Origin of the sequence: Sphingomonas sp. Leaf33 (assembly GCF_001421785.1) — a bacterium.
Classification (GTDB): Bacteria; Pseudomonadota; Alphaproteobacteria; order Sphingomonadales; family Sphingomonadaceae; genus Sphingomonas.
In genome coordinates this window covers 633,373-720,100 of sequence record NZ_LMLB01000001.1, presented here as the reverse complement: position 1 = coordinate 720,100, position 86,728 = coordinate 633,373, and the positions used below count along the sequence as shown (strand labels likewise).

At 65.4% G+C, this 86,728-nt stretch carries 87 protein-coding genes, 2 tRNA genes and 1 pseudogene; 38 read left to right on the top strand and 52 right to left on the bottom strand.

The genetic code is table 11. The features are described 5' to 3' along the window. Positions 1-105: 105 nt before the first annotated feature. From modA to ASE86_RS03590, 3 genes are all read right to left on the bottom strand, one after another. Complete coding sequence (gene modA, locus ASE86_RS03600) at positions 106-870, bottom strand: molybdate ABC transporter substrate-binding protein (RefSeq protein WP_056426554.1); 765 nt, start codon at positions 868-870, stop codon at positions 106-108. A gap of 87 nt (positions 871-957) precedes the next feature. Next, positions 958-1,671 (bottom strand): hypothetical protein, encoded by a 714-nt coding sequence (locus ASE86_RS03595; RefSeq protein ID WP_156347016.1) that lies wholly within the window; start codon positions 1,669-1,671, stop codon positions 958-960. A gap of 9 nt (positions 1,672-1,680) precedes the next feature. Continuing rightward, on the bottom strand, positions 1,681-1,902 hold the full coding sequence (locus tag ASE86_RS03590; protein WP_156347015.1) for a hypothetical protein: 222 nt from the start codon (positions 1,900-1,902) through the stop codon (positions 1,681-1,683). 157 nt (positions 1,903-2,059) lie between these two features. Between ASE86_RS03590 and ASE86_RS03585 the strand changes: the two genes are divergently transcribed. Then, a complete protein-coding gene (locus ASE86_RS03585) occupies positions 2,060-2,554 on the top strand; it encodes a hypothetical protein (protein WP_056422428.1) in 495 nt (164 codons plus the stop codon). On the opposite strand, the gene ASE86_RS15620 is transcribed toward ASE86_RS03585, so the two are convergent. Beyond that, a complete protein-coding gene (locus tag ASE86_RS15620) occupies positions 2,551-2,859 on the bottom strand; it encodes a TonB family protein (RefSeq protein WP_162233302.1) in 309 nt (102 codons plus the stop codon). The two genes, ASE86_RS03585 and ASE86_RS15620, sit on opposite strands and share 4 nt — an antisense overlap. A gap of 475 nt (positions 2,860-3,334) precedes the next feature. Here ASE86_RS15620 and ASE86_RS03575 point away from each other — a divergent pair, with 475 nt between their 5' ends. The 4 genes from ASE86_RS03575 (at position 3,335) to ASE86_RS03560 (ending at position 8,605) form a co-directional block, all read left to right on the top strand. Then, complete coding sequence (locus ASE86_RS03575; RefSeq protein ID WP_056422424.1) at positions 3,335-4,165, top strand: aldo/keto reductase; 831 nt, start codon at positions 3,335-3,337, stop codon at positions 4,163-4,165. A 295-nt stretch (positions 4,166-4,460) separates the two neighbouring features. Then, the gene (locus tag ASE86_RS03570; RefSeq protein WP_156347013.1) at positions 4,461-5,621 is read left to right on the top strand and encodes a hypothetical protein; all 1,161 of its coding nucleotides are present in this window, start codon (positions 4,461-4,463) and stop codon (positions 5,619-5,621) included. A 483-nt stretch (positions 5,622-6,104) separates the two neighbouring features. Continuing rightward, positions 6,105-7,469, top strand: a complete 1,365-nt coding sequence (locus ASE86_RS03565) for an IS1182 family transposase (RefSeq protein ID WP_235523979.1) — start codon at positions 6,105-6,107, stop codon at positions 7,467-7,469. 242 nt (positions 7,470-7,711) lie between these two features. Then, positions 7,712-8,605 (top strand): dihydrodipicolinate synthase family protein, encoded by an 894-nt coding sequence (locus ASE86_RS03560; protein ID WP_056422417.1) that lies wholly within the window; start codon positions 7,712-7,714, stop codon positions 8,603-8,605. A gap of 25 nt (positions 8,606-8,630) precedes the next feature. Here ASE86_RS03560 and ASE86_RS03555 read toward each other — a convergent pair whose 3' ends face one another. After that, positions 8,631-9,962: an alpha/beta hydrolase gene (locus ASE86_RS03555; RefSeq protein WP_056422415.1), complete on the bottom strand. Its 1,332-nt coding sequence runs from the start codon at positions 9,960-9,962 to the stop codon at positions 8,631-8,633. Beyond that, positions 9,959-10,084 (bottom strand): hypothetical protein, encoded by a 126-nt coding sequence (locus ASE86_RS16615; RefSeq protein ID WP_268795305.1) that lies wholly within the window; start codon positions 10,082-10,084, stop codon positions 9,959-9,961. Before ASE86_RS16615 ends, ASE86_RS03555 begins: the two co-directional genes overlap by 4 nt. A gap of 193 nt (positions 10,085-10,277) precedes the next feature. Between ASE86_RS16615 and ASE86_RS03550 the strand changes: the two genes are divergently transcribed. Further along, positions 10,278-11,768 carry a serine hydrolase gene (locus tag ASE86_RS03550; protein ID WP_056422412.1) on the top strand — a complete coding sequence of 497 codons (1,491 nt, stop codon included), beginning with the start codon at positions 10,278-10,280 and terminating at the stop codon, positions 11,766-11,768. A gap of 168 nt (positions 11,769-11,936) precedes the next feature. Next, positions 11,937-12,380: a GNAT family N-acetyltransferase gene (locus ASE86_RS03545; RefSeq protein ID WP_200911478.1), complete on the top strand. Its 444-nt coding sequence runs from the start codon at positions 11,937-11,939 to the stop codon at positions 12,378-12,380. Positions 12,381-12,511: 131 nt separating this feature from the next. Here the strand turns inward: ASE86_RS03545 and ASE86_RS03540 are convergent, their stop codons facing one another. Together ASE86_RS03540 and ASE86_RS03535 are read right to left on the bottom strand one after the other, a co-directional pair. Continuing rightward, positions 12,512-14,242: a serine hydrolase gene (locus ASE86_RS03540; protein WP_162233301.1), complete on the bottom strand. Its 1,731-nt coding sequence runs from the start codon at positions 14,240-14,242 to the stop codon at positions 12,512-12,514. Positions 14,243-14,883: 641 nt separating this feature from the next. After that, positions 14,884-15,876 (bottom strand): alpha/beta hydrolase family esterase, encoded by a 993-nt coding sequence (locus ASE86_RS03535; RefSeq protein ID WP_235523978.1) that lies wholly within the window; start codon positions 15,874-15,876, stop codon positions 14,884-14,886. 305 nt (positions 15,877-16,181) lie between these two features. On the opposite strand from ASE86_RS03535, the gene ASE86_RS03530 reads away from it, so the two are divergent. Next, positions 16,182-18,254 carry a catalase gene (locus ASE86_RS03530; RefSeq protein ID WP_056422400.1) on the top strand — a complete coding sequence of 691 codons (2,073 nt, stop codon included), beginning with the start codon at positions 16,182-16,184 and terminating at the stop codon, positions 18,252-18,254. Positions 18,255-18,998: 744 nt separating this feature from the next. Here ASE86_RS03530 and ASE86_RS15875 read toward each other — a convergent pair. Further along, positions 18,999-19,139 (bottom strand): hypothetical protein, encoded by a 141-nt coding sequence (locus ASE86_RS15875; protein WP_156347012.1) that lies wholly within the window; start codon positions 19,137-19,139, stop codon positions 18,999-19,001. 204 nt (positions 19,140-19,343) lie between these two features. Here ASE86_RS15875 and ASE86_RS03525 point away from each other — a divergent pair, with 204 nt between their 5' ends. Beyond that, positions 19,344-20,414, top strand: coding sequence for a glycosyltransferase (locus ASE86_RS03525; RefSeq protein ID WP_162233300.1), 1,071 nt, complete (start codon positions 19,344-19,346; stop codon positions 20,412-20,414). Here the strand turns inward: ASE86_RS03525 and ASE86_RS03520 are convergent. The 6 genes from ASE86_RS03520 to ASE86_RS03495 form a co-directional block, all read right to left on the bottom strand. Next, positions 20,348-21,259, bottom strand: coding sequence for a glycosyltransferase family 2 protein (locus ASE86_RS03520; protein WP_056422395.1), 912 nt, complete (start codon positions 21,257-21,259; stop codon positions 20,348-20,350). The two genes, ASE86_RS03525 and ASE86_RS03520, sit on opposite strands and share 67 nt — an antisense overlap. Beyond that, entirely contained in the window at positions 21,256-22,389 is a 1,134-nt protein-coding gene (locus tag ASE86_RS03515) for a hypothetical protein (protein ID WP_056422394.1), read from the bottom strand. Before ASE86_RS03515 ends, ASE86_RS03520 begins: the two co-directional genes overlap by 4 nt. Then, a complete protein-coding gene (locus tag ASE86_RS03510; RefSeq protein ID WP_268795304.1) occupies positions 22,386-24,428 on the bottom strand; it encodes an HAD-IIB family hydrolase in 2,043 nt (680 codons plus the stop codon). Before ASE86_RS03510 ends, ASE86_RS03515 begins: the two co-directional genes overlap by 4 nt. A gap of 217 nt (positions 24,429-24,645) precedes the next feature. Next, positions 24,646-25,431: an SDR family NAD(P)-dependent oxidoreductase gene (locus ASE86_RS03505; protein WP_056422391.1), complete on the bottom strand. Its 786-nt coding sequence runs from the start codon at positions 25,429-25,431 to the stop codon at positions 24,646-24,648. Continuing rightward, positions 25,428-26,624, bottom strand: a complete 1,197-nt coding sequence (locus ASE86_RS03500; RefSeq protein ID WP_056422388.1) for a zinc-dependent alcohol dehydrogenase — start codon at positions 26,622-26,624, stop codon at positions 25,428-25,430. The genes ASE86_RS03505 and ASE86_RS03500 overlap by 4 nt, the downstream gene beginning before the upstream one ends. Further along, positions 26,624-27,163 carry an SRPBCC family protein gene (locus ASE86_RS03495; RefSeq protein WP_056422385.1) on the bottom strand — a complete coding sequence of 180 codons (540 nt, stop codon included), beginning with the start codon at positions 27,161-27,163 and terminating at the stop codon, positions 26,624-26,626. The genes ASE86_RS03500 and ASE86_RS03495 overlap by 1 nt, the downstream gene beginning before the upstream one ends. Positions 27,164-27,992: 829 nt before the next feature. On the opposite strand from ASE86_RS03495, the gene ASE86_RS03490 reads away from it, so the two are divergent. Beyond that, complete coding sequence (locus ASE86_RS03490; protein ID WP_056422383.1) at positions 27,993-29,063, top strand: NAD(P)H-dependent flavin oxidoreductase; 1,071 nt, start codon at positions 27,993-27,995, stop codon at positions 29,061-29,063. A gap of 72 nt (positions 29,064-29,135) precedes the next feature. On the opposite strand, the gene ASE86_RS15615 is transcribed toward ASE86_RS03490, so the two are convergent. The 3 genes from ASE86_RS15615 to ASE86_RS03475 form a co-directional block, all read right to left on the bottom strand. Next, a complete protein-coding gene (locus tag ASE86_RS15615) occupies positions 29,136-29,453 on the bottom strand; it encodes a putative quinol monooxygenase (RefSeq protein WP_082441649.1) in 318 nt (105 codons plus the stop codon). A gap of 29 nt (positions 29,454-29,482) precedes the next feature. Next, a complete protein-coding gene (locus ASE86_RS03480) occupies positions 29,483-30,241 on the bottom strand; it encodes an SDR family oxidoreductase (RefSeq protein WP_235523976.1) in 759 nt (252 codons plus the stop codon). A 78-nt stretch (positions 30,242-30,319) separates the two neighbouring features. After that, positions 30,320-31,300, bottom strand: a complete 981-nt coding sequence (locus ASE86_RS03475) for an aldo/keto reductase (RefSeq protein ID WP_056426547.1) — start codon at positions 31,298-31,300, stop codon at positions 30,320-30,322. 166 nt (positions 31,301-31,466) lie between these two features. On the opposite strand from ASE86_RS03475, the gene ASE86_RS03470 reads away from it, so the two are divergent. Beyond that, positions 31,467-32,360, top strand: coding sequence for a LysR family transcriptional regulator (locus tag ASE86_RS03470; RefSeq protein WP_056422376.1), 894 nt, complete (start codon positions 31,467-31,469; stop codon positions 32,358-32,360). A gap of 483 nt (positions 32,361-32,843) precedes the next feature. On the opposite strand, the gene ASE86_RS03465 is transcribed toward ASE86_RS03470, so the two are convergent. Then, the gene (locus ASE86_RS03465; protein WP_056422373.1) at positions 32,844-33,200 is read right to left on the bottom strand and encodes a winged helix-turn-helix transcriptional regulator; all 357 of its coding nucleotides are present in this window, start codon (positions 33,198-33,200) and stop codon (positions 32,844-32,846) included. Positions 33,201-33,333: 133 nt separating this feature from the next. Here ASE86_RS03465 and ASE86_RS03460 point away from each other — a divergent pair, with 133 nt between their 5' ends. Both ASE86_RS03460 and ASE86_RS03455 read left to right on the top strand, forming a co-directional pair. Next, on the top strand, positions 33,334-33,747 hold the full coding sequence (locus ASE86_RS03460) for a DoxX family protein (protein ID WP_056426545.1): 414 nt from the start codon (positions 33,334-33,336) through the stop codon (positions 33,745-33,747). Between the two features lie 2 nt (positions 33,748-33,749). After that, positions 33,750-34,490 carry an SDR family NAD(P)-dependent oxidoreductase gene (locus ASE86_RS03455; RefSeq protein WP_056422370.1) on the top strand — a complete coding sequence of 247 codons (741 nt, stop codon included), beginning with the start codon at positions 33,750-33,752 and terminating at the stop codon, positions 34,488-34,490. A gap of 54 nt (positions 34,491-34,544) precedes the next feature. Here the strand turns inward: ASE86_RS03455 and ASE86_RS03450 are convergent, their stop codons facing one another. Both ASE86_RS03450 and ASE86_RS03445 read right to left on the bottom strand, forming a co-directional pair. Then, a complete protein-coding gene (locus ASE86_RS03450) occupies positions 34,545-35,456 on the bottom strand; it encodes an NADP-dependent oxidoreductase (protein ID WP_056422369.1) in 912 nt (303 codons plus the stop codon). Between the two features lie 118 nt (positions 35,457-35,574). Beyond that, positions 35,575-36,321, bottom strand: coding sequence for a glucose 1-dehydrogenase (locus ASE86_RS03445; protein WP_056422366.1), 747 nt, complete (start codon positions 36,319-36,321; stop codon positions 35,575-35,577). A 111-nt stretch (positions 36,322-36,432) separates the two neighbouring features. On the opposite strand from ASE86_RS03445, the gene ASE86_RS03440 reads away from it, so the two are divergent. Continuing rightward, entirely contained in the window at positions 36,433-36,819 is a 387-nt protein-coding gene (locus ASE86_RS03440; protein ID WP_056422364.1) for an ArsR/SmtB family transcription factor, read from the top strand. Positions 36,820-37,483: 664 nt separating this feature from the next. On the opposite strand, the gene ASE86_RS03435 is transcribed toward ASE86_RS03440, so the two are convergent. Beyond that, a complete protein-coding gene (locus tag ASE86_RS03435; protein ID WP_056422359.1) occupies positions 37,484-39,916 on the bottom strand; it encodes a DUF4238 domain-containing protein in 2,433 nt (810 codons plus the stop codon). 157 nt (positions 39,917-40,073) lie between these two features. Here ASE86_RS03435 and ASE86_RS03430 point away from each other — a divergent pair, with 157 nt between their 5' ends. Together ASE86_RS03430 and ASE86_RS03425 are read left to right on the top strand one after the other, a co-directional pair. Continuing rightward, positions 40,074-41,408, top strand: coding sequence for a DUF5677 domain-containing protein (locus tag ASE86_RS03430; protein WP_056422357.1), 1,335 nt, complete (start codon positions 40,074-40,076; stop codon positions 41,406-41,408). A gap of 13 nt (positions 41,409-41,421) precedes the next feature. Then, positions 41,422-42,435, top strand: a complete 1,014-nt coding sequence (locus ASE86_RS03425) for an HNH endonuclease (protein ID WP_056422355.1) — start codon at positions 41,422-41,424, stop codon at positions 42,433-42,435. Between the two features lie 14 nt (positions 42,436-42,449). Here the strand turns inward: ASE86_RS03425 and ASE86_RS03420 are convergent, their stop codons facing one another. Continuing rightward, positions 42,450-43,214 (bottom strand): HNH endonuclease, encoded by a 765-nt coding sequence (locus tag ASE86_RS03420; protein ID WP_056422352.1) that lies wholly within the window; start codon positions 43,212-43,214, stop codon positions 42,450-42,452. 235 nt (positions 43,215-43,449) lie between these two features. Here ASE86_RS03420 and ASE86_RS03415 point away from each other — a divergent pair, with 235 nt between their 5' ends. The 4 genes from ASE86_RS03415 to ASE86_RS03400 all read left to right on the top strand — a co-directional run bounded on the left by ASE86_RS03415 (position 43,450) and on the right by ASE86_RS03400 (position 52,305). Next, positions 43,450-48,057 (top strand): hypothetical protein, encoded by a 4,608-nt coding sequence (locus tag ASE86_RS03415; protein WP_056422349.1) that lies wholly within the window; start codon positions 43,450-43,452, stop codon positions 48,055-48,057. A 159-nt stretch (positions 48,058-48,216) separates the two neighbouring features. After that, the gene (locus tag ASE86_RS03410; protein WP_056422344.1) at positions 48,217-49,917 is read left to right on the top strand and encodes an RNA-directed DNA polymerase; all 1,701 of its coding nucleotides are present in this window, start codon (positions 48,217-48,219) and stop codon (positions 49,915-49,917) included. Positions 49,918-49,933: 16 nt separating this feature from the next. Then, positions 49,934-51,496, top strand: coding sequence for a DNA polymerase (locus tag ASE86_RS03405; protein ID WP_235523975.1), 1,563 nt, complete (start codon positions 49,934-49,936; stop codon positions 51,494-51,496). A 209-nt stretch (positions 51,497-51,705) separates the two neighbouring features. Next, a complete protein-coding gene (locus tag ASE86_RS03400; RefSeq protein ID WP_056422341.1) occupies positions 51,706-52,305 on the top strand; it encodes a hypothetical protein in 600 nt (199 codons plus the stop codon). 113 nt (positions 52,306-52,418) lie between these two features. Here ASE86_RS03400 and ASE86_RS03395 read toward each other — a convergent pair whose 3' ends face one another. The 5 genes from ASE86_RS03395 to ASE86_RS03375 all read right to left on the bottom strand — a co-directional run bounded on the left by ASE86_RS03395 (position 52,419) and on the right by ASE86_RS03375 (position 56,641). After that, positions 52,419-52,874, bottom strand: a complete 456-nt coding sequence (locus tag ASE86_RS03395; RefSeq protein ID WP_056422338.1) for a hypothetical protein — start codon at positions 52,872-52,874, stop codon at positions 52,419-52,421. Between the two features lie 80 nt (positions 52,875-52,954). After that, the gene (locus ASE86_RS03390) at positions 52,955-53,350 is read right to left on the bottom strand and encodes a lysozyme inhibitor LprI family protein (RefSeq protein ID WP_056422335.1); all 396 of its coding nucleotides are present in this window, start codon (positions 53,348-53,350) and stop codon (positions 52,955-52,957) included. Positions 53,351-53,392: 42 nt separating this feature from the next. Further along, positions 53,393-53,860 (bottom strand): hypothetical protein, encoded by a 468-nt coding sequence (locus ASE86_RS03385; protein WP_056422332.1) that lies wholly within the window; start codon positions 53,858-53,860, stop codon positions 53,393-53,395. 12 nt (positions 53,861-53,872) lie between these two features. Beyond that, entirely contained in the window at positions 53,873-54,586 is a 714-nt protein-coding gene (locus ASE86_RS03380) for a hypothetical protein (protein ID WP_056422329.1), read from the bottom strand. A gap of 21 nt (positions 54,587-54,607) precedes the next feature. Continuing rightward, a complete protein-coding gene (locus ASE86_RS03375; RefSeq protein ID WP_056422326.1) occupies positions 54,608-56,641 on the bottom strand; it encodes a S8 family serine peptidase in 2,034 nt (677 codons plus the stop codon). Positions 56,642-57,333: 692 nt separating this feature from the next. On the opposite strand from ASE86_RS03375, the gene ASE86_RS03370 reads away from it, so the two are divergent. The 3 genes and pseudogenes from ASE86_RS03370 (at position 57,334) to ASE86_RS15870 (ending at position 58,690) form a co-directional block, all read left to right on the top strand. Then, a complete protein-coding gene (locus tag ASE86_RS03370) occupies positions 57,334-57,714 on the top strand; it encodes a helix-turn-helix domain-containing protein (RefSeq protein ID WP_056422323.1) in 381 nt (126 codons plus the stop codon). Positions 57,715-57,738: 24 nt separating this feature from the next. Then, positions 57,739-58,545 (top strand): annotated as a pseudogene (locus ASE86_RS15610) (DNA N-6-adenine-methyltransferase); the annotation flags it as partial. A gap of 1 nt (position 58,546) precedes the next feature. Next, a complete protein-coding gene (locus tag ASE86_RS15870; protein ID WP_156347011.1) occupies positions 58,547-58,690 on the top strand; it encodes a hypothetical protein in 144 nt (47 codons plus the stop codon). A 151-nt stretch (positions 58,691-58,841) separates the two neighbouring features. On the opposite strand, the gene ASE86_RS03365 is transcribed toward ASE86_RS15870, so the two are convergent. The 8 genes from ASE86_RS03365 to ASE86_RS03325 all read right to left on the bottom strand — a co-directional run bounded on the left by ASE86_RS03365 (position 58,842) and on the right by ASE86_RS03325 (position 67,132). After that, positions 58,842-59,474: a hypothetical protein gene (locus ASE86_RS03365; protein ID WP_056422321.1), complete on the bottom strand. Its 633-nt coding sequence runs from the start codon at positions 59,472-59,474 to the stop codon at positions 58,842-58,844. After that, positions 59,474-60,004 carry a hypothetical protein gene (locus tag ASE86_RS03360; RefSeq protein WP_156347010.1) on the bottom strand — a complete coding sequence of 177 codons (531 nt, stop codon included), beginning with the start codon at positions 60,002-60,004 and terminating at the stop codon, positions 59,474-59,476. The genes ASE86_RS03365 and ASE86_RS03360 overlap by 1 nt, the downstream gene beginning before the upstream one ends. 144 nt (positions 60,005-60,148) lie before the next feature. Further along, complete coding sequence (locus tag ASE86_RS03350) at positions 60,149-61,399, bottom strand: hypothetical protein (protein ID WP_056422312.1); 1,251 nt, start codon at positions 61,397-61,399, stop codon at positions 60,149-60,151. Next, on the bottom strand, positions 61,362-62,735 hold the full coding sequence (locus ASE86_RS03345) for a MobA/MobL family protein (RefSeq protein WP_156347009.1): 1,374 nt from the start codon (positions 62,733-62,735) through the stop codon (positions 61,362-61,364). The genes ASE86_RS03350 and ASE86_RS03345 overlap by 38 nt, the downstream gene beginning before the upstream one ends. Positions 62,736-62,968: 233 nt before the next feature. After that, the gene (locus ASE86_RS03340; protein WP_056422306.1) at positions 62,969-63,871 is read right to left on the bottom strand and encodes an HNH endonuclease; all 903 of its coding nucleotides are present in this window, start codon (positions 63,869-63,871) and stop codon (positions 62,969-62,971) included. A gap of 56 nt (positions 63,872-63,927) precedes the next feature. Then, entirely contained in the window at positions 63,928-65,823 is a 1,896-nt protein-coding gene (locus ASE86_RS03335) for a DUF6538 domain-containing protein (RefSeq protein WP_156347008.1), read from the bottom strand. Between the two features lie 101 nt (positions 65,824-65,924). Next, positions 65,925-65,999 (bottom strand) — tRNA-Gln (locus tag ASE86_RS03330). Positions 66,000-66,049: 50 nt separating this feature from the next. After that, positions 66,050-67,132 (bottom strand): branched-chain amino acid aminotransferase, encoded by a 1,083-nt coding sequence (locus tag ASE86_RS03325; protein WP_056422299.1) that lies wholly within the window; start codon positions 67,130-67,132, stop codon positions 66,050-66,052. A gap of 77 nt (positions 67,133-67,209) precedes the next feature. On the opposite strand from ASE86_RS03325, the gene ASE86_RS03320 reads away from it, so the two are divergent. Then, positions 67,210-67,707, top strand: coding sequence for a MarR family winged helix-turn-helix transcriptional regulator (locus ASE86_RS03320; RefSeq protein WP_056426541.1), 498 nt, complete (start codon positions 67,210-67,212; stop codon positions 67,705-67,707). Between the two features lie 6 nt (positions 67,708-67,713). Here ASE86_RS03320 and proC read toward each other — a convergent pair whose 3' ends face one another. The 6 genes from proC to ASE86_RS03290 form a co-directional block, all read right to left on the bottom strand. Further along, positions 67,714-68,520 carry a pyrroline-5-carboxylate reductase gene (proC, locus tag ASE86_RS03315; RefSeq protein ID WP_268795303.1) on the bottom strand — a complete coding sequence of 269 codons (807 nt, stop codon included), beginning with the start codon at positions 68,518-68,520 and terminating at the stop codon, positions 67,714-67,716. Next, positions 68,517-69,023: a YbjN domain-containing protein gene (locus ASE86_RS03310; RefSeq protein ID WP_056422296.1), complete on the bottom strand. Its 507-nt coding sequence runs from the start codon at positions 69,021-69,023 to the stop codon at positions 68,517-68,519. Before ASE86_RS03310 ends, proC begins: the two co-directional genes overlap by 4 nt. An 88-nt stretch (positions 69,024-69,111) precedes the next feature. Then, a complete protein-coding gene (locus ASE86_RS03305) occupies positions 69,112-69,417 on the bottom strand; it encodes an accessory factor UbiK family protein (protein WP_056422294.1) in 306 nt (101 codons plus the stop codon). Positions 69,418-69,432: 15 nt separating this feature from the next. After that, entirely contained in the window at positions 69,433-69,954 is a 522-nt protein-coding gene (locus tag ASE86_RS03300; RefSeq protein WP_056422290.1) for a TspO/MBR family protein, read from the bottom strand. Between the two features lie 68 nt (positions 69,955-70,022). Continuing rightward, positions 70,023-70,790 carry a TlyA family RNA methyltransferase gene (locus tag ASE86_RS03295; protein ID WP_056422287.1) on the bottom strand — a complete coding sequence of 256 codons (768 nt, stop codon included), beginning with the start codon at positions 70,788-70,790 and terminating at the stop codon, positions 70,023-70,025. Positions 70,791-70,818: 28 nt separating this feature from the next. Beyond that, positions 70,819-71,667: an outer membrane protein assembly factor BamD gene (locus ASE86_RS03290; protein WP_082441641.1), complete on the bottom strand. Its 849-nt coding sequence runs from the start codon at positions 71,665-71,667 to the stop codon at positions 70,819-70,821. A 119-nt stretch (positions 71,668-71,786) separates the two neighbouring features. Between ASE86_RS03290 and ASE86_RS03285 the strand changes: the two genes are divergently transcribed. Both ASE86_RS03285 and ASE86_RS03280 read left to right on the top strand, forming a co-directional pair. Further along, a complete protein-coding gene (locus ASE86_RS03285; protein ID WP_056422284.1) occupies positions 71,787-72,626 on the top strand; it encodes a class I mannose-6-phosphate isomerase in 840 nt (279 codons plus the stop codon). A gap of 79 nt (positions 72,627-72,705) precedes the next feature. Further along, the gene (locus ASE86_RS03280) at positions 72,706-73,272 is read left to right on the top strand and encodes a glycine zipper 2TM domain-containing protein (RefSeq protein WP_056422282.1); all 567 of its coding nucleotides are present in this window, start codon (positions 72,706-72,708) and stop codon (positions 73,270-73,272) included. Between the two features lie 53 nt (positions 73,273-73,325). Here the strand turns inward: ASE86_RS03280 and ASE86_RS03275 are convergent, their stop codons facing one another. After that, on the bottom strand, positions 73,326-73,547 hold the full coding sequence (locus ASE86_RS03275; protein WP_056426537.1) for a hypothetical protein: 222 nt from the start codon (positions 73,545-73,547) through the stop codon (positions 73,326-73,328). 108 nt (positions 73,548-73,655) lie between these two features. On the opposite strand from ASE86_RS03275, the gene ASE86_RS03270 reads away from it, so the two are divergent. The 7 genes from ASE86_RS03270 (at position 73,656) to ASE86_RS03240 (ending at position 78,228) form a co-directional block, all read left to right on the top strand. After that, complete coding sequence (locus ASE86_RS03270) at positions 73,656-74,375, top strand: hypothetical protein (RefSeq protein WP_056422279.1); 720 nt, start codon at positions 73,656-73,658, stop codon at positions 74,373-74,375. Positions 74,376-74,436: 61 nt separating this feature from the next. Then, the gene (gene crcB, locus ASE86_RS03265; RefSeq protein ID WP_056426534.1) at positions 74,437-74,811 is read left to right on the top strand and encodes a fluoride efflux transporter CrcB; all 375 of its coding nucleotides are present in this window, start codon (positions 74,437-74,439) and stop codon (positions 74,809-74,811) included. Next, positions 74,808-76,043 carry an RluA family pseudouridine synthase gene (locus ASE86_RS03260; RefSeq protein WP_082441638.1) on the top strand — a complete coding sequence of 412 codons (1,236 nt, stop codon included), beginning with the start codon at positions 74,808-74,810 and terminating at the stop codon, positions 76,041-76,043. The genes crcB and ASE86_RS03260 overlap by 4 nt, the downstream gene beginning before the upstream one ends. A 46-nt stretch (positions 76,044-76,089) precedes the next feature. Then, positions 76,090-76,647, top strand: a complete 558-nt coding sequence (locus tag ASE86_RS03255; RefSeq protein ID WP_235523974.1) for an FMN-binding negative transcriptional regulator — start codon at positions 76,090-76,092, stop codon at positions 76,645-76,647. Then, positions 76,644-77,330 (top strand): HAD-IA family hydrolase, encoded by a 687-nt coding sequence (locus ASE86_RS03250; RefSeq protein WP_056422274.1) that lies wholly within the window; start codon positions 76,644-76,646, stop codon positions 77,328-77,330. Before ASE86_RS03255 ends, ASE86_RS03250 begins: the two co-directional genes overlap by 4 nt. Then, positions 77,327-77,536 carry a hypothetical protein gene (locus ASE86_RS03245; RefSeq protein ID WP_056422269.1) on the top strand — a complete coding sequence of 70 codons (210 nt, stop codon included), beginning with the start codon at positions 77,327-77,329 and terminating at the stop codon, positions 77,534-77,536. The genes ASE86_RS03250 and ASE86_RS03245 overlap by 4 nt, the downstream gene beginning before the upstream one ends. Then, positions 77,533-78,228, top strand: coding sequence for an ATP12 family chaperone protein (locus ASE86_RS03240; protein WP_056422267.1), 696 nt, complete (start codon positions 77,533-77,535; stop codon positions 78,226-78,228). Before ASE86_RS03245 ends, ASE86_RS03240 begins: the two co-directional genes overlap by 4 nt. A 24-nt stretch (positions 78,229-78,252) precedes the next feature. On the opposite strand, the gene ASE86_RS03235 is transcribed toward ASE86_RS03240, so the two are convergent. Genes ASE86_RS03235 through pnuC form a run of 3 tightly spaced genes read right to left on the bottom strand, consistent with a single transcriptional unit; the run spans position 78,253 to position 79,834 of the window. Beyond that, positions 78,253-78,723 carry a Fur family transcriptional regulator gene (locus tag ASE86_RS03235; protein ID WP_056422264.1) on the bottom strand — a complete coding sequence of 157 codons (471 nt, stop codon included), beginning with the start codon at positions 78,721-78,723 and terminating at the stop codon, positions 78,253-78,255. A gap of 20 nt (positions 78,724-78,743) precedes the next feature. Next, positions 78,744-79,262 (bottom strand): AAA family ATPase, encoded by a 519-nt coding sequence (locus ASE86_RS03230; protein WP_056422262.1) that lies wholly within the window; start codon positions 79,260-79,262, stop codon positions 78,744-78,746. Continuing rightward, the gene (pnuC, locus tag ASE86_RS03225) at positions 79,259-79,834 is read right to left on the bottom strand and encodes a nicotinamide riboside transporter PnuC (RefSeq protein WP_056426531.1); all 576 of its coding nucleotides are present in this window, start codon (positions 79,832-79,834) and stop codon (positions 79,259-79,261) included. Before pnuC ends, ASE86_RS03230 begins: the two co-directional genes overlap by 4 nt. Positions 79,835-79,970: 136 nt before the next feature. On the opposite strand from pnuC, the gene ASE86_RS03220 reads away from it, so the two are divergent. Further along, positions 79,971-80,047, top strand: a tRNA-Pro gene (locus tag ASE86_RS03220). A gap of 101 nt (positions 80,048-80,148) precedes the next feature. Here ASE86_RS03220 and ASE86_RS03215 read toward each other — a convergent pair. Both ASE86_RS03215 and gmk read right to left on the bottom strand, forming a co-directional pair. Continuing rightward, entirely contained in the window at positions 80,149-81,087 is a 939-nt protein-coding gene (locus tag ASE86_RS03215) for a DUF808 domain-containing protein (RefSeq protein ID WP_056422259.1), read from the bottom strand. A 24-nt stretch (positions 81,088-81,111) separates the two neighbouring features. After that, a complete protein-coding gene (gene gmk / locus ASE86_RS03210) occupies positions 81,112-81,768 on the bottom strand; it encodes a guanylate kinase (protein ID WP_056422256.1) in 657 nt (218 codons plus the stop codon). A 130-nt stretch (positions 81,769-81,898) separates the two neighbouring features. Between gmk and ASE86_RS03205 the strand changes: the two genes are divergently transcribed. Beyond that, positions 81,899-82,474 carry a DUF2585 domain-containing protein gene (locus ASE86_RS03205; protein ID WP_056422252.1) on the top strand — a complete coding sequence of 192 codons (576 nt, stop codon included), beginning with the start codon at positions 81,899-81,901 and terminating at the stop codon, positions 82,472-82,474. Here ASE86_RS03205 and ASE86_RS03200 read toward each other — a convergent pair. The 4 genes from ASE86_RS03200 to ASE86_RS03185 all read right to left on the bottom strand — a co-directional run bounded on the left by ASE86_RS03200 (position 82,471) and on the right by ASE86_RS03185 (position 85,108). Then, a complete protein-coding gene (locus ASE86_RS03200) occupies positions 82,471-82,671 on the bottom strand; it encodes a hypothetical protein (protein WP_056422250.1) in 201 nt (66 codons plus the stop codon). The two genes, ASE86_RS03205 and ASE86_RS03200, sit on opposite strands and share 4 nt — an antisense overlap. Then, positions 82,668-82,883 carry a hypothetical protein gene (locus ASE86_RS03195; RefSeq protein ID WP_056422248.1) on the bottom strand — a complete coding sequence of 72 codons (216 nt, stop codon included), beginning with the start codon at positions 82,881-82,883 and terminating at the stop codon, positions 82,668-82,670. Before ASE86_RS03195 ends, ASE86_RS03200 begins: the two co-directional genes overlap by 4 nt. Before the next feature lie 54 nt (positions 82,884-82,937). After that, entirely contained in the window at positions 82,938-84,329 is a 1,392-nt protein-coding gene (fumC, locus tag ASE86_RS03190; RefSeq protein ID WP_056422245.1) for a class II fumarate hydratase, read from the bottom strand. Positions 84,330-84,628: 299 nt separating this feature from the next. Then, entirely contained in the window at positions 84,629-85,108 is a 480-nt protein-coding gene (locus ASE86_RS03185; RefSeq protein WP_056426529.1) for an SspB family protein, read from the bottom strand. Positions 85,109-85,206: 98 nt separating this feature from the next. Here ASE86_RS03185 and hisB point away from each other — a divergent pair, with 98 nt between their 5' ends. From hisB to hisH, 3 genes are read left to right on the top strand one after another with little or no spacing between them, the layout of a single operon-like run. Further along, on the top strand, positions 85,207-85,794 hold the full coding sequence (gene hisB, locus ASE86_RS03180; protein WP_056422242.1) for an imidazoleglycerol-phosphate dehydratase HisB: 588 nt from the start codon (positions 85,207-85,209) through the stop codon (positions 85,792-85,794). Beyond that, complete coding sequence (locus ASE86_RS03175) at positions 85,794-86,102, top strand: YciI family protein (RefSeq protein ID WP_056422239.1); 309 nt, start codon at positions 85,794-85,796, stop codon at positions 86,100-86,102. The genes hisB and ASE86_RS03175 overlap by 1 nt, the downstream gene beginning before the upstream one ends. Further along, positions 86,099-86,701, top strand: coding sequence for an imidazole glycerol phosphate synthase subunit HisH (gene hisH / locus ASE86_RS03170; protein WP_056422236.1), 603 nt, complete (start codon positions 86,099-86,101; stop codon positions 86,699-86,701). Before ASE86_RS03175 ends, hisH begins: the two co-directional genes overlap by 4 nt. Positions 86,702-86,728 lie beyond the last annotated feature (27 nt).

Here is an 86,728-nt window from a genome sequence, read left to right as displayed (position 1 = left end):
GGGGGGGGGGGGGTTTTTTATCCGCAAGGGGTGTACGCGCGGCGCCCCCCCTCCACCAGCCTGCGGCTGGTCCCCCTCCCCGTGCCGCGGAGGATCTGAGCCGCCTCACCGCACCGAAAACCCATATCCCGCAAACACCGCCCGACCGGCGCGCGACAGCAGGAACGCCCGGAACGCCAACGCATCCGGATGCCGCGCCCCCTTCAGCACCGCCAGCGGATAGCGGATCGGCGGATGGCTCGCCGCCGGAAACACCGCAACCACGCGCACGCCCTTCGCCGCGCGCGCGTCGGTCGCATAGACCACGCCCAGCGGCGCCGCCCCCCGTTCGACCAGCGCCAGCGCCGCGCGGACATTCTCGGCCCGCGCCACGCGGTCCTTCACCGCCGGCCAGTCGCCCAGCCGCTCCAGCGCCGCCTGGCCGTATTTTCCCGCCGGCACCGACGCCGGATCGGCCATCGCCAGCCGCCCCTGCCCCAGTACACGAGCGAGATTACCCCCGCGCCCGAGCCGCACGGCTCGTGGGATCCGCGCGACCAGCACCAGCCGGTTACCCAGGAAATCGGCCCGCGTGCCGACACGCAACAGGCCCTTCGCCGCCAGCGCATCCATCCAGTCCTCATCCGCCGACACGAACAGGTCGGCCGGCGCCCCCGCCATCGCCTGCCGTGCGAGGGCCGAGGACGCCGCGAACGAAATCACCGGCCGCGGATGCCCCATCCGCGCCCAGCGATCGGCCGCGGCGCTCATCGATTCCTGAAGGCTGGCGGCGGCCAGCACCATCGGCCCTTGCGGGGGCGGCGGGGCAGCACCGATCGAAACGATCGCGACGAACAGCGACAGGGCGAGGCGCAGGACGGGGCGTGTCATGTGCTTCGCTATATCGCGGCGCCCGATCGACGCCAGCCTCTCATCGGTCGCCATCCAGCATCGTAAATCGGCGACCGCAGGGTCCCGTTAGTCGTTGACGACCCTGGTCGTCACAATCTCCAGGCTGCGCGACGGCGTGGCGGCGGGCGGCGCGGGGACCAGGGCTGGCGGCGGCACGACCTTGGCCTTCGCGGCCGCGATCTGCGCGTCGGTCACCAGATTGTTCTGCTTCAGTTGCAGCAGGATTCCCCTGACCTCCGCCAGTTCGGCCTGGGCCTTGTCAGCCGGTGTCAGCGTGGCAGGCGCGGTCGCCGGCGACGTGCCGGTATCCGACTTGATCGAAACCACCTTGCCTGCCTCGATCGCCTCGCTCACCAATTGCAGGATGTGGCCGGGCGAACAGATCGCCTGATTGTTGATGAGATGCGTCACGCTTTGCGAATAGGTGAGCTTGGCGTCATCGGTCTTCGACGCCTTGCTTGCGTTGTCCGCCAGCGCGGTCAGGATCAGCAGGCGGACGGAATTCACGTTTTCCGCCCCGAAGAGATAGCGTTGTTCGTAGATGCGGAAGCCCGCCGACGCGGCGCTCGTCCCCAGGGACAACGCGGTCAGCGCGTCGTTGCTCGTGTCGTCTCCCGAACCGATCAGCGCGACGGCACCGGTCAGCAACGCGGTGATCGGTGCGAACGTGTCGCGCCACACGTTGACCCGCCGCTGGTTGTCCGCCTTGGCCAGGATATATCGATTGCAGCGCGCCTGGATCAGCGCGAACCCCGCGTCCATGAAGGCACGCTGTTTCACCGGATCGTTCTACTTCAGCGTCGGCGGCGTGCCTGTCGTGAATGGTCGTGCTTCCAGCGCCGCAAGCTTGAACTGGTACAACAGACCGTCGCTGTAGGGACTGGTTCCGTCGGCCGCATCGACCTCGCGAGTTATGCCGGTGTCGGAGATGAATTGCGGCCGGGCGTCATTGCTGCACGCTCCTACCGCCAGAAGAACGGCACAACTGCCGATCAGACGCCTCCCGCGCATCGTCATTCTCCCCCAAGAACTGCGTCGATGTTCCGCTTCTCGCATGCGAAATTTAACCCTCGGACGACAGGGATTGCGACCGAAACGGTGCGATCGGCCGGACCTTGCGTCTCAACGCTATGGCGCGTTCACGCCGATTTCGCGCTAGACCGGGTGGATGACCGTCCCCCTGCCGCATGGCCATGGCGCCAGCCGCCCGCTCACCCCCGGCGAAACCGCGCTGGCCGCCTCCGTCTTCGGCGACGCGATCGATTACGCCGCGGCGTCGATCTCCTTGCGAAAGTGGGCGTTCTTCCAGCCCCGCGACACCGTCATCGCGCCCAGCGGCTGCATCCATTTCCACCCCGGGGGCACGCTCTACCGCGACGACTTCGCCGCCGCGTCCGCCGACCTGCAGGGGCTGTTCATCCACGAGATGACGCACGTCTGGCAGCACCAGCGCGGCATCTACCTGCCGCTCGCGCGCCACCCCTTCTGCCGCTATTCCTACAGCATCAAGCCCGGCTGGCCGCTCAAGCGCTACGGCCTGGAGCAACAGGCCGAAATCGTCCGCCACGCCTTCCTGCTCCGCCGCAACCGCATCGTTCCGGGCGCGCCGGACCTCGCGCGGTACGAGACGATCCTGCCGTTCGTGGGGCAGCGCACGGCCTAGAATTCCAGCAGTCTGTTCACTGCAAACCATTGCTGCGACGGGATTGCGGCGCCGGCCGCATCCTTGGCCGGTTTCATGCGAAGCTTCCGCGTCGCAATCTGGCATGTCGTCTTGTCGAGGGGTGCGGAACTGGACGACACGAAAACCTTGCAGGAATTGATAGCCCCCACGCGGTCGATCGCGATCAGCGCCACGACCCGACCCATCTGTCCTGCCGCGCGCGCATCCGCCAGATAGGCTTCCGCCCCGAACACCTCTGCCGGATGACGGCTGAATCTGGCGGGTGTGACGATGTCACTACGCAAAGCCGTCTCGGTGGGATCATACAGCCGCCGCCCTGAGCATCTCTCGGCAGCCCCATCGCCCGCTACATGCACATTACTCTTGCATGACGGCAAAAGGCAAACGGCTGCGTAAGGCATACCTTGCGGCCAAACGAACATGCCCAACAACCAAAGCAAATTTTTGCAATAGGTAACTGCAGATAGACGGAATATCAGATCTGGCTGGGGCGGCAGGATTCTACCCCAGACAAGGCACAGTTAAGTGCTTGATTTTACTGACATGCAGAAACCGTCTGCACAGCCCGTTGCTACAGTGAATTGGCACAGTCCGCAAACGGTGTTTTCACACCTGTTGCGGTGCTCTGATTCGCCCGGGGACGCACAATCGGCGGCGTGCAGGCTGGGAGTCAGCTGACGCATTCGAAAACGCCCGATTAAGCGTTCCGGCCAGCCCCGCGAGGTGATCCGATCGACGACGTCAGGCGTTCCTTGCCGCATGAAGACAATTCGCTTTCCCGACGGCACAACCGTCCCTGCGCTCGGCCAAGGCACTTGGATGATGGCGGAGGATGATGGCCGGCGGTCGCAGGAGATCGCTTCGTTGCGCGAGGGGCTATCACTCGGCCTCACGCTGATCGACACCGCCGAGATGTATGCCGACGGCGAGTCCGAACGCCTCGTCGGCGAAGCCATCGCGGGTGCGCGCGACGATGTGTTCCTTGTCAGCAAGGCCTATCCGCAGAACGCTTCACGCGACCGGCTGCCCCGCGCGTGCGAGGCGAGCCTCGAACGGCTCGGCACCGATCGGCTCGACCTCTACCTGCTGCACTGGCGCGGCAATGTGCCGCTGGCCGACACGGTCGAGGCGATGGAGCGGCTCGTCGCGGCAGGCAAGATCCTGCGCTGGGGCGTCAGCAATCTCGACATTGCCGATATGGAGGAACTGATCGCCAGCGGTGGCGATAGCTGCCAGACCGACCAGATCCTCTATAATCTGACGCGGCGCGGTCCCGAATATGACCTGATCCCTTGGCTGGCGCGACGCCGCATGCCGATCATGGCCTATAGCCCCGTCGAACAGGGCCGACTGGTTTCCCACCCCGGTCTCGCTGAACTCGCTGCGAAACGTAACGCTACGCCTACACAGCTTGCGCTCGCTTGGCTCCTTTCGAGGGAGGGCGTCATCCCCATTCCCAAGGCCGGATCAGTGGACCATGTCCGCGAGAACCGCGCGGCGTTGGACGTCGACCTTTCCGACGCCGACCTCAAGCAGCTCGATTCCCTGTTCGCACCACCTCGCACATCCGAGCCGCTGGCTATGCTGTAAGGAGGCGAGGCGGAGACGACCCACAATCCGCCATTTAGGCACGGTTTGAGATCTTCCACATTCTGCCGCTCATTCATCTTCTCGCTTAGGTTTGGATGGCGGATAGCCAACTTAGCTCACGAACGGGCGGGGACGAGCGGAAAGCGAAACGCGGGCCGGGCGACTCACAGGCGGACGCCCCTTTAGGGGTGCGACACCACCGACACGATCCCATTGCGGAGCCATCATGGATCAAGCCATGAATGCGTTGCCAGCCCACGTCGACCCGATGGGACGCGGCAGAAGGGAGTCTACGATGGGTGACAAGAACCCCCGCTACGAAGGGAGCATGGTGTTCCTCCCCGACGTGTCGCTGCTGCGTCCCGGTGATATCATCCTGACCTCTACCATGGAGTCGCAGGACGAACGCTCGCTCGAAATATCACGACGCGTGCGCGAGGCTGCCGGAAGCCGCTTCAGCCACGTGCTGATCTGCACAAGCCCGCCGACGTTCGCCGAAGCCGGCAGCGAAGGCGTGAGCTCACTCTCGCTGGCCAACTGCTTCGTTCACGCAATCGAGAACGTCAGGGCGTTCCGCCATCCGGACGAGACCGTCGCAAGAAGGGCGGCGTCTCACGCCCAGATGGGCGTAGGACGCGAATATTCATTACGTCAGGCGAGGCAGAGTGTCCTTCCGGCTGGAACGGGCAAGGCGACGGCAGGCGACGATGGCACGTTCTGCTCGGCCTACGTCGCACAGGCGTTCGTCATGGCCGGTGCTGAGGAGTTCGCGGCTGTGTCTATCGAGCGGACGACACCCGCCACCATCGAAAAGATCGAAGGCCTGGTCGACATCACAAGCGTCATCTTCCAACGCGCGCTTGCCCCTCGCAACGTAGAAGCCATGACCGCCTTGGACGGGGACTACGCTCCCACGCCGTCCTCCCCGCAAACTGAGACGTTCCAGCGCTACGCGAAGGCTGCGCTCCCCCGGGCAGAACGCCTCGTCAACATGTTCCCGGAAGCCGGCCTTGAGCGGCAGACCACCTACTTCGGCATGCTACTCCTCATCCTGAACGCCGACGCCTCCACGCTGAAGATCGCCGAGGGTAGACGCCTCGACTTTCTGCGCGCTATCACTGAACTCGATGACGCCCTCGCGACGCAGCAGGCCGACGGCGCGATCGAGGGATTTTTCGCCGACATAGTCGCGAGCGACAATCGACAGATGGAACGTGACCTGCGAGAATCCTTCTCCGCCACTCCCGACATCGACGTCCGCGCCCTCCGCAGCCAATATGACGCAAGGGAGCGCAGCCTCGTCGAAAGGCAACGTGCGCTGGTGTCTATGAGCGTGGGACGGAAGTGGCGGTCAATTGACGCCCATTGCAGCATGCAGGAGGATAGCATCGCCTTCGCCTCACGCATGCAGAAGGCGCTACAGGAAATTTTGACCCGGCTCGGCGATCCCGGCTGACGCCTCGATCGTGCGCGCGGCCTGGTCCCAATCAGGTCCGATATTATCCGAGCCATAGCCCCCGCGGTCTTCGTCCGCACCTAAGCCTGAAGCAAAGGTGCAACACCGCCAAAATGGGCCGGCAGGCATTTCGACCATGGCGCACAGGCTGCCTTCCTGCAGCGATCCGGAATGCTTATTTCCGTTGGTGCCGCTCGTTGGCCGAGCCACTACCTCCAGCGCTGCTGACCCACCTACGGTCGATCAAGGCAGTCCGCCTGTTTCCCAACTTCGGTCATTCATTCAGGACCAAGGGAAGGGCGATGCCGAAAATTCTCCTTCTTGTCTGCCAGCACAGGCCTGTCCCGAAAGCGATGGCAGACTGTGCGGAAACTCGGTGATTGATTCCATAGGCTCGCGGACAGGCGTATGCTGTGCCGATGGCGTACATCGAGGGTCATGCGCGCGACCAGTCGCTGCTGTTGCCGGCATCGGTCGAGGACTATGTGGCGGCGGACAGCCCGGTTCGGTATCGACGCATTCGTCGATGACCTCGATCTGGGCGAGGCCGGCTTCCATCGTACACGGCCGAAGGCGACGGGACGACCGGGATATGACCCGGCCGACATGCTCAAACTGTACCTGTACGGCTATCTCAACCGGGTGCGGTCGAGCCGGCGTCTGGAAGCCGAGGCGACGCGCAACCTTGAATTGATCTGGCTGCTGCGCGGGCTGCGGCCGGACTACAAGACCATCGCCGACTTCCGTCGTGACAACCGGGGTGCGTTCAAGGCGGTGTTCCGCGCCTTCGTCGTCCTGTGCCGCAAGCTCGACCTGTTCGGTCGCGAGCTGCTGGCGGCCGACGGCACCCGGCTGAAGGCGGCGAACAATCCGGGACGCAACTTCTCTCGCGCCAAGCTGGCCAGGTACATTGCCGCGGCCGACGAGCGGCTCGAGGGGTATCTGGCCGAGCTGGACGCCATCGACCGCGGCGAGGATGGCCATGGGCCCGGGCGCAGCGAGGCGCTAGCCGCGAAGATCGCTCACGTGCGCGAACGGCGGCAGGCGCAGGCGGCGATGCTGGAGCAACTGAACGCCAGCGGCGAGAGCCAGATCTCGCTGACCGACCCCGATGCGCGTGCGATGGTGACGGGTCAGAAGACCACGGTCGGCTACAACGCGCAGGTGGCGGTCGATGCGAAGCACAAGCTGATCGTCGAGCAACACGTCACCAATGCCGCGACCGACATGGGTCTGCTCGCCTCCACCGCCGGCGCGGCCAAGGTGGCGCTTGATCTCGAGCGCATCGATGCCGTGGCAGACATGGGCTATTACAAGGGTGAGGACATCGAGGCCTGCGAGGCGAACGGCATCACGCCCTATGTCGCCAGGCCCGAGCGGGGCAGCGCGGTCGCCAACGGCCGCTTTCCCAAGGAGCGCTTCGCTTACGACCCGGAAGCCGACGCCTACCGCTGCCCCGGCGGCCGGCTTCTCGACACCCGCTACCGCTCGGTCACGAATGGCCATGTGTCGATCCAGTATTCCAGCCCCGCGGCCTGTGCCGCCTGCACCATCAGGGCGCGCTGTACCGGAAGCCGCTGGCGCCGCATCAACCGCTGGGAGAACGAGGCGGTGCTCGAGCGCATGGCGAAGCGGCTCGCCGCCCGACCCGGTATCCTCAACATCCGCCGGGAAACGGTCGAGCATCCGTTCGGCTCGATCAAACAATGGATGAACCAGGGCGCTTTTCTCATGCGCGTGCTGGAGAAGGTCCGCGGCGAGTTCAGCCTGACGGCGCTCGCCTACAATCTGAGGCGAGCCATCACCCTCGTTGGGATCCCGGGACTGATCCGGGCAGTGACAGCCTGATCCGCGCCGCCAAGGGCGTCGATACAACTAGGCATGCTCCCCATCGCGCCAATATGCCGCCCGCACAGCCAAAAACCCGGATCAAGCGTCTCCCCAACCCACCTCGTCGAAAAGAACGTCAGGTCCGCAACGTGCCGCAGAGTTTCCGCACGGTCTGGATGGTGAAACGGGAATAACAAAGATGGTGCTGGTCATTGTATGCACGAACCTGAACCGCATCGTTCGTTACTGAAGGCTCGTCCATGTCCCCCCTGTTTACCGGCCTTTCGGCCTTTCCGCTCACACCCGCCGATGCCAATGGCGTCGTCGATACCAACACGCTGGGGATATTGGTCGATCGTCTCGCGACCGCCGGTGTCGATACGATCGGCCTGCTCGGCAGCACGGGTGGTTACGCATATCTCGATCGCGCCGAGCGCGTCCGTGCGGTCGCAGCCGGCATCGAGGCCGCAGCCGGACGTGTGCCTGTCATCGTTGGCGTTGGAGCGCTGCGGACAAGCTGGGCAGTTGAACTGGCCCGCAATGCCGAGCGCAACGGGGCAAGCGGGTTATTGCTCGCACCCATATCCTACTTGCCGGCGAAACATCACGAGGCGGCGGCCCACTACCGCGCCGTTGCCGGAGCGACGGCACTGCCGCTTTGCGTTTACAACAATCCCGGCACGACCGGCTTCACCTTCTCCGATGCGCTGATCGCCGAGCTGGCGGCGGTGCCGGGCATAGCCGCCATCAAGATGCCGCTGCCGGCGGACGCGGACTATGTCGCCGAACTGGCCAGACTGCGGGCGATGACGCCGGAGACGTTTGCGATCGGCTACAGCGGTGATTGGGGCGCGACCGCGTCGCTACTGGCCAGGGGCGCAGCCTGGTACAGCGTCGTTGCCGGCCTGCTGCCCGAACCGGCCCTCCGCCTGACGCGAGCAGCTCAGGCGGGACGCGGGGACGAAGCCGAAGCGATGGACGCGGCATTCGCTCCGCTGTGGGCGCTGTTCAAGGCCTATGGTAGCCTGCGTCTCATGTACGCGATAGCAGACCGATTCTCGCTGTCCGTCGGTGACCCACCGCTGCCGCTCATGAGGGCACCCTACCCCGCCGTTGCCGCGGTCCATGCGGCGCTTGATCGCCTCGGCGTCTGAACCCTCGTCGCCGGTACGGTCGTGCTCACTTCATGGGCGACGCTGCAATTCCCGCGTCGGGACCGAAGACGGTTCCCGGCAGCTTCGCGATGCAGTCCCCGCTCAGGGGCGCGCCGGGGTCATGAAGGAACGCCAAGGTCATCTGGCCGCCGCACCGGTTGAACATCGCCCCATGCGACTGGCCGGGTATCTGCACGAACCGCGCGTTCGGCATGGTGCGGAGCAGACGACGCCCCCACGCGGGAGGCGTGACGGGATCGAACTCTCCGGCGAGAATGAGGACCGGCACGTCGCTTTTGACCGGCTCGTTCGCCTTAGCGTCAGCGGATGACACGCGCCATGCGGCGCACATCTCGGGCGTGGCGGCACGATTGTCCACGCCACCAAGGCCCAGCGCCGGGGACGTTTGCGAGGCCATCCGCGAAACCATCTCGAACGGCATCTCCTCGCCGCACCAGATCGACAGGCGCAACCCCCAGTTGAAACTCGATGGAGTCTGTTGGGTCAGCGGCAGCAATCCGGCCAACCGTCCATCTGCCGCCTCGCTGATGATCCGCGGCAAGGTGGGGATGGTGGCGGGCTGCTGAAGACCCGTGCCTACGGCTTCGACGATATCGCGACCGCGCAGCATACGATCCGGTGCTGCGACCCCGGTTCGATCGGCGTCGGCGACGAGCTTGGCGAAGCGAGCGTGAAGGTCCGGGTATCGGGTGTCACAATCCGGGTCGTTCGCGCACCCGGCCAGCAAGGCATCGATCGCCCGTCGCAGCGAAGACGCGGCGGTTTCGTCGTAGTCGACGTCGATCGGCAGGACCGAATCCAGCACGACGCTCCGCAGCCCTTCGGGGTGGCGTTGCAGGACCGTTTGCGCGAGGCGCGTGCCATAGGAGAAGCCGATCAGGTTCCATTTCCGAATACCCAGCAGCCGGCGGAGATCATCGAGGTCGTCGGCGGTTTCGGCCGAGGTATAGCCATCGAGGTCGACCCCGGATGCGACCAGTGCCGCCCGGCACCGTGCGACTGCCTCGGTCTGCGTGGCAGTATCCGCATTCTGGGCGCGGAGGACGTTGATATCGGGACACGCGAGCGACGGGCGAGCGAACTTGTTGCCCCGCCCTTCGAGAAGAATCAGGTCGCGTTCCATCAGGAACGGGTTGCCTTTGCCCGTCGTGCGTCCGTCGATGCTGCTCAAGCCCGGCCCGCCGGGGAGATAGACGACGGGATCGGCCGCGGGGGTGGCGGCCGTGCTGCGAAAGATCATCACCGGCAGGCTAATCGTGCGACTGCGCGCCTTTCGACGGTTTTCGGGCACATACAGGAAGCCACATTCGATCCGCTCGCCGGGCACCACCTTCACGGCGCACTCGACTTCTCGAAGCGCGGCACGGGACGCTTCGTCTCGGACGCATGTGCTGCCGTCGCGATCGTCATGACAGCAACGATGACGGGTAGCTTGGCGAGGTAGTTTTGTATCACCATTGTTCCTGAATGTGGCCGTTACTACTGTATCATATTACCAACACACTTTGGCAAACGTCAGACGCAGTTGCAATCAGCGTGATTAGTCAATGACGGGTTTGCCATCATAGCGGTCCTCACTCATCGAGCCGTGTTGCCATAGTAATACACATATGCGAGGATGACGGCGGGCTTTCTCCTTCGGGGTCATCGCATGAACAAGCTGGTACTGGCGGCTTTCCTCCTGTTCGCAACGCCTGCTCATGCCCAGGCCCCGGAAGACGGGTTGGCGACATTCCTCAAGGCGAAGATGCAGAAGGAGCACATACCGGCGCTGCAGGTCGCCGTCGTGCAACACGGGAAGATCGTGGCATCGGCAGCCTATGGCATCGCCGACGTGGAGCATGATGTGCCCGCTACCACGTCCAGCGTCTTCTCAATCAATTCCTGCACCAAGGCGTTCACGGGCGTCGCGATCATGCAGCTGTCCGAGGCAGGCAAGCTGCGGATCGACGATCCGGTTTCCCAGTATCTCGATGACCTGCCACCAACCTGGCAGGCGATCACGATCCGGCAGGTCCTGTCTCATGTCTCGGGGCTGCCGAACATCATCGATGACAAGGAACATCTGATCGGTGACGGCACGGAGGCGTCGGCATGGGCGGCGGTGAAGACGTTACCGTTGGAGTTCAAGGCCGGCGCACGATACAGCTACAATCAGACCGGCTACGTCATGCTGGGCAGGATCATCGACAAACTGAGCGGAATGCCGTTTGCGGAGTTCATCGCGAAACAGCAGTTCGAACCCGCCGGAATGTCGCATACCCGGTTTGGCGATTCTTCCGACGTCGTCCCGCTAACGGCCCGCAGCTATTCCTATCTCGCCAACACCGATGGCGTCTGGCGGAAAGGCGACCGGCTATTGGCGACCTACGCGACCTTTCCAGGCTATTTCAGGACAGGGGCAGGCATCCTCTCCACGGCCGACGATGTGGCGAAATGGCTGATCGCGCTTCAATCCGGCAAGCTTCTCAAGAACAACGCCAGCGTCACTGCCTTGTGGACGCCGATTATGCTGAACGACGGCACCACGGCGGGGACGAACGAGCTGCTGAACGGATCGGGGCTGGGCTGGCCAGTGACGATGCGGACGGACCATCCGGCGGCCGGCCCGATCGGTGGGATGCGATCGGCCTTCTTCGTCTATCCCAAGGATGACCTGTCGGTCGTCGTGCTGACGAACCTTCAGGGCGCCAACCCGGAATATTTCATCGACGAGGTCGCTGCCTATTACATTCCCGGGATGCACGAGGCCGATGGCTTCGGCCTGCCGCCGGCCGTGAAGGCGTTTCGTGCCAAACTGCTTCGCCGTGGCTTCCAGCAGGCACCGCGCATCTTGCGTTCGATGCAGGCGAAGCCGAGCGAGGCCGAACTGAATGCCTGGGGATACAAGCTGCGCGAGCAGGAGCAGCCGGATCAGGCTCTTGCCATATTCAGGCTGAACGCGGCCAATAACCCTGGAAGCTGGAACGTGCATGACAGTCTGGCCGAAGCGCTGGAGGTGACGGGCGACCGCGCCGGTGCGATCGAGCATTTCAAACGATCGCTGGCTCTCAATCCCGGCAACAGCAATGCGACCGAGCATCTGAAGACGCTGGAAGCACCGATCAGGACGACAAGCGGCGCTGCGGGGGTAGCGCGTTGATACCGCAGGATTCCCAGAAAGAACTGGTGATTGAGGGGTCGGACGCCGTTCCGTTGGAAGCGAGTTTCGAGAAAGCTGGCGTCGATTGCTGACGCGAATTATCGACTATCGTGCTGTCGCCGTTCCGCTCGCCGTCGGAAGGATAAACCGTTGTGGGAGTCGCCGTCGTTGATCGTTCGCCAAGCCATCATCGCTGATCTGGACAAACTGGTGCCGTTGTTCGACGCCTACCGCCAATTTTATGAGCAACCGTCCGACCTGATCGGCGCTCGATCATTCCTGTTCGATCGCTTCGAACATCAGCAATCAATCATTCTGCTAGCTTGCGAAGGAGACCGGGCGGTTGGTTTCGTACAGCTGTTTCCGTCATTCTCTTCAGCAAGGCTCGCGCGCACGTTCATCCTCAATGACTTGTTCGTATCCCCTGACGCGCGCGGCATGGGCGCCGCACGCGCCTTGCTGGATGGGGCATGTGAGTATGGCCGGAACGTCGGCGCAGCGCGGCTTTCGCTCTCTACCGCTGTCACCAACACGACCGCTCAGTCGATTTATGAAAAGACCGGGTGGACACGCGACAACAAATTTTACGCTTATGGCATCCCGTTAATCTGACACGAAGACGCTTCCCGATTGAGATGGAATTGTGGGAATGGGATCATCTTCCCAAAACTTCATGCACAGATAGAAGCAAGAGCGGAAAGGTGTTGGACGGCGTGGGCGACGCTGTCCTGCAATGATCCGTTTTACGGCACCGAGATGCGGGGCGCGAGCTTTTCCTCGTCATTCTGCCGCAACGTCACGGCGGCAATCTTTCCGGCTGTCTCACGAAAGATCAGGTCGAACGGTACGACCTTTCCGAAGAATTCTAACGGTCCTGACGCATGGATCGGCACCGCCTGCTGCCCGGTCAACTGGATCATCAGACGATCCCGGGATCGGAATACAGTGATGACCTGATCCGGTTCGAGCCGGTAACGGCCGACGAACCGGTCCAGTGCGGCCGGCGGCATCGTGACCACCGGCCGGGTGGCGGGCGGTGTCGGTGGGGGCGGCGTGGCGGCGACCGGCGACCCTGTCAGCAGGTGCATGGCGATATCTTCCACACCCGGCTGCGTCATCGCGTTGGCCAGCACCACCACGCCGCGCCGACGGACCGGATCGAACGCGGCATTTGCAAGATAGCCGCCAGTTGCGCCGCCATGCGTGACGATCGTGCCGACCGGCGTCGTCGCGACCATCCAGCCGATGCCCCTACCTGCTTTGGGGCCATCGCCCTCGGCACGGACGACCCGCATGTCGTCCATCACCGGTTTAAGCGGTGTCGGCACAAGGCCGATATGCGCGCCAAGATAGTTCAGCATATCGTCGGCATCCGATCGCAGGCCCCCGGCCGCGACCATCGCACCGCCGGTCCATTTCCACGGCGTTACGCGTTGCAGGAATTCATCATGCGGCGTCGCCTGACGTCGCATATCCTCGTCCGTGGTGCGTACCGTTGTGTCCGCCATATGCAACGGCCCGGTGATACGGGTCCGCACCAGCGTTTCGTAATCGGTGCCCGCCCGCCAAGCGAGGATCTGGCCGAGCAGCGCGACGCCGAGGTTAGAATATTCGAACTGCACGCCCGGTTCGCGATCTGGCACCCAGGTTTTCAGAAACGCGCGCATCAGCGCCGGTGTGTAATCGTCGTAGGGATTGCCCGTATCACTGAAGGGCATGTCCAGCGGCACTCGCGGCAACCCCGATCGATGCGTCGTCAGATCGAGCAGGGTGATCGGACAGCCCCGTACCGGCAGCGTCCAGCCTGCCGGCAGATATTTTGCGGCAGGGTCATTCAGTCCGATCTCGCCGCGTGCCACCATGTCGGCCAGAAGAAGCCCGGTGAACGTCTTCGTGATCGAGCCGATCTCGAACAGTGTGTCCGCTCGCGCGGGACCGCGCGTGATGATCCGCCGGCCGGTTTCGTCGATCACGCCCACGACGATCGCCTCGCCCGGTCGCTGTGCGATGCGCCGGTCGAGCAGGTCGCCGATCTCGGCATCGGACGGCAGCGTCCATGCGTCCGTCGTGGCCGCGGGGCGGGGCGGAGGTCCGTTCGCCGTGAGCGCCAATGGGAATTGCGCACCGCCTTGCTCCCACACGCCGACGAAGCGTCTGGTCCGCGCATTCCAGCGCCCTGTGTAGCGGGCACCGATGCTCGGCACCGTGCAGCTCAACGTTGTCGGCGTCACCGACACCGCGTCGAGCGGAATATCCCAGACGCGCTGGTCGAGGCTGTCGAGACTCCCGCGCACTATACCGTCCTGACCGAAGCGCAGATGCACTGCGATCCGCAACGTCGCCTTTGACGGAAGCGTCAGCGTCCCGAGCCAGTCGCCATCGCGCTTTGCAGGGGCCGACGCAGCGAAGCGCGACTTTGCGTGCTCGTCGTGGGATGCGCCAGCCGTCGTCGGTGCCACTATTGCGAAAGACATCAAGACGAACCCGAAGCAGTAATTCTGCATCGAGACAGTTCCGTGGCAAAAGGAAGATAGCGTCTTACCCTAACAACACAGCAAGGCAAGCTCGTTCGATCTAATTTCCTACAAGCAAAGGTCGCGTGAGGACGGCTTGAGGCTTCCCGATTTGGATACTGTGACAGGAATCCCGCCGCGCCGATCGAGCTGACGGACGCCAGAGGGGTCTGCTTTCCCGAAATCTGTGCCCGAAGGCATTTTCCTGAAACTGTCAGGTGGAGACGGAGAAACGGGAAAGTTGCGACCGTCCCAAGCGGCGCGTCTTGGAAGAACGATGGCACGGTGGCAGTCAAGATTGACCACGTCGCAGTCAGTTGCTCAGGCGCTGCGGAGACCCAATCGTCGCCAACAGCACGCCTTTTCGCGCTTCCCGAAAGCAGCCTTTCGGTCAGGTGGTCCGGCGCGTGGTTGGCCAGCACTCGCTGTCGGTTCTCGACCGGTGGTGCCCATTCTAGTTAAGCGTCAGCCGCCCCATCCAACGTCTTGTCCTTTTCGAGCTGTGCAGGTTGACGGCCAGGTAGTGGCCCGGTCGATCAAACGGTCGCAAGTTCCTTCGCGCCGTGTCAGCCTTTTCCGGGTTGCCGATCCGCAAAAGCTCCTCAGCGCATCAGGCCGGCCGAGCGCAAGGCTTGCTCGATCGTCGCCTGGACATCGATAGCATGCGGCATGGGCGGCGATGACGGTTCGCGATCCCTCGCGACGGGCTCGTCTGCAATCGCGAGGTCGCCGGACGACGGATCGACCAGCCCCCAGGACGATGCGATATGCCAAGTCGACGATATCCCGACGTCGAGCATATAGGGCATCGGCGAACCGCACGCGCCGGTGCCGGTCGACGTGAGCGGCGTGCCGTGCCCCATGCCGGTGATGCGATAGTCCTCCAGGCAGACGCGGCCACCGGCATCGGCCCACTGCCGCCGCACCGCGCCGTCGACGATGTCGCGCCGATCGGGGGCCGCGGCGACGCCGTGCAGCGCCCGCCATTGGTCGAGGATCGCTTCCGCGTTCGATTGCGAGACGGTGGCGTCAGCCGATCCGTGCCAGACCGCCACCGTCGGCCAGGGCCCGGCGTGACCCGACGCTTGGGCGACGAGCCGACCTAGCTGCGCCGCATCGGGCAATCCATGCCCCCGCATCCGATCGAACGCCTGCGGAATGGTATCTGCGGTGCCAAACGGCAGGCCAGCGATGATCGCGCCGCCGGCGAACACCTCCGGATAGGCGGCGAGCATCACCGACGCCATTGCCCCACCCGCCGACAGGCCGGTGACGAAGACGCGGGCCGGATCGATCGCGCGGCGCTCGACCATCTCGGCCACCATGTTGCGGATCGACAGCGCTTCGCCGCTGTCTCGACGGGTGTCGCCGGGCTGGAACCAGTTGAAGCAGCGGTTGGGATTGTTGCCGACCGATTGTTCGGGCAGCAGGACAGCGAAGCCGTTCCGCTCGGCGACAGCAGACCAGCCAGCGCCGACGTCATAGCCATCGGCGGTCTGAGTACAGCCGTGGAGTACGACCACCAGCGGCACGCCCGACCCGCCGGTCGGCACGAATGCCTTGGCGGAGAGCGCGCCGGGGTTGGGTCGTGCCATCGCGAAGGGCTGGAGGCGCGTCGACCGTGGCGCCGATCCAACGCTGCCAGCGCTCGGCAGGTTCGCCCGCAAGCGCCTGATCGTGTCGTTAAGCCGTCGCATAGCGGCTCCCATCGCTAAGGGGCAGAAGCCTCGTTGACTAAACTTTTGCTGCACCGCAACATATCGGTCGTCGTATCGGTACCTTCAAGGCGCGACGTTTACGATCACGATCAATCCCCGCCGATAAGCGTTCGCAGGTGGGGCTTTCTGTGCGCTGCTTCGTTCCAACTCCCGAGCCCCACAACGGCGCACGAAGGATTTTCATGAGCGATAGCAACACGGTCACCGGCAATGGTGGCGAGACGCACCAGCGCGCAGCTGGCGACTCCCCCGTCCTGACCACCAACCACGGCGTGCCCGTTAGCGACAACCAGAACAGCCTGAAGTCCGGGGCGCGCGGCCCGACGCTGCTGGAGGATTTCGTCCTCCGCGAAAAGATCTTCCACTTCGACCACGAACGCATCCCGGAGCGGATCGTCCACGCCCGCGGCTCCGGCGCGCACGGCGTGTTCGAGGCGACCGACGATATCTCCGACCTGTCGAAGGCGGCGGTCTTCACCAAGGGCGAGCAGACCGAGGTCTTCGTTCGCTTCTCGACGGTCGCCGGCGGCGCAGGATCCGTCGACACACCGCGCGACGTCCGTGGCTTTGCGGTCAAGTTCTACACCTGCGAAGGCAATTGGGATCTGGTCGGCAACAACATCCCCGTTTTCTTCATCCAGGACGCGATCAAGTTCCCCGACCTGGTCCATTCGGTGAAGATGGAGGCCGATCGCGCATATCCGCAGGCGGGCAGCGCGCACGACACCTTCTGGGACTGGGCATCGCTGATGCCCGAGACGACGCACATGCTGATGTGGGCGATGTCCGACCGCACCCTGCCGCGGTCTTTCCGCACGATGGAGGGCTTCGGCGTCCACACCTTCAAGCTGGTCAACGACGACGGAAAGGCCAGTTTCGTGAAGTTCCACTGGAAGCCGCGTCTGGGTCTGCAATCGACGATCTGGGACGAGGCGCTGAAGCTTCAGGCCGCCGACAACGACTATCAGCGCCGCGACTTGTGGGAAGCGATCGACACCGGCGCCTTTCCGCAATGGGACCTGGGCATCCAGGTGTTCGACGAGGACTTCGCGCGCGCGCAGCCCTATGACGTGCTCGACGCGACCAAGCTGATCCCGGAGGACGACGTGCCCGTCCGGATCATCGGCACGCTGACCCTCAATCGCAATCCGGACAATTTCTTCGCGGAAACCGAACAGGTCGCATTCCTGCCGACCAACATCGTGCCGGGCATCGACTTCTCGAACGACCCGCTGCTGCAGGGACGGTTGTTCAGCTATCTCGACACGCAGAATTCGCGGCTGGGGACGACCAACTTCCACCAGATTCCTATCAACGCCCCGCGCTGCCCGTTCGGCAATTTCCAGCGTGACGGCAAGATGCAGACCCATGTGCCCAAGGGCCGTGCCAATTACGAGCCCAACAGCTTGGCCGCGCATGGCGAGGACGGCGGGCCGCGCGAAAGCGCTGAGCGTGGCTTTACGACCGTGAACGCCGCCACAGGGCCTGACGAGCAGGGCGACAAGTTACGCATCCGTGCCGAACTGTTCGCGGATCACTACAGCCAGGCGCGGCTGTTCTATCGTTCGCAGACCGAGATCGAGCAGGCGCATATCGCCTCGTCCTTCGTATTCGAACTGTCGAAGGTCGGCGTGCTCGATCAGGTCCCGCCGCGGATGGTTGCGAACCTGCGCAATGTCGACGAGAACCTTGCCGCCCGCGTAGCCGACGGGCTGGGCATCGACCTCCCCGAAAAGGCCGCTCCTGCGCGCGAGCCGGTCGACATGGCGCCGTCCGATGCGCTGTCGATCCACAAGAATATGAAGAACACGCTGGAGGGCCGCAGCGTGGGCATTCTCGTCACCGATGGCAGCGACGGCGGGGAGATCGACGCGTTGGTCGCGGCCGTCACCGCGGCGAAGGGCAAGGCGGTGCTGGTCGCACCCAGGGTCGGCGGCGCGACACTGGCCGACGGGTCGAAGCGTAAGGCTGACGGACAGCTGGCGGGCACGCCGAGCCAGATTTTCGACGCGGTCGCCATCGTCGTATCGGCCGAGGGGTGTGCGGCACTGGTGAAGGAAGCCGCCGCCGTCCAGTTCGTGATGGACGCGTTCGGCCATCTGAAGGCGATTGGCGCGAGCGATGCCGCAAAACCCTTGCTCGACAAGGCTGGTGTCGAGCGGGACGCGGGCGTGACGGACCTAGGAGACGGCTTCGTCGCCGCCGCGGCCCGACGCTTCTACGACCGCGAACCCGGCGTGCGCACGTTGGCGTAACCGCGCAGGGGCGAGCCGGCCGCGCCGGTTCGCCCTTTCGAGATGCTATGACCTGTTTGCGGTTGGGCAGCAGTAGACCCAGACGTTCGATGCAACAAATGCACTCCCCCAGAAGCTTCCGTTCGTTCAACGACGACCTACCCCACGATCACTGACCAATGGGCGTCGCCCGCAAGGCTGCTCCAGCTCGAGAACCACCTCACGATTGTGGTATGAAGGGGATGTTCGACGTCTGCGATAAACCGATCATGTCCACGGGCTACACCGCTTTCGTTGCGACCTCTCATCTACCTGAACGGGGCAAACGCCGCCTGCGCCCTGTCGCCTTAGCCAAGGCGATCGCCGATCGAACCAACTAAGCCGTCGCGACCAGCAAGGATGAGGCATTGCCAACTTTTTTTGGGTCTGGCTGACAGCCGCCGTCGCTTGGGCGTGGCCAGTGCGCTCATCCAGTTAACATGAACTGGGCGCAAAAGGCGTTATCGCCGACGTGCAAAACTATTATCTGCGCAAGCGATTCGGTATTAGGCGGCATGGTTGGTCGGATGGTGGGTGACCGCTTGCCGGCATTCGCACTGGTTGGTGCGGCATTCGTCAATGCAGGCGTCATGGTGAGCGAACTCAAGCCTAGCCGCACAGGTACCATGAACTTGGCTAGATGCTGGCGGAAGTGATCCTCAACCACGCGCCGATCGCGCACTAAATCGTGTTTGATACCGGCTCTCGATCGACCTGATGCTTCCGTCAGATGGAGCGTTGCCGGGCGAGTTGCCGACGTGCCGACACCACATTGCCTATCGGTTTCCACAGCACCTTCGTGTCCTGACAGCATAGTCCCAATGGCAGGATCAAGTCGACCCGCACCTGGGCGATGACGATAGTCATGACCGGTGACTAATGGAGTCAGACGCGGTCACGAGTTGGCCGACGACAGACCGATTTGTCTCCATCACGAAACATGCGATTGCGCACGCCGGGCGAAATTCCGACTTTGCCCGGCAAACGATGGAACGGCAACGTACGCCGAGCGCTGACTCAAACTTAAATAATGCAGGGATGGGCATGCGACAGCGATTGAAAGTGGCCGTCGTGGCACATCTGCGTCATCCCATCGCCGAGCCGTTCATGGGCGGGATGGAGGCGCATTGCGCGCTGCTGGTCCGCGCGCTCGGTGCGGCGGGACACGACGTCACCCTGTTCGCCAGCGGCGACAGCGCCACCGACCTGCCGGCCCATCCGATCGCGCCGCAAGCCTATGAACAGCTGATGCCCTGGGCGCTGTGGCACGGCCGGCAGGACCTCAGCGACTGGCTCGACAACGCCTATGCCGGTGCCTGGGCTGCGATCCGCACCGGCGGGTTCGACGTGGTGCACAACAACAGCCTGTCGGCCCCGATCCACGATTGGGCGGCGCGCGACGGCGTGGCGATGGTAACCTCGCTGCACGTGCCCCCGTTCGCCCGCCTGCGCGATGCGATCGCACGCAATCCGGCGCCATGCCTGCGGCTGACGGTCACGTCCCGCAGCCAGTTGCCGCTGTGGGACGGAGTGGCCGACGGACGGATCGATGTGGCGCACAATGGCATCGATCTCGACCGCTTTGCATTCTCGGCCGTCAAGGGCGAACGCGCCTTGTGGTGCGGGCGGATTACGCCGAACAAAGGAACGCGCGAGGCCTTGCTAGCGGCGACGCAGGCCGGGATCGGCCTGGACGTCGTCGGACCTGTCGATTGCGCCGATTATTTCGCGCGGGTGGAGCCCCTAATGACCGGCCCGCACCGCTACCTCGGCCATCTGTCGGGCAAGGCGGTGGCCGCGCGGATGCGGGCTGCGGCGATGCTGGTGTGCACGCCGTGCTGGGACGAGCCGTTCGGTTTGGTCGCTGCCGAGGCGCTCGCGTGCGGTACGCCGGTGGCAACGCTCGACCGAGGGGCGCTCCGCGAAGTGATCGGTGACTGCGGAACGTGCGCCATGACGGTCGATGGCCTAGCGGCGGCGATGCGCGAGACCGCAACGATCCCGCCCGCCGCCTGTCGCGCGCGGGCGGAAAGAATGTTCAGTGCGCCGGCGATGATCGCTCGCTACGAAGCAGCCTACGCCGCCGCCATCGCCGGTGCCCGAGCTTCAAGCAGCGCCATGACCCGCGCCGTGCTAGCATAAGGCATGTGCGACTGCTGGCGGGTCAGCGCCAGATCGGCTTCGTCGGGCACGCGCAGGATCGTGTAATCGTCACCGTCGCGGGCGATCAGCCCCATCAATTCGAAACAGCGCAGCCAGTGGGGCATCGTCCACTCGCCCCATTTGTCGCGGAACGCGCGCGCGTTGGCGACGACGCTGCCGACATGATGGACGGGCGGCATGTGATGGGCGTGGTGCTGGTGATAGGCCCGCGCGCCGCGGGTCCAGAAGAAGGGCACGCCGGCGGTGAAGGCGACCCGGCCGAAATCGGTATCCTCACCGCCATAGCCGACATAGCGTTCGTCGAACCCGCCGAGCGCCAGGAAACGGTCGCGGCGCATCGCGAAGTTGAGCGACCAGAAACAGCGATAGTCGGTACAGGTGCCCAGCGGCGCGACCGGCGGTCCGGCGCGGTCGCAATGCGTTTCCCCGATCGCGGCGAAGTGTTCGAAATCGATTCCACCCGCGGTCGCAGCGGCCGGCAGATATTGGACTTCGCCCATCAGCAGGACATCGCCGCCATCCAGCCGATCGACATAGTCGGCGACGAACGCCGGATCGGGAATGCAGTCGATGTCGAGGAACGCGATCTCTGCCTGTGTCGCCGCACGCGCCGCCGCGTTGCGCGCGGCCGCCAGCGGAATGCCCCCGCCGCCCAACAATATCTGCCGTACGGGAAACCGCGTGTCGGGCAGGTCATACGGTCGATCCTGCATGACGCCGACGACCAGTTCAGCCGGCATCAGCGTCTGCCGGTTCAGTCCGTGGACGAGATTGACCAGATGCGCATCGCGACCGCTGCCGAGCGTGCAGATCGACAGGCTCATGCAATCCGCTCCGAAACCAGCAGGCTGGTCGCGGGCAGGGCTTCGCGCCAGCCGGCCAGGCGATCGAGCCAAGCGGCGACGCCGGCGGCGGCATCGGGGTCGACCAGCCGGCGCTGGCGATCGAGGTCGCACGCGGCGGCCGCCGCCCACGCCGCGCGCCAGGCCGGCACGTGCGACGGCCAGTGGTCGAGCATCGCCGCCGCCCCCGCTGCGCGCAGCATCCGCGCCTTCCACAGCTGTTCGTCGAAATAGCGCCATTCGGGCACGACGACCCAAGGCCGCCCGGCCGCCGCGATCATGTGAACGGTGGTATTCCCGGCCGACGACACGATGCGGTCGGCCGCGGCGATCCACCGTTCGGGATTCGCCACCCAGCCCATATGGCGCAGGTTGGCCGGCGGCGTCGCGTGCCATTCATGCTGGATCTCACCGATCGAGATCCACAGGCTGTCCGGCTCGCCGCGGGCCCCGAGCGTCAGGGGCGTCGCCGGCGTCCCGCTGCCCCCGCCCCCGCCGACCGCCAGGACGATATCGGCGTCCAGCGGCAGGCCCAGCGCAGCCCGCGCGGCGGCCCGGTCGGGACCCTGCGCATCGATGCCGACGCCGGGGGCATAATGGGTCTTGGCATTCATCCACGCCGGTCGACCGGGTTGCTCCAGGCTGGCGTGATAGGGCGCGAGGATGCCGACCGCGCCTTCATAAGCCGCCATGTGGCCGGGATCTGATCGGTCGCCATGCTGCAGGACGGCGACGTGCGGCACGGATGCGATCCGGGCAAGTTGCGCCAGTTCGGCCGATACATCGGTCACGAACAGCGCCGGACGCGCGGTATCGAACCACGAAGCGATGATGGCCACCGCGGTCGTGATCGTATCCCATCCCAGCGGCGCGCAGTGCAGCGTGTCGGGCGTGCGATCGTCGGCAAAGACAGGCATGGTCGGAAAGCCCGGTTCGAACAGTGACGGGATCGTCACGACGCGCGCGTGGGCGGGTAGGGCCGGGAAGATATCGGCACGCGCGGTAAAGAAGCTGATCGGACGATCGGCCGGCAAGCCATGCGCGATAGCCGCGGCACGCTCGGCATGGCCCCGCCCCTGGTGGTGGACGAAATAGCCGATCGGCGCAGTCATCGGGATTTTCCTTCGAAACGGTGGAGCAGCCCCTCGACCACGCCGCCGGCGTGCGGGCGCCGCGCGAAATAGGCGCTACCGGTAGCGCGCAACGGTGCCAGCGCATCCTCGTGATTGGCGACGACGATGGCGTTCGGACAGGCCTGAAGCATGTCGAGGTCGTTGCCGCTGTCGCCCGCGGCATGGACCCGCTCCAGCGGCAGATTGAGCCGGCTGGCCGCCCAGGTCATCGCCGCTCCCTTCCCCGCGCGCATCGGCAGGACGTCGAGCAGGTGGCCGTGGCTGTATATCACGCGCGCCGCGACACCCGCCGCCTCCAGTCGCGCGCGGACACGGGATGCCACGGTCTCGTTTGCGGCAAAATAGCTGAGCTTGAACCGCCGCTGGTCGACCGGCGGCTGGGGTTCGAGGTCAGACAGACTCTCAAGCGCACTTGCCACCGCGCGCGGCCTCCAGCCCTCGGCGATATGCTTGGCGAAGTCGTCGTCGGAGACCAGCGTCAGCCCGGTCCGCCAATAAATCTCTGATCCAACCGACGTGATCAGCAGGTCAGGATCGGGATAGTCCCACTCGGCAAGCAACCGCAGAGCTTCCTGCACCGATCGGCCAGTAGCGACCCCAAAGCCGAGCGCCAAGCGCGTGCGCAACAGGTCGCAGAGCGCCACCGCGCTCTGGGTGCAGCCGGTCAGCGTATGGTCGATATCGCTTAGCAACAGGTCGTCGAACACCGGGCGCCGGATCGCTGCCATCGGACGACGGGCCCGCTCGATCACGCCGCGTGCGATATCGACGAAGCGTGCCGCATAGGCCGGCCAGCCCAGCGCCTGTGATCGCACGACGCCGTTCGTCGACGCCGCCTGCCATGCTGCACGATCGTCGATCAGATTGCGGATTGAGGCGGCAAATCGCTCCGGATCATTCGGGTCGGCGACTACGCCATGGCCCAGCCGCGCAACAATATCGGCCGGTCCGCCGTGCATCGTCGCGACGACCGGCAGGCCATGCGTAGCGGCCTCTGTCAGCGTGAGGCCGTACGGCTCGGTCAGCGCCGGATTAACAAACACGCCGCCGCTTGCCGCCGCGAGCGCATAAAGCCCCGCGACGTCGCCGGCCGCATGCCGCTTCGGCAGGGCGAGCGATCCGTACAGGTCATGCCGATCCAGCCGTTCGATAAGGCCTCCAACGACCGCGCGCTGCTCTGTGTCGCCGCTGTCCGGTCCATCGCGCAGACCGGCGACGATCACCAGATTGCATCGCGCGCGCAAGCGCGAGTCGCCCGCGTACAAATCGACTAACGCGCCCAAGTTCTTCTTATGCACCGGCCGCGCAATGGCGAGCAGCATGGGCTTTGCAAGGTCTCGCAGGAACGGGGCGACCAACGCGGCAGCAGCAGCAGTGTCGGGCGTGCCGCTATCCAGCGCGGCCCCCGGCGGAACGCAATGGATACGCTCCGGCGAGGCACCCGGATAGAGCATCAGCTGACGTTCGGCCTCGTCACGGGAGGAGGCAATGATGGCATCCGCGTCGATAATCGCCCGCCCCTCATGCGCGATCCGTGCGTCGAGCGCGCCACCGGTCATGCCGCAACTGGCCGCTTTGTCGATACCGAGTGAATGGGCAGTGTAAATGAAGGGGATACCGAAACGCCGCCGCACGGCTGCGGCGACCTCCGCCGCGTCGGCGAAGTGCGCGTGAATGACATCGGGCCGCTCATCTATCGCCGCTATGTATTGCAGCAAAGCCGCCGTGAACGCCGGTCGATCCGCGGCACTTGCTTCCTTCGACAGATAGGAGTGCGTGCCCGTATCGATCCGGCGGATCGCCAGCCGCTCCTCGATCGGTTCATAAGGCTGCGCGTAAACAGCGCCCAATATGGGATCGTCGATCAGTCGGGTCACGATCTCGACCGACGTTACGTCATCCCGGGCCACGAGAGCCTGCGCCGCGCCCAACGCGTAGGTGATATGGCCGCCGGTATCCGCGGTCAGGCCGAACGCGACCGGAGGCGCCTTGATGCAACCACCTAGGACAAGGCTCATCACTCGCATCATGAACCTTTCCGAAAGGCCACGCGTCATCGCCTCCCCGCGGGGACCACGACGGTCCGGCGACGATCGTCCGCTCGACCTTAGTTTTTGGGGACATGGACATTACGCATGATCGGCAACAGCGTTTCCGCACCTGCTGATATCGATCAAAACGAAAAGCCCGAACGACGTATTAGGAGCGATGGGTCCCGTTGGAAGAGAGAACCGCCTAATCGCTGCCGCCGCCAGGCTCCGCCATCTTGCGATGCACCCCGGCCAGCACAGCCTGTGGCATTACGCCTGCCGCCAGCACCTGCGCTTTATTCATTAGTCCCGACACGATATGGCCGCGGCCCGCCAGCATGGCGCCCCACCCGTCACGGGCGACCTTCGCGGGGTCCGCTTTCTTGTCGTCTTGCCCGACCTCGGTATCGAGCATGTCGGCGCGTGCAAAGAATTCGGTATCAGTAACACCGGGCATCAGCGTCGTTAGCGTGACACCCTCCACCTCGTTCAACTCGTTGCGCAATGCCTCGGTGAAATTATCGATGAACGCCTTGGTCGCGTTATAGACGGCGTTGAAACTGCCGGGGATATAGCCGGCGATCGATCCGGTCACGAGTACCCGCCCCTGCCCCCGCGCCACCATGTTGGCGAGCACCTTTTGAAGAAGGTAGATGGTGCCGGTGACATTGGTGTCGATCGAGTGCCGCCACGTTTCGAACTGCTGGTCGAGAAACGCACCGCCCGTGCCTATACCGGCATTGGCGCACAGTACGTCGATCGGCCTACCGTTGGCAGTCGCGAGCAATCGGTCGATGCCTTCAGTCGAGGAAAGGTCAGCCTCCACCGCCTCGACGGATGTGCCGAACTGCTGCAGATCGCGTGCCGCATCCTCGATCAAAGGCTCGTCGGCGACGACGATCAGGTCGTAACCATCGCGAGCCGCGCAGGTGGCGAGTTCGAAGCCGATGCCGGTCGACGCGCCGGTGACGATAGCGAGCTTGCCGGTCATCGTGCAGCCTCCCTGTCCGCCATGCCGGGCTTCAGTACGATCTTCGTCACCTCGTCCTGATTGTTCTTGAACATGTCATAGCCCTTGGGCGCCTGCTCAAGCCCCATGCGGTGCGAGATGAGGAAGGTCGTGTCGATCTTGTCTTCTAGCACCGCCGCCAACAGCGCAGGCATGTAATGCTGGACATGGGTCTGGCCGGTCTTGAGCGTCAGCCCCTTCTCCATGAAGGCACCTAGTGGAAACTTGTCGACGAACCCGCCATAGACCGCAGGCATCGACACCCGCCCGCCCTTGCGGCAGGCGAGGATCGCCTGCCGGATGACGTGGGTACGATCGGTGCCAAGGAAGGTCGCCGCCTTAATATGATCGACGACATTGTCGACGAACATCCCGTGCGCCTCCAGCCCGACTGCGTCGATGACCGCATCGGGGCCGATCCCTCCAGTCAATTGCATCAGCGCATCGTAAATATCGACACGCTCGAAATTCAGCGTCTCCGCCCCGAACGGCCTGGCGAGCGCGAGGCGGCCGTCGCGGTGATCGATCGCGATCACGCGCTCAGCCCCCATCAGGAATGCAGACTGGATCGCGAACAATCCGACCGGACCACAGCCCCAAACGGCGACGGTATCGCCCGGCTCGATCTCGGCATATTCCGCCGCCTGCCAGCCGGTCGGCAGGATGTCGGACAGGAACAGCACCTTCTCGTCCTCAACACCATCGGGGATAACAATCGGGCCAACGTCGCTGAACGGCACGCGAACATATTCGGCCTGGCCGCCGGCATAACCGCCGGTCATGTGGCTATAGCCAAACAAGCCGCTCATCGGCTGGCCGTAGGCAGTCTGCGCAATATCCTGATTGTCGGCGGGCAGGCCGTTGTCGCAGGCAGAGAATTGATGTTTCTTGCAATGGTAGCAGCCGCCACAGGAGATTGTGAAGGGCACGACAACCCGCTGCCCCTTCTTCAACGTCGAGGACGAACCTGTTTCTACCACCTCGCCCATGAACTCATGGCCGAGAATGTCGCCCGCCTGCATCGTCGGGATATAACCGTCGTAGAGGTGCAAGTCCGATCCGCAGATCGCGGTGGACGTCACGCGAATGATCGCATCGCGAGGGTTGATAATTTCGGGATCGTCGACGGTGTCGACGCGGACGTCGTGTTTTCCGTGCCAGGCAAGGGCGCGCATTATCGGTCTTCCTTCTCATGCTGGGCGACCGTCATCGCGGCGGTCGCGACCTCGCCGGTTTCCATCAGTTGCTTGAAACGGCGCAGGTCGCGCCGCGCCTGAATCGCCGGCTCGCGCTGAAACATCTTGGCAACCAGCTTGCCGATCGCGCCCGCGGGCGGGTCGTAGGCGATAGTTGCGGTGACGACGGTGCCGCGCGCGCCCGCATCAGCAAACTCGACCGTCCCGGAATTTTCCACATCGGCATCAGGGTCGGACTGCCAGCCGATCCTGCGGCCGGGCTCGTCTGTCGTGACGGTCGATGTCCATTCGACCGTTTGTCCGGCGGGCGCCTTCACCTCCCAGTGCGAGCGAGTATCGTCAAGCTTTTCGACCCGCACGACATTTTCCATAAAGGTCGGCAGCTTCGAAAAATCGCGGAAATAGTCGTAGAGTTCACTCGCTGGCCGCGCGATCGTCACTGCTACCGCGGTCATCGACTGGTCGTGCGAAACATTCTTGCGCGTGGTGGGCGGTGCGTCGTCTGAAATATCGGTCATGCTCGATCTCCCGAGCCACCTGAACGCCACCGCCGCTGCGGATGATCCGCCGAAAATCGTTGTTTTGCCGTATGTTAATTGCTTTTCACGTTTTTACTCACACTCAGGCGAGAATGAGACGGCCGTTGCCGGGCGGATGCCATAGTCGATCGCCTTGGGCAGGCTTCTCGCGAAGCCATGTTGCCATCGAGCGCCAAGCGGGAAGGGTGCCCGCGCCACCTGCAAAAGTCGTTCAACGCGGAAACCGGCACCGGCCATCGGTGCGAAAGCTCGCAGCCGGCGCATTCTCCAGGTCGTGCAGCGGCAGTTACGCCGGTGCCAGCCAATCGCGATTGTCGATGGTAGGCGCGTCGTTTGCGTCATACGCCACGCTCGCATCTGGATGGACTCGCACGAGTGCTGTCACTTTAACGCTAACCGCTTCCTTGACGATTGACCTCAGGCTTCGTGTACATCAGCTTGGCTTGCAAGAATCTGATGCTCAGCCAGCACGGTTCGGGACAGGAAAAAGCCGCAAACGACCGCGTGTCGGTCGAACTGGACGAGGTGTTTAGACCCAATTCCGGTCACTCACGTGCCGCCTCCCGCTGCTCGAAACCTGCCACTCATTCACGTGCGCGGACCTACCGCTTGAGTGAGGCCTACCAGCACCTCGGAACGGCTAAAACTGGGGACTTTCCTGCCAGTCAGCTTTTAGGATTGGAACGGTCGAAAGCCGCCGGCACGTGGTGTCACAACCGTTCGGTTGTGACACCTTATGAAGCTTTAGCGATGCCCGGTAGATTGGTAGTCTTCTCGATGGGCAGCCAAGCTCGCGTTGAGGTGTCAGATGCCGACTTCTGTGATCGATCGACTAGGCTTGTCTGTCCCCCTCGTTCAGGCCCCGATGGCAGGGGTATCCACACCGGCCCTTGCGGCCGCGGTATCCAACGAAGGCGGCTTAGGGTCGATCGGCGTTGGCGCAACCGATGCTATCGGCGCACGCGGCATGATCGAGGAGACGCGCGCGCGGACTGGTCGAGCGTTCAACGTCAACCTGTTCGTTCATGGCACCGCCAATGCGGATCCTGTCGGGGAAGCCGCTTGGCTCGACTGGCTCGCGCCGGTTTTCGCGGAGTTTGATGCCAAGCCCCCCATGGCACTTCGAACGATCTACAAAAGCTTCGCCGACGATGCCGACATGCTGACGATGCTGTTGGAACTAGCGCCGCCCGTTATCAGCTTTCATTTTGGCTTGCCCTCAATTGAGGTCATCACGGCGCTGCGCGAGCGGGGCGTCGTGATGATGGCCACGGCCACCAGCCTGCACGAAGCCCGTGCGATCGAGGCGGCTGGCATTGACGCGATTGTCGCACAGGGGATCGAAGCTGGCGGCCATCGTGGTGTGTTCGATCCCGCCGCGCCAGACGACGCGCTCGGTACTGTCGCACTGACGCGGCTTCTGGTGCTCAAGACCAGACTTCCGGTGATAGCGGCGGGGGGCATCATGGACGGTGCCGGGATCGCCTCGGCGCTCAATCTGGGCGCAGTTGCGGCGCAGCTCGGCACCGCCTTCATTGCGTGCCCCGAGAGCGCTGCCGATGACGCCTATCGTGCCGCGCTCACGGGGCCAGGCGCTTACCACACGACCCTGACGTCGCTCATTTCGGGCCGATCCGCTCGGGCGCTCGCCAACCGGTTCACCGGACTTACGGCTACGGTTGGCGATCTCCGGCCCCCTGATTACCCTATTGCGTATGACGCCGGTAAAGCACTGCACGTGGTCGCCAAGGCCAAAGGAGAGCATGGTTTCGGTGCTCAATGGGCCGGGCAAAGCGCACCGTTAGCGCGGGCGATGCCGGCGGCCGAGTTGGTCCAGGCGCTTCGAGCAGAGTGGGAGAGCTGTCGGGGCACGCAATGAGGACAGTCGCTTTGCTCAGCCATCCCACTCTCGCGTCCCGTTGAACCTTCATTTGCGGGAAGGTGCGCGTGGTCAGGCAGGGTCGGACATCCTGCGACTATGCAGATGTTCCAGTGGTGATGAGAGCAGCGGCGAAAGCTGATCCACGACGCGCGTAACGTTCGGATGGACGGCATGCGAGGCCAGCGCAGCCTCCGATGCCCAACCGTCGAGAAGTACGAACGTGTCGGGACGGTCCCGCTCCTGATAGAGATCATAGTAGAGGCAACCGGCTTCCCCTCGCGCCGGCGCGACAAGCTCCAGGAGCAGTTCGCCGACGCGGTCCCGATGCTCAGGCTGGGCATGTACGGTGCAGACGATGTGAATTTCGTCCTGTTTGCTCGTCGTCATCGATCGACCTTTCGTTGCTGATTCAGACATCAGGCCTTGCCCGCGTAGACGCGGGTCATGCCGCCATCGACGACGAGATCGATGCCGCGCACGTACTTGCTGGCATCGGATGCCAGGAAGACCAGGGCGTCACCCATTTCGCGAGAGGTGCCGACCCGGCCTGCCGGGATCTCCTTCGACACGCGCTCGACATACGCATCGACGTCCGCCGGGCTCATGCCCTGCTCGTCGCTATATCCTTCGGTCGGGACGACGCCGGGGCTGATCGTGTTGACCCGGATGTCGCGGTCCTTGAGGTCGGTCGTCCAGCTCCGCGCCAGCGAGCGGACCGCGGCCTTGGTGGCGGCGTAAACCCCGAAGCCGGGCAGACCCATGTCGGCGGTGATCGAGGCATTGAGGATCACCGACGCGCCGTGGCTCAGCACGCCGAGCATCGACTGGACGGTCAGGATCACGCCCTTGAAGTTGACGCCGATCTCCTTGTCGATCTGCGCCTCGGTGAGGTCGGGGAACGGCGTTGCATGGCCGAGGCCCGCATTGGCGAAAAGAATGTCGAGCTTGCCGTGGCGTTGCCTGATTTGTTCAGCGACAGCGGTCATGTCGGTCTTGCTCGAAGCATCGGCTTCGATCCCGATCGCCGAACTGCCGAGGCGGGCCACGGCGGTATCGAGCGCTTCCTTGCCGCGGCCTGTGATGTAAACGAACGCGCCTTCCTCAATCAGTCGCTGCGCCGAGCCGAAGCCGATGCCCTTCGATCCGCCGGTGACGAGCGCGATCCGGCCCTCCAATACGGGGGTGTTCATGATGCAATGTCCTTGTGAGACGTGTGGGAAGCGGGCGGCGCGAGGCGCGCCGCCCGGATGCGCTTAGCGGTCGATCGTCGCCTGCATGGCGGGCGTGTAGCGGTCGCCCGTCACCGGGACCTGCGCCAGCAAATCGCCCAGGGACTTCAGATCGTCCGCGGTCAGATCAACGTCCGCACCGCCCGCGTTCTCTTCCATGCGGTGCTTCTTCGTGGTGCCCGGGATCGGCACGATCCAGGGCTTCTGCGCAAGAAGCCAGCCGAGCGCGACCTGTGCCGGCGTCGCGGCCTTCGCCTCGGCGATCTCGCCGATGCGCTTGACCAGGTTGGCGTTGGCCTCACGCGCTTCGTCCTGGAAGCGTGGCAAATTATTGCGGATGTCGCCCTCTGCGAACTTGGTAGCGGTGTCGATCTTGCCGGTCAGGAAGCCCTTGCCGAGCGGGCTGAAAGGCACGAGGCCGATGCCAAGCTCGTCGAGAACCGGGAAGAACTCATCCTCCAGCTCACGGCTGAACATCGAATACTCGCTTTGCAGCGCCGCGACCGGCTGCACCGCATGGGCGCGCCGGATGTTGGCGATGCCGGCTTCGGACAAGCCGAAGTGCCGGACCTTACCCTCGGCGATGAGGTCCTTCACCGTACCGGCGACATCCTCCATCGGCACGTTCGGATCGACGCGGTGCTGATAGAGCAGGTCGATCACGTCCGTCTTGAGGCGCTTTAGCGACTGCTCGGCGACAAGGCGAATGCGGGCCGGGCTGCTGTCGAGGCCGGCGGCCGAGCTTCCGTCCTTGAAGCCGAACTTCGTCGCGATCACCACCTTGTCGCGGAACGGCTGCACCGCTTCGCCCACCATCTCCTCGTTGGCGGCGCCATAGGCCTCCGCGCTGTCGAAGAAGGTGATGCCGCGGTCATAGGCGGCGCGGATCAACGCTACTGCGTCCGACGCATCGGTCGCCGGGCCGTAGCCGAAGGTCAGGCCCATACAACCCAGACCGATCGCCGAGACTTCGGGTCCGTTGCTTCCAAGAATGCGGGTTTTCATCATGATCGCTTTCCGGCCCGTGACGGGCTCATCCATGCTGTTCGATGGATGTGAAATAGCCTTTCGGACCTATCAGAATTAGACATGAAAGCATGCAAGAGGATATGAGCATTGCTCATGAAACTCGCGTTATCGCACATCAGGCCTCCCGATACGCGGCCCGTTTATGGCGCGTGAGAACCTCAACGATCTGGTCGCGTTCGTTGCGGTCGCACGGGAGCGCAGCTTCACGCGGGCGGCGGCTCAACTCGGCGTTTCACAATCCGCACTAAGCCATACTCTCCGGGCGCTTGAAGAGCGCATCGGCGTTCGCCTGCTGACGCGCACCACAAGGAGCGTGGTGCCGACAGAAGCCGGCGATCGGCTGCTTGCCACGGTGGGAAACCATTTGGACGGAATCGAGGCGGGATTGGCGGAGCTGGGCGAGCTGCGCGATAAGCCGGCCGGCCATTTCCGCATAACGTCCACCGAGCATGCAGCGGAAACCCTTTTGTGGCCCGCCATGGAGACGATCGCCAACTCATATCCCGACATCACACTGGAGATCGTGATCGACGTCGGCCTGTCGAATATCGTGACCGAGCGGTACGATGCTGGCGTGCGGATCGGCGAAGCGATCGAGAAGGATATGATTGCCGTCCGCATCGGGCCTGATCTTGAGATGGCCGTCGTCGGAACGCCCGCCTATCTCGAAGCACGCGGCCTGCCCGAAAGCCCTCAGGACCTTGTAGGTCACAACTGCATCAACCTGCGCCTGGTTTCCGCGGGAGCCCTTTACGCGTGGGAGTTCGAGAAGGACGGACGACAGATCAACGTGCGTGTCGATGGCCAGTTCACGTTCAATACCTCAGGCCTGATCCGCAAGGCCGCCCTTGCCGGTCACGGTCTGGCGTCCATTCCCGTTGACCAGGTTCAGGATGATCTCGCCTCCGGCAGGCTGGTGCGCGTGCTGGCTGACTGGTGTCCGCCGTTCTCGGGCTATCACCTGTATTATCCGAGCCGACGACAAAACTCCTTGGCGTTCCGTTTGCTGGTCGATGCGCTGCGCCTCAGGAGCTAGTCTGCGACAGAATTTCGCTCAAAGATCGAGAGCCTTCACAGTGCGTATCGGGACGGCTTGGTTGAAGGTGATGGCGTGCAACAAATAACAGCCGAAGGTGTCAGAACCGGTCGGTTTTGACGCTGCAGACGCGGCCACAGTTTTCCGGGGGTTTGCGTGTGTCAGCACCCCGGTTCAGATTGTCAGCTTCCAAGACCGGGAACTTGCCTCGGCTACGTCTGCCTTTGGGTCGCAAGGCGACTGGCAGCTCCGCGGCCGGACAGACCCACAACCGGGCATTCGCGGCCTGCTTTTGGCTCCCCATCCTCTGCCATCCGTTCATGTTAGCAGCTTGGAAGGTGCTGAGCTTTGGCCCTGCCCGCTGCCCCGCCAGCTTTCCCAAAAATGATGGCAAATTGAGAAATTTGCGGCCTGACAAACCGCAGTGACTGGCAAGGTGATCACTTCGCTGCTCCGGGCGCTTCGCAGAAGGTCATGCGGAACCTAATCCCTATGGTATCTGGGCGTCGGCCTAACAGGCGATGATGTGCCGTGCTCGCTCCACCAGGCTGCCAGCGCCTCCATGGTTGGCCCCAGCCCGCGCGCTTTCGCTGTCATCTCATACTCCACGCGCGGCGGCACTTCGGCGAAAACGGTGCGGGTGATAAGTCCATCGGCCTCCAGTTCGCGCAACTGTGCGGTCAGCATGTGCTGGGTGATGCCGGGGATCGCCTTGCGTAGCTCGCCGAAGCGGTGGACGCGCTGATGCAGCAGCCACATGATCTCCAGCTTCCATTTGCCTGACAGCATGGCGAAGGCGCGGCGCATCTCGTGCTGCATCGTGAAGTCGGTCGCAGTCATTGGTCTGGTATTCCATAGTAGGCCCGGTAAAACCATCCTACTTGTGCAGGATCATCCAGCATAGCATTTCGGATGCAGAGCGTCGCGGAAGACGAACGCGTTTCGGCGACACCCGCCTGGATCAGGAATGCGCATGACCGAAGCCTATGTCTACTGGATCAGCACGGCGCTGCTGTCGGCGCTGTACCTGTCGTCCGCCGGGCTGTACCTGATGCGACGCGCGTATGTGCGGCGGGTGCTGAGCGACCTCGGCTATCGCGCCGCGTATCTCGTGCCGGTCATGGCGGCGATCAAGCTGCTCGCGGTCGCTGCGATCCTCTCGCGGATCAGCGTCGCGCTCAGCGATCTCGCCTGTGCCGGCATTCTCTATCACCTGCTGCTGTCGGGCATGGCGCATCTCGGCGTCGGCAAGCCGCGCGGATCGATCCCTGCGGTCTTCGGCCTGATCCTGCTGGCGCTGTCGTTCGCGACGCAGAACGCCGCGCGTGAGGAACCATCGCCCTACGCGCCGGCCGCCGCCTCCATCACCTCAACGACAAGGAACTGATCATGGGTCGTCTCGACGGAAAAATCGCCATCATCACCGGCGCAAGCCGCGGCATCGGGCGGGCCACCGCGAAACTGTTCGCGGCGGAAGGCGCGAAGGTCGCCGTCCTGTCCCGCACGCAGGACGGCAACGATGCTGTCGTCGCCGCGATCGAGGCCGACGGTGGCACGGCGCTCGGCGTCGTCTGCGACGTCGCCGATGCCGGCCAGATCACCGCTGCCGTCGCCGCGGTCGTCGCCGCGTTCGGCGGTGTCGATATCCTCGCCAACATCGCGTTCGATCCCTCCGCCGTGGCGTCGTCCGTCGTCGATCTGTCGGTCGAGCAGTTGCAGCGCAATTTCGATACCGGCCCGATCGCCAGCCTCAGGACGATGCAAGCCTGCTACCCCTGGCTGAAGGCTAGCGCGGCGGGACGCGTCATCAACTTCGGTTCGCCCGCGGCAATGACGGGGATGTCACCCTATGCGCCCTACAACATGGCCAAGGAGGCGACGCGCGCGCTGACCCGCACCGCTGCGCGCGAATGGGGACCGGACCGGATCACCGTGAATACCGTGCAGCCGGTCGCGGAGACGTGGGGCGATGTCGATGTGCCGCCGCCCACCAATGCGCTCGGCCGCTACGGATCGCCGGAAGAGGATATCGCCCCGGTCCTGCTGTTCCTCGCCAGCGAGGATGCGCGCTACCTCACCGGCTACACGCTGACGCCGGACGGCGGCATGGTCATCGACGGCGCGCGTTGAGAGGGGCGGCGGCGTGGCGGCACGACACCGCCGCGCCGCCACCTTGCGCGGTCGTCAGGAGACGGTGACCACCAGCTTGCCTGCGACCCGTCCGGCGGCGCTGATCGCCTGGGCCTCGGCGATCCGGTCGAGCGGGAAACGGCCGTCGATGTGGACGCGGAACGCCCCTTCGTCAAAAATCCGGGCGACCTCGGCCAGCGCGATCCCGGGCTGATCGACCTGCGATGTCGTCACCTGCGCGCCATGCTTGGGTGCGTCGATATCGGCGATCGACAGGACGCGCGCGCCATCGCCGACGATCGCGACCAGATCGGGGATGACGCCGGCACCGGCCAGGTCAAGCGCCGCATCGATGCCGTGCGATGCGAGCGCCGCCACCCGATCCGGTAAACCGGGCTCATAGGTCGTCGGGATCGCGCCGAGATCACGAAGATAGGCGTGCTTGGCCGCGCGCGCGGTGCCGATGACGGTGGCACCGCGATAGCGCGCCAGTTGCACCACCGCGCTGCCGACACCGCCCGCCGCGCCGGCGACGAGCAGTGTCTCGCCCGCCTTGATGCCGACGAGGTCGAGGATCCGGACCGCCGTCTCGGCCGCGATCGGCAGCGCGCCGGCGACCTCGAACGGCATCGCGTCCGGCTTGTGCGCCCAACTGGTCAGCACCGCGTGCTCCGCCATCGCGGTCCGGCGAACGGTGATGCCGAACACCGCATCGCCGACAGCGACGCCGGTGACGCCGTCGCCCACTTCATCGACGATGCCGGCGGCTTCCGCCCCGACGCCGGAGTGAAACTCGATCGGCATGAAGTCGCGGTAGAGGCCGGATCGCAGTTTCCAGTCCAGCGCATTGACGCCGGCGGCACGCACCGCGATGCGAATCTGGCCAGCGGCGGCGTGCGGCGCGTCGATGTCGGCGATGTGCAGGACATCGGGCTCACCATAGCTCTTGAATTGAACGGCTTTCATGGATCGTGTTCCTGTGACGGTGGACCGGCATGCCGGCCGGGCCGGGGGCGTATCGACATGTCTCGACGGCCGACCTCAGGGAGGAAGGGAAAGGCCGGCCGCCGAGTAGCGGAAAGGATCAGCGCAGGCCGCCGCTGGCGACGATGTTCTCGCCCGTGACGAAGCGCGCGTCATCGGAAGCGAGGAACGCCACGACGCAGGCGATGTCGTCCGGTGCGCCGGCCCGGCCGAGCGGGGTCTGCGCGACGATGCCGGTTTCCATCTCGGACCCCGCGATGCCGGCCGCCGTCGTCCCCTCGGTCACCACGAAGCCGGGGCTGACGACGTTGACGCGGATGTTGCGCGGCGCCAGTTCCTTGGCAAGCACGTCCGAGATCGCGTTCACCGCTGCCTTGCTGGCGGTGTAGAGCGACGTGCCCGGCGAGCGTAGCGTGGTGATCGACGACGAGATATTGATGACGCTGCCGCCCGCGCGCAGATGCCCGATCGCCGCCCGGCTGGTCAGCACGACGCCGAGCACGTTGACGTCGAACACGCGGCGATACTCGTCCTCGGTCACCTGTTCGACCGGCGCGGCTGTCCAGATGCCGGAATTGTTCACGAGGATGTCGAGCCCGCCGAACTGCGACACGGCGGCGTCGATCAGCCCCTGCGCATCGGCGGCGATCGATACGTCACCCGCGATCGCGACCGCCTTGCCGCCGGCGGCAACGATATCCCGCACGACGGCATCCGCCTCGTTCCGGCTGGAGGCAAAGTTGACAACGACCGCAGCGCCGTCCGCCGCCAGTGCTCTGGCGATCCCTGCGCCGATCCCCTTGGATGCGCCGGTCACGACGGCCACCTTGCCTGCAAGCTTCGTCATTGCATTGTTCCTTGATCGAGTGAACGGAACACGTCGGCCTGGCTGAAACGTTCCATTGTTCGGGATATGAGAACTATGGAACCACCTGTCAAGCTGTGCTAGTCCGATGTCATGAGACCGCTGTTCCACCCGTCCATCGACGACATTGAGCCGCAGGCGATCCTGCATGCGCTGTCGGATCCCAATCGAGCCGCGATCCTCGCGAAGATCTTGACGGCAGGCGTCGTCGAAGCCTGTTCCAATGTCGCGGCGCTGGGCGACCGGGTCATCCCGAAGTCTTCGCTGTCGAACCATCTCAAGATATTGCGCGAGGCTGGCCTAATCCGCAGCGAACGGCATGGCGTCGAGATGCGCAACCACTCGCGCTTCGCCGAAGTGAATGCGCGCTTTCCCGGACTTATCGGATCGATCATCAACGCCTACGCGCCGCCGATTGCCAATTACTCCACCGAATCGCAGCAGGAGAATTACCAAGCAAGTGCGCAACCGGGCAGCTGATCTGGATTGAACTGGTGGGGTTGATGCCTTTTCTCCTCAAAAGTGGCGACAAAGGCGGCCAAGGCTTTCCCGAAAACGACCCAGTGACGGTAATCCCCGGCACCGATCAAGCTGACACCTGGGGGATTAGCTTTCCCGAAATCTGTTCCCGAATGCATTTTCCCAAAACTGTCAGGGTAAGACGGAGAAATGGGAAGGCCGCGACCGTCCGAGGCGGCGCGTGTCAAAACACGACCGGCACGGTGAGCGGCCAAAATCAACCGACTCGCGATTGGTCGTTCCGTGACGAAGACCCATAAGGCGACATCCGAGGCGCCTAACCGTCCTCCCAGCTTCCGACATTCATTCATCGGCTCGCGATCGCCCTGAAGACTCGCTGGAATGGCGAAAAGTGGGACGTTCTTGCCGTTCCAGAGCGATAGGTCGAGCGGCAGCGCTGGCCAAAAGCGGGCATTCAGATGTCGCCTGATCGGCATCGCAGAATAACATAAAGTGGACCGTCGTCTGCCGATCAGCTTTCAAGCCGAGATTGGAAAAGCTGACACTCGATCGAGCCAATGGCCGGGTCAGCAGTCGCCGATATACCGGCCCGTCCGAGGTTCAGATTGCACCCCTACCAGCTGCGTTCATCCGTGTGTTCGCACCGGCACTGGGAAGCAGGCGATCAACGCTCCCCGCTCATGCGCTGGATGTAGAAGGCCATAGGCACCATCGGCAGGTGGTGCTCGGAACTAGACATGAGCAGTAGGCGATTGATCGTATTGTCCTGAACACCGGTTGGCGCGAAGACGCAAGAGATCCTGCCTCGATTGCCGGGCTCTGCGCGCTTACGAAGCGCTTTCTGAGCCACCGCATGAGTGCGGGCAAACCGGGCTGCAAGCCCCGCCTCAAAATTCAGCCGCAGACCGCGTTCCTCTGCACCAGCTAGATAATGGAACATCTCGGCAAACAGCGCCGGATAGCCGGCGAGTGCGCCCTCGCGTGCCATCTGGATGATGCGATCGGGATTGTCAGGAAACAGGAAAGCGGCATCAGCAATGTTGCCCGCAAGCCGCCTAAAGCGAGCCGGCCGCGCTCCCGACTTGGGCCGCGACGCGCGTAAGATCTCTCGCCAGCGGAATGCGCTGTCGGTCACGATCGAGGCCCCGGTCGCCTGCGCGAGATACATGGCAATCTCGAAATTCGGACCCATCTGCATCAGGCGCATCTGGCCGCCTTCCTTGCCGCCTTCGAAGATGCCGTCCTGCAGCGCCGTCAGCGGGTCCTCTTCTTTCAGCCGTTCCAGCTCGGACCATATTTCCGCGATGCCGGCCGCATCAAGATCGGGAAAGTTTTCACGCATCCGGGCCTCTTGCGCATCCCAGGGCCACATCAGGACGTCGCGCATGAAGTCGGCACGCATCAATTCTTCCAGCCGGGGTTCTCCGCGGAGGCTGATGTCGATGCCAGCGGCGCGCTCCTCGGCCATCGCCATGGTTTCGCGGCGGAGATGGTAATCGAAGGTCCACGGGTCCGGGATGAGGTTGATCATTCCGGCGTCCACAAGTGGCATGACGTTGAGGAAGAAGGCCACGGCCTTCAGAAATTCGAGATGATAGCTGCGCGGATGCTCGGTCGGCCGATACTTCTCAGCTACGGTGCCAGCATGGACGAATGGCGTTTCGACGATCAGCTCGCCGAAATAGAGCGACGCGCCCAGCGCGAATTCGACGATGGACCGCGGATGGAGCGATCCGGTGTAGACCGCGCGCGGACGCCCGTCGGGTTTGGGCAGTAGCGCGAGCAGGTCGGTCTCGAGCGGCCAGAGCGCCTCGTAGAGAAAGTAGACCTCTTTGATCTGGTCATCGGTCAACTCGCGCCTGACCGCTGTCCAGTCCTTGCCCGCGTCGAGACCCAGGATCGACAGGATGCCGCGATGAAGGACCAGATTGCGCTCGCGAATGCTACGCTCTGTCCAGCTTGGCCGCAGCGCAGGTGGCCTTGTCTTGCAACAGATGCGGTAGGGACGTCCCGACCCGCAGCCGCAGGGGGCGCCCGGAGCCAGTTCCTTTGCCAGTGGGACCTTCTTAAGGGCTTCCCGCTCCTTCTCTGTCCGGCCGTAGGCATCCTGGTAGCGGACGCTGCCGTCCTCGAACCCCACATAGGTTTCGCCGCCGTAATGCCAAAGCTCGTCACGCGGGGGGAGCAGAGTTGCAGCAAGGTCGGCCCATGATCCGCTCGCGTGCTGTTCGGGATAGAGCCATTCGCGCTTGCCGGCGGCGATATGGCGCTGAGCCCGCGCTTTGAGCACATGGTTGATGCGTGCCACTCCGATGTCGGTGAGCCGCCGCGTGCGTATCATCTTGTCCGTGCGCACCATCGACTGGCGGAAGTTGCGCGCGAAAATCCGCTTCTCCAGCGGTGGTACCGACGGATTTTCAGCATATTCGAGGTTTGTCAGGATGAGACAGTGGTCACGGCTCATCGGGAACAGGGTCTGCGATGCTTTCAACGCGATCCCCGGATCATGGGGAAAGGCGCACTGCGGCGCTTCGGGTGGTAGGGCGTGATTGTAGATCGTCACCGGATGGTCGGTCAGGAGAAACTTCACGCCGGCATCCTCAGCGGAGACGATCTCCCGCACGCACTCGGTCCAGATCGTGGTGTGGAGCATGCGGATGCCCTGCATCTCCATCATCAGCTCATTCTGGTGAAGCGCAGGATATTGTGCCCGCAACCACGCCAGGCCCTTCGGCGTCCGCAGCTTCTGGATATCGATATATTCGAAGAATGTACCGAAATGCTCGTGCCAAGCGGCGATGTCAGTTCCCGCGAAAGCCCTGACCGCTTGCGATCCTCGCGTATCGATATCGCCGAACAACTTCCGCTCGATCTCGTCATTCACCTCGGTCAGGAAGAAGGTCGAGTATAAGTCGGTCTGGAAGAAGCAGCGTTTCGTCGGCGCATCGAACAGCGATCGTTCGCGGATGACGCGCCCGTCGGCGAGAAGCTTGGTGCGCGGCGCCAGGTCGAGATAGGCCACGGTCGAGCGACCGGGTTCGAGGAAGCCCCTTTGATGCCATTGCGGAACGAAGTGATTGTCTCTCGTGATCACCATTTGCGATCGCGATCATATAGTCCGGGCGCTGAGCGGACAACGCCGCGCCGCCGTTCCTGACGGATGATCGACGATGGCGCGTGCATCGCTACGCCGTTGTCGTTTCCCTTTCGTTCCGCTACGTTTCCATCCCACTTGAGGCAGCGGGAATCGGTTGATGGGTTCGTTGCAATCCGTGCTTGAAGAGCAACTGGCGACCATGCCGCGGATCATCGCGACGGAGCTTGTACGCGACAAGCTCAAGGCAGCCGGGCACGCCGAGAACAAAAAACTGGTCGAGCAGATCGTCGATCGACTGCTTGGTGCCGGCTCTGACGAAGAGGATGGCGACGACGGGGATGTCCTTGAATTCGAGACCGACGAGGAGATCGCGCTCGAATTTACCGACGCTGACTTCGCGCGCGCGGAGGAATTTGTCGACAAAATCAGTGAAACGATACCTGAGTTGATCCACGGCACGGCTGAGGTCGCTGCGGTCAGGATGTTGCGCCAATACGAACGCGACTGGGCGGCGTGGCGCGAGGCGACGGACATCCAGATGGAGCAGTTTCGGTTCAACCTTCAGGTGCGCTGGGGAAAAGGCTTCGACGCGCTTCGCATGCTGATCGAGCTGTCGCGCGACATCGGCACCGATTTTCATCGTCGGGCCAGTCGCTCGCCATCGCGCCGTCGCGCCCATCTCAACAAAGCGCTCTCACACCTTCATGTCCGCGCCATCCAGATCGCGTCCGAGATCATGGTGCTGATGGAGAACGGCTATGCCGACGGCGCAATGGCGCGGTGGCGCACGCTGCACGAGGTCGCCTGCGTCGCGATGGTGCTGGGCGATGGCGGCGAAGCCCTAGCCGAACGCTATCTCGTCCACGAGATCATCGAGGCGAAAAAGGGTCTCGGGCAGTATCAGCAATGCCATCCGAAGCTCGGCTATGCGCCGTTCTCGAAAAGGGCGGCCGCGCGGATCGAGCGCGACTATGCCGATGCGATCAGTCGTTACGGCAAGGATTTCGGCGGCGATTATGGCTGGGTCGCGGCGCATCTGGGCAACTCGAGACCCAATTTCAGCAATATCGAGGATGCCGCCGGCCGGGCGATGATGCGATCGCACTACAAGATGGCGAGCCATAATGTGCATGCGAGCACCAAGGGCATCGCTTATCGACTTGGTTCGCTCGACCGCCACTATGCCGTGATCGCGGGCGCCAGCAATGTAGGGTTTGTCGAGCCCGGCCAGAATCTGGCCTCGAGCCTGATGCACATCACGATGCTGTTGCTTCCGACTTCGTGGACGCTCGACAAGATTGCGCAACTGATGGCGCTCAGCAAGCTGCATGACCGCATCCCGCGCGCGCTGGCGCAGTCCGAGCGGGCGATCGCCAAAGACGAGAAGGCGATCCGCGAGGCCGCGGTCGCTCGCCGCGCGAACCGCTCGCGCGAAAAGCCCAGATCTCGGTTGCCGCGCCGCGACCGATTCGGCGCCGCTGCCACGACATAGATGAAGATGGAGAATGGTCCTGTCCGTGCCCCCTGATGCGAGGCTCGACTGCTTTGACTATGCGATTGTCGCCATGGTCCAGGGCAGTTTGGGCGAGCCGGGCGTCACGTTGGGCACGAAGGGGCGTTGCCGGTTCTGCGGCGAGACCGACCCCCGTGCGTTTCGCAACGTCGCGCATACGCTGCCCGAGGCGTTCGGCAATAAATGGGTGACTTCGCTCGACGAATGCGACGCCTGCAATGCGCGGTTCGGCGCGTTCGACGACGCGCTGGTCAAGAGCATGGGCGCGATCCTCACGGTCGGCGGCACACAGGGCAAGGGCAACAAGGTGCGCCAAACCGGACGCACAGACGGCCCCACATCGATCCGCCACCGAATCGTCGATGGCCAGCGGTCGATCTCGATGCGCGCCAACGGCACGCCGTTCGGCGACCATTTCGGCGTGAACTTCAAGACTGGCGAATTTGTCTTCCGCATCTCTGGCGGGACCGAGCGCTTCGTTCCGGCCAAGGCTTACAAGGCTCTGGTCAAGATGGCGGTGGCGCTACTGCCGGACGACGAACTGCCGAACTTCACGAAGATCATCGCCTGGCTTGGTTCACCCGACGACGATCTGCTGCCGCACATGGTCGTCGGCATCTCCTTCTCGATCATCGGCAATTCTCCGCCGCTGCTTGCCGCAGCGCTATTGCGACGGGCCTCCGTCAGCCGGGACACCCCCTATATGCTATTCGTCACCACCATGGGTTCGGTTTGCCTGCAGATCGTGCTCAAGGCCAACGCACTGGATGGGACGTGGCCGTCGCACCTGCGCACCCGCCCCAACATCCGCTGGACCAACTTACTGGCGCCGCCAGGCGAGGAGCCGCTTGCGCTCGCCTATGACGCGCCTGTCCATCTCGACTGGGGACGCGCGGGGTTGGAACCGCCTGTGATCGAGGCGATCGTCACCGCCGTCCATCCGCAAACTGCCGAAGGGCGGATGACCGCCGTACTTCGGCAAAGCGCGCTCGCCTCGCCGCCATGATCACGGCGTTCCGATCAGGCCGCGCGCTTGGTCGGAAAGACATAGAGGCTCTCGCCCATGATCGTCGCCGCGCCGCGCATATCGCGAAGCCCCAGCTGATCCGGCGCGAGGTCGATGATCAGGGTGACACCCAATATCGTGATCTGGAACATGGGATAGGGTCGCCCCGGCTTCACGATTGGTCCGGACGCATGCGTGACCGCGCGCGGAATGACTTCCGTCGCCAGCACGGCTGTGAGCGCTGGCACGGATTTGTCCTGGCCCACGAAGCCCCGAATATGGTCGTAGTCGGGGAGAGCGGCGGCAGCGGCGCCGTAGTTTCTAGCGACGAGATTGAGGCCGATCTTGTAAAGCGCGGGCAGGAATCGCGGGTCGTTGCCGAACTCCATACTGAAGCCGAGCTTGCCTTCGTCCGGCTTCATCCAGAGATCGGTGACGCCATTGGACTTCGCCGCCGGATAGAGCTTTTTGCCCTTCACATCGACGATGCCGGGGCCGCCGTTGATGAAGATGTGGGGGCCGCCTGGCCTATGCTCACTGCTGATCGCGCGCCAGCTGTCGATGGTGGGCGGCCGGCCCTTCTTACGGGGCACGCCATACATCACACTGATCGCCTCGAACGACTTCAACAAAACTTGATCGATCGTGCCGAGGCGATTGTTGCACCCGGCGCAGGTGGTGTCGCGAAGCTCCAAATCGGGCGGACAGCCGAGCGCCTCGGGAATCCCGTGCTCAAGCGAGAGCTTAGAAAAATCGTTGAGGCACCAGATACAGATCATTTCCCGTGTTTACGCTATGTTCCCTAAACAGGAAAGCGCGCCGTGAGATTCTCGACTTCTCCTGCGCTCGATGTTCCAAGCAACCTTGTTGACGTCCCTCGTGCGCATCTGACGCCGGCGTCGCCCGAAGTGGGATCGAGGAATTCCGATCTCGAGGGTCAAAGGCGTTGCACCGCGTCTGATCGAATAGCAGACAGTGAAGGCGTGTTCGACCCGAATGGGATTTCTAACGTAGATGGCGACGGCTCCCACGACCGATGAGATGCTTGCAGACCTGAGGGCGAGACTTCAGTCGCTGACGCCGGGTGAGTTCGAGAAGGTGGCCGCGGCGCTCATCTCCGAGCTTCTCGACGTTGGGATCGCCGTGGCGAAGTCCGGCTTCCAGCATGGCGGCGATGCAGGCCCGGCTGGACGCAGGGGCCGGCGGTTCCGTATCGAGACCAAGCGCTACGCCGACAGTACTAGTCTCAGCGACCGCGAGTTGCTCGGCGAGGTGGACGACGCGCTCGGACTGGACCACGCCCTGGAAGCGTGGTTCCTTGTCGCCACCCGTCCTGCGCCGGAGCAACTCGAGCAGAAACTCCTTCGGAAGAGCGACGACACCGGGGTTCCCATCGTCGTGATCGACTGGAAGTCCGACGGCTTCCCAGCGCTTGCGGCGCTCTGCACTGCTGCCCCGTCCGTGCTAGATCAGATGGTCTCGAGCGACGCCGGTGCCCTAGCCCGGGCGCTGAAGAGCGATGGCTGCGCGGCCCTGGCCTCGCTCAGCCGCGACCTGGAAGCCTGGAACCTCGGCTTTGACCGTCTCCGTGACGTCAGTCACGTGAGGCTGCGGTCGATCTGGGGCGAACCTCGCGTCTCGCAGTCGGAACTTGGCCAGGATGCGGCAGGCGGTGCCCATGCGCACATCCGCCGAGCCGGTGTTCATGCAGGGCTTGATGCCTGGTGGGCGGGAAGGTCGGCGGCCGACGCACCCGCGGTCGTCATGGGCTTTCAGGGAAGCGGCAAAACCTGGGCCACCCTGAACTGGCTTGTGGAGCGCCTCGACGAGCAGCCCATCGTCATCCTCGTCCCCTCGCGCTTCGCATCGGACCTGTCGGGCGTGTCCCGGACATCGATCAAACGCTTCCTGGCCGAGCGTCTCTACGAGATGACGGACGCTCGCGACGCGCAACACTGGCAGAGACGGCTCGACCGCGTGCTCAAGAGGCCGGCGGACGAGGGTCCGGCGATCACCGTCGTGTTCGATGGCATGAACGAGTTCGTGTCAGCGCCCTGGAAAGACGTGCTCTCGGTCTTCCAGGCACCGGAGTTCAGTGAGCGGTTCCGCGTCGTCGCGGTCACGCGGAATCTGCATTTCACCGAACGCCTTGGCCGGCTCGCCTCGCTCGTTGAGAAGCCGGAGGTGGTCGAAGTGGGTCCATTCGACGACGCGCCGGGTGGAGAGCTCGATCAGCGGCTGGCACTCGAGGGGCTGACCCGTTCGGACCTACACGAGGATCTGATGGAGATCGCGCGGACGCCGCGCCTCTTTAGCCTGGTGGTGCGCCTACGGGATCGGCTGGTCGATGGCGGAGAGGTCACGATCCACCGTCTTCTGTGGGAGTATGGCAGGACCACGCTCGCCCCGGCCACGAGCGCCTTCGGTGAGCAGGAGTGGCTCTCATGGCTGGCTGAGGTGGCTCGCAACCGCCTGAATGGCATGCGGAAGTTCGACCTTGGCGCCATCGGTTCGATGGTGGGGAGGCCGGACCTGGGCGAGGCCGAGGTTTTCCGCCGCCTGAGCGACATCGTCGACAGCGACTTCGCCAACCGGCAGGGCTCGCACGGCTATGAGCTGTCGTCCGCCCTCGTCGCGCAGGCGCTGGGTGTGGCCCTCCTGGACCATCTGCAGCGCGGCGGGCTCGCGGACCGGGATCTCGTGCAGCGCGCGCTCGAGGACTGGCTGGACCCCATCGCGGGCCTGGACGAGAAGGTCGAGATCCTCCGGGCTGCGGTCGCGATCCAGCTCGCGGGCGAGACCGGCGGCGATGACCTTTTCTCCCCGCTGGTCTCGGCCTGGCTACATTCGCAGAACCTGCCCGAGCGTCATCGGTCGGAGGTAGTCCGCATGGCGCAGCCGCTCTGCGACCCGCTTCTCGACATCGTCGAGACGTCGTCGGGAGCACCTGAGGCGCTCGCCATCCAGGCGTTGCGTGCGCTTCCGGCAGACTCCGATTGCCGGACGCGCGTGATTGGCCGCTGCGTCCGGTGGCTGTCGACGATCTCGAGGGACGTCGATCCTCCGGACCGCCGCCATCCCGATCAGGAACGCTCCCGATCGCAGGCGATGGTCGCGCGCGTCGGGGCCGACGCCGATGGGCCGCGCACGATCCTCGGCCACGAGGTGACGCTCGTGGAGCGGAGCAGGCTGGAATTCGGCGAGGCAGTTGCACAGCTTCTCGAACCGGGCGGCCTCGTGCAGGCCATCGATGTGCTCGAGCTTGCGGCGCTCAGGGTCTCGATCATGCGGCGGTATGACGACTGGGAGAAGCTCAAGTGGATCTGCCTTCTCAATCAGGTAGACTTCGCTGAGACCGCCGACGCGCTGAGGGCGAAATCGGATGCCATGCTTCGCCTGACGCCCGAACCCGGCGTCGCGGCTTGGCTTCCCGCTCGCGTCGCGGCGCTCATGCTTTGGCTCTCCGGCGATGAGGATCTGGAGGCGCTCGCGGTGGAGCGGGATCCCGACATCGACCGGGGCTTCGACTACGAGGCCGATTACCTGGACGACCCGGCCAACAGTATTTTCGCGCTCGAGCGCCGGCACGTCGACCAGGCCATTCTCGACACTCGCTTGCCGCTTCGCCGGCGGGTCGACCGGGCGAAGGCCTTCTGGACGGATTACCGCTTGGACCCTCCGCCCCCACTTGTGCACGAGATGCGGCAGGCACTGCAGTCGATCGACGTCTCCACGCTCGACCGAGGCGCCTACCACACGATGGAGGATCACGGCTTCGAGGAGATCACCCCGGCGGCCGCCCGGACGGTGCCGGACGCCCTCGCCGCACTTCATCGCGGGAAGCTGGCGGGGCTGCCGAGCCGCGATGACGAGGCTCGGGCCATGGCCGCCGTCAGATCCACGGAGCAGTTGCTGCTGGTGGATGAGCAGGTTTGGGCCGCGGCCCGCGAGGTCCGTCTCGCCCCGCTCGGGCCGGTGGCGCAGTCGGAGAACGACGTCCGCAGCCGCATGCTTCTGCTCGAGCTGGTCGACCTTTCGACAGTCCAACGCATCGAGCACATCCTCGAGGCTGGCCTTTCCAGCGTCTATAACGATTACGAGGACCTGCTTCTTCCGCTCAGCGAGCCGGACGTGGACGCTCTGGTCCAGCGCTACCGCAACGCCGATCCGGCGATCGCGTCTCAGCTCCTCATGCTGCTAGCGATGGTCCATGCCCCAATTGGCGACGGGAGCTGGGACTGGATCCAGGGGCGGGTCGTCGACTCGGACCAAGAGAGGCGCGGGATTGCGATGCGCCTGCTCTACGAGTCCGACGCGAGGCGGCTTGGGCGTGTCCTGGCCGACGATAGATGGCGCTGGACCGGGGATCCGACGCTTTGGATCGACCACTTCGGCTCGCTGGCAGTGGCTGCGGCGACCATTGGACTACCGTTCGATCAGGTGGCCCCGTCGCTTGCACCATGGCTGCTGCCGAGAGCGGTGGCCACGCGCGGTGGATCGCCCGAGGATGTTGAGATCGCGACGGCGATCCTGCGCCACATAGTGGAGGCGCCTGCCCCGGAACCCCTGGATCCGGGCTCGGCGATCGCGATCGTGGACGAGCGGCGCGCGGAGGACCCCGCCGCAGTGACCATGACGATAGCCTACGGGCCCGATGATGGTTCGCTCGAGGGGCTGAACGCCGCGATGGACGTCGACCGCCGGGGTGAGATCCGCGACAAGGCGGTAGAGACCGCCAAGGAGCGCATTGAGCAGGCGCGGGCGGAGGGCGCCTCGCTCCACATGCGGGACTTCCGCTCGCCGGACATGATCCCGTTCATCGATCATGCGCCGGCTGCGGTCGGCGCATGGCTGGAGGGGATGGAGGAGCCGACTGCGGACTTCCGACGTCGGGTCCGCCGGAGCGAAGGGTTCTACGTCGCGCTTTGCGAGGCGCTGCTCCAACGCGATCCCCCGCGCGGCGAGGAGCTTTGGCTCGCACTCCGACAGACCCTTTCAACCACATTCGTCGGCGACGCCGGCATAGATAAGATGAGCCACATCGCCTTCCGGGTGCGGGAGTGCCCGGAGGCCATCCGCCAGCGGGTGCTGTCCGACGCGACGACGGACCTGGCGCTGTTCGACGTCGTCCTGGCCGCCGCGCTGAATGGATGTGGCGACTGGCTGACAGCCATCGTGGAGGCGGACGTATCCTCGGGGGTGACTTGGCAACTGCAGCGCAGCCGCAGGATCCGAGCCTTTGACCCAGCCTGGAACGGGGATATCCCGGAGTGGCCGGTCGGGCCGGGTGACAGTCTCCGTGTCTCGCGCACGCGCGCGGCTGACGCATGGGTGAGGCGCGGTGCGTTCGCGCGGCACTGGTGGGGCACCTACTGGACGGTTGCAGGGAACGACGAGGCTTACGCCGCATGGACCTTGCTGCTCGCATGCATCGACCGGCGCGGCCACGTGTGGATGCGAGTCCCCGATGACGCCGCCAGCCGCGTGCCGCGGCGCCTAGCTCACTTCAGGGCGAATAGGGATGAACTGCAGAAGGCCATGAAGACTCAGGAGAAAAACCTCGCCAGGGAGTTTCTCGGCCGTAGGATCACGAAAGCAGTCGGACCGTGGAGGACGCCCTGAATGCAGTGAAGCGAGCACGGCCTCGCAGCGGACGGCTCAAGGTTGTGGAAATGCTCGAGCGGCAGTGCCCTAGTGCTTGGGAAATTGCGAACTTGCCAAGGCGCGGTAGACCGCCTCAAGGTCTGGGGTTCAATCGAGCGAAACTGAGGAATTACTCGGGTGGAAAGCGGTGAAGAGGTCGGCAAGGGAACCGACTACGTGCTCAACCCGGCGTTTTGGCTTAACGGTCAGGCGCTTGGCTTCCCGGTCAAGTTCGACCTCGTGCTAAAGCACCTCCGCCAGGACATGCGAGACGACTGGTATTTCGATTGCCTGCAGTACGACGATCTTTTCAAAAGTCCGGCCGAGGCCGAGCGGATCATCCTCTCGCTCCTGCAGGAATGGAACGGCGTATACAAGGGCACGCGAAGCGTCGTCCGGAACATCCCGAAGAAGGGTTATGGCGAACGGTACGGTCTGGAGACCGATTTCTTCGACCGGTTCGTTTATCAAGCGATCTGCAGCTTCCTCATCCCGTTTTACGACCCGCTTCTAGGCCACAGAGTTCTCAGCTACCGCTATGAGCCGTCCCCGCTCGACGAGAAATACCTTTTCAAGAACAAGATCGACCGCTGGTTCACGTTTGAGGGCGTGACGCTCACTTTCCGCAGGTCTGGCCGGCACCTGCTAGTCACCGACCTCAGCAACTTCTTCGAAAATGTCTCGCGCGTGCAGATCATCGACGCGCTTGATAACTCGGTTCCGAACATCGCCGCAACCGGGCCGGAAAAGCTGCAGATACGCAATGCCATTGCGACGCTCGACAGGCTGCTCACCCAATGGACGTTCAGCCGGGACCATGGCCTGCCGCAGAACCGCGACGCCTCAGCATTCCTGTCAAACATCCTGCTGTCATTCGTGGACAGGGAGATGACGAGAAAGGGCTATGACTATTACCGTTACGTCGACGACATACGCGTCATCGCCGACTCCGAACTCCATGCTAGACGCGCCTTGCAGGACCTTATCAGGGAGTTGCGGAAGGTCGGCCTCAACATCAACGCCAACAAGACCGAGATCCTAGCGCCGGACGTGGCGGGGACGAAACTTGCGGAGTTCTTCCCTTCACAGGACAGCTCCACGATCGCCATCAACCAGATGTGGCAGTCACGCAGCCGCCGCATCGTGACCAAGTCGGTTACATACATTTTCGAGATACTCAGCCGCTGCATCGCCGCGGGGGACTCGCAGACGCGGACGTTTCGCTTCGCGGTGAACCGCGTCGCGAAGATAGTCGAGTCTGGCCTTTTCGACGTGGGAGACGCGCTATCGGTGAACCTGCTCGACACCCTTTCTCGCTCGCTGTCCGAGCACGCGGTCACGACAGACCAATACTGCCGCCTGATCGCCACTTTGGACCGGGACGGACGCTGCCTGCCGGCGCTAGAGGCCTTCCTACTCGCCGAGGACGGCGCCATCCATGACTGGCAGAACTACAACATCTGGATGCTGTTAGCGGTCCGGAAGCACCGGTCGGACGAATTGGTCGCGTTGGCCGATCGGAAGCTGCGGGAGGACATCAAATCGGGCGAGGCGGCGGCCATTCTGATCTGGCTGCGCTGCGTCGACGAGAAGGCGTTAATCGAGAAGTGTTTCACGGATTTCGAGACGCTACCATATCAAAACGCTCGGTACCTCCTGATCGCTTCCGCAGTGCTCGATGGAGAGCAACTACGGCCGCTGTACGGCCATGTTCCGATTTGTCTCAAGGGCACAAGCGATCGCGCCGAACGTCACTGCAACGCGGATGGCCTGCCGTTCGCCGTGCGCGAGAGCACCGACCTCGTGAACCTAGTTGACGAGGTCAGCGGCTATGATTGACCTAGCGTCCAGGCTGATGCTGTTCATCAAGGACTTCACCGGAAGGGGCGCAGACGCCTTCTATTGGTTCCGGGACGGCCGGCTCGAGGAAACTGATGCCGAAGGCGTCGTCGGCTTCGCGGGCGTCGTCGTCTGCCATGACTTTTGGATGATACGCGACGCGCTGTTTGACAAGACCGGAACGCTACCGGACGCGATCGTCGATCTGGATGAGCTCCGTATCTCCACCAGCGGCATCCCCGAAGACCGCCTCGCCCGCGAGAAGCGCGACATCACGACGCAGCTTGGCAAGTACGGCGCGGAGCAGGAAGTTTGCGACACCTACCAAAAGATGTTCAACAAGGGCGTCCCGTTCGAGGAGGGCGTCGCGGCCAAGGCTGCTACGGCGATGGCGGCGATGTATATCAACCTCTGCGAGAGGGCGACCGCCGAAGGCGAGCTCGAGCGTTTCTTCAGCATCGAAGTGCCCATTTACCGCGTGCTCCAGCTCGCGATGTCGGCGGGCATCTCGATCGACGCCGCGGGACTTTCGGAAAAGCGGGCGCAGGCGGAGCACGAGTATTTCCTTTCGCTGAAGGATTACTCCGCCAAGCACGACATGCCGCTCGAAACGCCGAGCAGGCGTTCCATAGAAGGAAAGCTGCTGCGCGAGGGCTTCGACCTGGACGAGGTCTCGGTCGAGTATCTTCTCGAGTTCGTGCCGCACCACAGCGATCTCGGTGGGGACACCATGGCGCTGCTCGCGCTCGACACCGCGCGTCGCGTGCTCGGTTCGCTCACCCTGTCCAGCGACGTCACGCGTCCGGTCGCCGACGTCTTCGGCTCGCGCACCTCACGTGTTCAGCTGCGCAGCCCTAGCCTCCAGAACATCCCGAAGCGATACAGGTCCATCATCGGTCCGCACGAGGGCGCCAAACTGAGCTATGTCGACTTCGACCAGTTCGAAGTCGGCATCATGGCCGCGCTCTCCGGCGACGAGGAACTCAAGCAGCTTTACGCCGCGGGCGACATGTACGACTTGTTCGCTAACACGCATCTCGGTCTCGTCGACAACCGCAAAGCCGCAAAGCAACTCTTCCTGTCCTACGCGTACGGGATGAGCCGGAAGGCCCTGGTCGACGCGGCGTCCTCGCTCGGTGTAGACCGACCAAAGGCGAAGGCGGCATTCCGGCTCTTCCAGCGGTACGAGGACTGGAAGAAGTCCATCTGGGCCGATTTTCAACGCACTGGGCGCGTGACCACCATCCTCGGCAACCACTATCGACGGAGCGGGAGTGGCCAACTCACTAGCAAGGAGCAGCGATCGGCGGTCAGTCAGGTGGTCCAAGGGACAGCGTCGCTGATCTTCAAGCGTGCACTGTTGGCGGTCGCCGCCATGGACGACCTGAGAGTAGTCATCCCAATGCACGATGCTCTGCTGTTCGAGTACACGCTGACCGAGACGCCGGCCGGGGTCGTCGACGCATTCGAGCGCGTCATGACTGATGTGCTCGGCGGACGCGTTACCGGTAAGGCGTCGATCAGCGACTTCGCGGAGCGCAACCCTCCGGTCGCGGCACCTGCAAGTACCTCATTTTAGCTTCGGCCGGCCACCGCATCTAGGAACCAAGAAATTTAGCTCCTGCCTCACCGCCTGAACGAATGGGTATTCACGGCGACGGTCGCTCCAAACCGGACAGGCTGGTTTCCACCAATCCCGGTCGTTCTGACACAGATCGATTACGCCGAAAGCGGACGGACCGCTATCGCCCATTTGCGGACATTGAGCCAAAGGGTCATATCGGCAGCATGCGGACCAAACGTGGCGGTATGACACTTCACGAGGCGATGAGGCAGCTAGACGCTGACCCTGCTTATCGGGCCATTCGCAGCGCAAGAGATCGCGAGCTTGCCGAGGTTGCCGAACTACGGAGGCGGGAACAACAACCGCTCTTGAGCGACCTGTCGTCGGCTGGTGTCATCGTGGCTTGGGTGGGGGAATTGTGCAGTATTCCCGACCCAGACCCGCGCATATACCCGGTCCTACTGGACCATCTAACCAAGCCTAACCCCCCGTGGCTTCTCGAATGGATTGGCCGCGCCTTCGGGCGCAAAACAGCGCGGCCCATAGTGTGGGATACGCTCATCAACCTCATCAAAACTCATGCTCTCAAAGAGCGGGCTGCCGTGGGCGTGATGGTAGCAATTTCCGACATGGCGCAGCCGGGCGACCTTGAGACGTTGATTGATCTGCTCTCTGATCCTTCCATCGGCGGCAGCCGAGTATTTCTCGTCAGCAATCTGATGCGGTCAAAAAGGCCCGCCGCGCGAGCTGCCTTGTTGCAGCACCAAGACGATCCTGACCTCACGAATGAGATAAAGGCGCGCCTTGCTCGCACCCGAAGCTAACGACAGCTTTCCACTCCCAAAGCGACGTTCGGTCCGGTGATCGGATGGACGACCGCAAACGCCCACTTGCGGACGTTCGAGAGCGCGGTCGGAGCTTGCATCCGGTGCAGGCGCTAATCAGAAAAGTGTTGGAGCCTCGCCCCCGAGAGGAGCGGCTTAATCGCTTCCAACGCGCCTATGTCTCGGTGCCAAAGAATGTAGGTGTAATCCCATTCTTCTGTGATCACACATTCCAATGCTGGGATGACGAACTGAGAAAACTGGCTCGCGTCCTTTTCCATGGATCCCTGATGGTCGCTTAAGAGCGGCTCAGGACGCGGAGGAAAATTGACCGTCTCGTGTGAATGATCGACTACCCCCATGCGGAAGGCTCCGAAGGCAGCCAACAGCATTCGGTTGAACCTCAGCCATTCGTCTTCGCTCACCTCATCCAACAGGTGAAGCCGCTCTTTACCCAGCCACCCCGGCCACAGCGAGATATACTCTTTCTTGAAATCTGGTCGCACCTCCCCGTGCTCGAAGAACACCTCGTAAATGGCTTTGCCGGACATCGCCTGCTCCTCAGCCATGGCCGACTGCTATTCGCAGCGAGGAAAGGCCGCAATGTCCGCTTTCCACCAAACCCGACAACCACCAGTCGTATAGGTGATTAGCGTTCGCCCTGCGGCTTCGGCAGGATCGGCGGAGTGGTGTCGGCGTAGGTCAGCCAGTTTTGCCAGATCGCCATCGTCCGGGCCTTCGTCAGAGCGGTTCGACAGCTAAGCGACACGGCGCCACGGATCGTTCCACCCTTCCAGTTCTCATAGACGGCGTCGCATTCGGTATCGCGATAGGCGATCCACTCCCGTTCGGACGTGCGAAGCTTGGCAAGCGCCGTCAGTTCCTGGTCGCGGGTGAGCCGCGCGACGGCTGCGGTGTAATAGCGGTTGAGCACGGCGTCCGCACGAGCGAGATTGACGGCGAGACATTGCTCGACGTCGCGGGTTGTCGAGCCGGAGCATGGGTCTGCCGCTGTCAGCAACAGTGTCGCGATGATTATCGACATAGCTATTCTTCCTGAATTCCGACCCGGTCCAACATCTTCGATCTATAGCGCTTTCATCCGTTCGGCAGCGCCCGGCTCCTTCGCGATTGACCGGATCGTCACCCGGTCCACCAACACCTGCACAGCCCAAGCGACGACTGCCAGAGCCGCCCACGGCCAGCCGCGCGTCAGCCACACGTCGAGGTGGAAGCCGTTCGCCGGCAGCGTCAGCCCGCCGGCGATCAGCGCGAGCCACTTGAGGCTGTTCATCGCGAACGACGCGCCACTCATGATCCACAGCTTAGCGCGCGACGATCCCGGCCGCCATGCCGCCCAGAGCAACAGTGCGGCCGGGACGCCGAGGCCGGCCCACGCCGTCCACGCAGGGCCGAGGTTCACCTTCGCGATCATCGCGGCGACGAACGATAGCGCGCCCAGCAGCAGGATCAGCGGCAGCGCGCGGAAGAAGCCGGTGGCGTCGAGCACGCCGACCAGCATCAGTATCGCGACGGCTCCGATGACGGCAATCATGACCGCGCGCCCTCAGAAGGCCGCGCGGTCGGTCTTCGGCGCGGCGCCATCGACGGTGGCGGCGAAGGTACGTTCACGCTCACGGTCCTGCTCGGCGCCGTCCTGCAGCCGGATCGTGTTGTCGTTGTAGACCACCGAGGCCTTCAGGTTCGGGAGTGCTTCGGGCCGACGCTGGAACGGCGTGCTCGTGCCGCAGACGGACTTCAGCGGCGCGCTGCACCAGGCGGGCGTCATGCCTTGATCCCGGCTGCCATCGGGCTTGCCGTATTTGGCGACGACCTGGCGCAGGAAGGCGTCACCCTTCATGACCTCCTGCGGCATCGTCAGAAAGACGCTGGTGACGGTCGAACCGCCGGCGGGCGTGGCGGTCAGGCCGACGGTGATGCTCGCGCGGTTCGGGCCGACGCCTTGAAGTTGCGTCATCACCCGGTCGCTCATCGCCGGCGACGTGGCGGAACCGGTGCGCCGCCGTGCCGCCTCTGCGCGGACGCGGGCCGCCAAGCTCGGTCCGTAGCTCACGCCATTGGTCGCGGGCATCGCATAGCCGGCCTTCACCAGCGCGGCGCGTGCCTCGCTCGCCGACATGCCGAGCCTGACCCCGGCGACGTCGAGCGGAAACGCCGCCATTTCCACGCCGCTGGCGGCCTGCGGTGTCGCGGCAGCCCCGGATCCTGACATTGGTGCGGCGGTGAGCACGATGGCCGCGGCGGCGAGCGTCTTCTTCATGGTTCCTGCTCCTCGTGTCGTTCAGCGGATGGCGATGGTGACGAAGCCGGCGGTGTCGGACGCGCCCGCGACGTGGCCCGCATCGAAGGCACGCGCAACGCCGAACCGCAGCGATGACGTGCGCGACAGTGCGGTCGCCCAACCCAGTTCGAGGTCCAGCTCGCGGGCATCCGGGGCGAAATCGACCACGACGGTGCGGGTCGCGAGCGCGCCGCTGACGAGGTCGAACGACACCGGCGCCAGAAGCATCGCACGGGCGCGCTCGACCCGAAGCGGCGAGGACAGACCGAGCGTCGCGCGTCCGCCGAACAGGCCGCGCGCGCCTTCCACCGCGAAGGCGCTGCCGATCAACGGCCCGCCGAAGCGCAGCAAGTCCGAGCCCCCCGACGTCCGTGTCGAGGAGGCGGTCGCCCGCGCGGTCAGGTCGACGCCGGCCAGCGTCTGGCGGTAGGTCAGCGTGGCAAGCGTGGTCCGCGCACCGGTCAGGCCGAGAGTTGCGTCGCCGCGCATGCCGAGCACCTGACCGCGTTCGGCGAGGTCGGACAATTCAAGCCCGACGCCCAGCGGCATGGCGAAGCCGATGACCTGTTGCCGAAGACGCCCGTCTCGGGACGTCCCACTCGAAAAGGACGCCGACCAGCCCCCGCCGGACCATGCCGACATGCTGCCGATGGGCATCGACGTGATGCCGCGCAGCGGCGAACCCGCCAGCCCGCTGCCGTTGCCGATCGCGACGTTGGTGCCGAGGGTGACCTGCTGCCCGACGGCAGGCGCGAAGGACATGACGGCCGGCACGGCGGGACGAACCCCTGAATAGGCGCCGACGTTGGTCGCGAAGCCGAAGCGCGCGGCGTTGGCCTGCGCAGCACGCCATGGCGTGTCGGTCGGCGCGAGCATCACCCCGGCGAGCAGACCGGACCCGCGAGCCCGCGCACCGGTCGAACCCGTCATCCCATAGTCGCGGCCATAGCGGTCGAACACCGTCATGCCGCCGACCTGACCCATCACCGTCGCCGCCGCGGCCGATCCACCGAACGGCGCGGAGGTCGTCAGCGACGAGAAGCGGGTCAGCACCGCATCGGCGGCGGCGAAGGACGAGGCGGGCGCCTGCGCCTGCATTGCCTTCTCAACGTTGAGGATGCCCGCGCCGAACACGGCATCCACGCCGGGCCCACCGGCGTCGGTGGCGGTGTCGAGCAGGATGCGGCTGATCGCCTTGCCGCCGAGCTGCGGCCAATATTGCTTGAGCAGCGCTGCCGCCCCGGCGACCGCGGGTGCGGCGAAGCTGTTGCCGGTGACCGTGACGACATTGCCGTCCTTGTCGACGACCTGGACGTTGTTGCCGCCGGCCGCGAGCATCCGGTCGGCGAGCGGGCCGGCATTCCCGTTGGCACTGCGCGGATTGCCGTTCTGGTCGACCCCGATCGCGAACAGGAACCAGTCCTTGTTGGCGCGGTCGCTGCCGACGAAGTTCTCCGCGAACTGGCCGGTGAAGCTGTCCTGGCCTGTCGCATTGTCGACCGAATTGACTAGCAGCCGGTCGGCGAGGCGTACCTGGTCCATCGCGGCGCGCTGGTCCTGCGCCAGCTGCCCCGTGCCGAAGCCGTTGAGCGACAACACGCTGACGAACGCGCCTTTCTCGACCGCATAGCGGATTGCGGGCGCGATCAGCATCGCGTTCGCGCTTCCGCTCTCCGGGATCGGTCCGGTGCTGCCGGCGGTCTGGCCCGAGAGGTCGGCCCCGACGATCTTCAGCGCGAGCAGCGTCGCCTCGGGCGCGACGCCCTGCGGCCCCGATCCGTTACGCGCAGCCAGCGCGACCGAGGCGACGGTCGTGCCGTGGCCCTGCTTGTCATCGATCGCATAGGGCGCGAGCGTCTCCGCCGGGCAGCTCCCGCAGCGCGCGACGCGTTGTTCGAAGCCGGTGCTGTCGGCCGAGATACGCCCGGCAAACTCTGGCGTCGCGCGGTTGATGCCGGTGTCGAGCACCGCGATCGTCACACCCTTGCCGGAGATGCCCCGGTCATAGGCGTAGGCGGCCTTGGCGATGATCACGGCGCCCGATGCCCTGTATTCGGTGCTATCCGCCGACGACGTCGGCGAGGGAGCCGGGCTGGGTGCCGGCGTCGGGGCCGGAGTCACTGTCGGCGGTGCGGTTGACCCGCCCGAGTTTACGCCACCACCGCCACCACAGGCGGCCAGTAGCAGGCCCGCCGAGATCACCGATATGTTCTTTACGCGTGCGCGGTTTCCGCACTTCCGTCGCTCAACACCCAACGCCCGAACCCCCGTTCGCGTCGGTGCCGAGTGGCTTCTCCAGCCGGCGGCACCGCCCCAGTTTACGAGGCGGTGCCGGCCCGAAAGCCGGAAGTTGGAAACCTGCAAAGAGACAGGCGCGAACGCCTTTAGGCCCGAAGGCCCTGGACATACGCGTCCGCCTCCCGGCCGAAACTGGTTCGGACCGGGTCTACGGCTCTCTTTGACGAGGTTTCCACGCCTCGGCCCACCTGCTGGTGAGCGGGGGCAGGTTAAGCCATCTGCCTGCCTGTCGGCAACGCAAATCTTCGCGACACGATGTCGGCTGTTCCTGACATAGTAAAGCAATGTTTACTTTTGTCGGGATTTTACGACATATCTAAGCGGATTGACGCAAGTAATCACGCTGATGGACTGACAATTTCACTAAGTATTGACCCGGCACATACGGCCGCTCATATCGACCAGAATATGAACCCTTTTGGTATCTGATGTTGGTCGCGGCGCTCATCGAAGCGCGCAAGTCGTCGGGCGTGTCGCAATCCGCGCTCGCGGCGCGCATCGGCGTGCCGCTCCAGAAGATCAAGCGGCTCGAGCGGGGCGTCGGTTTGGTCGAGACCCTTGTCGCGGTGATGACCGCGACCAACTTCCGGCTGACCGGTCTCGGGTCGGGCGACACCCTTGGTGCAAAACTGCGCGCCAGCCGGCTCCGGCGTGGCTGGACGGTGGAGAAGGCGGCGTCACGCGCGGGGATATCGCGCACGACGCTTGCCAGCCTCGAGCGCGGCGGCGGGTCGGTTGCCAGCCTGCTCCGCCTGCTGACCGTGCTGGCGCCGAAAGCCCGGCGCCGCGCCATGGAGCGCGCTCATTAGGGCGAAGGCGACAAGGCCGACCGTGACGTCCGCTTCACCCCGCCAGAGTTCCTGGCGAAGGTCCACCATGCGTTCGGCGCGATCGACCTTGACCCGTGCGGTCATGAGCTGAGCCCGGTGGTCGCGAAGCGCCGCATCCTGCTCGAAGAAGGCGGCGACGGGTTCGTCGACGACTGGTCGGGCGGGCTCGCCTTCGTCAATCCTCCTTTCAGCGAAACGCTGCGCTGGCTGAAACGCGCGCATGACCAATGGTCGTGCGGGAATGTCGGCAGCGTCGTCTGCCTCGTCCCCGCGCGCACCGACTCCCGCTGGTTCCACGAAACGTTGACCGTCGAGGCCGACATCATCCTCCTGCGGGGCCGGGTGCGTTTCGCCGACATCCGCGGCCGGTCGCAGCACACGCCCCATTCGTTGATGCTGGTGGCATTCGGTAGCTCGACCGAGCAGCGGGCACGCTGGGCGGAGATCGCGGAGGGGTATTGGCTGGCCCGCTCGCACGGGCTCGCCTCACTACCAGATCGGCCAGTCGTTGATGACGACGCGGCCCGCGACATTGACACCGCGCTCGACCAGCCGGCGCAGGCGCGCCTCGGCGCGGGCGATGCCCTGCTCGGCGTCGGCGTCGGTGGGCTTGAAGGGCACGTGGATGATTTCGCCCCGGCGCGAGGCGGAAGCTGCCGCGGACATGCGGCTGCGGCAGCAGCAGCCCGCGCGACCCGGTCTTCGACAGCCACAGCTTGCAGCCAGGGTGTGAGAAGCAGATCCGGTCGCGCGGCACGAAGATCGAAATGTCGGTCATCACGGTTTCGCCCGCCTGCTCCTCGAAGGTGAGGTGGACGAGGTCGGCCTGCGCGTCGCAGGCCATCTGCCCCAGTCGGAGCCGCGCGAGCTGATCGAGGCGCTCACCGGCAAGCAATGCGGCCGATGGTCGGACGTGCGGTTGCCCAAGAGCATCGTGGAAACGGCGGCGAGGTGAGCGCGGGCGGCGGCGGTGTTGGTCATCTGGTTCTTCCCGATTTCGTCCCCACCATCGGGGACATTCCATCGGTTCATTCCCCTTCAGGCGGGCACCGCCCGCCTTGGCCGGAGGCACCCGCGACGCCTGTCGCGGATGCTCGGCGGCCTGCTCAGCCGGGCGCGAAGCGCGGCGCCCATTCGTCCCGAAAAGCTGACCATTCCGAATCGAAGGCGGCCTGCGCGTCCTTGGCGACGAGATCGCGGTGCAGCTCCCCCCATCCGCTGGCGCGGTGGACCCGCGCCAGCACCACGCAGTGGACGTGCGGGCGGCGCGCCGAAAGTTCGTCACCCGGCATATGGACGACGGTAAGGCTGGTCAGCCGGCGTTCGAGCGCGAGGTGCTGCAGCGCGTACATGCCGACGAGCGACAGGATGTCGGTGGCCTGCCAGCCGTGATCGAAACGCATGGTCAGGACCGTGGCCAGCAGTTTTTGGTGCGGCTTGACCCTGGCGTCATAGCCTTCGAACACGCCCTCCAGCGCATCCGGCTCGATGGCCACACCGGGCGCGGGCACCAGCCGGCTGGTCGTGCAGGTGATCGGCCACAGCCCGTCCGGCCCCCAGGCCGCGTCGTCCGGCCTGCTCGGCTGGAGCTTGGCCCGGGCGAGGTCGGCGGTGGTGTTGCGCTTGCCCTTCGCCTTCGGCCGCAGCAGCGCGAAACCGAAGTTGGGCGACGATCCCAACGGATCGTCGAACAGCATGTCATCGGCATCTGCCGGGCTGATCCACGGCAGCGCGGGCATCAGCGGTCCCCCCACAGCTGCGCAAGGAAGGCGTCGGCTCGGTCGAGGCCGTCGATCGCCTCCTGGTCGTCCCGCGCGGGCGGATGCGACGCCACCAGCAGCCGGCGCGCGGTCAACTGCATCGACAGGTGCGGATCCTCGCTGTCGTGCGGGTCGGGGACCAGCCACGCCTTGCCATGCGGCGACAGCCAGAGCCGCCGGCCATGGCACCAGACGTTCTCCTGCCGCCCCCACTGGCCGTAAGCGATATAGAGGGTGCGCCGGCCCTCACTCGACGCCTTGACGACGAGTGCGTCGCAACGCGCCTCACGCATGCCCCTATCGACCGTCCGGAGATCCCCGCGCGACGGCTCGATCGACGGGACCAGCAGCAGGTCGGGGGTGGCAGCATAAAACCAGTCGCTGAACGGCGAGCGCAGCAGCAGCCGAGTCGCCGGGTCGGATTGCCAGCCCACCAGCGTGGCGAGCGCCTGGGTCGCGGTCAGCGCGCGCATCTGCGCCAGCGCCCGCTCTTTGGTCATGATATACATGGAAGTCCTTGGGATTATGCGGGAGGTGGCGGGCTGCACGCCACCCTTCCGCACCTTCATTTTCGCCTTCACGGCACAGCCGCAGGCGCTTCCCAATCTTCCTTCCGCCAGCCCCGGCGGGTCTTCCCAGATGCGCGCGACGGGCTAGCGCTCGGGGCCCTTCGTGGGCAGGCTGACCGGTGGCGCAGAGCTTGCCGGCCCCTTGGGCGCCACTCTCTTCTCGCCCGTCGTCGGCAACGACGATGCCTGATCAAAGATACTGACCTTCGACTTCTCGGCCGTCTCCGACGTGAGTGCGGCGCGGTCGGTAGAAGTGTCCTTCAGCGCGGTAGAGCCGACCCGATCCGGCCCGCTCGGTGCGACCCGGTTCGACCGCTTGCCAGCCGGCGATCCGGAAATGTCAGGTTTCCGATTCACCTGCCGTGTCGAGATATGCGCGCGTGGCGCGACCGTGCGCGGCGCGCGGGGCGTAACAGAAGTCGTGCCCATGACCATGGACGAGAACTCCGCCTCGCCCGGTTCTGGGATCGGCAGGGTTTGAACCGTCGTGGTGAACGGGGCGCTTGACGGTGACGGATGCGTGATCCGGCGCGGCTTGCCTGAATCGGAAGACGTGCTTGGCGTCTCCTTCGACGGAGCAAAGCCCGACAGCATCTCGCGATCAGCCCGCCGGTGCCGCTCCGCCAGCAGCAATCGCTGGAAGCTCAGTTCATGGGCAAACTGCCGCATCAGCGTGTCGATCGTCCTTGGAACGCTGCGGCCGAGCCGCGCTTCGCCGTTATCGAAAATCAGCAGATCCCCATCAGCGGCGTGTTTGCGCAGCCAGGCGCGCAGTCGATCCCGCTTCTGGTCATCGAACCGCGACGCCGTGCCCGCCGCCGCAGGCGCCTGTTGGCGCGGAACGTAGACGAGCGCGTCCATGGCCGGCGCTTGCCCAAGCCGTGAAGTTGCCGCTTGCACGATGGCCCACTGGTCCGCTGCTCTTGCAGCGAGCGCCTCCTCCACCCGTCGCGCCGCTTCCCGCTCGTCCGGCGTAGGGCTGTTCCGCTCGACCCATGCAAGGTGCGCCCGAGCATCGGCGAGCAGTTGGTCGTCTCCCTTGCGCGGTGTCACAGGGCGCCCCGGCGTCGGGGTCAGCGTATGCACCACCGTCTCCGCCCGCGACCGCGCCATCGTGATAACGACGTCGGCCAATTCGCGCTGAAGCCGCCGCCGGATCAGACGCCGTTCTAGTCGTTCGTAGCGTTCGACCGCGGCCATGACGGCGAGATCGTTCGCCACGATGGTACGGATCAGTGCGAGTTCGCCGGCGAGCGCCGCCTCCGCCTCGTTCGCACGCTTCTCGCAAGCCGCGGCCTCATCGGCGAGGATCCTCCGGGCGTTGCGCGATCCCACCTCCGTCTCGATCCCGCGTGCTTCGAGCCCGGTTGCCCATATGCTCGAGCGGGGTCAGCCCGATGCCGTTGTCGGCATAGGTGCCGTGCAGATACCGCACGACGTCCGGCCGATCGCCGATCACCTCATTGACGATCGTGATGAACCGGTCACGCAGAAGGCCGGCGGGCGGCGTTGGATAGCGGACCTTCTTCTGGCGATCCGGATGCGTGACCTTTCCGTTTCGGCGCGCGGTATGTTCGAAATCCCAGCAGCCAAAATCATCGAGCCACTCGGCCGGGCGATCGACGCCATCGACATGGATGTGGAAGTTGCGGCGGTCGTTGTGACGGTCGGGTTGGTGGATCGCGCCGACCACCATCCAGCCATCATCCGCCAACATGCCGCAGAACCGCGACAGGATCTCATGGCGATCGACCGCCGAAAGACCATCGGGCAGTTCGCCGACGAACCGGTGCTGCGACCGCTGGGTCCGGCCCTGCTTCCACGAGACGAGATCGCCAGCGAACCTCCTGTGTTCGAACCAGTCGAGGCGCTCATAGGCTTCCTTGCCAGACACCTCGGCGATGGTGACCGTGCGATGCCGCGCGGGCCGTCCACGCTCGATCGCCTCCCGCTCGACTTCCTCCGCTTCCGCCCGCAATCGCCGGGTCATCTCGCGGAACCAGGTCGGGGCACCGCCGAACTTCAGTTGATACTCGAAGCTGGTGACCTGCGCGGTCGAAGCCTGCAGCAGATGCGACTTCGGCGGCGGTGCGGCGCGCTCGGCCGCCTCGAACAGGCTGCGTGCCCGGTCCCAGCCGCCGGGAATGTTGGTGTAGCAGGCAAGCTGGTTCAGATCCCCCCGCATCTCCTGCTCGTCCAGCATGTCGAGCAGCATCTCGCCCGCCGGATCGACGACGCCGGTTTCCCGCCGGATATAGTCGATATGCGTCGCCAGCCCGATCCGCGCGCCATCGGTCACATAGTCGAAGTGCGCCACCGCGCTCATGCCCCCGCCGCCGCAGCGCGGATGGGCGACGCCGTTTCGGGACGGCGGGTGGATCGCCATAACCGCCTTCACGTCGAAGTGTGGCACCCGGAACCCGCCCGTCTGCCGGTCGCGGCGGGTCAGCGGGCTGGCGGCGTGAAAGTCCACCGTCCGCTCGCGGCCGGACGTGGACGCGCGACGCGGCGGCCCTCGGGTCTCGCGATCGTCGCCCTGCGCGCGGAAGCCTGTCCGCTTCAGGGACCCGGCGATCGCTTCCTCGTCCTCGCGCCGCTGCCGGGCGAGCAGCGCACGCACATGGTGCGCGAACACCGCAGGCTCTTCACCGATGGACCCGGACGATGACATGCTTCTGATTGTCGACGGGCCCAGCAAATCGCACAATCCCCCCGACGAACCGCCTTCCGGAAACCGCCAGGTTGGAGGACCCGCCGCGGCCGATCAGGCACCGGCGGCGCACCGCAATTGGGCGCCCCCGCCAAATTGCGCTGTTGCGCCTAAATTTCCTCCCCCTTGGTCGCGCCAACGCATCGTCGGCTGCTGAACCGACCTTCCTTCCGAATTTCCGGTCGCCAGCACCTTTACAGCTTGAAGCAGTGCTCCCGGTGCCAGCGCAGGAAGTGCGGATGCGGCCGGTCGCCGGGGCGGCCTGGCAAGATCGCTCGCCCGCTCGGGTTGATGACCGAGCGGATGCTGTCCGGATCGTTCGCCTGGCGCGAGACGAGGATGCTGGCGTCGTGGGCCAGGCTGATGAGCCCGCGATCGAACATCCAATGCGCCGTACCGGAAAGAGCCAGGCCATTGCTCACGATATCCGGCCCGTCCGCCTCGACCGGCCGAATGTGCGCGGCCTCGACCTCGGCCCGCCCGCCGCCATTGATTAGCTTGAGCCCCGTGACCGCGCATCGCTCGTCATATGCGCGCAGCACGATGCGGCGGAAAACACGGTCACGCACGACGCGGGAAACGAGCATGCTTACACGCTCGCGCGTCTCGTCGAATCCGAAGGGCACTCGCTCCTCTCGGACTGCCGACGGCGCTTCGGAGGCGCCGACCCGCGGCAACAGCGGATTTTCCTCCGCCAGGCCAAGGCCGACGATGCGGGAGAAGTCGGAGGCGGACAGCCCTCGCACAGCCGCCTGGGCCCGACCCGAGATACGACCAGCTTCGTTCAGGACGCCGCGTTCGATCACGGCCCCATCACCGTCGGCGAAGGGAACCGGGTTCGAGAAGTCGAGGTAACTGCCGGGTTCGATCAGCGCGAGGTACATGCCGGGAGCGCTGGGGTCGGCAATCACCTGCTGGACCTTTGCCACGGCGAAATACCCGCGTGTGCCGTGCACCTTGCGCGGCTCGTAATAGACGATCCAGTCGCCGATGCAGGCGCGGACCCGGCTGAGATATTGAGGCGGGAACTGATAGCGCTCGGCCGGCGTGTCATCGTAGATTGAGTCCGACCGGTGGATGAAGACGCCGAAAGCCATACGGATGCCTAACGCGCACACTCGCGCCGTCAATTTCCAACCGCAAGGTTACGGCCTTACTTGCGACGCATGCTCGGCTTCGGGCGGCGGATTACCCTAGGCGGCACGATCGCCTTGCCCGGTTGGAGTGCGTCCGTGACGGATGGCAATTCCTCGATAATCCCCTTCAGGATCTCCATCGCCGCCGTATCGCTATACCGTTCCTCGTTGATGTCGAGGCCGCCCTGTCCCATCACGTCGCGGCGGAACTCACTGAAGACCTTCTTCGCCTTCAGGTCCGTCGAAAAACGATGCCGCATACCGTGATTTGTCGCATCGTCAGCGAGTTTTGCAGCCCGCTTCAGATTGGCCCATACGTTCTTGTAATAGATGTCGCCGAACTTCTGCACGTCGTTGGTCGGCGTCAGCTCGGGAAAAAGGACCGGATATTCCCGCTTCCGGCATTCCTCAACGAACTGAAGGAAACCCAGACGAACCAATTCGCGATGCAATGGCACAGGGCGAACCGATTGGTCGTTCTTGATGCAACCGAAATCCGTGAAGTCGATGAAGATATGCGGAATGAGTTCCAGCTTCACGTCACCCGGGCACAACTTACAGATTTCCTCCCGCCGGGCACCGGTATAAAAGAGGAGAAGCGGCACCCAATAGAACGCATCATGGACGATCGCATCACCAGGCGTAACGCGTGCTCTCAAGATAGCAGCGCCAGTGCCGCCGCGATGAGGCCGCGAGCCCGTCCACGTCGGCATGGCGAATAGCGTTGCCACATCGTCTTTGGAGGTCGCCGGACGTTCCGATCGAGCGCGCTTGCGCTTGGATACGATCGCGAACTGCTTGTCGAACGTGATGTCAGGCTTGCCCTTCTTGTTGGTAATGCCCCAGCGAACGATCGCCGCAAGGCTCGATAGGTGTCGGTTTCGCGTCCGATTTGAGCGTTCGCCGACAATGGGTTTGCCATCAGCCTTCTCCGCCGCCGCCTCCCCCGCTGCCACACGGTTGAGGATGCTTTCACGGCTTTCGGCCCTCGTCATGTCGTACTGCTTGGGCACGAACCGGAGCTTTTTCATAAACGCGGTCAGATCGTCCTGATGATAAGCCCCCAGCCTCTTGCGACCGATCAGCAGTTCGAACAGGGCGATGGTACTGCGCGCCTGACGTCCAGATTTTCCATCCCATCGTTCATTGGCGACCAAGGCGGCGATCGCCGCCTCGATAAAGTCGCTGAAATACGCACCTTGGTCGGCCGATGATCGGTCTCCTGCCGTGGCGGTCGCACTGGCCTGAGCAGGCTCCGCGTAAGGCGATGCCGATGCCGGCTCGATCGCGCTCCGTCGGCGTCGCTCGGCCTCAAGACAAGCGTCGCGATAGGCCGGATGGAGTGCCCGCTCGACCATGCGGCGCAGGCCATCATGCGGCTCGTATCCGAATTCGCGAAGGTAATAATCGACGAAGCGCCGTGAGATCGGCGGATTTCCCTCTTCGACGTGCGCGATCGCGAGGCGCAGGTTGGCCACGCGCTGCGCATCCCAGCCCATCATCCGCCACGCCTGTTCCTCGCCATCCAGCATTGCTGCATGGCCGCCGTTGCGGACGAGCCGGTCGTAGTAGTCGGCCCACGTTCGGTTGGCGCGCTCGTGATCGACCGCATGATGCGGGTAAGCTCTCTGATCATCGCAGAATTGCGCCAGCTTCTCCGCATACGCCTGCCGTGCGATTGCCTGGAGTTCGTCCTCGGTCGGACGCGCGTCGGCCGCCCTCACGCGCTGCTCCAACATTCTTACCACCTCCCGCGTCGCAGCGGTCAGCGCGGCGCCTCGTTCCCGCGCCACCTGCCGATCGGCCGTGCGCAGGGATAAACGTATATCAAGTTTCTTGAACGAGAACAAAGGGAGACAGCGCCGCCACCAGAAAATGGCGCCGCGGCGATAGACATGCTGGACCGAGGCCACGGAACATCCGACCTTCCGGACAGACGATTGGCACAGTCGATGGCACAATCGTTCCGTCTCACGAGCGAGAAGCCAGCGAGATCAAGTCCTTAGGTGCGAATTGGCTGGGGCGGCAGGATTCGAACCTACGAATGCCGGTACCAAAAACCGGTGCCTTACCGCTTGGCGACGCCCCAGCAGAGTGGCGGGCTTATAGCGTGCGCGCCGGGGTTGGGAAGCCCGCTTATCAAGCGATGCGCTGGAGCCAGCCGTGGGGGTCGGGTGCGCGGCCGCGTTGGAGGTCGCTCAGGCGTGCAAGCAGGCGCGCGGTCGTCTGGCCGGTGCCGCCGCTGCCGATCGTGAAGTCGTAGCCGGGGCCTGCGACGCGGCCGATCGGGGTCACGACCGCCGCCGTCCCGCAGGCGAAGCTTTCGGCGAGCGCGCCGCTTGTCGCATCCGAGCGCCATTGCTCAATCGCATAGAGCTCCTCGCGCACGCTCAGGCCTTCGTCGCGGGCGAGCTGGATCAGCGAGGCGCGGGTGATGCCGGGCAGGATCGTGCCGCCCAGCGGCGGGGTGACCAGCGAGCCGTCGGCCATGACGAAGAAGATGTTCATGCCGCCCAGTTCCTCGATCCAGCGGCGCTCGACCGCGTCGAGGAAGACGACCTGGTCATGGCCGCGCGCGATCGCGTCCTGCTGCGCGACCAGGCTGGTGGCATAGTTGCCGCCGCACTTCGCCTCACCGGTGCCGCCGGGCGCGGCGCGGGTATAGTCGTGGCTGACCCACAGCGAGATCGCGCGCGCGCCGCCCTTCCAATAGGCACCGACCGACGAGGCGAGCACGCAGTAGAGATATTCGCTGGCCGGCTTCACGCCCAGGAAGACTTCCGACGCGATCATGAACGGGCGCAGGTACAGCGCGCCGCCATCGACGTTCGGAATCCAGTCGCGGTCGGTCAGCACCAGCTGCCTGCACGATTCGACGAACAGGTCTTGCGGAAGTTCGGCCATCGCCATGCGGCGCGCGGATGCCTGGAAGCGGCGGGCGTTGGCATCGGGGCGGAACATCGCGATGCCGCCGTCGTCGAGGGCATAGGCCTTCAGCCCTTCGAAGATTTCCTGCGCGTAGTGGAGCACCGCGGTCGCCGGATCGACGGTCAGGGCCCTGCGCGCGACGATCTTCGGGTCGTGCCAGCCCTTGTCGGCCGAATAGCGCACCGTCGCCATGTGATCGGTGAAGATCCGCCCGAACCCGGGGTCGGCGAGCAGGCCCCGGCGTTCGTTGACGCTCATCGGCGTCGGGTTCGGTTCGAACGCAAAGGCGGTCATGGCGCACGCATCTCCAGTCGGTCACGCCCGCTTCGGCGCTTGCCGGGGGCGTATCGGGGGTGGCAGAACAGGTCAACATGGCTGGCCCACTTCCCGACGCATCGCGCGCTTCCCCGCTGTTCCTGACCGAGCCGGAAATCCGGCGCGGCATCGAATTGATGTATTTCGGATACAGCCACCTGACCCGCGCGATCGACGGGGGCCTTGCCGAGCAGGGGCTTGGCCGCGCGCATCACCGCGCGCTGTACTTCATCGCGCGCAAGCCCGATCTGGCGGTCGGCGAGCTGTTGCAGTTGCTGGCGATCACCAAGCAGGCGCTGAACCGGGTGCTGACCGAGTTGACCGCCCGCGGACTGGTCGAGACGCGCACCGGCGACCGCGACCGGCGGCAACGGCTGCTGAAGCTGACGAGCGAGGGCGTTATGCTGGAGCGGCAATTGTACGGGACGCTCAGCGCCCGGCTGGCGGCGGCCTATTCGAGTGCCGGGCAGACCGCGGTCGGCGGGTTCTGGGCGGTGCTGGAGGGGCTGATCCCCGCGTCCGAACGCCCGCGGGTCGCGGGGCTGGGGCGCTGATCCAATTCAGCGCCGCGCCACGTCCGCCAGTTCCTCGCTGCGGCGGGCCGCCGCGGTCAGCGTAGCGGCGACCAGCCGGCGCATCGCGTCACCCGCGTCGAGCACATCCAAGCCCGCACGGGTCGTGCCGCCGGGACTTGCGACACGGTCGGCCAGCGCATCGGGGGCCGTGCCCGACGCGCGGGCAAGCGCTGCCGCCCCCTCGACGGTTGCCACCGCGAAGCGCTGCGCCTGATCGGCAGGCAGGCCAAGCGCCGCGCCGCCCTCCGCCAGTGCGGCGATGAAGCGATAGACGAAACCCGGTCCCGATCCCGACAGCGCGGTGACGGCGTGGAACAGCGCCTCGTCGTCCAGCCACTCGACGAGACCGAGCGGCGCCATCAGCGCCTCCGCCGTCGCACGCGCGGTCGTGTCGGCAGCGTCGCCATGCAGCGCGACCACGCCCTGCCCCAGCGACACCGGCAGGTTGGGCATCGCGCGGACGATGGTCGACGCCGGGATGCGCGCGGCGATCGTGTTCGCCTCCACCCCGGCCAGGATCGACACCAATAACGGCGGTCGGCAGTGCGACAGCGACGGCGCGACGGTGTCGAGCAGCTGCGGCTTGATCGCGAGCAGCAGCACGTCGGGCGTCTCGTCTGCCGGGGCGGTGTCCACGCGACGCACGCCGGGCGGCAGGTCCTGCGCGCCCGGATCGATCACCAGCAGCTGGTCGGGGCTGAGCACGCCGCCGGCAAGCCACCGCTCCAGCATCGCGCCGCCCATGTTGCCGGCGCCGACCAGCCAGAACCGCCCAGAGACGGGCCCGCTCACGCTTCGCCCTGCGTCTCGATCAGCGCGGCGGCCAGCGCGTCCTTGGGCGTCTTGCCGCCCCACAGCACGAACTGGAACACGGGGTAGAAGCGCTCGCATTCGTCGATCGCGCTCTCGACCATCAACTCTGCGCCGTCGAGACTGAGCTGCGGGCCATCGTCGCCGGTCATCACCGCGGCGTGGCGATAGAGCAGGATGCCGCTCGACGACCACAGCTCGAAATGGCCGATCCAGAGCTGTTCGTTGACCAGCCCGATCGCCTCGTACATCGACGCGCGGGCATGGTCGGCGACGCGCACGTCGGGGAAGGCCAGGAACTGCAGCACCGAATCGTCCTCGCGCCAGATCGCGCGCAGCTCATATTCGGTCCAGCTGCCCTTCACCTTCGCGACGATCTCGTCGTCGTCCCGCTCGAACGACCAGCCGTGCGCGCTGTAATAGCGTTCCAGCATGTCGATCGGCGCCGCATCGTCGCGATCGTTTTCCAGGTCTTCCATCGTCATCGCGTGCGAAAATGCCAATCTTCGCCGCAACGCACAAGCGCGCGGACGGTGGAATGCTGTGGAGAAGTGGCGCTTGGCCGCCCGACTGTCAGGCGAGGGGGATGTCCGATGTCGGGGCCGTCGCACCGGTCGCGGTTGCCGATCCGGATCCGGCGAGCTTCGCCTCCAGCGCATCCAGCCGCGCCTTGAGCGCATCGTTCTCGTCACGCGCGGCGGCCGCCATCGCCTTTACCGCGTCGAATTCCGCGCGCGACACGAAGTCCATGCCGCCGACCCAGGACTTCAGATGCTCGCGCGCGCTTTCGCCCGCCTCGCGGCCCATGCCGGCCATCGTACCGGCCGCGCCGTTCAGGACTTTCACGAAGTCGTCGAAAATGCGGTTGTCGCTCTGCATGTCGGGTAATTCTCCTTACAGCGCGATTTGGGTGGTCGCGGACGCGGGCACAAGGGTCTGCGCGTCGGGGTTCAGCCGGTGGATGCCCAGCGTCAGCAGCCCGGCAAAGCTCAGCCAGACCATGTAGGGCACCAGCAGCCAGGCCGCTGCCTTGCGGATGCGGGCGAAGGCAAAGGTCGTCGCGATCGTCAGGACCAGGATCACCGCGATCAGCACCAGCGCCGCCACGACCTTGTGCGCGCCGAAGAACAACGGCGTCCACGCCAGGTTGCCGACGAACTGAAGCGCGAACAGGCCGAGCGCCAAGCCTCGCCCCCGTGCGCCGCGCGCATCCGCGATCAGCGCGACGGCGAGGCCCAGCAGGATGTAGAGCGTCGTCCACGCGACGGGGAACACCCAGCCCGGCGGGGTCAATGCCGGCTTGGCGAGCGCGGTGTACCAGGCGTTCTCGCTGCCCGAGGGCACCAGCCGACCGGAGGCGAAACCGAGCAGGAGGATCAGCGGGACAGTCACCACCGCCCACCGCAGGAAGGACATTCGCAACTGACCCTTGGACGCGATTTCGCTCACCGGCAGCCTACCCTCGATCGTTTCGCTGGCGGTCCTTAATGCACCGCACCATCCGCCACAACGCGTGCCGCCGCATTGCGTGCCACGATCAGGAACTCGACATTGCCCTCGGGGCCGGTGATCGGGCTGGTCGTCAGCCCCTCGACGCTCCAGCCGATCGAGACGAGCCAGTCGGACACGTCGCGACAGACGCGGTCATGGACCGCCGGGTCGCGCACGACCCCGCCCTTGCCGACTTCGTCGCGCCCCGCCTCGAACTGCGGCTTGATGAGCGCGACCAGGCGCGCGTCGGGTCTGGCGAACGACAGCGGCACGTCCAGCACCTTGGCCAGGCCGATGAAGCTGGCGTCGCAGACGACCAGATCGACGGGTTCGGGGATGTGCGCCGGCGTCAGGATGCGCGCGCTGGTCTGTTCATGGACGACGACACGCTCGTCCTGGCGCAGCTTCCACGCCAGCTGGTTGGTGCCCGAATCGACGGCGTAGACCCGCGCCGCGCCCCTGGTCAGCAGCACGTCGGTAAAGCCGCCGGTCGATGACCCGACGTCGATCGCGACCGCACCGCTCACGGGAATCGCAAACTGGTCCAGCGCGTGCGCCAGCTTGATCCCGCCGCGCGACACCCAGGGGTGGTCGCGCCCCTTCACCTCGATCGCGGCGTCGGCGGGCAGCATCTGCCCGGGCTTGTCGATTTTGCGGTCGCCGACGAAGGCCAGCCCCGCCATCACCAGCGCCTGAGCACGCGTGCGGCTTTCGGCCAGGCCGCGATCGACGATCAGCTGGTCCGCGCGGATCTTGGCCATGGGGCTACGGCCGGCCGAAGCGGCCGGGTCAGCTCTTGACCGGCTTCTCGCCGACCGGCTTCAGCGCGCCGACCGGGGCCTTGGGCGGCTGCGGCGGCAGGACGGGATATTCGCCGATCAGGTCGTAGGCGCGCTTGTACCAGTCGGTGCCGGGATAGTTGGCGCCGAGCACGGCGGCCGACTTCTTCGCCTCCTCGCGTACGCCCAGCGCCAGATAGGTTTCGACCAGGCGCATCAGCGCCTCGGGCGTGTGGGTCGTCGTCTGATACTGGTCGATGACGGTGCGGAACCGCATCGAGGCGGCGAGCCACTGGCCGCGGCGCTCGTAGAAGCGGCCGATCTCCATTTCCTTGCCCGCCAGGTGATCGCGGACCAGGTCCATCTTCAGCCGCGCATCGGCGGCGTAACGGGTGTTAGGATAGCGGCGGCTGAGCTCGCCCAGCGCGTCCATCGCCTGCTGCGTGATCTTCTGGTCGCGGGTCACGTCGCTGATCTGCTCGTAATAGCTGAGCGCGATCAGGTAATAGGCATAGGGCGCGTCGCGGTTGCCCGGGTGCACCGACAGGAAGCGCTGCGACGACTGGATCGCCTGGGTATAGTCCTGCGCGAGATAGTAGGAAAAGGCGCCCATCACCTGCGCGCGGCGCGCCCAGATCGAATAGGGGTGCTGGCGCTCGACCTCGTCGAACAGCGCGGCGGCTTCCTTGTACAGGCCGCGGTCGAGGCGCTCCTTGGCCGCCGCATACAGCGTGTTGACGTCGCGGGCGACGTAGGGAGTGTCGGCCTTGTTCCCGCCGCGCCCGGCGCAAGCCGAGGTCGCGAGCGCGGTGAGGACGAGGGTCGAGAGCGCGACGGCGCGGGGTACGGACATACGCATGGCTGGGCCCGCGTTTAGCTTAGCCGACCGTCCGCTCAAAATGTTTTTACTTGGGGCTGGAAATTGCCCTACCGGAACGGCGTTTCGCAACCGCACCCATCGGACCGAGGCCCAATCGAATGACCGTCACGAAGCTCGCCACCCACCGCGTCGAAAAGCCCTGGGGTCGCCACGACCTGTGGCCGGGCTTTGCCGATCCGGCACAGGATGGGGAACCGATCGGCGAAGTCTGGTTCCAGGCACCGGGCGACAGCGAGCCCGACCTGCTGGTCAAATATCTGTTCACGTCGGAAAAACTGTCGATCCAGGTCCATCCGGACGACGTGCAGGCGCAGGCGCGCGGCCTGCCGCGCGGCAAGGACGAATGCTGGCTGATCCTGGCTGCCGAACCGGATTCGACGATCGCGATCGGCACCCACGAAGCGGTGGACGATGAAACGCTGCGCGCGGCCGCGCTCGACGGGTCGATCGAGCATCTGGTCGACTGGAAGCCGGTGAAGGCGGGCGATTTCTTCTACTCACCCTCGGGCACGATCCACGCGATCGGCGCGGGCCTGACCGTCATCGAGATCCAGCAGAATTCGGAAACGACCTATCGCCTGTACGACTATGGCCGCCCGCGCGAGTTGCATCTGGACGACGGGATCGCGGTCAGCGATGCCGAACCGTTCGTGCCCCAGCCGGCACCGGGCCGCGTGTCGGACACCCGCGAGATCCTGGTCGAGGGGCCGAAATTCGTGCTGGAGCGCTGGTCGGCGGGCACGCGCGACGTGACGCTGCCCGACGGCGTCAGCGGGTGGCTGGTCCCGATCACCGGATCGGGCACCGCCGGCGATACCGGCTTTGCGGCGGGCGAATGCCTGACCGTCACCGGTCGAACGACGATCGCGGCGCAGGGCGACGCCGACCTGCTGTTCGCCTATCCCCTGACCCAGCGGATCGACCTGTCGGCCGAGTGAACGAAACGTAGTTTTCGGTTCACGCAACCCAGATCAATTCGTCGGCGTTGTGCACACATCCATTCGACAGGAGAATGTTATGCGTACCGCCATTCTGGCAATCGTCGCTGCTGCAACGGGCCTTACCGCCGTACCGGCTGCGGCCCAGCAATCCCCGCGTGAAGCCGCGCGCGAATACAACCGTGAAGTCCGCGACGCCCGTCAGGACTATCGCCGCGACATCCGCGACGCCGACTCGCGCCGCGACGTCCGTGACGCGCGCCGCGACTACAACCGCGACGTGCGCGATGCCCGCCAGGATTATCGTCGCGATACGCGCGACTGGCGCCAGTATCGCAACTACGACTGGAACCGCTCGGAGCGTGGCCAAGGTCGCTACTTCGCCGATCGCTATTATCGCGACGGCCGCTATTACCAGGAGCGCCGCCTCGGCCGGAACGACCGCATCTATCGTGGTAACGACAACCGCTATTACTGCCGCCGCAACGACGGCACGACCGGCCTGATTGTCGGCGGTGTCGCCGGTGGCTTCCTGGGCAACGCGCTGGACCGCGGTGGCTCGGGCCTGCTCGGCACGCTGCTGGGCGCCGGTGGCGGTGCCCTGCTCGGCCGTGAAGTCGATCGTGGCGGCGTTCGCTGCCGCTAAGACCCCGGTAGGTCAAACGAAGGGCCCGGCGAGCGATCGCCGGGCCCTTTTCGTTACAGGATGCCGCCGCCCAGCGACAGGCGGACGACCGCGATCAACAGGATCACGATGTTCAGGTTTCGACCGGTGTTGCGACTGGACAACATACCGATGACCAGGCCGACGACCGCGATCGGGATCGCCAGCCAATTGATCCAGCCCAGAAGAGGAATGACGCCCGGGATCACGAAGATCAGCGACACCAGGCCGGTGAGGATCGAGAGAATGTTCAGCATGTCCGCCATATGGCTCGTCGATGGTGTATCTGCAAGATAATACACCATCCATTTCCGCAGGCCCTGCCCCGAACGCTTCCTTAACCACGATGGGGCCATAGGGCGACGATGCGCGCATCGCTCGTCCCGATCCTGGCGGTCCTGAGCGGCATGGCGCTGCTGGCCGGCTGCGATCGCGGGTCACGCACGCCCGATCCGGCGCTGCAACAGCGCCGATCGACCGATCCGCTGATCGCGGCGACCGTTGCCGAGCCGCTGATGAGCGACCAGGCACTGAGCTTCCAGGCCAACCTGGATGCCGTCCGCCCGCCGGACGCGGCGATCGGCGCGCCGATCCCGGCCATCGACATCGCCCCGACCGACAGAATCGCGGGCGCGCCGCCGTTGCCCGATGTGGCCGACGGCAATTGCGCCGCATGTCGCGCGTCGGACGAGGCGGTGACGCTGGATGCGCTTGCCGCGCGCCTGGCCGGGCCGGCGGTTCAGCCCTGCCTGTCCGCGGTCGGCTATTCGGCGATCTGGGCGACCCGCCTGCCCCGCGACACGCCGCTGCCCGCCGCCGCGCGCGTGATCGAGGCCGCCGGCAGCGATGCGCCCGGCTGTCACCTGCGCCTGGTCGCCTATGGCGCCGCCGTGCCGCTCGGCTCGCTGCTGGCGAGCGAGTCCGCGCGCTTCGCCCGTGCGGGCTACCGCGTGACCTATGCACGCGATGGCGCCGTGCACGTGCTGACTGCCGCCCGGGCGCGCGACGGCAGCACGCTGACCTTGATCGGGCGCGATGCAAGCGGGATCGCCGACCTGCGGCTGGTCGTGACGCGCACCGGCTGATCGGGCGCTCGGGCGCAATCAAAAGGTGACGCCCGCGCGCGTCCGCGCTACCGCGGGCATCATGGGCAACCTCTTTATCGTGATGGCGGGCGGCGCAGTCGGCGCCGGTGCGCGGCATCTGTTCGGGCGCTGGACGCTCGGCACCTTCGGACCCGACTACCCCTGGGGCACCCTGGGCGTGAACCTGATCGGCGGGCTGCTGATGGGCCTGCTCGCCGGCACGCTGGTGCGCACCGGCGGCAGCGAACAGACCCGGCTGCTGCTGGGCGTCGGTGTGCTCGGCGGCTTCACCACCTTTTCCGCCTTTAGCCTGGATGCCGCGCTGATGATCGAACGCGGCGCGCTGCCGCTGGCGGCGGGCTACGTCCTAGCCTCGGTCGTCGGGTCGATCGCGGCGCTGTTCGGCGGCCTGGCCATTGCGAGGGTAGCGGCATGAGCGACGTGCGCGAATTCAAGGTCGGCGCCGATGACGACGGCATCCGGCTCGACCGCTGGTTCAAGCGGCATCTGAGCGACGTCAGCTTCAACGTCGTGTCGCGCTGGGCGCGCACCGGGCAATTGCGGATCGACGGCGCGCGCGCCGAACCCGGCGCCCGCCTGTCCGCTGGGCAGATCCTGCGGGTGCCGCCGGCCGAGGCACCGACGCCCGCCGCGGCCGCCCGGCCGAAGCGCGAACGCCCGCCGCTGAGCGACGAACAGGTCGCGCTGGCGGAGGGGATGATCATCCACCGCGACGCGCAGGCGATCGTGCTCAACAAGCCGCCCGGCCTCGCGACGCAGGGCGGGACCAAGACGACCGAGCATGTCGACGGCCTGCTCGACGCGTTGCAGTTCGATGCCGAAGGACGGCCGAAGCTGGTCCACCGGCTGGACAAGGACACGTCCGGCGCGCTGCTGATCGCGCGATCGGCGCGGGCCGCGGCCTATTTCGCCAAGAGCTTTTCCGGGCGCACCGCGCGCAAGGTCTATTGGGCACTGGTCACCGGCGTGCCCGACATCGCCGACGGCCTGGTCGATCTGCCGATCGCCAAGCAGCCCGGCACAGGCGGCGAGAAGATGCACGTCAGCGAGCATGAGGGCCTGCCCTCGCGCAGCCGCTACCGCGTGATCGAGCGCGCCGGTAACCGCGCCGCCTGGGTCGAGCTGCAACCGCTGACCGGCCGCACCCACCAGCTGCGCGTGCACATGGCGGCGATCGGGCACCCGATCGTCGGCGACGGCAAATACGGCGGGGCCGACGCGTTCCTGACCGGCGGGGTCAGCCGCAAGATGCACCTCCATGCCCGGCGCATCCGCATCGACCACCCCGATGGCGGGCGGGTCGACGTGACCGCTGAGCTGCCCGAGCATTTCGCCGACAGCATGAAGCTGCTCGGCTTCGACCTGACGCTGGGCGACCGGCCGCTGGAGGACGAAGGCCCCGCCCCGACGCGCGCTGAGGAAAAGCAGAAAGCCAAGGCGCACGCCAAGACCATCCGCAAGGACCGCAAGGGCGAACGCCGGGCGCGCGGTGCATCGCGCAACGCCGACGAGGCAGCTGCGGCCAAGGGCAAGCCGCCCACACGCGGCAAGCCGGCGGTCAAGGGCAAGGCACCGACGACGCCGAAGCCGGCCCGACGCGCGCCGGCCAGCGGCAAGCCCCCGGCGCCCCCGCGCGGTCGTCGCTGACCCGGTGCACCCGAACGCCAGTTTCCGCTGGGAGGACCGGCCCGCGATGCGCGCGTTTGTGCGGGAGATCGCGTTCGGCCAGCTCTTCGCCGCGACGCCCGACGGTCCGCGGGTCGCGCAGGTGCCGGCGATATGGAACGGCGACGCGACGCTCGACCTGCACCTTGCGCGCGGCAACGCGCTGACGCGGCATCTGGACGGCGCGACCGCGGTCTTCGCGGTGCTGGGCCCGGACGGCTATATCAGCCCCGACTGGTACGGGCTCGACGCCGATCAGGTGCCCACGTGGAACTATGCCGCGGTCGAGCTGGAGGGGACCGTCCGCCGCATGGATCGCGACGCCCTGGTCGCACAGGTCGACCGGCTGACGGCGGAACACGAGGCGCGATTGCCCAAGCTCGCCTGGACGCGCGCGAAGATGGACCCGCGCCGGTTCGATGCGATGCTGAACGGCATCATCGGCTTCACGCTGGAGGTGACCGCATGGCGCGGCACCTTGAAGCTGGGGCAGAACAAGCCCGACGCCGCGCGGCTGACCGCCGCCGATGCCAGCGACGCCGCGGGCCGGCGCGGGATCGCGCAGCTGATGCGGAGCCTCGCATGACGCGGCTCGCGCTGTTCGACTGCGACGGGACCCTTGTCGATTCGGCCGCCAACATCTGCCTGGCGGTGGAGCGCGCGTTCGACGCGCATCGCCTGGCCCCGCCGCCGCGCGACGCGATCCGCGGCATCGTCGGATTGAGCCTGCCGCAGGCGATGGCGGTCCTCCACCCGGACGCCGACCCGGTCGCGTGCGAGGCGCTGTCGCAGTCGTACAAGGACGCGTTCGCCGCGATGCGCGGGACGCCCGATTTCGCGCACGAGCCGCTGTACCCCGGCATTGCGGACGCGCTGGCGACTCTCGCCGACAGCGGCTGGGCGTTGGGGGTCGCGACCGGCAAGTCCGACCGCGGCCTGTCGATCATCCTGGCGACGCACGGGCTGACATCCGCCTTCGTGACGCTCCAGACCGCCGATCGCCACCCGTCCAAGCCCGACCCGGCGATGGCGCTGGCGGCGATGACGGAGGCCGGCGCCGACGCAGCCGACACGGTGATGATCGGCGACACCAGCTACGACATGGCGATGGGTCGTGCGGCGGGGGCGCACGCGATCGGAGTCGCCTGGGGCTATCATCCGCCCGCGCTGCTGACCGCGGCGGGTGCGATGCAGGTCGTCGATCATGCCGACGATCTGGCCGACGCGATGCTTGCCTGCGTGGCGCCACGCTCTATCTCGGCGGCATGACCCCCGACACACAGGCCCGTAACCGCTGGATGGCAATCGTCGCGACCCGGCTTGCCGCCACCGCCGGCGCCGTACTGGGGCTGATCCTGGTCGCGCGCGCGACCGATTGGCCGGACAAGGTGCTGGGCGTCGCGATCGTGCTCGCCGCGCTGTACATGATGGCGGTGGTGCCGCGCGCACTGGCGCATCGGTGGCGCAGCAAGTGAAGCGGTTCTGGACCGACGTATCGGTGGTGCCGCAGGGCGACGGCCACGGTATCGCGCTGGACGGCAAGCCGATCCGCACGCCGCAGCGCACGCCATTGGCGGTACCGACGCGCGTGCTGGCCGACGCGATCGCCGGGGAATGGCGCAGCGTCGGAGCGACGATTGACCCGCGCGCGATGCCGCTGACGGGTCTCGCCAACGCTAGCCTCGACACCATCGCGCCCGATCCGGCCGTCTTTGCCGTGTCGCTCGCCCGCTATGGCGAGAGCGATCTGCTGTATTACCGCGCCGAGGAGCCCGCGCCGCTGGTCGAGCGCCAGCAGGCCGCCTGGGACCCCGCGCTCGATTGGGCCCGGGCGCGGTACGATGTCCATTTCGAGACGACCGCCGGCGTCATGCATCGCCCGCAACCAGCCGCCACGATCGAGCGACTGCGCGATGCGGTGGCGGCGGCGCGCGACGCCTTTACGCTCGCGGGGCTGCATCCGATCGTGACCGTCACCGGCTCGCTGGTGCTGGCACTCGCGCTGGTCGAAGGCGCGCTGGACGCCGACACCGTGTGGCACGCCGCGCGGATCGACGAGGACTGGCAGGAAGAGATGTGGGGCAAGGACGAGCTCGCCGCCCAGGCGACGGCCGTCCATCGCGCCGATTTCGATGCCGGTGTGCGGTTTCTTTCGCTTTTGAAGTGATCCGTGCCGGCGCGCAGGCGGGGGTTACGCCGCCTTCGCTCCGCACGCCTCGCACGTGCCACGCACTTCGATCACCGGACGTATGGGTGCGAAGCCCGCGCCCGTGGCCTTGGCCCGAACGGTGTCGGTGATGTGGTCGTCGTCGATATGCGTCGTCTGGCCACAGCTGTCGCACACCAGGAAGATGCAGTCGTGCAGGCAGTCGGGATGCGCGTTCGCGACATAGGCGTTGGCGCTTTCGACACGGCGGGCAAGGTTCGCGCCGACGAACAGGTCGAGGATGCGGTAGACGCTGTTGGCGGCGACCCGGCGCCCCTCGGTCTTCGATACCGCTTCGGCGATGTCATAGGCCGACGCCGGTTTCTCGAACCCCGCAAGCGCGGAAAAGACTTGCGCGCGCATCGCGGTCCATTGCTCGCCGGCCTTGACCAGCGCCGCTTCGGCCGCCTGGGCCAGCGCGTCGCCGCTGTGTTCGTGGTGATGATGATGCGCCATACTCGGGATGTAAGCCTCCGTCAGGCCGGGAACAAGCCGGCCACCGCAGCCAGCGCCGAGCGCCAGCGATCCTCGCCCTGCCCGCGCACCAGCGCCCAGCGCACCCCGCGCCGCTCCAGTTCGGTGCGTGACCGGTCGAAGAAGCGGCGCCGCGCGTCGGCGGTACCGAACATCCGCGTTCCGTCCTCGACCCACGGCAGGTCGATGTCGAACAGCAGATACAGGTCCGCCGTCCCGTCCCAAGCGTCGAACCACCGGTCACGCCGGCCAAAGAGCATATCCGCCCACACCGCGGTCATCAGCGGATCGGTGTCGAGGATCACCGGATCGGCGCCCCGCGCGATTGCGGCTTGGGTCTGAGCATCATGGCCTTTCGCGATCGCGACCAGATCGGCCATCGTGAATTCGATGCCGTTCGCCTCGGCATAGGTGCGGCCATATTCGTCGATCACGGCGCCGCCCAGATGCGCGGCCAGGCGCGGCGCGATGGTCGACTTGCCGGTGCTTTCGGGCCCATGGAGGCAGATCGTCCGCGTCATGCCGGGACCGGCTCTGCCGCCCGCGCCGCGCGGTGCCAGTCGACATAGCCCCAGATCGCAAGCGCCAGATAGACGAGGTACAGCCCCGCGACGATGCGCAGGCCCTGCCCCAGGAACAGCGGGATGGAAGCGATATCGACCGCGATCCACAAAGTCCAATTCTCGAGCCGCCGCCGCGCCATCAGCAGCTGTGCCGCGACGCTGACGACGGCGATGCTCGCATCGAGCAACGGCTGCGCGGCGTCGGTCAGCAGGTGCATCGCCCAGCCCCAGCCGAGCGTCGCCAGCGCGATGCCGATGCTCCAGACACCCAGGTCGCGCGGCGACATGCGCTCGACCGCCACCTCGCCGCCCGCCGCCTTCGCGCGCCGCCAGTTGAGGAAGCCGTACGCGTTGATCGCGACGAAGAAGACCTGGAGCAGTGCCTGGCTGTACAGCCGCGCCTCGAACACAACGACCGCGAGCAGCGCGGTGGAGGCGACGCCGAACGCGTAGGTCCACAGACTCCGCCGGACGGCGAGCGCGACGCAGACGAGGCCGAGCGCCGCGGCAACCCATTCGAGCGATGACATGGCCGCCAGCCTAGCCGCACGGTCGCGCCCCCGCCAGAGCCCCCCGAGAAACTTCGAAAACATCGCTTGAAACCCCGGCGCGCGCCCGATATAGGCCGCGCCTCGCCAGCCAGGGTTCGCCCCGGCCGGCGCCGGTCGGGGAATAGCTCAGCCTGGTAGAGCACTGCCTTCGGGAGGCAGGGGCCGGAGGTTCGAATCCTCTTTCCCCGACCAATTTTCCCGCGGTCGCCACGATGCGACTACATCGCCGCTAGCGATTTGACCCGTAAGATCGACGACCGCAAGCTGCCCGAATGAGGGCAGCAGCGCGATGGTCAGTGCGTCCCGCGCGTCTTCTTCACCGCATGGTAGATCGCAACGATCACGCCGCCGACGATGCCGCCGACGATCGCTGCGCCGATGGCCGCGACGACCCAGTGGGCCGCGCCATGCACCGCCGGAACCGCGTTCGCCGCGACATCGGCGACATGTTCGATCGCGTGCGGGATTGCGCCCAGGCCGAAGACCTCCAGGCCGTGCGCGATGATGCCGCCGCCGACCCAGATCATCGCCGCAGTACCGATGATCGACAGCGCCTTCAGCAATTTCGGCATCGCCGCGACCAGCCCGCGGCCGATCGCCTGCGTCGCGCTCGACCCCGACTGCGCCAGCCGCAGCCCGACATCGTCCATCTTCACGATCAGCGCGACGACGCCGTAGACGCCGATGGTGATCGCGATACCGACGACCGCCAGGACCAGCCCTTGCGTCAGCAGCGGTTCGCCTTCCAGGTCGGATAATGCGATCGCCATGATCTCGCCCGACAAGATGAAGTCGGTGCGCACTGCGCCCGACACCTGGCGCTTTTCCAGCTCGGCGGGGTCGACGATCTCGGCGACCTCTTGCGCGTGGTGCTGGCCCGACAGCGCCTCCCACACCTTTTCCGCGCCTTCGAAGCACAGGTACGCACCGCCGACCATCAGGATCGGCGTGATCGCCCACGGCGCAAAGGCGCTGAGCAGCAAAGCGGCGGGCAGCAGGAACAACAGCTTGTTGCGCAGCGACCCCAGCGCGATCTTGCCGATGATCGGCAGTTCGCGATCGGGGCTGAGCCCGGTCACATAGCGCGGGGTAACCGCGGTATCGTCGATGACGACGCCCGCCGCTTTCGTGCCCGCGCGACCCGCCGCACTCGCGACGTCGTCGAGCGAGGCCCCGGCCAGTTTCGCGATCGCCGCGATGTCGTCGAGCAGGGCAACCAGGCCACCGGGCATCGCGTATTCCTTACTGGGTCTGGATCAGACGGTCTTGGTCAGGTGCCGGATCAGGCCGATCAGCCCGGTCTGACGCGATCGCTTCAAACGCTCGGCGGCCAGGATGGTGCGGACGTGTTCGAAACATTGTTCGACGTCGTCGTTGACCAGGACATAGTCGTAGCCGTCCCAGTGGCTGACCTCGTTCGCGGCGCGCGCCATGCGGGCGTCGATCACCGCCTGGCTGTCGGTCGCGCGCCGCTCCAGCCGACTGCGCAGCTCGGGCATCGACGGCGGCAGGATGAAGACGCGGACGACATCGCCGCCAGCCAGCTGGTGCAGCTGCTGCGCGCCTTGCCAGTCGATGTCGAACAGGATGTCCTGCCCCTCGCCCAGCATGTGGAATACGTCGGTCTTGGGCGTGCCGTAGCGGTGGTCGAACACATGCGCCCATTCCAGGAACTCATGTTCGTCGACCATCGTGCGGAAGCGTTCGAGGTCGACGAAATGATAGTCCCGCCCATCGACTTCGCCGGGCCGCATCGCGCGCGTCGTGTAGCTGACCGAGACCTTCAGGTCCTGCTCGGCGGCGAGCAGCTTCCCCGCGATCGTCGATTTGCCCGCGCCCGACGGCGAAGACAGCACGAACATTAGGCCGCGGCGCTTGAAGCCGTGCGGGTCGGTTGTGGGGCGGTTCGGCATCGCGTGCCTCTGACGCGGGCAGGCGGCGGGGTCAACCGGGGTTAGCAGGGGATGATGGCGAACGCCTGTTGCCTCTCCGTGCCGGCGGGGCATCGTGGAAATCGCGGCCACGGCGCGCTACTCGTCTGAAATGTCCCGCCCTTCCCTCACCGATATCCGTCCGCGTCATTGGCTGATCGTCGGGGTTCTTCTCGCCGGCATGGCAGCGATCCTGTGGGCGAACGGGCGCAATCCGATCTGCACCTGCGGCTATGTCGATCTTTGGCATCCCAAGCTCGACGCCGGGAACAGCCAGCATATCGCCGACTGGTATACGCCCAGCCACATCATCCACGGCTTCCTGTTCTACGCGCTGGGATGGGTGCTGTTGCGCCGTCGCCCGCCGGGCGAACGCCTGATTCTGGCGGTCGCGATCGAGGCGGCATGGGAAGTGCTGGAGAATTCGCCGATCATTATCGACCGCTATCGCGAGGCGACGATCGCGCTCGGCTATACCGGCGACTCGATCGTCAATTCGGTGGCTGACGTCGCCTGGATGGCGCTGGGCTTCGCGTTTGCGCGGCGCGCTCCGGTGTGGGTGACGATCGCCGTCGCGGTCGCGTTCGAGCTGGTGACGCTCTGGGCGATCCGCGACGGGCTGATCCTCAACGTGGTGATGCTGCTGTCGCCCGTCGATGCGATCAGAAGCTGGCAGTTCGGGGCCTAGAGCGGCCGCCGCGACGCCTTGCGGCGATCATAGGCCTTCTTGGCGACATAGCCGCCGCCCAGGATCATGCCGAGCGGACCCATGCGACGCAGCGCACCCGCTGCGGCCATGCCGAGCAGCGCGCCCTTGGCGCCGCCCGCACCGTCGCGACGATCCATTTCGCGCCCGACGAGCGCACCGATAATCTTGCCGATCATGCCTTTTGTCCTTTGCCGAAAACCGCGTCCTTGCCGATGTCGAGGCCCTTGAGCACGCCCCAGCCGACCGCATAGGTCAGCACGACCGGCACCAGCGTCCGCACGACCAGAGCGGTCGCCGCGCCGGCAAGCGCGCCGTCCCACGTCGAATCGTCACCGTCCGCGCCATCAATGGCGCCACCGATCAGGGCGCCGAGGGCTGTACTCAACATAGATTTGCCTCCTCGTTCGTGGCGGTGAAGCGCTGGCGAGAGGAAATCGTTCCGTCAGACCATCGCTTCCGGGCGGACTACCCGGTCGAAGGTTTCCCCACCGACCAGACCCAGCGTCAGCCCCGCTTCCTTCAGCGTCACGCCATGTTCGTGCGCGTGCTTGGCTATCGTCGCGGCACTGTCGTAGCCGATCTCGGGCGCAAGCGCGGTGACGAGCATCAGCGAGCGGTCGACCAGCTCGCCGATGCGCCGATCGTCGGCCTCCATCCCTTCGACGCAGCGAGTCGCGAAGCTTTCCATCCCGACCGCCAGCAGGTCGATGGAGCGCAGCACCGCGGCGCCGATCAGCGGCTTGAAGACATTGAGTTCGAGATGCCCCTGCATCCCGCCGACCATGACCGCGCTGTGGTTGCCGATCACCTGGGCCGCGACCATCGTCAGCATCTCGCACTGGGTCGGGTTGACCTTTCCCGGCATGATCGAGCTGCCAGGCTCGTTCGCCGGCAGCACCAGTTCGCCGATCCCGGAGCGCGGACCCGAGCCAAGCAGGCGGATGTCGTTGGCGATCTTGGTGAGGGCGACCGCGAGCACGGACAGCGTGCCGGACACGTCGACCAGCCCGTCATTCGACGCCAGCGCCTCGAACTTGTTGTCGGCGCTGACAAAGGCCAGCCCCGTCAGGTCGCCCAGCGCCGCCGCCATCGACGGACCGAAGCCCTCCGGCGCGTTAAGCCCGGTGCCGACCGCGGTGCCACCTTGCGCGAGCGGAAAAAGATTGCGTTCCGACGCCTTGGTGATGCGAACCAGCGCGTTTTCGAGCTGCGCGACATAGCCGGAAAATTCCTGCCCCAGCGTCAGCGGTGTCGCGTCCTGCAGGTGCGTGCGGCCAATCTTCACGATCCCCGCCCAGCCTCTCGCCTTGTCGTCAAGCGCGCAGATCAGCCGCTCGGTTGCCGGGGTCAGCCTGTTGCGGATCGCCAGCGCCGTCGCCACGTGCAGCGCGGTCGGGAAGCTGTCGTTCGACGACTGCCCGCGGTTGACGTCGTCGTTGGGATGCACCGGCGCCTTGCCGCCGCGCGTGCCGGTCAGCACCTCGTTGGCGCGGCCCGCGATCACCTCGTTGACGTTCATGTTCGATTGCGTGCCGCTGCCGGTCTGCCAAATGACGAGCGGGAACTGGTCGTCGAGCTTGCCGGCGACGACCTCGTCCGCGGCCGAGTCGATTGCATCGGCCTTGTCCGCGCCCAGATCGTCACGGTTCACGCGCGCGGCAGCCTGCTTCACCAGGGCGAGCGCTTGGACAATGCCGATCGGCATCCGCTCGCTCGGGCCGAAGGGGAAATTCTCGATCGATCGCTGCGTCTGCGCGCCCCAATAAGCATCGGCGGGGACCTCGATCGGGCCGATCGAGTCGGTTTCGGTGCGGGTGGCAGTGGCGTCGGTCATGGCGGACCTACGCTACAGGCGCGCGCTCGTTCCACGCCGCTTCCGTGTGCGAGAGGACCTCCGAAGACCCCCTCCTCGTCCCCGCGTAGGCGGGGACCCAATTCCCGTACTGGCCACGGGCGACGGCAGGAGATGGATTCCCGCCTGCGCGGGAATGACTGGGTGTTCGGATGGGACGTCATGGGAGTAAATCCCAAGCCTGCCCCGGCGAAGGCCGGGGTCGGTCGCGACTTGGCCGCGCCGGCCGGTCGTTCGCGTCGCTTTCGCGGCCGGCGATTAGCTCGCGCTACGCGCCTCGCTCACTTCTTCCGCTTGAAATCCACCGCGACGACGTTCGAACCGTCCTCGACCGGCTTGGCGATCGGTTCGTCGTTATCGGCCGGCTCATGCGGTTCGACGTCGCCGTCGTCGTTCGCCTGGAAGCGCAGCTCGAAGTTGACTGCCGGATCGTGGAAGCCGGTGATCGCAGCGAACGGAATGACCAGGGTCGATGGCACCTGGTTGAACGACAGGCCGACCGAGAAGCCCTTGTCGGTCACCTTCAGATCCCAAAAACGGTGCTGGATGACGATGGTCATCTCGTCCGGGAAGCGCTCGATCAGGCGCTTGGGGATGTCGACCCCGGCCGCCTGCGTCTTGAAGGTGATGTAGAAATGATGCTCGCCGGGCAGGCCGCCCGATTCCGCGATGCTGTTCAGCACGCGGCCGACGACGGCGCGCAGCGCCTCCTGCACGATCTCGTCGTACGGAATCAGGCTATCGGCAACACCGCTGGTCATGCCGGCCTTGCTACGCCAATCCGCGACGCGGTCAAGCTTGGGCGACGCGAACGTGAAGTTTGATTGCACCGCGCGAGGGCCGCGCTATTGGCTCGCCCATGCGCACCGCCACCATCGCCCGCAAGACCAGTGAGACGTCTGTCGACGTGACCGTCGGCCTGGACGGCACCGGCCGTTACCGGATCGAAACCGGGGTCGGCTTCTTCGACCATATGCTCGAACAGCTGTCGCGCCATTCGCTGATCGATATCGACGTGAAGACGGTCGGCGACCTGCATATCGACCAGCACCATACGGTCGAGGATACGGGGCTTGCACTCGGTCAGGCGATCGCGCAGGCGCTGGGCGAAAAGCGCGGCATCCGCCGCTACGGCGACGCGCTCTCGCCGATGGACGAGACGCTGACCCGCGTCGCGCTCGACATTTCGGGCCGCCCTTGGTTCGTCGGCAACCTGCCCTTTACCCAGAAGCGGCTGGGCGAGATGGACACCGAGATGTTCGCGCATTTCTTTCACTCGTTCGCGCAGACCGCCGGCCTGACGCTGCACATCGACACCCTGTACGGCGAGAACAACCACCACATCGCCGAGGCCGCGTTCAAGGGCCTAGCGCGCGCTCTGCGCACCGCCATCGAGATCGACCCGCGCAAGGCCGACGCGATTCCGTCGACCAAGGGGACACTATAATGGCCCGGCTGAACGCGGCGCCGGTATCGATCGTGACCCTTACCTATGTCGCGCCCATCGAACAGGTCGATGCGCAGATGGCGGCGCATGTCGCCTGGTTGCAGGCCGGGGTCGATGCGGGCGTGCTGCTGATCGCCGGGCGGCAGGTGCCGCGGACCGGCGGCGTGCTGGTGTTCCGCGGGGCCCGTGCCGAGGTCGAGGCGCTGGCCGCGACCGATCCGTTCGTCACCTCGGGCGTCGCAACCGCCGCCGTGACCGAGATCGCCGCGAGCTTTGCCGCAGACGCGATCGCTGCCGTCCTGTCGTGACGATCGCGCTGATCGACTATGGCGCCGGCAACCTGAAGTCGGTGCACAATGCGCTGCTGGCTGCCGGCGCGCGCGATGTGGCGGTCACGGCGGATGCCGACGTCGTGCGCGGGGCCGACCGTGTCGTCCTGCCCGGCGTCGGCGCGTTCGGCGCGTGTGCCGTGGGTCTCCGCGCGATTCCCGACATGGTCGCGGCGCTGGAGGAGGCGGTCCTGACTCACGCCCGCCCGTTCCTGGGCGTGTGCGTGGGCATGCAGTTGATGGCGACGACGGGCCACGAGATGGGCGAGCACGCCGGGCTCGGCTGGATCGCGGGCGAGGTCCGCGCGCTGCCCGCATCGCCGGGCGTTCGCGTGCCGCACATGGGATGGAACGACGTGGTGCCAAGCGTCCCCCACCCGCTGATCGTGCCGGGCGAGGCGTATTTCCTCCACAGCTTCGCCTTCACCGGTGGCGACGTGCTGGCGACGACCGACCACGGCGGCACGGTGACCGCGGCGATCGGCCGCGACAATCTGCTGGGCGTGCAGTTTCATCCGGAAAAGAGCCAGGCGTACGGCCTGGCGCTGATCGAAAGGTTCCTCGCATGGAACCCGTGACCGAAAATTCCTCCTCGAGCTTGCTCG

What these genes read in the sequence shown, in the direction of transcription:
- modA (WP_056426554.1), bottom strand. Translation starts at nt 870, where the DNA reads ATGACACGCCCCGTCCTGCGCCTCGCCCTGTCGCTGTTCGTCGCGATC.
- ASE86_RS03590 (WP_156347015.1), bottom strand. Translation starts at nt 1,902, where the DNA reads ATGCGCGGGAGGCGTCTGATCGGCAGTTGTGCCGTTCTTCTGGCGGTA.
- ASE86_RS03585 (WP_056422428.1), top strand. Translation starts at nt 2,060, where the DNA reads ATGACCGTCCCCCTGCCGCATGGCCATGGCGCCAGCCGCCCGCTCACC.
- ASE86_RS03575 (WP_056422424.1), top strand. Translation starts at nt 3,335, where the DNA reads ATGAAGACAATTCGCTTTCCCGACGGCACAACCGTCCCTGCGCTCGGC.
- ASE86_RS03570 (WP_156347013.1), top strand. Translation starts at nt 4,461, where the DNA reads ATGGGTGACAAGAACCCCCGCTACGAAGGGAGCATGGTGTTCCTCCCC.
- ASE86_RS03565 (WP_235523979.1), top strand. Translation starts at nt 6,105, where the DNA reads ATGTGGCGGCGGACAGCCCGGTTCGGTATCGACGCATTCGTCGATGAC.
- ASE86_RS03560 (WP_056422417.1), top strand. Translation starts at nt 7,712, where the DNA reads ATGTCCCCCCTGTTTACCGGCCTTTCGGCCTTTCCGCTCACACCCGCC.
- ASE86_RS16615 (WP_268795305.1), bottom strand. Translation starts at nt 10,084, where the DNA reads ATGGTGATACAAAACTACCTCGCCAAGCTACCCGTCATCGTTGCTGTC.
- ASE86_RS03550 (WP_056422412.1), top strand. Translation starts at nt 10,278, where the DNA reads ATGAACAAGCTGGTACTGGCGGCTTTCCTCCTGTTCGCAACGCCTGCT.
- ASE86_RS03540 (WP_162233301.1), bottom strand. Translation starts at nt 14,242, where the DNA reads ATGTCTTTCGCAATAGTGGCACCGACGACGGCTGGCGCATCCCACGAC.
- ASE86_RS03535 (WP_235523978.1), bottom strand. Translation starts at nt 15,876, where the DNA reads ATGGCACGACCCAACCCCGGCGCGCTCTCCGCCAAGGCATTCGTGCCG.
- ASE86_RS03530 (WP_056422400.1), top strand. Translation starts at nt 16,182, where the DNA reads ATGAGCGATAGCAACACGGTCACCGGCAATGGTGGCGAGACGCACCAG.
- ASE86_RS15875 (WP_156347012.1), bottom strand. Translation starts at nt 19,139, where the DNA reads ATGACTATCGTCATCGCCCAGGTGCGGGTCGACTTGATCCTGCCATTG.
- ASE86_RS03520 (WP_056422395.1), bottom strand. Translation starts at nt 21,259, where the DNA reads ATGAGCCTGTCGATCTGCACGCTCGGCAGCGGTCGCGATGCGCATCTG.
- ASE86_RS03515 (WP_056422394.1), bottom strand. Translation starts at nt 22,389, where the DNA reads ATGACTGCGCCGATCGGCTATTTCGTCCACCACCAGGGGCGGGGCCAT.
- ASE86_RS03510 (WP_268795304.1), bottom strand. Translation starts at nt 24,428, where the DNA reads ATGAGCCTTGTCCTAGGTGGTTGCATCAAGGCGCCTCCGGTCGCGTTC.
- ASE86_RS03505 (WP_056422391.1), bottom strand. Translation starts at nt 25,431, where the DNA reads ATGACCGGCAAGCTCGCTATCGTCACCGGCGCGTCGACCGGCATCGGC.
- ASE86_RS03500 (WP_056422388.1), bottom strand. Translation starts at nt 26,624, where the DNA reads ATGCGCGCCCTTGCCTGGCACGGAAAACACGACGTCCGCGTCGACACC.
- ASE86_RS03495 (WP_056422385.1), bottom strand. Translation starts at nt 27,163, where the DNA reads ATGACCGATATTTCAGACGACGCACCGCCCACCACGCGCAAGAATGTT.
- ASE86_RS03490 (WP_056422383.1), top strand. Translation starts at nt 27,993, where the DNA reads ATGCCGACTTCTGTGATCGATCGACTAGGCTTGTCTGTCCCCCTCGTT.
- ASE86_RS15615 (WP_082441649.1), bottom strand. Translation starts at nt 29,453, where the DNA reads ATGACGACGAGCAAACAGGACGAAATTCACATCGTCTGCACCGTACAT.
- ASE86_RS03475 (WP_056426547.1), bottom strand. Translation starts at nt 31,300, where the DNA reads ATGAAAACCCGCATTCTTGGAAGCAACGGACCCGAAGTCTCGGCGATC.
- ASE86_RS03470 (WP_056422376.1), top strand. Translation starts at nt 31,467, where the DNA reads ATGGCGCGTGAGAACCTCAACGATCTGGTCGCGTTCGTTGCGGTCGCA.
- ASE86_RS03465 (WP_056422373.1), bottom strand. Translation starts at nt 33,200, where the DNA reads ATGACTGCGACCGACTTCACGATGCAGCACGAGATGCGCCGCGCCTTC.
- ASE86_RS03460 (WP_056426545.1), top strand. Translation starts at nt 33,334, where the DNA reads ATGACCGAAGCCTATGTCTACTGGATCAGCACGGCGCTGCTGTCGGCG.
- ASE86_RS03455 (WP_056422370.1), top strand. Translation starts at nt 33,750, where the DNA reads ATGGGTCGTCTCGACGGAAAAATCGCCATCATCACCGGCGCAAGCCGC.
- ASE86_RS03450 (WP_056422369.1), bottom strand. Translation starts at nt 35,456, where the DNA reads ATGAAAGCCGTTCAATTCAAGAGCTATGGTGAGCCCGATGTCCTGCAC.
- ASE86_RS03445 (WP_056422366.1), bottom strand. Translation starts at nt 36,321, where the DNA reads ATGACGAAGCTTGCAGGCAAGGTGGCCGTCGTGACCGGCGCATCCAAG.
- ASE86_RS03440 (WP_056422364.1), top strand. Translation starts at nt 36,433, where the DNA reads ATGAGACCGCTGTTCCACCCGTCCATCGACGACATTGAGCCGCAGGCG.
- ASE86_RS03435 (WP_056422359.1), bottom strand. Translation starts at nt 39,916, where the DNA reads ATGGTGATCACGAGAGACAATCACTTCGTTCCGCAATGGCATCAAAGG.
- ASE86_RS03430 (WP_056422357.1), top strand. Translation starts at nt 40,074, where the DNA reads ATGGGTTCGTTGCAATCCGTGCTTGAAGAGCAACTGGCGACCATGCCG.
- ASE86_RS03425 (WP_056422355.1), top strand. Translation starts at nt 41,422, where the DNA reads ATGGTCCTGTCCGTGCCCCCTGATGCGAGGCTCGACTGCTTTGACTAT.
- ASE86_RS03420 (WP_056422352.1), bottom strand. Translation starts at nt 43,214, where the DNA reads ATGATCTGTATCTGGTGCCTCAACGATTTTTCTAAGCTCTCGCTTGAG.
- ASE86_RS03415 (WP_056422349.1), top strand. Translation starts at nt 43,450, where the DNA reads ATGGCGACGGCTCCCACGACCGATGAGATGCTTGCAGACCTGAGGGCG.
- ASE86_RS03405 (WP_235523975.1), top strand. Translation starts at nt 49,934, where the DNA reads ATGCTGTTCATCAAGGACTTCACCGGAAGGGGCGCAGACGCCTTCTAT.
- ASE86_RS03400 (WP_056422341.1), top strand. Translation starts at nt 51,706, where the DNA reads ATGCGGACCAAACGTGGCGGTATGACACTTCACGAGGCGATGAGGCAG.
- ASE86_RS03395 (WP_056422338.1), bottom strand. Translation starts at nt 52,874, where the DNA reads ATGGCTGAGGAGCAGGCGATGTCCGGCAAAGCCATTTACGAGGTGTTC.
- ASE86_RS03390 (WP_056422335.1), bottom strand. Translation starts at nt 53,350, where the DNA reads ATGTCGATAATCATCGCGACACTGTTGCTGACAGCGGCAGACCCATGC.
- ASE86_RS03385 (WP_056422332.1), bottom strand. Translation starts at nt 53,860, where the DNA reads ATGATTGCCGTCATCGGAGCCGTCGCGATACTGATGCTGGTCGGCGTG.
- ASE86_RS03380 (WP_056422329.1), bottom strand. Translation starts at nt 54,586, where the DNA reads ATGAAGAAGACGCTCGCCGCCGCGGCCATCGTGCTCACCGCCGCACCA.
- ASE86_RS03370 (WP_056422323.1), top strand. Translation starts at nt 57,334, where the DNA reads ATGTTGGTCGCGGCGCTCATCGAAGCGCGCAAGTCGTCGGGCGTGTCG.
- ASE86_RS03365 (WP_056422321.1), bottom strand. Translation starts at nt 59,474, where the DNA reads ATGCCCGCGCTGCCGTGGATCAGCCCGGCAGATGCCGATGACATGCTG.
- ASE86_RS03360 (WP_156347010.1), bottom strand. Translation starts at nt 60,004, where the DNA reads ATGTATATCATGACCAAAGAGCGGGCGCTGGCGCAGATGCGCGCGCTG.
- ASE86_RS03345 (WP_156347009.1), bottom strand. Translation starts at nt 62,735, where the DNA reads ATGTCATCGTCCGGGTCCATCGGTGAAGAGCCTGCGGTGTTCGCGCAC.
- ASE86_RS03340 (WP_056422306.1), bottom strand. Translation starts at nt 63,871, where the DNA reads ATGGCTTTCGGCGTCTTCATCCACCGGTCGGACTCAATCTACGATGAC.
- ASE86_RS03325 (WP_056422299.1), bottom strand. Translation starts at nt 67,132, where the DNA reads ATGACCGCCTTTGCGTTCGAACCGAACCCGACGCCGATGAGCGTCAAC.
- ASE86_RS03320 (WP_056426541.1), top strand. Translation starts at nt 67,210, where the DNA reads ATGGCTGGCCCACTTCCCGACGCATCGCGCGCTTCCCCGCTGTTCCTG.
- ASE86_RS03310 (WP_056422296.1), bottom strand. Translation starts at nt 69,023, where the DNA reads ATGACGATGGAAGACCTGGAAAACGATCGCGACGATGCGGCGCCGATC.
- ASE86_RS03305 (WP_056422294.1), bottom strand. Translation starts at nt 69,417, where the DNA reads ATGCAGAGCGACAACCGCATTTTCGACGACTTCGTGAAAGTCCTGAAC.
- ASE86_RS03300 (WP_056422290.1), bottom strand. Translation starts at nt 69,954, where the DNA reads ATGTCCTTCCTGCGGTGGGCGGTGGTGACTGTCCCGCTGATCCTCCTG.
- ASE86_RS03295 (WP_056422287.1), bottom strand. Translation starts at nt 70,790, where the DNA reads ATGGCCAAGATCCGCGCGGACCAGCTGATCGTCGATCGCGGCCTGGCC.
- ASE86_RS03290 (WP_082441641.1), bottom strand. Translation starts at nt 71,667, where the DNA reads ATGCGTATGTCCGTACCCCGCGCCGTCGCGCTCTCGACCCTCGTCCTC.
- ASE86_RS03285 (WP_056422284.1), top strand. Translation starts at nt 71,787, where the DNA reads ATGACCGTCACGAAGCTCGCCACCCACCGCGTCGAAAAGCCCTGGGGT.
- ASE86_RS03280 (WP_056422282.1), top strand. Translation starts at nt 72,706, where the DNA reads ATGCGTACCGCCATTCTGGCAATCGTCGCTGCTGCAACGGGCCTTACC.
- ASE86_RS03275 (WP_056426537.1), bottom strand. Translation starts at nt 73,547, where the DNA reads ATGCTGAACATTCTCTCGATCCTCACCGGCCTGGTGTCGCTGATCTTC.
- ASE86_RS03270 (WP_056422279.1), top strand. Translation starts at nt 73,656, where the DNA reads ATGCGCGCATCGCTCGTCCCGATCCTGGCGGTCCTGAGCGGCATGGCG.
- crcB (WP_056426534.1), top strand. Translation starts at nt 74,437, where the DNA reads ATGGGCAACCTCTTTATCGTGATGGCGGGCGGCGCAGTCGGCGCCGGT.
- ASE86_RS03260 (WP_082441638.1), top strand. Translation starts at nt 74,808, where the DNA reads ATGAGCGACGTGCGCGAATTCAAGGTCGGCGCCGATGACGACGGCATC.
- ASE86_RS03255 (WP_235523974.1), top strand. Translation starts at nt 76,090, where the DNA reads ATGCGCGCGTTTGTGCGGGAGATCGCGTTCGGCCAGCTCTTCGCCGCG.
- ASE86_RS03250 (WP_056422274.1), top strand. Translation starts at nt 76,644, where the DNA reads ATGACGCGGCTCGCGCTGTTCGACTGCGACGGGACCCTTGTCGATTCG.
- ASE86_RS03245 (WP_056422269.1), top strand. Translation starts at nt 77,327, where the DNA reads ATGACCCCCGACACACAGGCCCGTAACCGCTGGATGGCAATCGTCGCG.
- ASE86_RS03235 (WP_056422264.1), bottom strand. Translation starts at nt 78,723, where the DNA reads ATGGCGCATCATCATCACCACGAACACAGCGGCGACGCGCTGGCCCAG.
- ASE86_RS03230 (WP_056422262.1), bottom strand. Translation starts at nt 79,262, where the DNA reads ATGACGCGGACGATCTGCCTCCATGGGCCCGAAAGCACCGGCAAGTCG.
- pnuC (WP_056426531.1), bottom strand. Translation starts at nt 79,834, where the DNA reads ATGTCATCGCTCGAATGGGTTGCCGCGGCGCTCGGCCTCGTCTGCGTC.
- ASE86_RS03215 (WP_056422259.1), bottom strand. Translation starts at nt 81,087, where the DNA reads ATGCCCGGTGGCCTGGTTGCCCTGCTCGACGACATCGCGGCGATCGCG.
- gmk (WP_056422256.1), bottom strand. Translation starts at nt 81,768, where the DNA reads ATGCCGAACCGCCCCACAACCGACCCGCACGGCTTCAAGCGCCGCGGC.
- ASE86_RS03205 (WP_056422252.1), top strand. Translation starts at nt 81,899, where the DNA reads ATGTCCCGCCCTTCCCTCACCGATATCCGTCCGCGTCATTGGCTGATC.
- ASE86_RS03200 (WP_056422250.1), bottom strand. Translation starts at nt 82,671, where the DNA reads ATGATCGGCAAGATTATCGGTGCGCTCGTCGGGCGCGAAATGGATCGT.
- ASE86_RS03195 (WP_056422248.1), bottom strand. Translation starts at nt 82,883, where the DNA reads ATGTTGAGTACAGCCCTCGGCGCCCTGATCGGTGGCGCCATTGATGGC.
- fumC (WP_056422245.1), bottom strand. Translation starts at nt 84,329, where the DNA reads ATGACCGACGCCACTGCCACCCGCACCGAAACCGACTCGATCGGCCCG.
- ASE86_RS03185 (WP_056426529.1), bottom strand. Translation starts at nt 85,108, where the DNA reads ATGACCAGCGGTGTTGCCGATAGCCTGATTCCGTACGACGAGATCGTG.
- hisB (WP_056422242.1), top strand. Translation starts at nt 85,207, where the DNA reads ATGCGCACCGCCACCATCGCCCGCAAGACCAGTGAGACGTCTGTCGAC.
- ASE86_RS03175 (WP_056422239.1), top strand. Translation starts at nt 85,794, where the DNA reads ATGGCCCGGCTGAACGCGGCGCCGGTATCGATCGTGACCCTTACCTAT.